Annotated in this window: 92 protein-coding genes and 1 pseudogene (1 of these 93 running past the window's edge); 62 read left to right on the top strand and 31 right to left on the bottom strand. The window is 69.8% G+C overall.

The genetic code is table 11. The features are described from left to right. Nucleotides 1-746 precede the first annotated feature (746 nt). Nucleotides 747-923: a DUF1259 domain-containing protein gene (locus Q0Q47_RS06145; RefSeq protein WP_293855960.1), complete on the top strand. Its 177-nt coding sequence runs from the start codon at nucleotides 747-749 to the stop codon at nucleotides 921-923. A gap of 404 nt (nucleotides 924-1327) precedes the next feature. Here Q0Q47_RS06145 and gyrB read toward each other — a convergent pair whose 3' ends face one another. The 8 genes from gyrB to mutM form a co-directional block, all read right to left on the bottom strand. Next, the gene (gyrB, locus tag Q0Q47_RS06140; protein WP_293855957.1) at nucleotides 1328-3751 is read right to left on the bottom strand and encodes a DNA topoisomerase (ATP-hydrolyzing) subunit B; all 2424 of its coding nucleotides are present in this window, start codon (nucleotides 3749-3751) and stop codon (nucleotides 1328-1330) included. A gap of 110 nt (nucleotides 3752-3861) precedes the next feature. Continuing rightward, complete coding sequence (locus Q0Q47_RS06135; RefSeq protein ID WP_293855954.1) at nucleotides 3862-4476, bottom strand: LysE family translocator; 615 nt, start codon at nucleotides 4474-4476, stop codon at nucleotides 3862-3864. Continuing rightward, nucleotides 4473-5633 (bottom strand): DNA replication/repair protein RecF, encoded by a 1161-nt coding sequence (gene recF, locus Q0Q47_RS06130; protein ID WP_293855951.1) that lies wholly within the window; start codon nucleotides 5631-5633, stop codon nucleotides 4473-4475. Before recF ends, Q0Q47_RS06135 begins: the two co-directional genes overlap by 4 nt. 124 nt (nucleotides 5634-5757) lie before the next feature. Then, a complete protein-coding gene (dnaN, locus tag Q0Q47_RS06125) occupies nucleotides 5758-6876 on the bottom strand; it encodes a DNA polymerase III subunit beta (RefSeq protein ID WP_293855948.1) in 1119 nt (372 codons plus the stop codon). A 167-nt stretch (nucleotides 6877-7043) separates the two neighbouring features. Beyond that, a complete protein-coding gene (dnaA, locus tag Q0Q47_RS06120; RefSeq protein ID WP_293855982.1) occupies nucleotides 7044-8519 on the bottom strand; it encodes a chromosomal replication initiator protein DnaA in 1476 nt (491 codons plus the stop codon). Nucleotides 8520-9484: 965 nt separating this feature from the next. Further along, the gene (gene rpsT / locus Q0Q47_RS06115; RefSeq protein WP_293855945.1) at nucleotides 9485-9751 is read right to left on the bottom strand and encodes a 30S ribosomal protein S20; all 267 of its coding nucleotides are present in this window, start codon (nucleotides 9749-9751) and stop codon (nucleotides 9485-9487) included. A gap of 174 nt (nucleotides 9752-9925) precedes the next feature. Further along, the gene (locus Q0Q47_RS06110; protein ID WP_293855942.1) at nucleotides 9926-10705 is read right to left on the bottom strand and encodes an enoyl-CoA hydratase; all 780 of its coding nucleotides are present in this window, start codon (nucleotides 10703-10705) and stop codon (nucleotides 9926-9928) included. 105 nt (nucleotides 10706-10810) lie between these two features. Further along, nucleotides 10811-11695 (bottom strand): bifunctional DNA-formamidopyrimidine glycosylase/DNA-(apurinic or apyrimidinic site) lyase, encoded by an 885-nt coding sequence (gene mutM / locus Q0Q47_RS06105; RefSeq protein ID WP_293855939.1) that lies wholly within the window; start codon nucleotides 11693-11695, stop codon nucleotides 10811-10813. A 99-nt stretch (nucleotides 11696-11794) separates the two neighbouring features. Here mutM and ubiE point away from each other — a divergent pair, with 99 nt between their 5' ends. The 9 genes from ubiE to Q0Q47_RS06060 all read left to right on the top strand — a co-directional run bounded on the left by ubiE (nucleotide 11795) and on the right by Q0Q47_RS06060 (nucleotide 21987). After that, nucleotides 11795-12571: a bifunctional demethylmenaquinone methyltransferase/2-methoxy-6-polyprenyl-1,4-benzoquinol methylase UbiE gene (ubiE, locus tag Q0Q47_RS06100; protein ID WP_293855936.1), complete on the top strand. Its 777-nt coding sequence runs from the start codon at nucleotides 11795-11797 to the stop codon at nucleotides 12569-12571. A 10-nt stretch (nucleotides 12572-12581) separates the two neighbouring features. After that, nucleotides 12582-14156, top strand: a complete 1575-nt coding sequence (ubiB, locus tag Q0Q47_RS06095) for a 2-polyprenylphenol 6-hydroxylase (protein WP_293855933.1) — start codon at nucleotides 12582-12584, stop codon at nucleotides 14154-14156. Nucleotides 14157-14194: 38 nt separating this feature from the next. Beyond that, complete coding sequence (gene coaBC / locus Q0Q47_RS06090) at nucleotides 14195-15412, top strand: bifunctional phosphopantothenoylcysteine decarboxylase/phosphopantothenate--cysteine ligase CoaBC (protein WP_293855930.1); 1218 nt, start codon at nucleotides 14195-14197, stop codon at nucleotides 15410-15412. Continuing rightward, the gene (dut, locus tag Q0Q47_RS06085) at nucleotides 15403-15855 is read left to right on the top strand and encodes a dUTP diphosphatase (RefSeq protein ID WP_293855927.1); all 453 of its coding nucleotides are present in this window, start codon (nucleotides 15403-15405) and stop codon (nucleotides 15853-15855) included. Before coaBC ends, dut begins: the two co-directional genes overlap by 10 nt. A 51-nt stretch (nucleotides 15856-15906) precedes the next feature. After that, nucleotides 15907-16359 (top strand): Rrf2 family transcriptional regulator, encoded by a 453-nt coding sequence (locus Q0Q47_RS06080; protein WP_293855924.1) that lies wholly within the window; start codon nucleotides 15907-15909, stop codon nucleotides 16357-16359. A gap of 106 nt (nucleotides 16360-16465) precedes the next feature. Further along, nucleotides 16466-17449: a cysteine synthase A gene (cysK, locus tag Q0Q47_RS06075; protein ID WP_293855921.1), complete on the top strand. Its 984-nt coding sequence runs from the start codon at nucleotides 16466-16468 to the stop codon at nucleotides 17447-17449. Nucleotides 17450-17575: 126 nt separating this feature from the next. Continuing rightward, nucleotides 17576-18949, top strand: coding sequence for a sodium:proton antiporter (locus Q0Q47_RS06070; protein ID WP_367278213.1), 1374 nt, complete (start codon nucleotides 17576-17578; stop codon nucleotides 18947-18949). A 12-nt stretch (nucleotides 18950-18961) separates the two neighbouring features. Next, nucleotides 18962-20128, top strand: a complete 1167-nt coding sequence (locus Q0Q47_RS06065; RefSeq protein ID WP_293855915.1) for an MFS transporter — start codon at nucleotides 18962-18964, stop codon at nucleotides 20126-20128. A 44-nt stretch (nucleotides 20129-20172) separates the two neighbouring features. Continuing rightward, nucleotides 20173-21987: an ABC-F family ATP-binding cassette domain-containing protein gene (locus Q0Q47_RS06060; RefSeq protein ID WP_293855912.1), complete on the top strand. Its 1815-nt coding sequence runs from the start codon at nucleotides 20173-20175 to the stop codon at nucleotides 21985-21987. Between the two features lie 118 nt (nucleotides 21988-22105). Here Q0Q47_RS06060 and Q0Q47_RS06055 read toward each other — a convergent pair whose 3' ends face one another. The 4 genes from Q0Q47_RS06055 to Q0Q47_RS06040 all read right to left on the bottom strand — a co-directional run bounded on the left by Q0Q47_RS06055 (nucleotide 22106) and on the right by Q0Q47_RS06040 (nucleotide 25597). Continuing rightward, nucleotides 22106-22348 (bottom strand): PilZ domain-containing protein, encoded by a 243-nt coding sequence (locus Q0Q47_RS06055; protein ID WP_293855909.1) that lies wholly within the window; start codon nucleotides 22346-22348, stop codon nucleotides 22106-22108. 78 nt (nucleotides 22349-22426) lie between these two features. Next, the gene (locus tag Q0Q47_RS06050) at nucleotides 22427-23578 is read right to left on the bottom strand and encodes an amidohydrolase/deacetylase family metallohydrolase (protein ID WP_293855906.1); all 1152 of its coding nucleotides are present in this window, start codon (nucleotides 23576-23578) and stop codon (nucleotides 22427-22429) included. A 42-nt stretch (nucleotides 23579-23620) separates the two neighbouring features. Further along, entirely contained in the window at nucleotides 23621-24619 is a 999-nt protein-coding gene (locus Q0Q47_RS06045; RefSeq protein WP_293855903.1) for a protein phosphatase 2C domain-containing protein, read from the bottom strand. 9 nt (nucleotides 24620-24628) lie between these two features. After that, nucleotides 24629-25597: an extracellular solute-binding protein gene (locus tag Q0Q47_RS06040; RefSeq protein ID WP_293855900.1), complete on the bottom strand. Its 969-nt coding sequence runs from the start codon at nucleotides 25595-25597 to the stop codon at nucleotides 24629-24631. A gap of 138 nt (nucleotides 25598-25735) precedes the next feature. On the opposite strand from Q0Q47_RS06040, the gene Q0Q47_RS06035 reads away from it, so the two are divergent. The 13 genes from Q0Q47_RS06035 to Q0Q47_RS05975 all read left to right on the top strand — a co-directional run bounded on the left by Q0Q47_RS06035 (nucleotide 25736) and on the right by Q0Q47_RS05975 (nucleotide 40621). Further along, a complete protein-coding gene (locus Q0Q47_RS06035; RefSeq protein ID WP_293855897.1) occupies nucleotides 25736-26809 on the top strand; it encodes an ABC transporter ATP-binding protein in 1074 nt (357 codons plus the stop codon). After that, on the top strand, nucleotides 26809-28470 hold the full coding sequence (locus Q0Q47_RS06030; protein ID WP_293855894.1) for an iron ABC transporter permease: 1662 nt from the start codon (nucleotides 26809-26811) through the stop codon (nucleotides 28468-28470). The genes Q0Q47_RS06035 and Q0Q47_RS06030 overlap by 1 nt, the downstream gene beginning before the upstream one ends. Before the next feature lie 94 nt (nucleotides 28471-28564). Continuing rightward, nucleotides 28565-30148 carry an ABC transporter substrate-binding protein gene (locus Q0Q47_RS06025; RefSeq protein ID WP_293855891.1) on the top strand — a complete coding sequence of 528 codons (1584 nt, stop codon included), beginning with the start codon at nucleotides 28565-28567 and terminating at the stop codon, nucleotides 30146-30148. Nucleotides 30149-30231: 83 nt separating this feature from the next. Further along, the gene (locus Q0Q47_RS06020; protein WP_293855979.1) at nucleotides 30232-31224 is read left to right on the top strand and encodes an ABC transporter permease; all 993 of its coding nucleotides are present in this window, start codon (nucleotides 30232-30234) and stop codon (nucleotides 31222-31224) included. 1 nt (nucleotide 31225) lies between these two features. Next, nucleotides 31226-32122 carry an ABC transporter permease gene (locus Q0Q47_RS06015; protein ID WP_293855887.1) on the top strand — a complete coding sequence of 299 codons (897 nt, stop codon included), beginning with the start codon at nucleotides 31226-31228 and terminating at the stop codon, nucleotides 32120-32122. 5 nt (nucleotides 32123-32127) lie between these two features. After that, the gene (locus tag Q0Q47_RS06010) at nucleotides 32128-32976 is read left to right on the top strand and encodes an ABC transporter ATP-binding protein (RefSeq protein ID WP_293855884.1); all 849 of its coding nucleotides are present in this window, start codon (nucleotides 32128-32130) and stop codon (nucleotides 32974-32976) included. Beyond that, the gene (locus Q0Q47_RS06005) at nucleotides 32973-33710 is read left to right on the top strand and encodes an ABC transporter ATP-binding protein (protein ID WP_293855881.1); all 738 of its coding nucleotides are present in this window, start codon (nucleotides 32973-32975) and stop codon (nucleotides 33708-33710) included. The genes Q0Q47_RS06010 and Q0Q47_RS06005 overlap by 4 nt, the downstream gene beginning before the upstream one ends. Before the next feature lie 346 nt (nucleotides 33711-34056). Next, nucleotides 34057-35487 (top strand): Xaa-Pro peptidase family protein, encoded by a 1431-nt coding sequence (locus Q0Q47_RS06000; protein ID WP_293855878.1) that lies wholly within the window; start codon nucleotides 34057-34059, stop codon nucleotides 35485-35487. A 54-nt stretch (nucleotides 35488-35541) separates the two neighbouring features. After that, nucleotides 35542-36798: an ABC transporter substrate-binding protein gene (locus tag Q0Q47_RS05995; protein ID WP_293855875.1), complete on the top strand. Its 1257-nt coding sequence runs from the start codon at nucleotides 35542-35544 to the stop codon at nucleotides 36796-36798. 12 nt (nucleotides 36799-36810) lie between these two features. After that, the gene (locus Q0Q47_RS05990; protein ID WP_293855872.1) at nucleotides 36811-37722 is read left to right on the top strand and encodes a carbohydrate ABC transporter permease; all 912 of its coding nucleotides are present in this window, start codon (nucleotides 36811-36813) and stop codon (nucleotides 37720-37722) included. Next, nucleotides 37719-38552, top strand: a complete 834-nt coding sequence (locus Q0Q47_RS05985) for a carbohydrate ABC transporter permease (protein WP_293855869.1) — start codon at nucleotides 37719-37721, stop codon at nucleotides 38550-38552. Before Q0Q47_RS05990 ends, Q0Q47_RS05985 begins: the two co-directional genes overlap by 4 nt. 2 nt (nucleotides 38553-38554) lie before the next feature. Further along, entirely contained in the window at nucleotides 38555-39700 is a 1146-nt protein-coding gene (locus tag Q0Q47_RS05980; RefSeq protein WP_293855866.1) for an ABC transporter ATP-binding protein, read from the top strand. An 18-nt stretch (nucleotides 39701-39718) separates the two neighbouring features. After that, the gene (locus tag Q0Q47_RS05975; RefSeq protein ID WP_293855863.1) at nucleotides 39719-40621 is read left to right on the top strand and encodes an ABC transporter substrate-binding protein; all 903 of its coding nucleotides are present in this window, start codon (nucleotides 39719-39721) and stop codon (nucleotides 40619-40621) included. Between the two features lie 15 nt (nucleotides 40622-40636). On the opposite strand, the gene Q0Q47_RS05970 is transcribed toward Q0Q47_RS05975, so the two are convergent. The 9 genes from Q0Q47_RS05970 to Q0Q47_RS05930 form a co-directional block, all read right to left on the bottom strand. Continuing rightward, a complete protein-coding gene (locus Q0Q47_RS05970; protein WP_293855860.1) occupies nucleotides 40637-41548 on the bottom strand; it encodes a MurR/RpiR family transcriptional regulator in 912 nt (303 codons plus the stop codon). A 43-nt stretch (nucleotides 41549-41591) separates the two neighbouring features. Next, nucleotides 41592-42542 (bottom strand): transglycosylase SLT domain-containing protein, encoded by a 951-nt coding sequence (locus tag Q0Q47_RS05965; protein ID WP_293855857.1) that lies wholly within the window; start codon nucleotides 42540-42542, stop codon nucleotides 41592-41594. Between the two features lie 4 nt (nucleotides 42543-42546). Next, the gene (locus Q0Q47_RS05960) at nucleotides 42547-43125 is read right to left on the bottom strand and encodes a TetR/AcrR family transcriptional regulator (RefSeq protein ID WP_293855854.1); all 579 of its coding nucleotides are present in this window, start codon (nucleotides 43123-43125) and stop codon (nucleotides 42547-42549) included. Nucleotides 43126-43135: 10 nt separating this feature from the next. Continuing rightward, on the bottom strand, nucleotides 43136-46543 hold the full coding sequence (locus Q0Q47_RS05955; protein ID WP_293855851.1) for an acyl-[ACP]--phospholipid O-acyltransferase: 3408 nt from the start codon (nucleotides 46541-46543) through the stop codon (nucleotides 43136-43138). A 222-nt stretch (nucleotides 46544-46765) separates the two neighbouring features. Then, nucleotides 46766-47848 carry a DUF4167 domain-containing protein gene (locus tag Q0Q47_RS05950; protein ID WP_293855848.1) on the bottom strand — a complete coding sequence of 361 codons (1083 nt, stop codon included), beginning with the start codon at nucleotides 47846-47848 and terminating at the stop codon, nucleotides 46766-46768. 455 nt (nucleotides 47849-48303) lie between these two features. Next, nucleotides 48304-49206, bottom strand: a complete 903-nt coding sequence (prmC, locus tag Q0Q47_RS05945; RefSeq protein ID WP_293855845.1) for a peptide chain release factor N(5)-glutamine methyltransferase — start codon at nucleotides 49204-49206, stop codon at nucleotides 48304-48306. Further along, nucleotides 49203-50285, bottom strand: a complete 1083-nt coding sequence (prfA, locus tag Q0Q47_RS05940; protein ID WP_293855842.1) for a peptide chain release factor 1 — start codon at nucleotides 50283-50285, stop codon at nucleotides 49203-49205. The genes prmC and prfA overlap by 4 nt, the downstream gene beginning before the upstream one ends. A gap of 43 nt (nucleotides 50286-50328) precedes the next feature. Next, complete coding sequence (gene ptsP, locus Q0Q47_RS05935) at nucleotides 50329-52596, bottom strand: phosphoenolpyruvate--protein phosphotransferase (protein WP_293855839.1); 2268 nt, start codon at nucleotides 52594-52596, stop codon at nucleotides 50329-50331. 139 nt (nucleotides 52597-52735) lie between these two features. Continuing rightward, a complete protein-coding gene (locus tag Q0Q47_RS05930) occupies nucleotides 52736-53971 on the bottom strand; it encodes an aspartate kinase (RefSeq protein ID WP_293855836.1) in 1236 nt (411 codons plus the stop codon). Between the two features lie 152 nt (nucleotides 53972-54123). Between Q0Q47_RS05930 and ubiG the strand changes: the two genes are divergently transcribed. Beyond that, nucleotides 54124-54888, top strand: coding sequence for a bifunctional 2-polyprenyl-6-hydroxyphenol methylase/3-demethylubiquinol 3-O-methyltransferase UbiG (gene ubiG / locus Q0Q47_RS05925; RefSeq protein WP_293855833.1), 765 nt, complete (start codon nucleotides 54124-54126; stop codon nucleotides 54886-54888). 36 nt (nucleotides 54889-54924) lie between these two features. On the opposite strand, the gene Q0Q47_RS05920 is transcribed toward ubiG, so the two are convergent. From Q0Q47_RS05920 to Q0Q47_RS05910, 3 genes are all read right to left on the bottom strand, one after another. Beyond that, nucleotides 54925-55407 carry a DUF1178 family protein gene (locus Q0Q47_RS05920; protein ID WP_293855830.1) on the bottom strand — a complete coding sequence of 161 codons (483 nt, stop codon included), beginning with the start codon at nucleotides 55405-55407 and terminating at the stop codon, nucleotides 54925-54927. A gap of 20 nt (nucleotides 55408-55427) precedes the next feature. Then, nucleotides 55428-55682, bottom strand: coding sequence for a glutaredoxin 3 (gene grxC / locus Q0Q47_RS05915; RefSeq protein WP_293855827.1), 255 nt, complete (start codon nucleotides 55680-55682; stop codon nucleotides 55428-55430). Nucleotides 55683-55777: 95 nt separating this feature from the next. Beyond that, nucleotides 55778-56554: a ComF family protein gene (locus Q0Q47_RS05910; protein ID WP_293855824.1), complete on the bottom strand. Its 777-nt coding sequence runs from the start codon at nucleotides 56552-56554 to the stop codon at nucleotides 55778-55780. A gap of 132 nt (nucleotides 56555-56686) precedes the next feature. On the opposite strand from Q0Q47_RS05910, the gene Q0Q47_RS05905 reads away from it, so the two are divergent. Then, nucleotides 56687-57592, top strand: coding sequence for a methyltransferase domain-containing protein (locus tag Q0Q47_RS05905; RefSeq protein WP_293855821.1), 906 nt, complete (start codon nucleotides 56687-56689; stop codon nucleotides 57590-57592). A 25-nt stretch (nucleotides 57593-57617) separates the two neighbouring features. Here the strand turns inward: Q0Q47_RS05905 and Q0Q47_RS05900 are convergent, their stop codons facing one another. Next, nucleotides 57618-58394, bottom strand: coding sequence for an aldolase/citrate lyase family protein (locus tag Q0Q47_RS05900; protein ID WP_293855818.1), 777 nt, complete (start codon nucleotides 58392-58394; stop codon nucleotides 57618-57620). A gap of 139 nt (nucleotides 58395-58533) precedes the next feature. Then, on the bottom strand, nucleotides 58534-58854 hold the full coding sequence (locus Q0Q47_RS05895; protein ID WP_293855815.1) for a DUF1476 domain-containing protein: 321 nt from the start codon (nucleotides 58852-58854) through the stop codon (nucleotides 58534-58536). A gap of 345 nt (nucleotides 58855-59199) precedes the next feature. Between Q0Q47_RS05895 and purC the strand changes: the two genes are divergently transcribed. From purC to purQ, 4 genes are all read left to right on the top strand, one after another. Next, complete coding sequence (purC, locus tag Q0Q47_RS05890) at nucleotides 59200-59994, top strand: phosphoribosylaminoimidazolesuccinocarboxamide synthase (protein WP_293855812.1); 795 nt, start codon at nucleotides 59200-59202, stop codon at nucleotides 59992-59994. A 156-nt stretch (nucleotides 59995-60150) separates the two neighbouring features. Then, nucleotides 60151-60717 carry a Uma2 family endonuclease gene (locus Q0Q47_RS05885; RefSeq protein WP_293855809.1) on the top strand — a complete coding sequence of 189 codons (567 nt, stop codon included), beginning with the start codon at nucleotides 60151-60153 and terminating at the stop codon, nucleotides 60715-60717. 47 nt (nucleotides 60718-60764) lie between these two features. After that, nucleotides 60765-61004: a phosphoribosylformylglycinamidine synthase subunit PurS gene (gene purS / locus Q0Q47_RS05880; RefSeq protein WP_293855806.1), complete on the top strand. Its 240-nt coding sequence runs from the start codon at nucleotides 60765-60767 to the stop codon at nucleotides 61002-61004. A 39-nt stretch (nucleotides 61005-61043) separates the two neighbouring features. Next, entirely contained in the window at nucleotides 61044-61739 is a 696-nt protein-coding gene (gene purQ / locus Q0Q47_RS05875) for a phosphoribosylformylglycinamidine synthase subunit PurQ (RefSeq protein WP_293855802.1), read from the top strand. Nucleotides 61740-61921: 182 nt separating this feature from the next. Here purQ and Q0Q47_RS05870 read toward each other — a convergent pair whose 3' ends face one another. Next, entirely contained in the window at nucleotides 61922-63112 is a 1191-nt protein-coding gene (locus Q0Q47_RS05870) for a TadE/TadG family type IV pilus assembly protein (RefSeq protein ID WP_293855799.1), read from the bottom strand. A 193-nt stretch (nucleotides 63113-63305) separates the two neighbouring features. On the opposite strand from Q0Q47_RS05870, the gene purL reads away from it, so the two are divergent. The 3 genes from purL to grxD all read left to right on the top strand — a co-directional run bounded on the left by purL (nucleotide 63306) and on the right by grxD (nucleotide 66216). Next, a complete protein-coding gene (gene purL, locus Q0Q47_RS05865) occupies nucleotides 63306-65531 on the top strand; it encodes a phosphoribosylformylglycinamidine synthase subunit PurL (protein WP_293855796.1) in 2226 nt (741 codons plus the stop codon). 14 nt (nucleotides 65532-65545) lie between these two features. Continuing rightward, nucleotides 65546-65782 (top strand): BolA family protein, encoded by a 237-nt coding sequence (locus Q0Q47_RS05860; protein ID WP_293855793.1) that lies wholly within the window; start codon nucleotides 65546-65548, stop codon nucleotides 65780-65782. A 95-nt stretch (nucleotides 65783-65877) separates the two neighbouring features. After that, nucleotides 65878-66216: a Grx4 family monothiol glutaredoxin gene (gene grxD, locus Q0Q47_RS05855; protein WP_293855790.1), complete on the top strand. Its 339-nt coding sequence runs from the start codon at nucleotides 65878-65880 to the stop codon at nucleotides 66214-66216. An 82-nt stretch (nucleotides 66217-66298) separates the two neighbouring features. Here the strand turns inward: grxD and Q0Q47_RS05850 are convergent, their stop codons facing one another. Continuing rightward, a complete protein-coding gene (locus tag Q0Q47_RS05850; RefSeq protein WP_293855787.1) occupies nucleotides 66299-67063 on the bottom strand; it encodes an MOSC domain-containing protein in 765 nt (254 codons plus the stop codon). A gap of 129 nt (nucleotides 67064-67192) precedes the next feature. On the opposite strand from Q0Q47_RS05850, the gene clpB reads away from it, so the two are divergent. Continuing rightward, nucleotides 67193-69808 carry an ATP-dependent chaperone ClpB gene (clpB, locus tag Q0Q47_RS05845; protein WP_293855784.1) on the top strand — a complete coding sequence of 872 codons (2616 nt, stop codon included), beginning with the start codon at nucleotides 67193-67195 and terminating at the stop codon, nucleotides 69806-69808. A gap of 196 nt (nucleotides 69809-70004) precedes the next feature. Here the strand turns inward: clpB and irrA are convergent, their stop codons facing one another. Continuing rightward, entirely contained in the window at nucleotides 70005-70496 is a 492-nt protein-coding gene (gene irrA / locus Q0Q47_RS05840) for an iron response transcriptional regulator IrrA (protein WP_293855781.1), read from the bottom strand. Between the two features lie 231 nt (nucleotides 70497-70727). Between irrA and fabA the strand changes: the two genes are divergently transcribed. The 23 genes and pseudogenes from fabA to Q0Q47_RS31125 all read left to right on the top strand — a co-directional run. After that, nucleotides 70728-71231, top strand: a complete 504-nt coding sequence (gene fabA, locus Q0Q47_RS05835; protein ID WP_293855778.1) for a 3-hydroxyacyl-[acyl-carrier-protein] dehydratase FabA — start codon at nucleotides 70728-70730, stop codon at nucleotides 71229-71231. Between the two features lie 94 nt (nucleotides 71232-71325). Continuing rightward, a complete protein-coding gene (gene fabB / locus Q0Q47_RS05830) occupies nucleotides 71326-72549 on the top strand; it encodes a beta-ketoacyl-ACP synthase I (RefSeq protein ID WP_293855775.1) in 1224 nt (407 codons plus the stop codon). A gap of 97 nt (nucleotides 72550-72646) precedes the next feature. Further along, on the top strand, nucleotides 72647-73495 hold the full coding sequence (fabI, locus tag Q0Q47_RS05825) for an enoyl-ACP reductase FabI (RefSeq protein ID WP_293855772.1): 849 nt from the start codon (nucleotides 72647-72649) through the stop codon (nucleotides 73493-73495). Further along, a complete protein-coding gene (locus Q0Q47_RS05820; RefSeq protein WP_293855769.1) occupies nucleotides 73492-74517 on the top strand; it encodes a heparan-alpha-glucosaminide N-acetyltransferase in 1026 nt (341 codons plus the stop codon). The genes fabI and Q0Q47_RS05820 overlap by 4 nt, the downstream gene beginning before the upstream one ends. A gap of 144 nt (nucleotides 74518-74661) precedes the next feature. Continuing rightward, the gene (locus Q0Q47_RS05815) at nucleotides 74662-74958 is read left to right on the top strand and encodes a hypothetical protein (RefSeq protein WP_293855766.1); all 297 of its coding nucleotides are present in this window, start codon (nucleotides 74662-74664) and stop codon (nucleotides 74956-74958) included. Between the two features lie 12 nt (nucleotides 74959-74970). Continuing rightward, nucleotides 74971-76083 carry an NAD(P)-dependent oxidoreductase gene (locus Q0Q47_RS05810; RefSeq protein WP_293855763.1) on the top strand — a complete coding sequence of 371 codons (1113 nt, stop codon included), beginning with the start codon at nucleotides 74971-74973 and terminating at the stop codon, nucleotides 76081-76083. Next, complete coding sequence (locus Q0Q47_RS05805; RefSeq protein ID WP_293855760.1) at nucleotides 76080-77126, top strand: SDR family NAD(P)-dependent oxidoreductase; 1047 nt, start codon at nucleotides 76080-76082, stop codon at nucleotides 77124-77126. Before Q0Q47_RS05810 ends, Q0Q47_RS05805 begins: the two co-directional genes overlap by 4 nt. Then, the gene (locus Q0Q47_RS05800) at nucleotides 77123-78415 is read left to right on the top strand and encodes a TIGR04295 family B12-binding domain-containing radical SAM protein (protein WP_293855757.1); all 1293 of its coding nucleotides are present in this window, start codon (nucleotides 77123-77125) and stop codon (nucleotides 78413-78415) included. The genes Q0Q47_RS05805 and Q0Q47_RS05800 overlap by 4 nt, the downstream gene beginning before the upstream one ends. A 1-nt stretch (nucleotide 78416) precedes the next feature. Then, nucleotides 78417-79511 (top strand): glycosyltransferase family 4 protein, encoded by a 1095-nt coding sequence (locus Q0Q47_RS05795; RefSeq protein WP_293855754.1) that lies wholly within the window; start codon nucleotides 78417-78419, stop codon nucleotides 79509-79511. Next, the gene (locus Q0Q47_RS05790) at nucleotides 79508-80620 is read left to right on the top strand and encodes a glycosyltransferase (RefSeq protein ID WP_293855751.1); all 1113 of its coding nucleotides are present in this window, start codon (nucleotides 79508-79510) and stop codon (nucleotides 80618-80620) included. The genes Q0Q47_RS05795 and Q0Q47_RS05790 overlap by 4 nt, the downstream gene beginning before the upstream one ends. After that, nucleotides 80617-81711 (top strand): glycosyltransferase, encoded by a 1095-nt coding sequence (locus tag Q0Q47_RS05785; RefSeq protein ID WP_293855748.1) that lies wholly within the window; start codon nucleotides 80617-80619, stop codon nucleotides 81709-81711. Before Q0Q47_RS05790 ends, Q0Q47_RS05785 begins: the two co-directional genes overlap by 4 nt. A gap of 29 nt (nucleotides 81712-81740) precedes the next feature. Then, nucleotides 81741-82832: a glycosyltransferase gene (locus Q0Q47_RS05780; RefSeq protein WP_293855745.1), complete on the top strand. Its 1092-nt coding sequence runs from the start codon at nucleotides 81741-81743 to the stop codon at nucleotides 82830-82832. A gap of 86 nt (nucleotides 82833-82918) precedes the next feature. After that, on the top strand, nucleotides 82919-83938 hold the full coding sequence (locus Q0Q47_RS05775; RefSeq protein WP_293855742.1) for a UDP-glucuronic acid decarboxylase family protein: 1020 nt from the start codon (nucleotides 82919-82921) through the stop codon (nucleotides 83936-83938). A 9-nt stretch (nucleotides 83939-83947) separates the two neighbouring features. Further along, the gene (locus Q0Q47_RS05770; RefSeq protein ID WP_293855739.1) at nucleotides 83948-85030 is read left to right on the top strand and encodes an inositol-3-phosphate synthase; all 1083 of its coding nucleotides are present in this window, start codon (nucleotides 83948-83950) and stop codon (nucleotides 85028-85030) included. Between the two features lie 4 nt (nucleotides 85031-85034). Beyond that, entirely contained in the window at nucleotides 85035-85634 is a 600-nt protein-coding gene (locus Q0Q47_RS05765; protein ID WP_293855736.1) for a histidine phosphatase family protein, read from the top strand. After that, the gene (locus tag Q0Q47_RS05760) at nucleotides 85631-86731 is read left to right on the top strand and encodes a glycosyltransferase (RefSeq protein ID WP_293855733.1); all 1101 of its coding nucleotides are present in this window, start codon (nucleotides 85631-85633) and stop codon (nucleotides 86729-86731) included. Before Q0Q47_RS05765 ends, Q0Q47_RS05760 begins: the two co-directional genes overlap by 4 nt. A 1-nt stretch (nucleotide 86732) precedes the next feature. Next, a complete protein-coding gene (locus Q0Q47_RS05755) occupies nucleotides 86733-87563 on the top strand; it encodes a nucleotidyltransferase family protein (RefSeq protein ID WP_293855730.1) in 831 nt (276 codons plus the stop codon). Further along, nucleotides 87560-88330, top strand: coding sequence for a TIGR04290 family methyltransferase (locus tag Q0Q47_RS05750; protein WP_293855727.1), 771 nt, complete (start codon nucleotides 87560-87562; stop codon nucleotides 88328-88330). The genes Q0Q47_RS05755 and Q0Q47_RS05750 overlap by 4 nt, the downstream gene beginning before the upstream one ends. Continuing rightward, nucleotides 88327-89232 carry a beta-xylosidase gene (locus Q0Q47_RS05745; protein WP_293855724.1) on the top strand — a complete coding sequence of 302 codons (906 nt, stop codon included), beginning with the start codon at nucleotides 88327-88329 and terminating at the stop codon, nucleotides 89230-89232. Before Q0Q47_RS05750 ends, Q0Q47_RS05745 begins: the two co-directional genes overlap by 4 nt. Nucleotides 89233-89239: 7 nt before the next feature. Beyond that, nucleotides 89240-90124: a PIG-L deacetylase family protein gene (locus Q0Q47_RS05740; protein WP_293855721.1), complete on the top strand. Its 885-nt coding sequence runs from the start codon at nucleotides 89240-89242 to the stop codon at nucleotides 90122-90124. After that, nucleotides 90121-91167, top strand: a complete 1047-nt coding sequence (locus tag Q0Q47_RS05735; protein WP_293855718.1) for a glycosyltransferase — start codon at nucleotides 90121-90123, stop codon at nucleotides 91165-91167. The genes Q0Q47_RS05740 and Q0Q47_RS05735 overlap by 4 nt, the downstream gene beginning before the upstream one ends. Beyond that, on the top strand, nucleotides 91164-92141 hold the full coding sequence (locus Q0Q47_RS05730) for a GNAT family N-acetyltransferase (protein WP_293855715.1): 978 nt from the start codon (nucleotides 91164-91166) through the stop codon (nucleotides 92139-92141). The genes Q0Q47_RS05735 and Q0Q47_RS05730 overlap by 4 nt, the downstream gene beginning before the upstream one ends. After that, nucleotides 92134-92826, top strand: a pseudogene (locus tag Q0Q47_RS31125) (class I SAM-dependent methyltransferase); the annotation flags it as partial. The gene Q0Q47_RS05730 and the pseudogene Q0Q47_RS31125, both read left to right, overlap by 8 nt. Before the next feature lie 13 nt (nucleotides 92827-92839). On the opposite strand, the gene Q0Q47_RS05720 reads toward Q0Q47_RS31125, so the two are convergent. Then, on the bottom strand, nucleotides 92840-94114 hold the full coding sequence (locus Q0Q47_RS05720) for a DNA topoisomerase IB (RefSeq protein WP_293855713.1): 1275 nt from the start codon (nucleotides 94112-94114) through the stop codon (nucleotides 92840-92842). A 121-nt stretch (nucleotides 94115-94235) separates the two neighbouring features. On the opposite strand from Q0Q47_RS05720, the gene Q0Q47_RS05715 reads away from it, so the two are divergent. The 3 genes from Q0Q47_RS05715 to Q0Q47_RS05705 all read left to right on the top strand — a co-directional run bounded on the left by Q0Q47_RS05715 (nucleotide 94236) and on the right by Q0Q47_RS05705 (nucleotide 95801). Then, nucleotides 94236-94946 (top strand): phosphatase PAP2 family protein, encoded by a 711-nt coding sequence (locus tag Q0Q47_RS05715; protein ID WP_293855710.1) that lies wholly within the window; start codon nucleotides 94236-94238, stop codon nucleotides 94944-94946. A 283-nt stretch (nucleotides 94947-95229) separates the two neighbouring features. Beyond that, nucleotides 95230-95403: a Flp family type IVb pilin gene (locus Q0Q47_RS05710; protein WP_293855707.1), complete on the top strand. Its 174-nt coding sequence runs from the start codon at nucleotides 95230-95232 to the stop codon at nucleotides 95401-95403. A 224-nt stretch (nucleotides 95404-95627) separates the two neighbouring features. Next, nucleotides 95628-95801, top strand: a complete 174-nt coding sequence (locus Q0Q47_RS05705; protein ID WP_293855704.1) for a Flp family type IVb pilin — start codon at nucleotides 95628-95630, stop codon at nucleotides 95799-95801. A 180-nt stretch (nucleotides 95802-95981) separates the two neighbouring features. On the opposite strand, the gene Q0Q47_RS05700 is transcribed toward Q0Q47_RS05705, so the two are convergent. Further along, entirely contained in the window at nucleotides 95982-96644 is a 663-nt protein-coding gene (locus Q0Q47_RS05700; protein ID WP_293855701.1) for a glutathione S-transferase family protein, read from the bottom strand. 146 nt (nucleotides 96645-96790) lie between these two features. Here Q0Q47_RS05700 and Q0Q47_RS05695 point away from each other — a divergent pair, with 146 nt between their 5' ends. The 3 genes from Q0Q47_RS05695 to Q0Q47_RS05685 form a co-directional block, all read left to right on the top strand. Beyond that, nucleotides 96791-98005 carry a polyhydroxyalkanoate depolymerase gene (locus Q0Q47_RS05695; RefSeq protein WP_293855698.1) on the top strand — a complete coding sequence of 405 codons (1215 nt, stop codon included), beginning with the start codon at nucleotides 96791-96793 and terminating at the stop codon, nucleotides 98003-98005. 96 nt (nucleotides 98006-98101) lie between these two features. Continuing rightward, nucleotides 98102-98686 carry a glutathione peroxidase gene (locus tag Q0Q47_RS05690; RefSeq protein ID WP_293855695.1) on the top strand — a complete coding sequence of 195 codons (585 nt, stop codon included), beginning with the start codon at nucleotides 98102-98104 and terminating at the stop codon, nucleotides 98684-98686. 74 nt (nucleotides 98687-98760) lie between these two features. Continuing rightward, nucleotides 98761-98872, top strand: partial view of a hypothetical protein gene (locus Q0Q47_RS05685; RefSeq protein ID WP_293855692.1) — the 5' portion only. 65 nt of this gene lie beyond the right edge of the window; only the first 112 of its 177 coding nucleotides appear in the window; it begins with the start codon at nucleotides 98761-98763; its stop codon lies beyond the right edge, outside the window.

Below are 98872 nucleotides of genomic sequence, written 5' to 3'. Positions count from 1 at the left end.
CCAAGCCAATCATGCACTAACATTCACTCCGGACCACTCGGAGGGGGCTGATCATTGCTGAGGTCGAGCGACGGATCGAGAAGCTGCTCGCCCTCAGGGGCGAGCTGCAGCGCATGGTGGATCACTGCGCCACCGGAAAGGTGTCGGACTGTCACGTGATCGAGACCCTCGCAGACCCGACGCACCGGCACGGGCCTCTGGCCTGAACGTTGGCCGCAAGGACGGTTCAGCCCCCGTCGGGCGCCTCGGGACACCGAAGAGCACGAAGAACGGAACGTCCGCGGGGTAGGGGTTGAACCCGAAGAGGTGCTGCCACGACGCCACCTGCGCGAAGCCGCCCTCGGCGAGCAAGGCGCGGCCGTCCTCGGTCAGGCCGCGGTGCAGCGGTAGGTTGCGGGCGAAGGTTTCGGGATCGTGGGAGCGGTCGACCGGGGACACCGACCACCAGCCGTCGGACACAACCAAGCGTCCCCCGGGCCGCAGGAAGGCGCGCGGCCAGCAGAATCGCGTCGAGTGGACGCGCCAGCGTCCACAGCACGTTTCGCATCGTGACGATGTCGGCCGAGCCCGGAGGCGGCGGGCAGTCCTCCAGTGGTCTGTGGACGAAGGCGACCGGAAGTCCCGCGGGCCATCAGCGTGCAGGCGCCCGTGCCGGCGTCTAGGTCCATGACGTTGCGGGGGCCCTCGGCGGCGGCAGGGTTGCGGCGACCGGCGACTTCGTCCTGGCCGCGTCGGAGGTCAATCCCGTGATCAACGCCCTCCGTGCCGACGGCATCGAAGTAACGGCACTCCACAATCAAGTGCTCTTCGAAGATCCGCGGCTCATCTTCATCCACCTGCGGGTTGATGACCAATCGGGGAAGGTTGCAGCCGGCATTTGCGCCGCGTCGGGTAAAGTGTGCATTGCTGGCAAAGCCCAGTAGGCACGTGTGATAAGGTGCGCATGGCCCGGGCCGAGATGCTCGTGCTCAAGCCGGTCGATGAGGATCACCTATTCAGACAGGGTGCCTAGCGGGTCTCTACTATATGTCTTGCGATGGTTTTTCGGCCACAAAAAAAGCGACACTCAAGTGAATCAAAGAGTCAATCAGTCATTACATTCTATTCAGAAAAAAGTCGCAGCAAGCAAAGCAACTAGATCATAAAGAACGCATCTTTTAAGCTGCAAAAACAGACGAAAAACAGTTTGTACAGGCCAGGTTCGACATATTCCCGCACCAAAAAGGTCAGAAGAACGCTGTCCAGATCAATCTCGCCGCATTTAGACTTAGAGTTACTTGTCCGGATAACTGGGTCAGAATCCAGCTAATTGGGGTGTCCCACAGCCTCACACGTCCAGGTTCGCGACCGACAGCGCGTTGGACTGGATGAACTCGCGGCGGGGCTCGACGACGTCGCCCATGAGCTTGGTGAAGACGTCGTCGGCGTCGGCGACTTCCTTCACGCGCACCTGCAGCAGCGAGCGGACCGAGCGGTCGAGGGTGGTTTCCCAGAGCTGCTCGGGGTTCATCTCGCCCAGGCCCTTGTAGCGCTGCAGGGTGAGGCCCTTGCGGCCGACGGCGGTCATGGCGTCGAAGAGGCTGACGGCGCCGGTCACGCTGCTGTCGTCCGTCTTGCGCGACAGGGTGGCCGGGGCCGCGAAGATCTCGCGCAGCGGAGCGGTGTGCTCGTCGAGCTTGCGGGCATCGACCGAAGTCAGCAGCGCCGGGTCCAGGGTCACGACGTGGCGAACGCCGCGCAGCGTGCGCTCGAAGACGAGCCCGCCGGCTTCGGCCTTGCCGGTCCAGCCGCGCTCGATCTCGTCGGCGATGGCGTCCAGGCGGCGCGCCACGTCGGCGGCCATCGCTGTCGCGGAGGCGTCGTCGGCGGGCGGACGCAGACCGCCGGCGAGCGCCGTCTGCTCCACGACCACACGGTCGTAGCGGCTGTGCAGGCCATTGAGCAGGTTGCGGACGATCCGGGCCTCCTCGACGAGGTGGCGCAGGTCCTGGCCGGCGCGCGTCTCGCCGGTGGCGATCTTCAGGAGGGCGCCGTCGACGCCCTGGTCGATCAGGTAGTCCTCCAGCGCGCGCTCGTCCTTGAGGTAGGACTGCGACTTGCCGCGGGTCACCTTGTAGAGCGGCGGCTGGGCGATGAAGAGGTGGCCGCGCTCGATCAGCTCCGGCATCTGCCGGAAGAAGAAGGTGAGCAGCAGGGTCCGGATGTGGCTGCCGTCCACGTCGGCGTCCGTCATGATGATGATCTTGTGGTAGCGCAGCTTGTCGGCGTTGAACTCTTCCTTGCCGATGCCCGTGCCCAGGGCCGTGATCAGCGTGCCGATTTCCTGGCTCGACAGCATCTTGTCGAAGCGGGCGCGCTCCACGTTCAGGATCTTGCCGCGGAGCGGCAGGACGGCCTGATACTCGCGGTTGCGGCCCTGCTTGGCGGAGCCGCCGGCCGAGTCACCCTCGACCAGGAACAGCTCGGCCTTGGAAGGGTCGCGCTCCTGGCAGTCGGCGAGCTTGCCGGGCAGCGAGGCGATGTCGAGCGCACCCTTGCGGCGCGTGAGCTCGCGGGCGCGGCGGGCCGCCTCGCGGGCGGCGGCGGCCTCGACCACCTTGCCGACGATCGTGCGGGCCTCGGCCGGATGCTCCTCGAACCACACCTGGAGCGCCTCGTTGAGCACGTTCTCGACGACCGGGCGCACCTCCGAGGACACGAGCTTGTCCTTGGTCTGCGACGAGAACTTCGGATCCGGAACCTTCACCGAGAGCACGGCGGTGAGACCTTCGCGGCAGTCGTCGCCGGTGGGGGCCACCTTTTCCTTCTTCGTCAGGCCGGAGCTCTCGCCATAGCCCGTCACCTGGCGCGTCAGCGCGGCGCGGAAGCCGGCGAGATGGGTGCCGCCGTCACGCTGCGGGATGTTGTTGGTGAAGCACAGCACGTTCTCGTGGTAGCTGTCGTTCCACCACAGCGCGGCCTCCACCGTGATGCCGTCCTTCTCGGACTTCACCATCAGGGGCGCGCCGATGAGCGCGGTCTTGGTGCGGTCGAGATAGCGCACGAAGGCCTCGAGCCCGCCCTCGTAGAGCATTTCCTCGCGCTTGACCTCGGCATGGCGCGCGTCGGTCAGCACGATGCGCACGCCGGAGTTCAGGAAGGCGAGCTCCCGCAGGCGGTGTTCCAGGGTGTCGTAGTCGAACTCGACCTGCGTGAAGGTCTGGGTCGAGGGCAGGAAGGTCACCTCCGTGCCGCGGCGGCCCTCCGACGGCCCCACGGCGGCGAGCGGCGCGTCCGCGTTGCCGTGGGAGAAGGTCATCATGTGCTCCTGGCCGTTGCGCCAGATGCGCAGGCGCAGCCAGGTCGACAGGGCGTTCACGACCGACACGCCGACGCCGTGCAAGCCGCCCGAGACCTTGTAGGAGTTCTGGTCGAACTTCCCGCCGGCATGCAGCTGGGTCATGATGACCTCGGCCGCCGAGACGCCCTCTTCCTGGTGGATGTCGGTGGGAATGCCGCGCCCGTTGTCGGTGACGCTGCACGACCCGTCGGCGTTCAGGGTCACCGTGACCAGGTCCGCGTGGCCCGCCAGAGCCTCGTCGACCGCGTTGTCGACGACCTCGTAGACCATGTGGTGGAGGCCGGATCCGTCATCGGTGTCGCCGATATACATGCCCGGGCGCTTGCGCACGGCATCGAGGCCCTTGAGGACCTTGATCGACTCGGCGCCATAGGCATCTTCGGCCACCTGCTGGCGGATCGCTTCTGACATGCGGGAACACCTTGATTCGTTTGGCGAAAGATAGCGTCAAACAGGGGCTTTTTCACGGCCGAACGGCACCGTGGGAAGCTTTGCGGGGGACAAAAACGGATGAGGCCGCATCAGCGCGTGGCGATCATGGCCGCGGCGCCCGCCATGACGATGCCGGTGCCGCGGTTCATGTTGCGGACGGCCCGCGCGCTTGTGAACAGCGAACGGGCGCGGGCGGCCAGCAGGATGTATCCGGCGAAGACGACGGCCAGCACCGAGGCGGTGACGCCGACGAGCTCGGCATAGCCCAGCGCGGTGAGGCCGCGCAGGTCGATGATGTTGGGCAGGAGGGCCAGGTAGAACACCATGACCTTCGGATTGCCCATGGTCACCGACAGCCCGGCCAGGAACAGCTTGCCCGGATGTTCGCGCGGGGGCGCTTCGGCGAGGTCGCGGGCGACGGCCGGAGCCGACCACATCTTCCAGGCCATGTAGAGGAGATAGGCGGCGCCGGCATATTTCACGGCGACGAACACGCCGTGGAACACCTCGGCCAGCGCGGCCAGCCCCATCACGGCGACCGTCAGCCAGACGATGTCGCCGAGGGCGATCCCGGCGGTGAAGGCGAACGCGCCCGACATGCCGCGTCCGAGCACGCGCGCCACGATGGCGGCGATGCCGGGGCCGGGCGAGGCGGCCGCGACGAAGAGCGCGGCGGCAAAGACCATCAGGCTCGCGAGCGTCATGGCCCGCTTATAGGGGCAATACGGCCCGGCGTCACCTCGAAGCGCTCGGCGCCCGCGGGCAGGGACCGGAAGGCGTCGGGGTCGGCCCCGGTCATCCAGACCTGCGACCCCAGCGCCGCCAGCGCCTCGAAGAGGGCGGCCCGGCGCCGGGGGTCGAGATGGGCGGCGATCTCGTCGAGGAGGACGAGAGGGGCCATTCCGCTCATGGCACCCACGAGGCGGGCATGGGCGAGCACGAGGCCGATCAGCAGGGCTTTCTGCTCGCCGGTCGAGGCTTGCCCCGCCGGGACGTCCTTGGGCCCGTGCCGGACCATGAGATCGGAGGCCTGCGGCCCGTCGATGGCGCGTCCCGCCGCCTTGTCGCGGGCCCGGTTGCGGCGCAGCAGCGAGCGGAAGGCATCCTCGACGTCGACAGCCGGGCGGGTCGCCAGCTCCGCCTCCAGCGCGCCGTCCAGCGCCACGGCGGCCCAGGGGAAAGGAGATGTCTCGTCGCGGCCGGCCTGGATGAGCCCCGCCAGGCGTTCCACGGTCTCGCGCCGCGCGGCGGCAACCGCGACGCCCGTCTCCGCCACCTCGCGCTCCACGGCATCGAGCCAGGAGGGATCCGGCCTGTCCTCCTCCAGGAGCCGGTTGCGTGACCGCAGCGACCGCTCCAGCGCGCTCACCCGGGTCCCGTGCTCGGCGTCGACCGCCAGCACCAGCCGGTCGAGGAAGCGCCGCCGGTCGCCGGCAGGCCCCGTGAAGAGGCCGTCCAGCGAGGGCGTCAGCCAGACGATGCGCAGATGCTCGGCGAAGGCCGAGGCGCCGGGCACGGCGGTCCCGTCCACCCGGCAGCGCCGGGACAGGCCATCCCCGTCCGACCGCTCGGTCCCGGTGCCGAGCCGATGGCCGCCGTCTCCCTCGTCGAGCCGGACGGAGACGGAGAAGGTGCCGGGCCCGCCCGTCCTGGCCATGGCCGCGAGGTCGGCGCGCCTCAGCCCGCGGCCGGCGGCGAGCAGCGACAGGGCCTCGAGCACGTTGGTCTTGCCGGCCCCGTTCTCGCCGACGAGAGCCACCATGGAGGCCGACACGGCGAGATCGAGCTCGCGATAGGAGCGGAAGTCGCCGAGCATCAGGCGCGAGACGCGCGGCAGCCGTGGAGGGGCGAGCCCGGTCATGACGGTCGCCCGGAACGTCGGCGGGTGAGGTCCCTCAATCCCTCCGCCCGTCCTGCCCGGGCCAGGCCCGGCCATGACGGCTGAGGGGAACGCGCAGGCTGGACGGCCGTCAGATTGGCAGTCCTCACACCCGCATCGGCATCAGGACGTAGAGCGCCGCGGCGCCCTCGCGATCCTGTATGACGGTGGGCGAGCCCGGGTCAGCCAGCTTGAAGAGCGCGGTGTCGCCGTCGAGCTGGCTGGCGATGTCGAGCAGGTAGCGGGCGTTGAAACCGATGTCGAGCGGGGTGTTCTCGTAGTCGACCTCCACCTCCTCGACCGCCGACCCGCTGTCCGGGTTGGTCACCGAGAGCGTCAGGCGGCGCTCGGCGAGCGACAGCTTCACGGCGCGGCCGCGCTCGGAGGAGATCGTCGACACGCGGTCGACCGCGGCGGCGAAGTCGCCCTTGTCGACGGTCAGGAACTTGTCGTTGCCGGCCGGAATCACCCGCTGGTAGTCCGGGAAGGTGCCGTCGATGAGCTTGGACATCAGCAGCACGGGGCCCAGCGTGAGGCGGATCTTGGTGGGCGACAGCTCCACCACGACCTGCTCGCCGGCGTCGTCCACGAGCTTGATGATCTCGGCGACGGCCTTGCGCGGCACGATCACGCCCGGCATGCCGCCGGAGCCCTGCGGCGCGTCGGTCTCGACGCGGGCCAGGCGATGGCCGTCGGTGGCCACGGCGCGCAGCACGAGACGCCCGTTGTTCTCCAGCGTGTGGAGATAGATGCCGTTGAGATAGTAGCGGGTCTCTTCGGTCGAGATCGCGAACTGGGTCTTCTCGATCAGGCGCTTGAGGTCGCCCGCGGGGAGCGAGAAGCGGTGGCCCATGTCGCCGGCGGCGAGATCCGGGAAGTCCGTCTCGGGCAGGGACTGCAGGTTGAACCGCGAGCGGCCGGAGCGGATGACGATCTGCCCCACGTCACCGGTGGTCTCCAGGGACACCTGGGAGCCGTCGGGGAGCTTGCGGACGATGTCGTAGAGCACGTGGGCCGGCACGGTCGTCGCGCCGGGCTGGCCGACGTCGGCGGGCAGGCTCTCCGTGACCTCGAGGTCGAGGTCGGTGGCCTTGAGGCTGAGTGCGCCCTCGTCGGCGCGCAACAGCACGTTCGACAGGATCGGAATCGTGTTGCGACGTTCCACGACCCTGTGCACGTGGCCCAGCGACTTGAGAAGCGCTCCGCGCTCGACTGTGACCTTCATGGCCGACCCGTCACCCTCGTTGACTCATGGTCCGCTGCCGGCAACGGGCCGGCAGGGGCACGCACATTGTCAAGGCGACCGGCCGAGTGCAAGCGGGAGCCGTCGTGGAAGCGGACAGCCGGGGTCTTTTCCAAGGAAAACGACCCCGGCCCCAGGTCCGCCTCGCATCATTCCTGCAACATGCGCTTGAGAAGCTCGATATCCTCGCGCAGGGACGGGTCGGCGCCCACCGCACCCTCGATCTTGCGCACCGCGTGCAGGACCGTCGTGTGGTCACGACCACCGAAGCGCCGCCCGATCTCGGGCAGCGACCGCAAGGTGAGCTGCTTGGACAGGTACATGGCGATCTGGCGGGGCTTCACCACCCCGGCGGACCGGCGCGACGACAGGATGTCGGCGCGGCTGACGTTGTAGTGGGTGGCGACGAGCTTCTGGATGTCCTCGATGCGCACCTTGCGCGGCTCGCGCGAGCGCACCAGGTCCCGGATGGCGGCCTCGGCGCTCTCCACCGTCAGCAGCGCACCCGACAAGGTGGTGTGGGCGAGCAGGCGGTTGACCGCGCCGTCGAGGTCGCGACCGTTGGTGGTGATGGCCCGGGCCACGAACTGCACGACCTGGGGGCTCACCTCGAAGCTCGGCTGATGAGTCCTGGCCGCGGCGATCCGGGTCTCCAGGATCTTGACGCGCAGGGCCTCGTCCAGCGACCCCATCTCGACCACGAGGCCGCCGGCGAGCCGGGAGCGCACGCGCTCGTCCAGGCTCTCCAGGTCGGACGGGGGCCGATCCGCCGCGATGACGACCTGGCGGCCGGCATCGATGAGGGCGTTGATGGTGTGGCAGAACTCCTGCTGGATCGACTTGCCCTGGAGGAACTGCACGTCGTCGATGACGAGCAGGTCGATGCCGCGCAGGCGCTCCTTGAAGGCCAGCGCCGTCTGCGCCTTGAGGGCGGCGACGAAGCCGTACATGAAGCGGTCGGCCGTCAGGTAGATGACCCGCTTGCCCGACGCGATCACCTCATGGGCCACGGCCTGGAGAAGGTGGGTCTTGCCGAGGCCGACAGCCGAGTGGACGTAGAGAGGATTGTAGAGCGGAGCAGCTCCAGCCTCGATCTGCGAAACCCTCTCGGCAGCGGCATGCGCCAGGGCGTTGGACCGCCCGACGAGAAAGCTGGCGAAGGTGAGCCGGCGATCGAGGGGCGAGCCCTGGATGCCGCCGAGCTCGGTCGGCTGCATGCGCTCCTCGGTGAGCTGCGGCAGCAGGACGGCCGCCCGCTCCGAGGACGGCGTGGCCCGCGGGGCCGGGGCCGCGGCCTCGGCGATACCCTGGTGGAACCGCTGCACCTGGATGGGCTTCGGCGCCGCGCCGCGAACCCCGAGCGCGATGTCGCGGGCGTCCTCGATCTCCTCCGTGACGAGGCCCCGGACCTTGTCGACGTAGTGCGACTGGATCCAGCTCTTCAGGAACCGGGTGGGCACCGTCAGCTGGGCCACGCCGTCCACGACGTCGTCGAGATCGAGCCGGCCGAACCAGCTCGAAAACACGTCCTCGCCGAGCTCGGCGCGCAGCCTGCGCCGCACGCGTTCCCAGGCCTGACGGCGATCGGCGAGGTCGTTCTGGTCCGGGCCGCCGATATCGTTCATCGCCAGCTCCGTCTGCTTAGCCATGTGAAGCATCATTTGATCCCGCGGTCAGCACTTCACGCCGCCGGCAGGGCCGGGGCGGAGCGCGATCGGTGATGAATGGATAGAGGGGAAGATGCGGTGTGGATCGGGACCGCTTACCCGCCGGAACGAGACGATCCCTGGGACGCACCGGACACGACGGGAACGCAACGAGACATCACGAAAAAACGGAACAACAGATAGTCGTCAGTCATAATCGAGGCCCCCTGTACCCGTCCGATTCCCGGATCGGGTGTCTGCAACGTGTCACCCCGGCGTCCGGTCGCGGGTCGCACTCCACATTGAGCACCGACCGTACAACACAGACTTGCACCAGTGTCCCAACTTGACACACCACCCGCCGCAAGCAGGTAAGAGCAAGGCAAAAGAAGACACGCTCCCCCGAAAGGGAATTAAACCTTCTTTACCTTTGGTTGAGACCTTGGAGCGCCGCCCCGAGGCAAGTCGAACTTACACAGCCCCCCCGGGGGGTGCAACACGACCAAGCCCGCGGAGGCGCCCCGCCACCGACCGCGATCTCGGCCGTGCTCCGGCGCTTCGAGGGCAAAGGCTTGGAAGCGTTACGGATTCCTTAAGGCCTTTTCGGCGCCCTCCTCGCGGTTCCCGGCCGGATAATTTTTTCGCGCTCCGAATGACGGTTGGACGACAGGACCGCGATTCCACCGGCGCCGCGACGCTTGGCTTCTAACTCCCGGCAACTACACGCAAAATTTTGTCCGCCTCGGGAGGTCCGAGGGCCCGTTCCGCCACCGAATTCGAGGCTGTGGAGTCAAGCGCGAAAGGAGCCCGCGCTCTCGCCAATTCGGCGAAACGAAACAGGGTGCGGCAATGCTGCAACTGTCGTTTGGGGGGCTCAGAACAGCAAAAAGCCCGGCCTTGCGGCCGGGCTTCGTACATCACCCGATGGGGGTGAAACGGTGGTGTCAGGCGCCGAGGCGCTTGATCGCCTGAGCGAGGCGCGAGACCTTCCGGGACGCCGTGTTGGCGTGCAGGACGCCCTTCTGCGCGGCGCGCATCATCTCGGGCTGAGCCGCCTTGAAGGCCTCGGCAGCCGCGGCCTTGTCGCCGGCGCGCAGGGCCTCCTCGACCTTCTTCACGAAGGTGCGCATGCGCGAGCGGCGGACGCGGTTCACGGCGGTGCGACGCTCGATCTTGCGGGTCGCCTTCTTCGCCGAAGTCGTATTGGCCATCGGTCGTCCTCATGGCGCCAGCGCATCCGCGGATCGGAGCAGGCGCAGGTGATTGCGAAAAACATGAAGCCGGTGCGGACGCCGCCGACCGGCTCTTGTGTGGCCGGGCTTATAGCGCCGGTCCGCGGCAGCGTCAATGACCGTTACGGTCCCGGCGCATGTCCCGCCCCGGTTTCAGCGATTCTTGAAGTCGGGCTTCGCCTTCGCGACGAAGGCCCGCATGCCTTCCTTCTGGTCGGCCGTCGCGAACATGGCGTGAAACACGCGCCGTTCGAAGCGGATGCCCTCGGCCAGCGTCGTCTCGTAGGCGCGGTTCACGCTTTCCTTCGTCATCATGACGATGGGCATCGACATGGCGGCGATCTGCTCGGCCGCCTTCAGCGCCTCGGCCACGAGATCGGCGGCCGGCACGACGCGCGACACGAGGCCGGACCGCTCCGCCTCGACCGCGTCCATCATGCGGCCGGTGAGGCACATCTCCATGGCCTTCGACTTGCCCACGAAGCGGGTGAGGCGCTGCGTGCCGCCGGCGCCGGGCATCACGCCCAGCTTGATCTCCGGCTGCCCGAACTTGGCGGTGTCCGCGGCCAGGATGAAGTCGCACATCATGGCGAGTTCGCAGCCGCCGCCGAGCGCGAAGCCCGCGACCGCCGCGATCATCGGCTTGCGGCGCCCGGCCACCCGGTCCCAGGACGTGATGAAGTCCTCGAGATAGGTGTCGGGATAGGACTTGTCCTGCATTTCCTTGATGTCGGCTCCGGCGGCGAAGGCCTTCTCCGAGCCGGTGATGACGATGCAGCCGATGCCCGGGTCCTTCTCGAAGCCGTCAAGCGCAACATTGAGTTCGCCGACCAACGTGGAATTGAGCGCGTTGAGGGCCTGGGGCCGATTGAGCGTGACCAGAGCCACGCGGCCACGGATTTCGACGATGATGGTCTCGTAGGTCGTGCTCATCAGGGTCCTCCCGGTTCGTCGCCCACGGCTAGCCGAGGCGGCGCGCCCGCGCAATGGCGAGACATGCAGGGCCGCACCTTGGCATCCCCGCACCAGCGGGCGCGGTCAGCGCTGGCAGACTCCGCAGAAGAAGGTGGAGCGGCCGGACTGCACCAGGCGCCGGACGACGCCCTTGCATCCGGGTGTCGGACAGGGCTCGCCCTCCCGGTCGTAGACCCGGAACGTGTGCTGGAAGTAGCCCAGCGAACCGTCGGTGTGGGCATAGTCCCGCAGGCTGGAGCCGCCCGCGGCGACCGCCTCCTCCAGCACCTCCCGGATGACGGTGGCGAGCCGCCGGGCGGCCGCCGTCGGGCCGCCGGCCTTGGTGGCCAGCGTGCCGGCGGCCCGCTTGGGGGACAGCCCGGCCCGGTGCAGCGCCTCGCACACGTAGATGTTGCCGAGCCCCGCGATCAGGCGCTGGTCGAGAAGCGCCGCCTTCAGCGGCGCGGCCTTTCCGGCGAAGAGGCCGGCCAGAAGCGCTCCGTCGAGCGCGTTGCCGAGCGGCTCGATTCCAAGGCCCTTGAACAGGGGGTGCTCGGCGAGCGTCGCGCGGGGCACCAGAGTCATGAAGCCGAAGCGCCGCGCGTCATTGTAAGTGATGGCGTGCCCGTTCGAGAGACCGAAGACCACATGGTCGTGCACGGCGTCGCCGCCCGCCTGATGGTGGAACGCGCCGGGGCTGACGGTGCCGCCCGGCCCTCCGCTGACGGTGAACCGGCCCGTCATGCCGAGATGCATGACGAGCACGTCCCCGCCCGAGAGATCGGCGACGAGATACTTGGCCCGCCGCCCGAGCGCCTCCACCGTGCGGCCGGTGAGCCGCTCGGCGAAGCCCGGAGGGAAGGGGAAGCGCAGGTCCGGCCGCCGGACGACCACGCGCTCTAGGCGCGCGCCGACCATGGCGGGCTCCAGGCCGCGGCGGACGGTTTCGACTTCGGGCAGCTCCGGCATGGTCAAGCTTCGCTGGTCTCGGGATGGCGGGTTCGACGCATAGCGCGGCCGGCGCCGGCGCGCTATGGTCCGCGCCCGAACGGGGGCGACGGAGCGATCATGAGTTCGACACGAGGCGAGGATCGGCGGGAGCCGCAGGACACCCATTTCGGGTTCTCCACGGTGCCGCTCGAGGGCAAGCAGCACCTCGTCGACGACGTGTTCCACAAGGTGGCGCGCCGCTACGACCTGATGAACGACCTGATGTCCGCCGGCCTGCACCGGGCCTGGAAGGACGCGCTCGTCTCCACCCTGCGCCCGCCGCGCGACCGTCCCTATGCCCATCTCGACGTGGCCGGCGGCACGGGCGACATCGCCTTCCGCGTGCTGGAGGCGGCCGGGCCCCAGGCCCACGTCACCGTGCTCGACATCAATGCCGACATGCTGGCCGTGGGCGAGGAGCGTACGCCGGCCTCCTGCGAGGGCCGCATCACCTTCGTCGAGGGCAATGCCGAGGCGCTGCCCTATCCCGACAAGAGCTTCGACAGCTACACCATCGCCTTCGGCATCCGGAACGTGCCGCGCATCGACGTCGCGCTGTCGGAGGCCTATCGGGTCCTGCGCCGCGGCGGGCGCTTCCTGTGCCTGGAGTTCTCGCACGTGGACGTGCCCCTGCTGGAGACGATCTACGACGCCTACTCCTTCACGGCCGTGCCGGCGCTCGGCAAGGTCGTCACCGGCGACGGCCAGCCCTATCGCTACCTCGTCGAGTCGATCCGCAAGTTCCCCCGGGCGGAGACCTTCGCCCGCATGATCCGCGAGGCCGGCTTCGGCCGGGTCACGCACCGGGCCATGACGGGCGGCATCGTCCGCCTCCACTCCGGCTGGAAGCTGTGAGCCGCGCCAGGTGCTGAACGCCATCGTCCATGCCGTGCGGCTCGTCCGCGTCGGCTTCGTGCTGGCCCGCGAGGGGGCTTTCGGTCTCGTCGATCCGGGCGAGCTGCCCGCCTTGCCGCGCCTCGGCCTCTGGCTGGCCCGCCGCATCGAGCGCCCGGGTGCGGGCGACAATGCGGAGCGGCTGGCCAAGGCCCTCACCCGGCTGGGACCCTCCTACGTCAAGTTCGGCCAGTTCCTGGCGACCCGGCCCGACGTGGTGGGCGTCCGGGTGGCGCGCGACCTGGAGTCCCTGCAGGACCGGATGCCGCCTTTCCCCCGGTCGGAAGCGGAGGCGATCATCTCGGCGTCCTTCGGACGGCCGCTCTCCGCCGTGTTCTCCTCGCTCAGCGATCCAATGGCCGCCGCCTCCATCGCCCAGGTCCACAAGGCCACGGTCGCCGGCCCCGACGGCGAGCGCACCGTCGCCGTGAAGGTGTTGCGGCCCGGCGTTCGGGCCAGGTTCCGCCGGGACCTCGCCGCCATGGCCTTCGCCGCGAGCACCCTGGAGCGCTTCTTCCCCGAGATCCGCCGCCTGCGGCCGGTGGGCGTCGTCGAGACGCTCGCCCGCTCCGTGACCATGGAGATGGACCTCAGGCTGGAGGCCGCCGCTCTGTCCGAAATGGCGGAGAACACCCGGGACGACCCCGATTTCCGCGTGCCCACGGTGGAATGGGAGCGCACCGCGCGCGACGTGCTGACGCTCGAATGGATCGACGGCATCCCGCTCAACGCCCTCGACCAGATCGAGGCGGCCGGGCACGACCGCGTGGCGCTGGGCGCCATCGTGATCCAGTCGTTCCTGCGCCACGCGCTGCGCGACGGGTTCTTCCACGCCGACATGCACCCCGGCAATCTCTTCGTCGACCCGCAGGGCCGGGTCTGCGCCGTCGACTTCGGGATCACCGGCCGCCTGGGTCCGAAGGAGCGCCGCTTTCTGGCGGAGATCCTGCTGGGCTTCATCACCCGCAACTACGGTCGGGTCGCGGAGGTGCACTTCGAGGCCGGCTACGTGCCGGCGAGCCATTCGGTCGAGGATTTCGCCCAGGCCATCCGGGCGGTCGGCGAGCCGATCCACGACCGCACGGCCGACCAGATCTCCATGGCGAAGCTGCTGACGCTCCTCTTCGAGATCACGGCCCTGTTCGACATGCGCACCCGCACCGAGCTGGTGATGCTGCAAAAGACCATGGTGGTCGTGGAAGGCGTCGGCCGGAACCTCGATCCGCGCCTCGACATGTGGAAGACGGCCGAGCCGGTCGTGCGCGAGTGGATCGAGCGCAACCTCGGTCCGCGCGGCCGGATCGAGGACGCGGGCCGCGGGGCGGTCGCGTTCGCCGCCATGCTGGGCCAGGTCCCCGCCCTCGTCGGGCGCGCCGAGCGCCTGGTCGGTGCGCTGGAGGAGGCGGCCGAGAAGGGCTTCCCGCTCGCGCCCGAGAGCGTCGGCGCCATCGGGCGGGCCGAGGCACGGCGGGCCAGGGCCGGCCACGCGGCGCTCTGGGTCATCGCCGCCATCCTGCTCGCGATGCTCGTGCGCTTCTGGCATTGATGGTTGAGAGCGTCGGGTCCAGCCCTCGGGAGGCGTCAATGACCGCCACCAACCGCATTCTGCTGATCGTCGGCGGCGGCATCGCCGCCTACAAGGCCCTGGAGCTCATCCGGGCCCTGCGCAAGCGAGGGCTCGCGGTGCGCTGCATCCTGACGCGCGCGGCGCAGAACTTCGTCACCCCTCTCTCGGCGGGAAGCCTGACCGGCGACAAGGTCTACACCGACCTCTTCAGCCTGACGGACGAGGCGGAGATGGGCCACATCGAGCTGTCGCGGGACGCCGACCTGCTGGTGGTGGCGCCGGCGACCGCCGACCTGATGGCCAAGATGGCCCACGGCCTCGCGGACGACCTGGCGTCCACGGCCCTTCTGGCGACGGACAAGCCGGTTCTCGTGGCCCCCGCCATGAACGTGCGCATGTGGGAGCACGCGGCGACGCGGCGCAACGTCGCGCAGCTCAAGGCAGACGGCATCGCCTTCGTCGGCCCCGACGACGGCGAGATGGCCTGCGGCGAGTTCGGCCCGGGCCGCATGGCGGAGCCGGAGATGATCGCCGCCGCCGCCATCGCCATGCTGGACCAGGGTCGCGACAGGCCGCTCGCCGGCCGCCGCGTCCTGGTGACCTCGGGCCCCACCCATGAGCCCATCGACCCGGTGCGCTACATCGCCAACCGCTCGTCGGGGAAGCAGGGGCACGCCATCGCGGCCGCCTGCGCCGCGCTCGGCGCCGACGTGACCCTGGTGTCGGGGCCCGTCACCATCCCCGATCCCCCGGGGGTGCGGACCCTGCACGTGGAGACCGCGCGGGCGATGCTGGCGGCGGTGGAAGCGGCCCTGCCCGTCGACGCCGCCGTCTTCTGCGCGGCCGTCGCCGACTGGCGGGTGGACCGCGAGGGCCAGGAGAAGCTCAAGAAGGACGGATCGGGACCGCCGAGCTTCGCCATGGTCGAGAACCCCGACATCCTGGCGACGGTGGCCCGCCTGACGCAGGGGCGCCCCGGCCTCGTCGTCGGGTTCGCCGCCGAGACGGAGAAGGTCATCGCGCACGCCCAGGCGAAGCTGGCGCGCAAGGGCTGCGACTGGATCGTCGCCAACGACGTCAGCGCGGCCAGCGGCGTCATGGGCGGCGACAGCAACACGGTTCACATCGTGTCGCGCGACGCGGTGGAATCCTGGCCGACCATGGGCAAGACGGAGGTGGCGCGCGCGCTCGCCCGGCGCATCGCGGAAGGACTGGGAGAGAGCCGATGGGTGTGAGCGTTTCCTTCGTCAGGCTGCCCCACGCCGAAGGGCTGCCGGCTCCCGCCTATGCCACGTCGGAGGCCGCCGGCCTCGATCTCAGCGCCGCGATCGGCGAAAAAGAAAAAATCACGATCGAAAATGGGAAATGGGCTCTTGTCCCTACAGGACTGAAACTCCACCTTCCCTCTGGTTTCGAGGGGCAAGTCCGCCCGCGATCGGGCCTGGCGTTGAAGCACGGGGTGACCGTCCTCAATGCTCCGGGAACGATCGACGCGGACTACCGGGGCGAAGTCGGCGTGGTTCTCGTGAACCATGGCGCCGACCCGTTCACGGTCGTCCGCGGCATGCGGATCGCCCAACTCGTGATCGCTCCCGTGACCCGGGTCGAACTCGTCGAGGTGGAGACCCTCGCGGCGACGGACCGGAACACCGGCGGTTACGGCTCGACCGGAGTGTGACGGTCGCTGCCAGCGGAACACCGCGACGGCGGCATGAGGAGGGGGAAGACCATGATCCTGCTGTCGCGGCGCAGTCTGTTGGCCATTGCCGCCGTCGTCGATATCGCGCTCCACGCCAGGCCCTCGCCGGTCGCGGCCAAGCATCTGGCAACCCGCCACAATCTGCCTCCGCGGCATCTGGAGACGATGCTCCAGGCCCTGGTGCGCGCCGGCATCCTGAAGGGTGTCAGGGGACCGCGCGGCGGCTACGAGATCGCCCGCGAGCGTCGCCGCATCACCGCCGGCGACATCGTGCGCGCCGCCATGGCCTCGACGGGCGAGGACTCCATGCCGCCGGTGCCCGAGTCGAAGCTCGTCGACGACGTGATCGGGCCCATGGTCGCCAAGGCGGGCGGGTCCTTCCTGCAGCAGCTCGATTCCGTCACCGTCGATGACCTGTGCCGCCATGCGGACGCGGGCGGCGTGTTCAAGGACGGCAAGGCTGTTGCGGATTTCACGATCTAGGGCGTAGATAGATCCTATTATCGTTGGAAGGCCGGGAATTGCTCGATCATCCCACCGGGATGGGCGCGCATGGCTCCCGGCCACAAGAACGACAGGAGACGGTCCCATGACGAATCCCAGCCCGAAGTCGTCCGCTCCGGCCCACGTGCCTGGCCGCGGCCGCATCTACGGCTCCATCACGGAGACGATCGGCGACACCCCCATCGTGCGCCTCGACAGGCTGGCCAAGGAGCGCGGGGTCAAGGCCAACCTCCTGGCGAAGCTGGAGTTCTTCAACCCGATCGCCAGCGTCAAGGACCGCATCGGGGTCAACATGATCGAGGCCGCCGAGGCGGCCGGGGCCATCAAGCCCGGTGCGACGCTCATCGAGCCCACGTCGGGCAACACCGGCATCGCGCTGGCCTTCGTGGCCGCGGCGCGCGGCTACAAGCTCATCCTGGTGATGCCGGAATCGATGTCGATCGAGCGCCGCAAGATGCTGGCGCTGCTGGGCGCCCAGCTCGAGCTGACCCCGGCGCCGCTCGGCATGAAGGGCGCCATCGCCCGCGCCGAGGAGCTCAAGGCCGCCACGCCGGGCTCCATCATCCCGCAGCAGTTCAAGAACCCGGCCAACCCGGAGATCCACCGTCGCACGACGGCCGAGGAGATCTGGAACGACACCAAGGGCGAGGTCGACTGGTTCGTCTCGGGCGTCGGCACCGGCGGCACCATCACCGGCGTCGGCCAGGTGCTCAAGCCCCGCCGGCCCTCGCTGAAGGTCGTCGCGGTGGAGCCCGAGGATTCCCCGGTCCTGTCCGGAGGCCAGGCGGGCCCGCACAAGATCCAGGGCATCGGCGCGGGCTTCGTTCCCGACGTGCTCGATCGGTCGATCATCGACGAGGTCATCACGGTCGGAAACCAGACCGCCTTCGAGACGGCGCGTCAGCTCGCCCGGGTCGAGGGCATTCCGGTCGGCATTTCGTCCGGCGCGGCGGTGGCCGCGGCGCTGGAGATCGCCGGCCGTCCCGAGGCTGCCGGCAAGAACATCGTGATCATCATCCCCTCCTTCGCCGAGCGCTATCTGTCGACGGCGCTGTTCGAAGGCCTCTGATCGAACCTGTCGGCGGCGGCGTGGCCTAGAGCCACGCCGCTGCTGACATTCGCGGAAAACACGCTATGTCTGGCCACGGGGGAGGGCTGGACCATGCGTTCACTTGTGTTTTTCAGCATTTTTTTGATGGCCGCGGGCGCCGCGGCCCCGGCTTTTGCGGCCGACGGATTGAACGGAGCGACGCTGGGAGCCGTTTGGGCGCTGCCCTTCGCCGGCATCCTGCTGTCGATTGCCCTGTTTCCGCTCATGGCTCCGCACCTGTGGGAGCACCACCAGGGCAAGATCGCCGCGGTGTGGGCGGGCCTGGTGATCGTGCCGCTCGCTCTGACGCACGGCATCGGGCTGACGCTCGAGACGCTCGCCCACACGCTGCTGCTGGAGTATCTGCCCTTCATCCTGCTCCTGCTCGCCCTGTTCACGGCGGCCGGTGGAATCCTGATCAGCGGCAACATTCACGGCTCGCCGGCCACGAACACGCTCATGCTGACGATCGGAGCGGTGCTCGCCAGCTTCATCGGGACGACGGGCGCCTCGATGGTCATGATCCGGCCCATGATCCGGGCCAACGACAACCGTCGGCACAATGCCCACGTCTTCGTGTTCTTCATCTTCATCGTCTCGAACCTCGGGGGCGCCCTGACCCCGCTCGGCGACCCGCCCTTGTTCCTGGGCTTCCTCAAGGGCGTCGACTTCTTCTGGACCACCACGCACCTGGCCGCCGAAGCCGCTTTCGCGGGGGCCATTGTGCTCGCCGTCTTCTATCTGTTCGACCGCTGGATGTACCGGCACGAAACGGCCCTGCCGGATCCCACGCCCGACAAGCGGATCCGGGTCAGCGGTCTGGTCAATCTCGCGCTGATCGGCGTCGTGATCGTCGCGATCCTGATCAGTGCATCCTGGAAGCCGGGCGTCGCGTTCCGGGTCTTCGGCGTGGAGGTGGAGTGGCAGAATCTGCTCCGTGATCTGGTCTTCGTCGGCGTCGCCCTCGCCTCCCTGAAGCTGACGCGGTCGGAGCACCGCGCCGCCAACGGTTTCTCGTGGGGCCCCATCGTCGAAGTGGCGAAGCTCTTCGCCGGCATCTTCGTCGCGATGGTCCCGGTGCTCGCGATGCTGCGGGCCGGGACGTCCGGCGCCTTCGCCCCGCTCGTCGCCCTGGTGACCAACCCGGACGGCACGCCCAACAACGCGGCCTATTTCTGGCTGTCGGGCGGCCTGTCCTCGTTCCTGGACAACGCGCCGACCTATCTGGTGTTCTTCGAGCTCGCCGGCGGCGACGCCCAGACCCTGATGACCAAGGGGGCCCTGACGCTCGCCGCGATCTCCTGCGGCGCGGTCTTCATGGGCGCCAACAGCTACATCGGCAACGCGCCCAACTTCATGGTGTATGCCATCGCGCGAAGCGCGGGCGTGAAGATGCCGAGCTTCTTCGGCTACATGGTGTGGTCCGGAGCGATACTGATCCCGACCTTCATCCTGGTCACGTTCGTCTTCTTTCGCTGAGGCTGGGGCACGGTGCCGAGGGGATCGGGGTTTGCGCCGCCCGGCCGGGCCGCTCTGCTGAGCGCCCTGCTGGTCACCCTGGGTGCCAACACCTACCAGCTCGGCACCGGCATCCTGGGGGCCCTCGTCCCCTTCCGCCTCGCGCTCGAGAGCCCCGGCGCTGCGCTCGCCGGTTTCGTGACCAGCGCCTACTCGGTCGGCTTCGTCGTCGGCACCCTGCTGACGCCCGAGACGGTCCGCCGGCTGTCGGCGCGACGGGTGATGACGGTGGCCTCGCTCGTCGCGGCGACCATGTCGCTCGGTCTCGCGCTGGTGCCGGCCGGCGCCGGCTGGACGGCCTTGCGCGTCGTCTCGGGCCTCGCCGCGGGCCACTACATGACGATCCTGGAGGCCTGGATCGCCGACCGGGCCCCGCCCGGGCGCGCCGGCCTCGTGTTCTCGACCTACATGGTGCTCAGCCGCCTGGTCTTCGGTCTGGGCCAGCTCCTGATCGCCCTCGCCGATCCGCGCGGCCTCGCCTTGCTGGCAGCCGCCTCCTGCGCGTACCTCCTGGCGCCCTTCGTGCCCACCGCCGTCCGCGAACCCCCGCCCGCGATCGGCGCCCGCGCCATGTCGGGGCTCCTGGACCTGCCCCGCCAGGCTCCCGTCGCCGCCTTCGGGTCGTTCGTGCATGCGGCGGTCACCGTCACCGCCGTCAGCCTCTTCCCCGTGTGGGGCCTCGCCCGCGGTCTCTCGGTCGAGCGGATCGCGGTGACGCTGGTCGCCATCCAGGCCGGCGGCATCGTCTTCCAGATCCTGGTCGGGCCGCTCTCGGATCGCCTGGATCGCCGGATCGTCATGGCCGCCACGAGCACGGCGGGCGCCGCGCTGGCCCTGGCCGCACCCCTCACGCCGGGCATGGCGCAGCTGCCGGCAGCCCTGCTCACGGGGGCGTGGGTCGGCTGCACCTTCGTGCTCTACGCCCTGGCGGCAGCCTACATGACCGACATCGCCCGGCCGGACCAGCGCATGGCCTGGAGCAGCAGCCTGATGCTGTTCTGGGGCAGCGGATCGGTGCTGGGTCCCGTCGTCGGCGCGCTGGCCATGGACCACCTGGGTCCCGACGCCCTCTTCGGCTTCATCGGCCTCGTCAACGCCGCCTATGCGATCTATCTCGTGGTGCACCGGCTGCGCCAGTAAGCGCCGGCTTGCCGGGCGGCGCCCGATCTGCCAAACCGCGCCCGATGGCAGCTCCTCCCCTTCTCCTCCTGCAGGACGTTCACCTCACCTTCGGCGGCACGCCGCTCCTGGAGGGCGCCGAACTCTCGGTCGCCCCGGGCGAGCGCCTGTGCCTCGTCGGCCGCAACGGCTCCGGCAAGTCGACGCTCCTGCGCATCGCCGCGGGCCTCGTCGAATCCGACCGGGGCACGCGCTTCGTCCAGCCCGGCGCCACCGTGCGCTATCTGCCCCAGGAGCCGGACCTCGGCGACTTCGAGACGACGCTCGCCTATGTCGAGGCCGGTCTCGGCCCGGGCGACGAGTCCTACCGGGCGCGCTACCTGCTGGGCGAACTCGGCCTCACCGGCGAGGAGAACCCGGCGCGTCTGTCCGGCGGTGAGATCCGCCGCGCCGCGCTGGCGCGCGTGCTGGCGCCGGAGCCGGACATCCTGCTGCTCGACGAGCCCACCAACCACCTCGACCTCCCGGCCATCGAATGGCTGGAAAACGAGATCCGCGGGCTTCGCTCCGCCCTCGTGCTGATCAGCCACGACAGGCGTTTCCTCGAGACCCTGTCGCGCGCCACGGTCTGGATCGATCGCGGCAGGGCGCGGCGCATGGAGAAGGGCTTCGCCGGCTTCGAAGCCTGGCGCGACGAGGTGCTCGCGCAGGAGGAGCAGGACGCCCACAAGCTCGACCGCAAGATCGAGGCCGAGGAGCACTGGGTTCGCTACGGCGTCACGGCCCGGCGCAAGCGCAACGTGCGCCGCATGGCCGAACTCGCCAATCTCCGGCAGGAGCGCACCGACCGGCGCCGCGCGGCCGGCTCGGTGACGCTGGCGGTCAGCGAGGCCGACGTCTCGGGCAAGCTCGTCGTCGAGGCCCAGCGCATCGCCAAGAGCTACGGCCCCGAGCCGATCGTGACCGACTTTTCGATCCGGATCCTGCGGGGCGACCGCGTCGGCCTGGTCGGCCCCAACGGCGCGGGCAAGACGACGCTGGTGAAGCTGCTCACGGGCATGCTGGCGCCCGACGAGGGCGTCATCAAGCTCGGCGCCAACCTGCAAATGGTGACCCTCGACCAGAGCCGCGCCAGCCTGGATCCCGCGGTGAGCCTCGTCGACACGCTCACGGGCGGGCGCGGGGACACCATCGAGGTCGCCGGCCAGCGCAAGCACGTCATGAGCTACATGAAGGACTTCCTGTTCCAGCCCGAGCAGGCCCGCACGCCCGTCGGCGTGCTGTCGGGCGGGGAGCGGGGCCGGCTGGTGCTCGCCCGCGCGCTGGCGCAGCCCTCGAACCTGCTCGTTCTCGACGAACCGACGAACGACCTCGACCTCGAGACGCTGGACCTCCTGCAGGAAACGCTCGCCGACTATCCGGGCACGGTGATCCTGGTCAGCCACGACCGCGACTTCCTGGACCGGGTGGTCACCTCGGTGATCGTGGCGGAAGGCAACGGGCGCTGGCAGGAGTATGCCGGCGGCTACAGCGACATGGTCGTCCAGCGCGGCGAAGGCGTCACGGCGAAGGCCGGCCCGGCTGCGCGCGAGAAGCCGAAGGCAAAGGCTCCGGATCCGCAGCCGGCCGCGGTCGCGGCCAAGCGCAAGCTCTCCTTCAAGGACAAGCACGCGCTGGAGACGCTGCCCGCGACGATGGACAAGCTCACCGCCGACATCGCGCGCATCCAGGAGAAGCTGTCCGATCCGGCGCTCTACACCCGCGATCCCGCGGCCTTCGCCAAGCTCACCGACGCGGCGGGCAAGGCCCAGGCGGACCTCGCCGCCGCCGAGGAGGAATGGCTGCGCCTCGAGATGCTGCGGGAAGAGATCGAGGGGTGAGCGTCGGCCGCCGGGAGAACCGGCGGCGTGGGTCCCTGGGCCGGACGGTCGAGAGGTGGCCGCACACGCCAGACAGAGCCGCCGCGGGCGGCAGGCGGATGGAGCGGGATCGGCCTGGTCAGACGAACTTGATGCCCAGCTCCCGGTCGCGCTTCCACACGACCTGGCTCTGGTAGGGCACGTCGCTGCCGCCGATGAACAGGGCGAAGGCCTTGCCGGGGTCGATGCCCGCCGGGAGTTCGATGCGCGCGCCGCCGCGCGACATGTCCCGGATCACGCACGGATAGAGCTGGCCGCCGGCGAAGACGCAGGCCGGCGCGGTGACGTCGAGGCGCGGATGGCGGCGGTTGGATGCGGACATGGGACACCGGGGTCTCTGGTCCCAGATGGCCACCAAGGCGTGAACATCGGCTGAATCACACGGCGAAAAACCGGGGTTTCAGGACACCCGCCGCCCCGCCGGGTGATGGACGCCGCCCAGCACCACGCCCGCCGCGGACAGGCGGTGCGCGCCGTCGAGGGCCTCGCCGGTGGAGTCCACGTAGCCGAAGCGTCCCTCGTCCAGCGTGAGAATCGAGGCATCGCCCGCGCTGCCGGGCTTCAGCGACCCGATGTCGTCGCGCCCCAGCGCCTTCGCCGGCTCCAGCGTGGCGCGCCGGACGACCTCGCCCAGCGGCATGCCCAGGCACAGGAACTTCGACATCGTGGTGAGCAGGTCGAAGGCGGGCCCTTCGATGCACAGCGCATGCACGTCGCTGGAGATGCAATCCGGCGGGAAGCCGTTGGCCAGCATGGTGCGGGCGATGGCGAAGGAGAACGAGCCCATGCCGTGGCCGATGTCGAAGATCACGCCGCGCGAGCGCGCCTCGAGGACGCAGTCCAGCACCCGCCCGTCCGGCCCCGCCGGGCAGTTGGGGAAAGGCCGGAAGCAATGGGTGAGGATGTCGCCCTTGCGCAGCCGGGCCAGCACGTCGGCGAGCATGGGAGGCGGCTCGTCGATATGGACCATCATGGGCATCTGGGCCTGCTCGGCCGCCTGCCGCGCGATGTCGAGCGGCGCCACGCCCGAAAAGCCGCTGGCGTTCTTGCCGACGCGCACCTTGATGCCGGCGATCATGTCGCGGTTGGCCTGCGCCACCGCGACCGTGTCGATGGGCGCCATCAGCCGCATGTCGCCGGATTCGCCCACCATCACCCGCTTCGAGAAGCCGTAGATGCCGGCGAAGGAGATGTTCAGGTAGGCGATGATGCGCACCGGGGCGCGCTCGATGACGTGTTCGCGAAAGCCCTTCCAGTTGCCCGCCCCGGCGCTGCCGGTGTCGACCAGCGTCGTCACCGCGCCCTCGTGGAAGAGGCGCATCGCGTCCACGCCCAGCGACGTCCCGCCGTCGTAGACATGCGTGTGCAGGTCGATGAGCCCCGGGGTCACGATCCGTCCCGCGGCGTCGATGACCGACCGGCAGCCCTCCGCCGACAGGGAAGGCCCGAGCTGGGCGACCTTGCCGTCGGCGAAACCGACGTCGAGGACGGCGTCGAGGCCCTGGGCCGCGTCGATCACGCGACCGCCACGCAGGATGAGATCGAAAGCCATGTCGCGTTCCTCAGGCGGACGCCACGCGTCCGGTCAGGGGGGTCAGGGGTCCAGGCGAACCCCGAGATAGGTCCGGTCGTCGGCAAAGACGCCGCCGACCGAGCCCTTCACCGAGATATAGCGGCCGGTCTTGCTCGGGTCTTCCCGCTCGACGTCAGCGAAGGCCTCCTCCCAGGACGCCACGCCGAAGCCGACGCCCGGCGCGAAATACCCGTCGCTGAACAGTTCGATGGTCTCCAGGCCCGAAAGCGGAAGCTGCTCGCGATGGATGAGCGTCTCCGGAACGGCGTAGCCATCCATGCAGGAATAGCCCAGGCACTCGCCCGGCTCGTTCTGGAAGCCGCCCTGCGCATTGACGATGCCGCCGCGCACGAGGGTCTCGATGTCCTTGCGCGGAACGTGCGGCAGCCTGCGCTCGTTGGCGGCGACCGCGAGCGCCTCGATCCGCGCGAGCTTCGGCGCGTCCAGACAGGGCGCGAGCGGCTCGGGCGCCTGGGACGTCCCGTGCCAGGTCACCTGGCGCGCGACCTTCTCCATGAGCACCGGGTCGCGCGTCGTTTCCGCGATCACGGACCAGGCTTGCTGGCGCAGCGTCGCGGTGATCAGGTCAAGGTCCTTCTCGACCTGCACGACCTTGCCGCCGATGCGGATGCCGCTGTCGCCGACGAGCGTGACGTCGGCGACCCCGTCGTGGAGGGTGACGAGCGCCATGGTCGCCGAGAAGCGGTTCTCACGCTCGTGGAAGGCACGCTCCAGCATGCCGTGCCGGCGATAGGCCGCGGCCAGGGCGTCGGTCACCGCGCGCACGATCGCCAGGCCGTCGCCCAGCGGGGCGTCCGGCGCACTCAGGATCCTCTCCAGCGCGGCCTTGACGGTGACGGCGGCATACTGTCCCGACAGCATGCCGTCGTAGCGCGAGCCGTTGCGGGCCGTGGCGCCGTCGATCACCGCGAAGGCGAGGCCCGGCAGGATGACCAGCCGGTCCTCGTTGGCTTGCGGTGCCGATGGATCCTTGGCCTGCGTGAAGGCCTCGATCAGCATGACGTTCGATCAGCGGTCGGCGAGCGCCTTCTTCCAGGTCGCGATCCAGGCGTTGCGGTTCGCGGCCGCGGCCTTGATGTCGTAGTTCACGAGCTTGATCTCGTTCATCGGCTTCAGGCCGGCGGCGTTCACGTCGGTGCGCACCGAGCGCCGGCCGATCTCCTTCACGAGGATTTCCTGCACGGGCTTGGACAGCAGCCAGTCGACGAAGGCCTTGCCGTTCTCGACGTTCGGGCCGCCCTTCACCATGGCGATGCCGTCGGCCACGGTCGAGGTGCCGTCCTCCGGATAGACGATCGCGACGTTGCCGCCGTTACGGACGTATTCGAGGGCGTTGTCCTCGAGCGTGAGGCCGACGAGCGCTTCGCCGTCGTTCACGAAGCGGACGACCGCGCCGGAACTGTCGGAGAGCGCGAAGTTGGCGAGGATGCCCTTGTAGGTGTCCCAGCCCTTGTCGCCATAGGCGGTGAGCACGGTGCCGAGCTGCTGGAACGAGGAGCCCGACGAGTCGGCGCGGGCCGAGGAGATCTTGCCCTTCCACTTGGGGTCGGCGAGGTCCTTCCAGCTCTTGGGATAGTCGGCGGGCTTCAGCTGCTTCGTGTTCACCGCGAACACCGCCATGATGCCGGTGTAGGGCAGCCACTCGGGGCTGACCGTGTAGGCCTTGTTGAGGACGGCGGCGTCCTTCGGCGCGTAGGAGGCGAGCAGGTCCTTGTTGTCCTCGAGCGACTCGCCGCCGATGCTCCAGATCACGTCGGCCTTGGGCGAGCCCGCTTCGGCGCGCACGCGCTTGATGATGTCGCCGGATCCGGCCTTGACGAGATCGACCTTGATCCCGGTCTCCTTCTCAAAGCGCGGCTGCAGGAGCTCGATGATGTTGCTGTTGTGGGCCGTGTAGACCACCACCCGCTTGTCCTGCGCCACGGCACCCGTCGCCGCCGCCGCGAGGAGAAGCCCCGCCACGAAAACTGCCTTCATCACCTTGCTCCCTGGTCCTGTTCACGCCTTGCCCGGTTCGACCGGGATCCTGCAATGTGACACTAATCATGCAATGTGACGGTTGCCCCGTGCAACCGTCACCGCGACACCCCGGCCCGAGCAGGAAAAGAAACGACCGTGTCCCGTCTGGAAATCCGTGCCGTCGAGAAGAGCTTCGGTGAAGTCCGCGTGCTGAAGGGGGTCGACCTCACGGTCGAGAGCGGGGAGTTCTTCACCCTCCTGGGGCCGTCCGGCTGCGGCAAGACCACGCTGCTGCGCATCATAGCCGGTTTCCAGGGCCAGGACCGCGGCGAGGTCACGGTCGACGGTGACCGGATCGACCGCCTGCCGGCCCACAAGCGGGACGTGGGCATGGTGTTCCAGGACTATGCGGTGTTTCCGCACCTGACCGTGGCCGAGAACGTCGCCTTCGGCCTGCGCGCCCGCAAGCTTCCCGAAGCCGAGATCAAGGCGCGCGTGGAGGAGGGCCTGCGCATGGTGCGGCTCGACGGCCTCGCCGCCCGCCTTCCCTCGGAACTCTCCGGCGGCCAGCAGCAGCGCGTCGGCCTGGCGCGGGCCATGGCGATCCGGCCACGGCTGCTTCTCATGGACGAGCCCCTGTCGAACCTCGACGCCAAGCTGCGCATCGACCTGCGCGAGGACATCCGCGACATCCAGCGGCGGCTCGGCATCACCACGATCTACGTCACCCACGACCAGGAGGAGGCGCTCGCCATCTCCGACAGGATCTGCGTGATGGAAAAGGGTGTGGCGGAGCAGGTGGGATCCCCGTTCGACGTCTACCACGCGCCCCGCCGGCGCTTCGCCGCCGCCTTCGTCGGTACGATGAACTTCCTGAAGGCGGCGCGCGACGGCGGCCGCGTCCGGCTCGGCTCGCAGGTGCTTCAGCTCGCCGCGCCCGCCGCCGACGGCTTCGACCTGGCGATCCGGCCCGAGAACGTGCTGATCGGAGCGCTGGGGGAGGGCCGTCCGGGGGTCGATTTCGACGCCGTGGTGAGCAAGGTGGTCTTCCTCGGCCGCGAGGCCCAGTACACGCTGCGCACCGAGGCGGGCGACCTGCTCGCCCAGGTCGCCGACCCGACCCGTGAACTTCTGGCCATGGAAGGCCGCCCGATCCGCGTGAAGCTGCCCTACGACAAGATCCTCGTGTGCAGCGCCGCCGGCGACGTGGCCCCGGCGGAGGCCGCGTGATGCTGGCCCCGACGAAGCGCCACGGGTTCGATCCCTGGCTGGTGGTGCTGGGCGTCGCCTGGGCCATCATGCTCGCCCTGCTCGTATGGCCGCTGTGGTCGGTGCTCTCGGCGAGCCTGCACGACAACGACACGGGCGCCTGGACGATCGGCAACTACGCCGACGTGTTCACGCTGAAGAGCTACCGGCGGGCCATCGCCAACACCTTCATCGCGGGTCTGGGCGGCATGACCGGCGCCCTGCTGCTGGGCGTGTCGCTGGCGCTGATCGTCACCCGCTATGCCATTCGCGGCCGTATCGTCATCCAGACGCTGGCCGTGATCGCCCTGGTGTCCCCGCCCTTCATCGGCGCCTATGCCTGGATCGTGCTCTTCGGGGCCAACGGGGTGGTCCGGCAGGGCTTCGCCTCCCTGGGCATCGACATCCCCACGATCTACGGCGCCACGGGCGTCATCCTGGTGTTCGCCTTCAAGTTCTTCCCGCACGTCTTCCTCATCACCTCCGGGGCGCTCTCGGCGGTGAACCGCTCGGTGGAGGAGGCCGCCGAGGGTCTCGGGCTCTCTCCCGTGCAGCGCCTCTTCAAGGTGACGTTTCCGCTGATCCTGCCCTCGGTCACCGCGGCGGCCCTGCTCACCTTCGTGCTGTCCATCGCCGACTTCGGGACACCGCGCCTCATCGGCCGCGACTTCAACGTGCTGGCGACCGAGGCCTTCACGCTGTTCGGCAGCGAGGTGGGCGGCAATCCCGGCATGGCCTCGGCGCTGTCGATGGTGCTGATCATCCTGTCGATGGGGCTCGTTCTGCTGCAGCGCCGCCTCACCCGCCGCGACGTCTACGGCGGCAACCTGATGCGCCGGCCCTTCGTCGTGAAGGCGACGGGATGGAAGAACGTCGGCCTGCACGCGGCCGCCTACGCCATCGTGCTCGTCGGCGCGCTGCCGGCCATCACCGCGGTGGCCTTCTCCTTCCGCGCGACGCGCGGACCGGTGTTCCAGCCCGGGCTCAGCCTCCAGAGCTACGAGCGCGTCATCGCCACCGTCTCGAAGCCCATCGTCAACAGCCTCGTCTATTCGGGCTTCGCGGTCGTCGCCATCGTGGTCATGGGCACCCTCATCGGTTACCTGATCGCGCGCCGGCCGCAGCCGGCAACGGCGGCGCTCGACGGCATGCTGATGGTGCCCTACGTCGTGCCCGGCATCGTCATGGGCATCGCCATCATCACCCGCTTCAACGGCCCGCCGCTGGAGCTGACCGGAACCGGCCTCGTCATCGTCATGGCGGTCTTCATCCGCCGCCTGCCCTACTCCGCACGCTCCGCGGCCGCCGCCCTGAAACAGCTCAGTCCGAGTCTCGAGGAGGCGGCGATCAGCCTCGGCTATTCGCCCGCCAAGGCCTTCCTGAGGGTCACCGTGCCGCTGATCGGCCCGGGCATCCTCGCCGGCGCGCTCATGAGCCTCGTCACGGCGATGAACGAGCTGTCGTCGTCGCTGGTGCTCTATGTCGGGGCGACCGTGACCATGCCGGTGCGCATTTATCTCGCGGTCCTGGACGGCGAGTACGGCCTCGCCTCGGCGCTCTCGACCATCCTGCTCGGCCTGACAGTTCTTGCCGTTTTGGGCGCATTCCTGCTCTCCGGCCGGAAGCAGAGCTCACTTCTCTAGCCTTCCGGGGGGCAAAAGAGGGCTTGCCTCTGCCCCTCGCCGGACGCCATTGTCGGACAACCAGACGAAAATGGCATCCGGGGAGAGAACGATCATGAGGCACATCTGGGCAGCAGGACTGGCGCTGGCGCTCTTGGCGTCGACCGCCACCGCCCCGCAGGCGGCCTCCCCGCCGAACATGCTCGTGATCGGCACGGACCTGTCGGCGGTGCCCTCGCTCGACCCGGCGGCCATCAACGCCCGCACGGTGTCCGAGGTCGTCTCCAACCTCTACGACAACCTCGTCCAAATCGCGCCCAACGACATGCAGACCATCCGGCCCATGCTGGCCGAGAGCTGGACCGTGTCGCCCGACAAGCGGACGATCACCTTCACGATGCGCAAGGGCGCGGTGTTCGCCAGCGGCAACCCCATCACGGCCGAGGACGCGGCCTGGTCGATCCGTCGCGTGATCAAGATGGCGCAGGTCGGCTCCACCGACGTCGCGCTGTGGGGCTACACCCCCGAGAACGTCGACAAGTTCATCCGCGCCACCGACGAGCGCACCCTCGTCGTCGAGCTGCCGGAGCCGGTGGCGACGGACCTCGTCATCTATTCGCTGGCGGGCTCCTCGCTCGGCATCATCGACAGCAAGGTGGCGTTGAAGAACGAGAAAAACGGCGACCTGGCGCGTGACTGGCTGAAGGGCAACGCCGCGCCGAGCGGCCCCTTCTCGCTGATCCAGTGGCGGCCGAACGACATCCTGATCACCGAATCGCGGGCCAATTACTGGGCCGGGGCACCGGCCATGAAGCGCGTGATCATGCGCCACGTGCCCGAATCGGGCAGCCTGCGGCTGCAGCTCATGGCCGGCGACATCGACGTCGCCCAGTATGTCGGGGCCGGCGACCTCGAGGCGCTCGCCAAGGAGAAGGTCGTCATCGACCAGGTGCCGGGCTTCGGCTTCTACTACATCGCGCTCAACACCAAGGATCCGGACCTGGCCAAGCCGCTCGTGCGGCGGGCTTTCCAGCACGTGCTCGACTGGAAGGCGCTGGCGCAGACCAGCATGCGCTTCGCGGGCTATCCCTGGCAGTCGATCATTCCGAAGGGCATGGTCGGTGCGCCCGCCAACCCGCTGCCCGGCTACGAGTACGACCCCGCGCTCGCCAAGAAGCTGCTCGCGGAAGCGGGCTATCCCAACGGGCTCAAGAAAAAGCTCTTCCCGTCGGGGCCGGCGCTTCTCCAGAACACCGAGGCGCTGCAGGCCTCCGCCAAGCTGGCCGGCATCGAGCTGGAGCTCGTCCCCGGCGAGCACACGCCGGACTTCCGGGCGCGGAACTTCGAAGTGCTGATGGGCAACTCCGGCGCGCGCCTGCCCGATCCCTTCGGCACCGCGGTGCAGTACGCCTACAACCCCGACAACCGGGACGCCGCCAAGCTCGGCGCGTACTACCTGTGGCGCGTGGCGCAGGAGGCGCCCGAGCTGACCAAGATGGTCGACCAGTCGAAGGCCGAGACGGATCCGGCCAAGCGCAAGGCGCTGTTCGAGGACATGGACAAGCGCTACCGCGAGATGGATCCCGGCCTCATCGTCCTCTTCCAGCGCACCGATCCCTACGTCATCCGCGCCAACGTAAAGGGCTATTTCGGGCACCAGACCTGGTCGACGCGCTGGGCCTCGGTGACCAAGGAGTGAGCGCCGCGAGCCGGCCCTCACAGGCTCCGGCCGATGAAGCCGGGGCCGAGGATCACAGCGAGCGTCTCGCCGTCCTCGGCCGCGTGGCCGGCCGGATCCTGTCGATCGTCCTCACGCTCCTGGGGCTGCTGCTGCTGACCTTCACCATGGGCCGGCTCCTGCCCGCCGACCCGGTGCTGGCGATCACCGGCGCGGAGGTGAACAAGGCGACCTACGACCGGGTCTACCAGGAACTCGGCCTCGACCGTCCCGTCTGGGAGCAGTTCCTGACCTATCTCGGCAAGGTGCTGCGCGGCGACCTCGGCGTCTCGGCGACGACCGGCCACAGCGTGCTGACCGATCTCGCCCACGTGTTCCCGGCGACGCTGGAGCTCGCGATGGTGGCCGTCGTCACCGGCGTGCTCATCGGCGTGCCGCTCGGCATCGTCGCCGCCGTGAACCGCGGCAAGCCCATCGACCACGTCGCCCGCATCATCGGGCTCGCGGGCCATTCGGTGCCGATCTTCTGGCTCGGCCTGATGGCGCTGCTGCTGTTCTACGCCAAGCTGCACTGGGTGGACGCCTCCGGCCGGCTCTCGGTGTTCTACGAGGGCATGATGGAGCCGGTCACCGGATTGCTGCTGCTCGACACCGCCATGGCCCGCGACTGGGACATGTTCCGCGACGTCGTCTCGCACATCGCGCTGCCGGGCCTGCTCCTGGGCTACTACTCGGTCGCCTACATCAGCCGCATGACGCGCAGCTTCGTGCTCGAGCAGCTCAACCAGGAATACGTGGTCGCGGCCCGCGCCAAGGGCCTTTCCACTTTCCAGATCGTCTGGCGGCACGTGTTCAAGAACATCCGCGTGCAGTTGCTGACCATCGTGGCGCTGACGCTGGGCGGGCTGCTCGACGGCGCGGTGCTCATCGAGACCGTGTTCGGCTGGCCGGGCCTCGGGCAGTACCTGACCCGCGGCCTCACGATGAACGACATGAACGTGGTGATGGGGGCGGTGCTGCTGACCGGCACGCTGTTCGTCACCATCAACCTGATCACGGACCGCCTCTACAAGGTCCTCGACGCCAGGACGCGCTGAGATGTCGGCTTCCGCACCCGTCCTGCAGAGACCGCCGTCCGGCGCGCGCGCCGCCCTGCTGCGGCAGCTGGCGGACGGCTGGCATGCCTATCGGCAGCACGTGATGGGCATGGTGGGCCTGGCGCTGGTCGTCCTGCTCCTGGTCGTGGCGCTCTTCGCGCCCTGGATCGCGCCCTTCGACCCCAACGTCCAGGACCTCCAGCAGCGTCTGCTGCCGCCCTCCGCCCTGTACTGGTTCGGCACCGATCACCTGGGCCGCGACGTGTTCTCCCGCGTCGTGTTCGGGGCCCGCACCACCGTCGAGATCGTGCTCCTCGTCACCATCATCGTGGCCCCGGTGGGCCTCGTGATCGGCACCACCGCCGGCTATGCCGGCGGGCTGGTCGACGAGGTGCTGATGCGCATCACCGACATCTTCCTGGCCTTTCCGGGCCTCGTGCTCGCGCTGGGCTTCGCCGCGGCGCTGGGCCCCGGGCTCACCAACGCCACCATCGCCATCGCGCTCACCGCCTGGCCGCCCATCGCGCGCCTCGCACGCGCCGAGACGCTGAGCCTGCGCAAGGCGGACTTCATCGCCGCCGTGCGACTCCAGGGCGCGACGCCGTCCCGCATCGTGCTGCGTCACATCCTGCCGCTGTGCATCCCCTCGGTGATCGTGCGCGTGACGCTGAACATGGCCGGCGTGATCCTCACGGCGGCGGGCCTGGGCTTCCTCGGCCTCGGCGCGCAGCCGCCCCTGTCCGAGTGGGGCGCGATGGTCTCCTCGGGCCGCCAGTTCATGATCGACAGCCCCTGGGTGGTCGCCGCGCCGGGCCTCGCCATCGCCGCGATCACGCTCGCCTTCAACCTCGCCGGCGACGCGCTGCGCGACGTGCTCGACCCGCGGGGCGACCGGTGAACGCCATGGCGCAGCCCCTCGTCGCCGTGCGCGAGCTGCGTGTCGGCTTCCGCACCAAGGCCGGCATCGTCGACGCGGTGCGCGGCGTCGGCTTCGACCTCGGCCGGGAGAAGCTCGGCATCGTGGGCGAGTCCGGCTCGGGCAAGTCGACCGTCGGCCGCGCGCTGATGCGGCTGCTGCCGCGCTCGGCCGCGGTGCGGGCCGAGCGCCTCGCGGTGTGTGGCACCGACGTCCTGACCGCCAGCGACCGGACCATGCGCGACATTCGCGGCGGGCGGATCGGGCTCATCATGCAGGACCCGAAATACTCGCTAAACCCGGTCGTCACCGTCGGCGAGCAGATCGCCGAGGTGTTCCGGCTGCATCGGCCCGAGTACGCCGGCAAGCGTGCGGCCCGGGAGGCGACCCTCTCGATCCTGGAGCAGGTGAAGATCCGCGATCCCGAGCGCGTCGCGTCCCTCTATCCCCACCAGGTGTCCGGCGGCATGGGCCAGCGGGTGATGATCGCCAGCGTGCTGGCCGGAGGGCCGGACGTGCTGATCGCCGACGAGCCGACCTCGGCGCTCGACGTGACGGTGCGCCTGGAAGTGCTGGCGCTGCTCGACGAACTCGTGGCGAGCCGCGGCCTCGGGCTGATCTTCATCAGCCACGACCTGAACCTGGTGCGCAAGTTCTGTGACCGCGTGCTGATCATGTATGCGGGGCGGGTCGTCGAGGCGCTGGCCGCCCGCGACCTTGGGAACGCCACGCACCCCTACACGCGGGGACTGCTCGCCTCCATGCCGCACATCCACGAGCCGCGCGACCCGCTGCCCACCCTCGTCCGCGACCCGGCCTGGCGGGAACCGGCATGATCGCCGTCGAGGACCTCGTCGTGCGCTTCGACCGCCGGGGCGCGCCAGCGGTCGGGGGCGTGAGCTTCGCCATCGCGCCGGGCAGCACCTTCGGCCTCGTCGGCGAATCGGGATGCGGCAAGTCGACGGTCCTGCGGGCCATCGCAGGGCTGATCCCCGGCCATGGGGGCCGCGTCCTCATCGACGGGAAGCCCGTCCCCGAGCGCCGCGACAAGCCGTTCTTCTCCCGGGTGCAGATGGTCTTCCAGGATCCCTACGGCTCCCTGCATCCGCGCCAGACCATCGCCGCCCAGCTCGCCGAGCCGCTGCGCAACCTGGGGCTCGACCGCTCGCCGGGGCGCGTCGCCGACGCGCTGGTGGCCGTGGGCCTCGATCCGGCATTCCAGTGGCGCTTCCCGCACGAGCTCTCCGGCGGCCAGCGCCAGCGCGTCGCCATCGCCCGCGCCCTCATCGTGGAGCCGCAGGTCCTGCTCCTCGACGAGCCCACCTCGGCGCTCGACGTCTCCGTGCAGGCCGAGATCCTGAACCTGCTCACGGCCCTGCGCCGGGAGCGCGGGCTCACCTACCTGCTGGTCAGCCACGACCTCGCGGTCGTCTCGCACATGTGCAGCCGCCTGGCCGTCATGCAGCGCGGGCACATCGTCGAGGAGCTGGAGGTCGAGGCCCTGCGCGCGCGGCGCGTGACGCACCCCTACACCGCCGAGCTGCTGGCCGCGAGCGAGGCCTATGGCTGAGCCGGGCAGGCTGGCCAGATTTGCATCACGAGGCGCCCGAGACCGACATCGTCGAGCCGATCCTGATCGCCGCCCGGGCACGGCCCGGCAACCGGCCTGAGCCATTTATCGCCGTTTTCGGAAAATTTTTTTCAGGCCGGATGCGCCCCATGACGAAAATCATCATCGCCTCAACGGGATGACCTGCAGACTCAAAAGCTGAGCGGTGCCGAACGCGCTGTTCGCCGCGAAATCTTTTCATCTGGCGCGCGAACCGGCAGCGTGCCGCGCTTTTCAGCGGTTCCCGCCCTTTGCAAAAAAAGTTTCAAGCGTAGGATCGTGGCGGTCCCGATGCTGGATGGTCCTCATGCAAAAGCTCGTTCTGCCCTCCGACCGGTCGGCCGCCTCCAGTCCCCGCATGGAGAACCTGCTGGACGGATTCGAGCCCGACTTCACCTTCCAGCCGGTCGATCCCCTCCCGGAGGCCGAGTTCGCCGACCGGCTGCGCCGTATCCGTCGCGAGGCCACGGTGGCAGGGCACGACGTCATCCTCGCCCACGCCGACGGAATCGGCTGGTACAAGGTCTCGAACTCCTATCTCCGCTACATCTGCGACTGGGCGCGCGAAGGCGTGCTCGTCATCCCGACGGACGAGGATCAGCCCCTCGCCCTGTTCTCGATCTTCAGCAGCTCCGTTCTCCTGCCGCCCGCCGGCGAACCGGTGCTCGTGGACGACATCTGGCAGGTCGGCACCTGGGGACGCGAAAGCTACAACCGGCCCGGCAAGACGGTCGACAGGGTCGTCGCCGCGGTGTCGGCCCACCTGAAGGACCGGGGATTCTCGTCCGTTCAGATCGGCACCATCGGCGACGCGACCTCGGCGCCCTATTGGGCCGGACTGGCGCGGGAGTTGCCCCGCAGTTCCTTCGTGCCCGCGCAGGCGATCGTCGACCGCATGCAGCGCATCCGCAGCAAGGGTGAGCAGGCGCTGGTTCGCGCCGCGGCGCAGTTGGCCGACATCGGCATCCAGGCGGCTTGCCACGTCACGCGGCCAGGCGTGACCGACCACGAGATCTACGCCGCCTTCACCTACGCGCAGATGTGCCGTGGCGGTGAGACCGGCGACGGCTACCAGATCGGCATCAACCAGTGGGGCACCGCCTGCGGCAAGCCCTACGGGCACGTCGTCCGCGACGGCGACCTGATCAACCTCTACATCTCGAACACGACCTACCGCGGCTACAATGCCCAGATCGCCCGCATGATCGCGGTCGGCACCATCACGGCCAAACAGGAAGACGTCCTGCAGATGTGCGTCGAGGGCGTCCGCGCCGCGGCGGCGAATGTGCGCCCCGGCGCCCTCGTGTCCGACGTCGCCAACGCCTCGTTCGACCCCTACATCGCGCGCGGCTATCTCACCTCGGCCGACAGTCGCACCATGTCCTACAACTGGAACGCCAACGAGGACGGGTCTCCCCGGCTGATACCGCGCGAGTACGTCCCCGACGAGGATTGGGAACGCCAGGGCCGGCGCCTGATGCACGTCTATCCGGCCGTTCACGGGCCGCACAATCCCAATGTCGGCCACGAAGTCTCGATGCCGAAGTTCAGCCACTACAACATCCAGTCCAACAACCATGATCGGCTCGAGCCGGGCATGATCTTCGTCCTGCACGCGCAGTGGCTGGACCCGCTGGTGGCCGGCTGCAATGTCGGCGATTGCTACCTCGTCACCGAGGACGGGGCGGAAAACCTCAGCTGCCATTCTCCGCTCGAGCCCTGGCGCGTGAAAGCCTGAGCCGGGCCGGGCAACACACCTTCATCCTGCTTCCATATCCGAGGGGACATGACCATGACGACTTCCCGCAGACGCATGCTTTCCCTGTTGCTGGCCTCGGCGCTCGGCGTGGCCGGCTTCGTGGCCCTGCCCAGCCGTCCCGCACACGCCCAGGCCAAGCCGCCCGTCACGCTCGTCGTGGCCAACTCGCAGTGGCTCGACGCGTTGCGCGGCAAGAATCTCTGGGCCGCCGTGACCAAGTACCAGCAGGTCGCGCCCCACGTGACGCTGCAGCAGGAAGCCATTCCGTCGGCCGACTTCAACGACAAGATCACGACCGCGCTCGGCGCCGGGCAGGGACCCGACATCGTGATGATGCAGGAGGGGCTGTTCTACTCCCTCGCGGAGGCCGGCTTCCTGGTCGACATCGGCAAGGCCGCCGAAGGAGCGGCGCTGAACCACACCAACGAGAAGGGTGTGGTGAAGGGCAAGCGCCTCGGGATCGCATGGCAGCGCGCGGTCTACGCGCTCATCTACAACAAGAAGCTGCTCGATGCCGCCGGCGCCGCCGTGCCCAAGGACGTCGACGGCCTGATCGCCTCCTCGAAGGCCATCCAGGACAAGACCGGCGCGATCGGCTTCAGCTCCCGTCACCAGATCGCTGATCTCAGCGGCTGGTTCATGGACTTCCAGAGCTGGGCCTACGGCTACGGCGTCAACTGGGTCGACGGGGCAGGCAAGCTGACGCTCAACACGCCGGAGGCGGTCGCCGCCACCGCGGCCTTCAAGAAGACCTTCGACTCCGGGATCATCCCCGTGGGCGACGACATGCCGACCCAGCGCACGCGCTTCAAGCAGAAGCAGATCGGGTTCAGCATCGACAACAGCGGCGGCACGCTGAACATCGCATCGGGCGGCCCGCTCGCCTCGACCGATCTCTATTCCGCGCCGCTGCCGTTCAAGGCGCCGGGCGCCCACCAGCAGATCTTCCTGGGCGTCAGCAAGCACTCGAAGAACCAGGCGGAAGCGATCGCCTTCCTCGCGTGGCTCGTCACGGCGGACGGTCAGAGGGCCCTGCGCGATGCCTCGGGACCCGATGCCCTGGCCACCGACGTGCCCGTCACCGAGGCGTTCCGCGCGACCAACCCCTGGGCCGACACGTTCGCCGCGCTGGCCGTGAACTCGCGCAGCACCCTGATCCCCGGCTATGAGTCAAAGACGACGCCCATCATGCGTCTGGTCATGGAGGCGGTGGAAAAGGTCATCGTCGCGGGCGCCGATCCCAAGGCGGCCCTCGACGAGGCCCAGAAGCAGGCCCTGGCCCGCTTCTGATCGGACCCGCCCATGGCCGCCAAGACCACCATGCGAACCTCGGCCCTCGGCGCACGCGCCGCGGGCTATCTCTTCATCGTCCCACCGGTGATCTACCTCGGCGTCTTCATGTTCTGGCCGCTGGCGCGCCAGATGTGGATGAGCCTGACCAACACCACGCTCGCCCGCCCGAACGACGGCGTCTTCGTCGGCCTCGCCAACTACGCGCGGCTGCTCGAGACGCCGGCCTTCTATGCCTCGCTGCGCATCACGGTCGTCTATGCGAGCCTGGCGGTGCTGCTGGGCGTCACGCTGGGCGTCGTCTCGGCGCTGGCCATCAACCGCCCCTTCCGCGGGCGCGCCGTCGTGCGGGGGATCCTGCTGTTCGGCTGGGCCGTGCCGAACGTCGCGGCAGCCCTGATCTGGCTGTGGATGTTCAACGAGCGCTCCGGCGTTTTCAACAAGATGCTGCTGGGCATGGGCTTCTCGCGCCTGCGCTGGCTGACGAGCATCGACTGGTCCCTGCCCTCGATCCTGATCGTGACGGTGTGGCAGGTGGCGCCCTTCGTCATGCTCGTCACGCTGGCGGCCCTGCAGTCCGTGCCCGAGGAGGTCCGCGAGGCGGCCCGGGTGGACGGGGCCGACCCGCTGAACGTCTTCCGCAACGTGACCTGGCCCCACATCCTGCCGTCCGTTCAGCTCGCGGCGCTGCTGGTCGCCGTGTGGTCGATCCGCCGCTTCGACATCATCTATCTCCTGACGGGAGGCGGTCCGCTGGGCAGCACCTCGACCCTCGTGGTGAAGATCCGCCAGACCGCCTTCGAGGCCCACGAACTCGGAATAGCCAGCGCCTACGGCGCCGTGGGCCTCCTTCTCGCGCTTCTCGTCGCGGGCATTCACAACCTGGTCGATCGGCGCCGCATGCGCTGGGTGGCGGAACGATGAGCGCGCTGTCCCTGATCCTCGGCTTTCTGCGGGCCATCCTCGTGCTCGTGCTGGTGGCCGTCGCCGGCTTCCCGATCTACTGGATGGCGACGACCGCCTTCTCCGACCCCGGGCAGCTCTACGCGAGCGGACAGGTGCCCTGGCCACAGCCGCAGTATTTCGGCGCCCTGGTCGCCGAACTCGAGGGGCTTCCCGTCGGGCGCTGGATGCTGAACACGCTCTTCGTCGCGACGGGGACGACCGTCGTCAGTCTTCTGCTCGGCTCCCTCGCGGGTTACGCGCTCAGCCGATTCCGCTTCCACGGCCGTGGCGTGGTGGGCTTTCTGCTCTTCATGACGCAGGTGGTGCCGGAGGCACTGATCCTCGTGCCGCTCTACGCCATGTTCGTGGCGCTCGGCCTTCTCAACAATCTCCTGGGTCTCGTGCTGGCCAACGCGGCCTTCTCGCTCCCGGTGGCGACCTTCATCGTGAAGGGCGCCATCGACGCGATCCCCTACGAGATCGAGGAGTCCGCGCTGATCGACAATTGCCCGCGCATCGGCGTGCTCACCATGATCGTGCTGCCGCTCATTGCCCCGAGCCTGGCCGCCGCCGCCGTGATCGCCTTCTTCGCCGGCTGGAACGAATACCTCTTCGCCTCGACCTTCCTGATGAACCGGACGCTCTGGCCCGCCAGCGTGGGGCTCGCGTCGTTCATCGGTCAGTACGAAACGCCGTTGTCGGCCGTCATGGGCACCGCGCTCCTGTTCAGCCTGCCGGCGATCACCTTCTTCCTCGTCATCCAACGCCGGATCGTGTCGGGGCTCACCTCCGGCGCGGTGAAAGGCTGACCATGCCCGAACTCGTCCTCGATACCGTCGCGAAGACCTTCGGCGACACCCAGGTCATCCGCTCGCTCAGTGCCACCGTCGAGGACGGCGAGTTCCTGGTGCTCCTCGGCCCGTCCGGCTGTGGCAAGTCCACCTTGCTGCGCATGATCGCCGGGCTCACCGAAATCACGGCCGGCGAGATCCGCTTCGACGGCAAGCGCGCCAACGACTGGTCGCCGCGCGAGCGCGACGTGGCCTTCGTCTTCCAGAGCTACGCGCTCTACCCGCACATGACGGTGCGGGGCAACATCGCCTTCCCACTGGTCATGGATGCGTTCAGGCCCTGGCACCACCTGCCTCTGGTGAACGGCTGGATGCGTCGTCGCAGGATGAAGGACCCGGCCATCGCGGCCCGGACGGACGCCATCGCCCGGCAGCTCGAACTCGACCCGCTGATCGATCGGCGCCCGGCGGGCCTGTCCGGTGGCCAGCGCCAGCGCGTCGCGCTGGCCAGGGCCCTGATCCGCGACCCCTCCATCTATCTGCTGGACGAGCCGCTCTCCAACCTCGACGCGCGCCTGCGCATGCAGATGCGGGCCGAGATCTCCTCGCTGCACCACAAGGTGGGAAAGACCTTCGTGTACGTGACGCACGACCAGGTCGAAGCCATGACCATGGCGACCCGCATCATCGTCCTCGACAAGGGAGAGGTGCAGCAGATCGGCACGCCGGACGAGATCTACCACGCGCCGGCGAACACCTTCGTCGCGCGGTTCGTCGGCTCTCCCTCCATGAACCTTCTGACCGTGGACGGCGAAGGTGCGCAGCTCAGGATCTCCCCGAGCCTGTCCTTCGCCCATGGCGAGGCTGCCCCGCGCGCCGGTCGCCTCGTCTTCGGCATCCGCCCCGAAAAGCTCGAGCTCCGTCCGCCGGGAGAGGGCCCCCTTCCCGCCGAGGTCGTCGTCGTCGAGAGCCTCGGGGCCGAGATCGTCGTCGGCTGCCGGCTGCAGGCCGGCGGCACCCGAGATCATCTGATCGACCATGATCTCGTCTTCGTGCGCCGGCCGGGCAACGAGCGGCCGGCCCTCGGGTCGCCGTGCTCCTTGTCGTTCGCCGCGGGCGACGTCGTCTGGTTCGACGCCGTGACCGGCCTTCGCCTGAAACCCTGATCCTCAGGACCCGTCGCCATGCAGCGCTTCCGCATCTCGGCCACCGGCCACAGCCTCAACTACCTGCCGGAATACGTCGCCCGGTGGCAGGGCTATTTCGCGGAGGAGGGCCTGGACGTCTCCGCGACCGTCCCCTCTCCCTGGGACAACGTGCTGAAGGAACTCGGCGACGGCGAGGCCGAGGCGGTGCTGGGTGGCGTATGGGTGCCATCGATGTTCTTCGGGCGCGGCACCCGCTACGTTCCCTTCGCGCAGGTCGCGGCCCGCGCGCCCCTGGCGCTGGTCGGCCGGATGCCCCGCGAGCACTTCACCTGGGCGCAGACCCGCGGCAAGGTCATCGCCATGAAGGGAAGCAACGGCGCGAGCGTCGGGCTGTTCATCAAGCTCCTGCTGCGCGAGAACGGAATCGATCCGGGCGAGGTCGGCTTCATCCAGGATCTCGACGGAGCGATGCTCGCCGCCCTCTTCAAGGGCGGCATGGGCGACTTCCTCGCCATCGACTATCCCAATGCGGCGCTTTTCGAGGCGTCCGGTCACGGCCATGTCGTGGCGCCCCTGGCGATCACGGGCGGCGACGTGCCGTGGAGCGTGTACTACGCGAGCGGCGAAGGCGACGACGCCCGCCTGGACGTGCAGACGCGTTTCGCAAGAGCGCTCGGGCGCGGCATGGCGTTCGTGCTGGCTCACGATGCCGGGGACTATGCGGGCTTCCTCGCCAAGACCTTCCCCAAGCTGCCTGAAGCCCTTCTGGTGCGGCTCACGAACGAGTACCGGCGCTGCGGCATGTGGACGACACCCCGCGTCGATCGCCGCGCCTATGATCGCTGGCAGGGCGGCATAGCGGCCGGTCACCTCGTGGCCGCACCGATTTCCTATGACGACCTGATCGACACGAGGCCGGTGTCCGCCTTTCCGGCCTGATCCTTCGCCGTCCGGTCAGCGCTTGGGATCGGACATCGGCGTCGACACGTCGTCGAGAAGGCCCACGAGACGATCGATCCGGGCGAAGCGCTGCACGCTGTCCTGGCCGAGCTTGGCGGCGGTGGCCCAGGCGAGGTGGTTGATCAGCGTCACCGCGGCCACGAAGGAGTTGAAGGGGGAGGGCGACTGGCAGCGGCACCGCAGGACCAGCTGGCTGGCCCGAGCGCTGGCCGCCGCGCTGACGTCGGTGATGAGCGCCGTGACGGCCCCTGCCGCCCCCGCTTCGGTCAGGATCGTGGGCAACAGGCGCGGGCGCCGACGGAAGGCGATCGCCAGAAGAACGTCGCCCGGCCCGATGGAGGCGATCTCGTGGGCATAGGTCGCGCCGCCCGACGGCAGGACGCGGACGTGCGGCTTGATCAGCGTGAAATAGTGGTGGGCGTGGTAGGCGAGCCCGTAGCCGCTGCGCAGGCCGATGATCCACACGCGCGGCGCCGCGACCAGCGCGTCCACCAGCCGGGACAAGGTCTCCTCCGGAATGGTTTCGGCCGTGGCGCGAATGTTCTCGAGATCGACCTGGACGGTTCGTGCGAGCGTGATCTCGTCGGCCGGGACCGCCGCCAGCCCCGGCAGTTCGGCCAGCGCCGATCCCCAGTGCTGGTCCATGCGAATCTGCCGCTTGGCCTCCGGGTAGGTGGAGTAGCCGAGGGAACGGATCAGCCGGGCGGCGGTGGCCTTGGAGACGTTCGCCTTGCTGGCCAGCTCACCCGCGGTGTAGCTCGGCAGGTCGCGCTGATGCAGCAGCAACACGTCGGCCAGGCGTTTCTCCGACGGGGGCAGGTCGGCATAGACGGCGTAGATGCGGGCTTCCAGAGACCGCTGCCGCGGCGTCTTCTTTCGGCGTCGATCGGAGGCGGCCTCGGTCATGGCGTCGAGATAACACCGGGAGGCCGGATGCCGTCCAGTCCGCTCACCCCCGCTTCGCCCGCCCCGCCGGCTTGCGGGAGGACGCCAGCACCAGGCAGGCGCCGCCGGCCTTGCGCAAGCTGTTGCACAGCGCCTCGGCCTCGGCGCGCGAACTGGTGCCGGCCCGGACCTGGTAGAAGCCGCGCGTGCCGCGGCTGCGCAGGACCGTGCGCAGGATCATGGGGTCGCGGCCGGCGAGGATGCCGGAGAACTGGCGCTCGGCCCGGCCGTAGGCGGCAAGCGCCCTGGCCCGCGAGAAGCCGGCGCTGAGCTGGACGCCCCAGGGCTTGGCGAGGCCCGCCTCCACGCGGCGCTCGAGCGCGGTCAGGAAGGGTGAAGCGCCGGGCGCCCGCAGGCTGGCGCGCACCTGCGCGCAACTGCTGTCGTTGGGCATCGGCAGGTCGGTGCCCGCCTTGCGCGCGGCGATCCAGTCCTGGACCGTGTGGCCGGTGATCTCGAACACATAGGCCGCCGTTTCCGCGGGCAGGAAGGCGTCGCCGCCGATGACGCCTTCGATCCGCCGCGGGCCGGCGTTGTAGGCCGCGGCGGCGAGGCCCCAGTTGCCGAAGGCCGCCTTCAGGTCGCGCAGGAACTCGGCCGCGCGGGGCAGAGCCTGCACCGGATCGAAGGGGTCGGTCAGGCCGCGCTCCGCCGCGGTGCCCGGCATGAACTGCGCGATGCCCTGGGCCCGCACGCCGAAGCGCGTCATCGGCCCCTGGGCCTGCGGACGGAAGCTGCTCTCCTGCCCGATCAGCCGCGAGAAGAAGGTGATCGGCAGGCCGTTGCCCACGGCCGCGGCCTCCACGAGCAGGCAGATCGCATCCGCCGCGGCGTCGCTCGCCTGGACCGGCGCCGGCCCGGCGGTTACCAGCCCTTCGAACGCCGCCCGGGCGGGCGCGCTCGCGCAAAGGAGCACGGCCAGGGCCAGGCGCTGTGCGAGCCTCGCAACGCCCACCGGGTCAGCTCCGGCCCGTCCCGAGCACGGCCCCGGTCGCGGCCGTGATGGCGGGGACGCGCGCCGACAGCGGGCCGGTGAGCCGGCCGTAGAGGTGGAACACCGCGGGCTGCACCACGAGGCCCAGCGCCATGGCCGCGGCGAGGTCGGGATCCTGCGGTGGAATGTCCCGCCGTTCGATGGCTTCGCGCAGGACGAGGGCCACGGCCGCCACCGGGTTGCGCCCCGGCGCCGCGTCCACCTCCGCCAGGTGCCGGTGCTGGTTGATGAGCAGGAAGGCGAACAGCGCCGGGTTCTCGTCGAACAGGCGGGCGAAGAGCCCCACGAGCTTCTCGAGCCGGATCGCGAAGCGCTCGTCCTGCGCCCCGATCGCCAGGACATCGGCGGCCAGCGCCGCGTAGTTCACCAGGAAGAGGTCGCGCGCGATCTCGTCCTTGGAGCGGAAGTGCCGGTAGAGCGCGGCTTCCGCGACACCGACCGCCTGGGCGATGTCGCGCACGCTCGTTCCGTCGATGCCGCGCTCGGCGAAGAGCGCCAGCGCCTCGTGCAGGATCCTGTCGCGCGTGCGCGCACCGTCGCGCATGGCCCGATCCTCACGCCTCGGCCGGCGCGGCGGGCTCGGCCCGCTCGCGCACGACCCGGTTCACGCCGGCGAAGTCGATCTTGCCGGACCCCAGGAGCGGCACCTTGTCGACCGAGACGATCTCCGCCGGGACCATCATCTCCGAGGCCCCGCGCGACTTGGCGAACGCCAGGAACTCGCCGCGGCTGGCGCCCGCCTTCTCGGTGAGCAGCACCAGGCGCTCGCCCTTGCGCGGGTCGGGCCTGGTCCCCACGGCCGAGAGCACGCCCGGCCACAGGTCCGAAGCCAGCGCCTCCACGGCCGCCAGCGAGATCATCTCGCCGCCGATCTTGGCGAAACGCTTGGCGCGGCCGCGGATGGTGATGAACCCCTCGGCATCGATGAAAACGATGTCGCCCGTGTCGTGCCAGCCCTCCGGCGGGGGCTCCAGCACGCCCGGATTCTCGGCGCGCAGATAGCCCATCATCACGTTGGGACCCCGCACGTGCAGACGCCCGCCCTCCTCGACGCCGGGCAGCGGCTCGAGGCGCATCTCCATGCCGGGCAGGATGCGCCCCACCGTGCCGAAGCGGTTGAACATGGGCGTGTTGAGCGCGAGCGCCGGCGAGGTCTCGGTGATGCCGTAGCCCTCCAGGATGCGCAGCCCGAACTTCTCCATGTAGACCCGCCGCGTCGCCTCCTTCACCGGTTCCGCGCCGGCGAGCACGTAGCGCAGCGAGCGGAAGTCGTAGGGATGGGCCGAGCGGGCATAGCCGGCCAGGAACGTGTCCGTGCCGAACAGGATCGTCGCGTTCACGCCGTACACGAGCTCCGGGACGATCCGGTAGTGCAGCGGCGAGGGGTAGAGATAGACCCGCACGCCCGACACCAGCGGCAGGACGAGGCCGACGGTGAGCCCGAACGAATGGAACACGGGCAGCACGTTGAACACTTTGTCCGTGCGTCCGAAGTCGATGCGCGCCGCCGCCTGCGCGGCATTGGCGAGCATGTTGGAATGGGAGAGCACGACGCCCTTCGGCGTGCCTTCGGAGCCCGACGTGAACAGGATCGCGGCGCGGTCGTCGGGCTTGCGCCTGGCGAGCGGCTTCTTCCACTGCAGGAGGCCCGACAGGCGCTCGACGGTGCCGATCTTGGTCCGCAGGTCCTCCAGGTAGACGATCGAGACCTGCTGGCCGAGCGCGGCCACGAGCGCGTCCATGCGGCCCTTCTCGACGAAGGCGCGGGAGGTCGCGATGGCCTTGATCCCCGCGGCCTTGCAGGCCGCCAGGATGTTGGCCTCGCCGGCGGTGAAGTTGATCATCGCCGGCACGCGTCCCGCCGACATCAACCCGAGGAGGGTCACGGCGGCCGCGTTGGCGTTGGGCAGCATCACGCCCACCGCCTCGCCCGGACCGGCGAGCTGGGCGAGGCGGCGCCCCAGCACGCGGGCGCCGGCCAGCATCTTGCGGTAGCTGAGCTCCCCGGTGACGGGGTCCTCCACCGCGGTGCGGCCCGGACCGTGGATCTCGGCGGCCTCGACGACCGCGTCGAACACGGTGCGATCGGTCCGCGTGGTGCGGAAGACCAGGTCCGACATGATCTGGTAGAGCGCGGCGCCGGCCGCGTGCCGCCGGTTCTTGCCCTTGAGCTGCGGATCGACGGCGAGCTTCACCGGTTCCAGGACGGTCACCCGCACCTTCGGGAACCAGCGCCGGCGAACCTGTTCCGGCGACAACCGGCTGAACGGGGTCGCCTCGAGCCCGTCGATGCGCACGGGCACGACCATCGCATCCGACTTGTCGGCGATGAGACCCGCGCCGTCATAGACCTTCATCAGGCTGCCGGTGACCGTGAGGCGGCCCTCCGGGAAGATGATCAGCGTCTCGCCGGATTTCACGGCGTTGATCAGCGTGCGCGTCGCCATCGGCCGCGTCGGGTCGAGCGGCATGGCGCGGGTGAGCTTGAGGAACGGCTTCACCCACCAGCGCTGAGCGATGCCGTGGTCGATGGCGAACACGGGCTCCTTGTCGGTGAGCGACAGGGCGAGGCCCGCATCCAGGAAGCTGACGTGGTTCAGCGCGATGATGGCGTTGGGACCGGCCTTGGCGAAGTTCTCCATGCCGGTGACCTCCATGCGGAACACGGCCCGGTAGAGGATCGAGATCGCGTCGCGCAGGGGGTTGATCGGCAGAAGCTTCAGGCACACGGGGGCGGCCACGAGGTTCAGCACCGCCAGGCCGATGAGCAGCTGCGGCTCGGTGAAGCCCAGCGTCTGCAGCCCGCCGGCGGCCACCGCGCCCACCACCACGAAGCCCGCCTGCAGCACGTTGCCGGCGGCGATGACGCGGGCGCGCCGGTCCTCGCCCGCCCAGGACTGGACGGCCGCGAAGACGGGCACGATGAAGAGCCCCGCGAAGGTGGCGAGCCCGACGAGGTCGATGGCGACGCGCAGGCCATGGGCCGAGGCGAAGAAGTCGAGAGGACCGATCGGCGTCGGGCCAGGCGTGGCGCCGAGCGTCGCGATGCCGAGGTCGAGGCCGAAGAGGCCCATGAGCAGCGCGCCGATGGCCGTCGGCAGCAGGATGAGCCGTCCGTGCGTCATCCACACCGCGAGGCCAGAGCCCAGCGCGATGGAGACCGCGAAGAGGGTCATGAAGGCGATGTAGAGATCCTCGTTGCCGCCGAGGCGCCCCTTCACCAGCGTGGCGAGCAGCGCCAGGACGACGGCGCCGACGAGCCAGAACCAGCTCACGACGATCATGCCGCGCCACAGCCGCGTGTCGGCCCACAGGTCGCGCAGCAGGTCGCCCGTCGAGGCGAAGATGTTCGGGTTGACCCGCAGGTCGGGTGCCTTCTCGCCGGTGCGCGGGATGAAGGCGGCGCCGGCCCAGCTGGCCAGCGCGAAGACCATCAGGAGAGCCGCGACCCACCACGGGCTCTCGGTGCCGGTGGCGGCCTTGGTGCCGGCCGTCGTGCCGACCAGGATCGCCATGAAGGTGGCGGCTTCCACCAGCGCGTTGCCGGCCGGCAGTTCCTCGGTCTTCAGGTGATCGGGCAGGATGCCGTACTTGATCGGCCCGAACAGCGCCGAGACCACGCCGAACAGGCCGATGGCCGTGATCAGCAGCGGCACGGAGTGCAGGACGAAGCCCGCGGCGCCCACGCCGGCGGCGGCGATCTCGGCGAACTTCAGCCGGCGGGCCACGAGGCCCTTGTCGTATCGGTCGGCGAGTTCGCCGCCGAGCCCGGACAGAAGGAAGAACGGCGCGATCAGGGCGGCACCGGCGATCTGCACGATACCGGCCGCATCCTCGCGGGCGAGCCCGTACACGACGAGCGCTACCAGCGCGTTCTTCAGGAAATTGTCGTTGAAGGCGGAGAAGAACTGGCACCAGAACAGCGGTGCGAACCGGCGGGACGACAGCAGGCTGCCGAACATGGGGGTCTCTCCAGGATCGAACTCACCAATGTGAGCGATCATTCACTAACATAGAGAGGCGCCGGGTCTCAACTGGAGGTGACGGCCAAGGTTACCGACATGTGAGAGATCGCACAGGGTGCGCGGGCCGAGGGGCGCCGGAGGGGCCGCGGGAACGGCCGGAGCGTGACGACGGCCGGGGCGCCCTGGGGCCCCGGCCGTCGGTTGGGTCAGAAGAGACGCTTATTCGCCGACCGGCACGTCGCCGGTGGCGGGAGCCTCGCTGCCTTCCTCGGCGCGGGCGCGCGTCGTCCGGCGGCGGCGCTGGCGCAGCGGGAAACGGCCCGCCTCGTCACCTTCGGCAGCGGCCGGAGCCGGCGGGGCGGCCTCGACGGGCTCCTCGGCGACCGGCGTGCGGACCGGCGCGGTGATGAAGGCCGGAAGCCCGGCTGCGGGTTCCTCGGCCGCCGGCGCGCGCTCGAAGCGCGGCTGGCGTTCTCCGCGCGGGGCGCGCTCGGCGCGGGGCTGGTCGCCGCGCGGCTGCTCCTGGCGCGGCTGCTCCTGCCGGGGCTGTTCGCCGCCGCGCGCCTCGGGGAAGCCGGGCTGTGCCTCCGCGGCCGGATCCTGGCGGAAGTCCTGGCGCGGTCCGCGGCGCTGGAAGCGGTCCTCGCGGCGCTGCTGTCCATCGCGCGGCTGCCAGTCGCCACGGGGCTCCCGCGGCTCCCGCTGTTCGCGGGGCTCGCGCGGCTGCCATTCGCCCCGGTTTTCACGCTGTTCGCGGGGCTGCCACTCGCGCGGCTCGCGAGGTTCACGCGGCTGCTGCCCATCACGGGGCTGCCAGTCGCCGCGGCCTTCGCGCTGCTCGCGGGGCTGCCACTCGCGCGGCTCACGCGGCTCGCGGGGTTGCTGCTGGTAGTCCTGCCGGGGCTGGTAATCCTGCCGCGGCTGCTGCTGGCGCGGCTGGTAGTCGCTGTCCTGGTCCACAGGGAAGCGGGCGTCCGGCTGCGGGCCGCCATTGGCGAAGCTCGGCATCTCGTCGCCGTCCTCGTCGCCCTCGTCCTGGCCGGGCGTGTCGAAGCGGTAGTTCGGGTTCTGCTGCCGGAACTGCTCCTGCGCCGCGGCGATGATCCGCAGATAATGCTCGGCGTGCTGGAGGTAGCTCTCGCCGCTGACCGGATCGCCCGACGTCTGCGCATCGCGCGCCAGCTGGAGGTATTTCTCGGCGATGTGCTGGGCAGTGCCGCGGATCTTGACGTCCGGGCCGTTCGATTCGTAGGTCCTGGACAGCGGGTTCGGACCCTTGCCACCCCTGTTGCGACCGCGCATCCGCTTATTGTTCTGATGATTGGGTCTCATCGAACGTCCTTCACAAGAGACGACTGTTCCAGTCCGGCGCCACGCTGTTCGAAGGCGTGACCGCCCGGGGCCCCCCTCGGGCCCTTCCACGACAGCACCGGAATCCGGTCAGAGCGGGCGAGCCCGTCATTTCCGCCTTCGCGACCGCTGCGCGAGCCATGACCGGTCTTCGTCGACCGCCGTCGTCCTACGATCGGCGTCGGGCATCTGACCGGAATTCTTCGCCGCTTTAAGGCCTGGCCTCGAAAGGCCTGGCTCCTCGCTCCGGAGATCCCGTCGCCGTCCATGGGCGGCTTTCGAGGCTCTCTACGGAGCAGGCCCGCGCGCTCGCGCGCCGGGCACCCGACGATGTCATGGCGCGGACACTAGTCGCTTCGCGCGGCCAAACCAAGTGTTTTTCTGAGGCCCTGGAGCGATTTCCCCGATCATGGTTTCACGTCCGCCGCGCGGCGGGCGACGAGCGCCCGCGGCCGGGACCCGAAATCGGCAAAGGGCCCTTCCACCGCAAATCCCGCACCTTCCAGGATCGACCGGACCGTCTCGGACTGATCCGAGCCGATCTCGAGCGCCACGATTCCATCGCGGGCCAGGAGGCCGTCCAGGGCGGCCGCGATCGCCCGATAGGCTTCCAGTCCGTCCGTTCCGCCCGACAGCGCGACGACCGGGTCATGCACGCGCACTTCCGGCTCCAGGCCCGCGATCACCCGGTCGGCGATGTAGGGAGGGTTCGACACGATGAGGTCGAAGGCGCCGTCGAGAGCCGCAGCCCAGTCCGACACGCGGAATTCCGCGCGCTCCCCGACCCCGTTGCGAGCCGCGTTGAACCGGGCCGTCGCCACCGCCTCCTCGGAGATGTCCACACCAATGCCGGTGGCACCCGGCAGTTCCTTCAGCAGTGCCACGAGCAGATTGCCGCTGCCGACGCCCAGGTCGAGGATCCGCAGCCCGTCGCTGTGGTGGCGCCGCTCCTTCAACGCGAGAAGCGCAGCCGCCACCACCGTTTCGCTGTCCGGCCGGGGCACCAGGGTCGCGGGCGACAGGGTGAAGGGCAGGCTCCAGAACTCCCACTCTCCCAGGATGCGGGCGACGGGCTCCCGCTCCAGGCGGCGGGTGACGTGACCGACCAGGCGGCCGGCAGCGTCCTCGCCCAGCGCTTCGCGGGGCGCGCGGATGAGGTCGGCATGGACGAGGCGCGCGGCATCCAGCATGAGCAGGCGGGCATCGCGCTGCGCCGTCTCGATTCCGGCGGCCCGGAACACCTCGCCCAGATGCTTGAGCGCGGCGAGGCGCGTCGTCTGCGCCGTGATCTCGAGTGCCGGTCCGGTCATGCCCGCTCCTCCTCGGCGGCCAGCAGGGCCGCCTGATGCTCGGTCGTCAGCGCGTCGATGACCTCGTCCAGCGCCGTCCCGTCGATCACCTGGGGCAGCTTGTAGAGCGTCAGGTTGATGCGGTGGTCGGTCACCCGGCCCTGCGGGAAATTGTAGGTGCGGATGCGCTCCGACCGGTCTCCCGATCCCACCTGCGAGCGCCGGTCCTGCGCCCGCGCCTGGTCGAGGCGCTGGCGCTCGAGATCGAAGATCCGGCTCCGGAGAACGTCCATGGCCTTGGCGCGGTTGCGGTGCTGGGAGCGCTCCTCCTGCATCATCACCACGATGCCGGTGGGGACGTGCGTGATGCGGATCGCGCTCTCGGTCTTGTTGACGTGCTGGCCGCCGGCCCCGCCGGCCCGCATCGTCTCGATCACCAGGTCCTTGTCATCGATCGTGACGTCGACCTCCTCGGCGATGGGCAGGACGGCCACCGTCGCCGCCGAGGTGTGGATCCGGCCGCCGCCCTCGGTCTCCGGGACGCGCTGCACGCGATGCACGCCGCTTTCGAACTTGAGGCGGGCATAGGCGCCCTGCCCTTGCAGCTCGGCCACGATCTCCTTGTACCCGCCGACGGTGCCCTCGCTCGCCGAAAGCACCTCGACCCGCCAGCGCCGCGCCTCGGCGTAGCGCTGGTACATGCGGAACAGGTCGCCGGCGAACAGCGAGGCCTCGTCGCCACCCGTGCCCGCCCGCACCTCAAGGATCACGCTGCGCGCGTCCGCGGCGTCCTTCGGCAGGAGCTGCAGGCGCACCTGCTGCATGAGCGTCTCGCGCCGGGCCTCGACCTCCGGGCGCTCCGCATAGGCGAGATCGCGCATCTCGGCGTCCATGGCGGGGTCGGCCAGCATGGCGTCGAGGTCGGCGAGCTCGGCTTCGGCCGCCTTGTAGGCCTTCACCTCGGCGACGACGGGGTCGAGCTCGGCCAGCTCGCGCGACAGGGCGACGATCGTCTCCGAATCCGGGCCGGACGCGAGACGCGCCGTGATCACCGCATGGCGATCGAGGATGGCGTCGAGCTTCTGGGTGGGCAGGGACATCGCAGGCCTCTCACGGGAACACGGGCTTCGACCGGGAGGTCGGCTAGACCGGGACCCCGTGCTCCTCCGCGAAGGCGACGACGTGGTGCCGGAGGGTGTTGGAGCCGTCGCGCGATTCGATCAGCGGCAGGAGGCGTTCCTGCAGCCGGCCGAGGTGCAGCGACAGCAGCATGGCCTTGACCGGACCGATGGAGGCCGGCGACATCGACAGCGAGCGATAGCCGATGGCCAGCAGCGTCATGGCCTCGATGGGCTTGCCGGCGAGCTCGCCGCACAGCGTCACGGGGATCCCGGCGCGCGCCCCCGCCTCGGCGATCTGGCGCAGAGCGCGCAGGAGCGGCGGCGACAGGGCGTCGAAGCGCTCGGCGACCATCGGGTTCTCGCGGTCGACGGCGAACAGGAACTGGGTCAGGTCGTTCGAGCCGACCGAGAGGAAGTCGGCCTCCGCGCAGATCTCGTCGATCTCGAAGAGCAGCGAGGGCACCTCGACCATCACGCCCAGCTTGAGATCGCGCGGGGGCTCATAGCCGTGCCGGGCGAGATGGGCCTGCTCGCGCGCCACGATGGCGCGCGCCCGCTTGAACTCGTCGACGGTGGCCACCATCGGGAACATGATCTTGATGTCGCGCCCGCCCGCGGCCTTGAGCAGGGCCCTGAGCTGCGCCCGCAGGAGACCCGGCCGGTCGAGGCCGATGCGGATGGCGCGCCAGCCGAGCGCCGGGTTCTCTTCCTCGGCCTGGCGCATGTAGGGCAGCACCTTGTCGCCGCCGATGTCGAGCGTGCGGAAGGTGACGGGCCGGTCGCCGACGTTCTCGAGCACCGTCTGGTAGAGCGACAGCTGCTCCGGAATCGAGGGCAGGCGCTCCGCGATCATGAACTGCAGCTCGGTCCGGAACAGGCCGATCCCGGCCGCCCCGGTCTCCTCGACGTGCGGCAGGTCGACCAGCAGGCCCGCGTTGAGGTTCAGCGACACGGCCACGCCGTCGAGCGTGACGGAGGGACGCTCGCGAAGCTTGCGGTACTGCTCCTGGCGGCGCGCGCGCAGCCGGGCCTTCTCGCTGAACGCGGCCTCCACGTCGGGCTGGGGCCGCAGCAGCACCTGTCCGACGCCGCCGTCCACGATGATGGCGTCGCCGCTTTCGGCAAATCCGGTGACGTTCTCGACGTTGCCGACGGCCGGGATGCCGAGCGCCCGCGCCACGATCGCGACGTGGCTGGTGGGGCCGCCCTCCTCCAGGACGAGGCCGCGCAGGCGCGAGCGGTCGTAGTCGAGCAGGGCGGCAGGGCCCATGGCGCGGGCCACCAGGATCGCGTTGTCCGGCAGCGCCGTCTGGGCCCCCACCATGTCGCGGCCGACGAGGCGGTGCAGAAGACGGTTGGCGAGCTCGTCGAGATCGTGGAGGCGCTCGCGCAGATACGGGTCCGTCTGCCGCATCATCTTGGCGCGGTTGTCGGACTGCACCCGCTCGACGGCCGCCTCGGCCGTGAGACCGGTCCCGATCGCCTCCCGCAGGCGGCGCAGCCAGCCGGGATCGTTGGCGAACATGCGGAAGGTCTCCAGGACCTCCCTGTGCTCGCCACCATGGGCGACGTCGCCGCGGTCGATCAGGTCGTCGATCGAGGTCCGCAGGTCCTGAATCGCACGATCGAGCCGCTCGCCCTCGCGCTGCGGGTCGTCGGCGATGAGGTTGCCGATGATGACGCGCGGCTCGTGCAGGACCACGTAGCCCAGGCCCACACCGTCGGCGAGCGGCTGGCCGTTCAGGGTGACCGGACGCCGCAGCGCGATGTCGGCGCCGGGCCGGACGAGTGTCTGCAGCTCGCCCGAGGCGACCATTTCCGCCAGCACCATGGCGGTGGTCTGCAGGGCTTCGACCTCTTCCTCGGAGTAGAGGCGATGCGCCCGGTTCTGGACGACGAGCACGCCCAGCGTGTTGCCGGCGCGCAGGACAGGCACGCCCAGGAACGACTGGTAGATCTCTTCGCCCGTCTCCGGCTTGTAGGAGAAGGACGGGTGGGACTGGGCGTTGGGCAGGTTGAGCGGCTGCGCCTGCTGCGCGATCAGGCCGACCAGGCCTTCTCCCGCACGCATCGTCGTCATGTGGACGGCGTCGCGGTTCAGGCCTTCCGTGGCGAACAGCTCCAGCGTCTGGTCCGACCGCAGCACATAGAAGGAACAGACCTCCGCCACCATGTTGCTGGCGATGAGGACGACGATCTTGTCGAGGCGCGCCTGTGCACTGACCGGCTCCGCCATGACCTCGCGGAGACGGCGCAGCAGCAGGCGCGGACCGCCAAGAGCGCCTCGCATGAGCCTTTCCCTACCTCTGCACGTCCCGGGGGACGGCTCGAATCATCGGGGCCGGGCGGACGAGCCGCTGCCCCTCCACGCTTTACCCCACCCGGCCGCGGGAATGCAAAGTCCGGACCGGCGGCTCGCGGGCCGTCGGTCAGGCCTTGTCGAGTCCGTAGAGCGAATGCAGCGTGCGCACGGCCAGTTCCGTGTAGGCGGCGTCGATCAGCACCGAGAACTTGATCTCGGAGGTGGTAATCGCGCGGATGTTGATCCCCTTGTCGGCCAGCGCCCGGAAGGCCTTGGCCGCCACGCCGGCGTGGCTGCGCATGCCGATGCCGATGGCCGAGACCTTGACGACGTCGGTCGCCCCCTGGAGCGACTGGTAGCCGATCATGTCGTGGGCGCTCTCGAGCAGCACCTTGGCCCGGTCGAAATCCGCGGTCGGCACCGTGAAGGTGATGTCGGTCGTGGTGGTGTCGTCGGACACGACCTGGATGATCATGTCGACGTTGATGTTGGCATCCGCCAGCGGGCCGAAGATCGCCGCGGCCACGCCCGGCTTGTCGGCGACCCGGCGGAGCGTGATCTGGGCCTCGTCCTTGGAATAGGCGATGCCGGTGACGATCTGCTGTTCCACGATCTCCTCCTCGTCGCAAATGAGCGTGCCCGCCTGCGGGTTGGCGGGGTCGTCGAACGACGAGCGCACATAGGTCCGCACCTTGTGGACCATGGCGAGTTCGACGGACCGCACCTGGAGCACCTTGGCCCCGAGCGACGCCATTTCGAGCATTTCCTCGAAGGCCACCCGGTCGAGCCGGCGCGCCTTGGTCACGATGCGCGGATCGGTCGTGTAGACGCCGTCCACGTCGGTATAGATGTCGCAGCGGTCGGCCGAGAGCCCGGCCGCGATGGCCACGGCGCTGGTGTCCGACCCGCCGCGTCCGAGCGTCGTCAGCCGGCCGGAGGGCTCGTGAATGCCCTGGAAGCCGGCGATCACCGCCACCTCGCCGCGACCGAACCCGGCGAGAACGCCTTCCGGCCGCATGCCCGTGATGCGGGCGGAGCCGTGCGCGTCGTTGGTCAGCAGCGGGATCTGCCACCCCTGCCAGGACCGGGCCGGAAGACCCATGGACTGCAGCACGATGGCCAGCAGGCCCGACGTGACCTGCTCGCCGGAGGCGACGACGGCGTCGTACTCGACCGGATCGTAGAGGTTGGCGGCCTCGCGCACCCAGGCGACGAGCTCGTTGGTCTTGCCGGACATGGCCGAAACCACGACGGCGACCTCATGGCCGGCCTTCACCTCCCGCTCGACGTGGCGGGCCACGTTGCGGATGCGCTCGATGTTGGCGACGGACGTGCCGCCGAATTTCATGACGAGACGAGCCATCGCGGTCTCGGATCTCTTTCGTTGGTGTGACGGTGACGCGCTTGCATCGCGCACCCCGCCGTCGGAAAAGGGCGCACACTCATGACGGCGGCGCCGTGGCCTGTCAACGGCAGCGGGAGCCGGACGGCTCGGGAATTGGGCGGAGAACGGCGATGGCGGTCGATGACGCAACGGCGGCGAGCGGCAAGACGGTGGACCCGTCCGAGGTCGCCCGGTTCGAGCGCATCGCCCGCACCTGGTGGGACCCGCATGGGGCGATGAAGACGCTGCACCGCTTCAACCCGGTCCGCGTCGGCTTCATCCGCGACCGCGTGGCCGAGCACCATGGCCGCGACGCCGAAGGCGGACGCCCTCTCGACGGCCTTTCGGTTCTCGACGTCGGCTGCGGCGGCGGGCTGCTGTGCGAACCGCTCGCCCGGCTCGGCGCCACCGTCACGGGCATCGACCCTGCGCCCACCAATGTCGAGGTGGCCCGCCTGCACGCCGCCAAGAGCGGCCTGCCGATCGACTATCGCCGCACCACGGTCGAGGACGTCGTGGCGGCGGGCGAGAGGTTCGACGTCGTGCTGGCCATGGAGGTGGTCGAGCACGTCGCCGACGTCGATCTCTTCGTCGCGACCTGCTGCCGGGCCGTGAAGCCGGGCGGCCTTCTGTTCATGGCGACGCTGAACCGGACCATGAAGGCCTTCGCCCTGGCCATCGTCGGCGCCGAATACGTGCTGGGGTGGCTGCCCAAGGGCACCCACCAGTGGGAGAAGTTCGTGACTCCGTCGGAACTGTCGGGCGCGATCGCCGCCGGCGGCATGGGCGTCGTGGAGGAACACGGGGTCGTGTTCAATCCCCTGTCCGGCGAGTGGCGGATGTCGCGGGACCTGTCGGTCAACTACATGGTCTACGCCGACAAGCCGTCGGAGTGACCGCCGCGCCCTCTCCGCGTCCCGGCCCCAACCGACTTAGTGCTGGTCGTCGGGCAGCCAAGGGATCGCGACGGCGTCGATCCCCTCCTCGGCCAGGGCGGTGGCCTCCTCGGGCGTGGCTTCGCCATAGATCGCCCGGAACTCGGTCAGCCCCTCGTGCATCTTGCGCGCTTCGTCGGCAAAGCGCGGTCCGACATGCTCGGCGGTGCTCTTCACGTGCTCCTTCACGGCCCGCAGGAGCGCCCGGAACGCCTGCTCGCGTTCGCCCATGAGGGCGAAGGGGGCCGGCACGGCCGGCGCCTCGACGGGGGCGGGCGGGGGCGCCTCGGCCGGGGCGGGAGCGATCTCCCGATCCGTCCGCGCCACCGCGGGAGCCATGATCTGCTTCTCGACCTTGGTCGCGCCGCAGTGCGGGCACGACACGAGCCCCCGCGCGACCTGCTCGTCATACGAGGCACTGTCGCGGAACCAGCTCTCGAAGGCGTGACCCTTGGAGCAAGCGAGGGCGTAACGGATCATGGATGTGCGCTGGCCGAGGGTCAGGCCGCCAGCATCGGGTCGAGCTTGCCGGCGGCGTCGAGGGCGTGAAGGTCGTCGCAGCCCCCCACATGGGCGTCGCCGATGAAGATCTGCGGCACGGTCGAGCGGCCGTTGGCGCGCTTGGCCATGGCGGCCTGCTTCTCCCGGTCGGCCACGTCGATCTCCTCGAAGGCGACGCCCTTCTTGGTCAGGAGCTCCTTGGCCGCCTGGCAGTAGGGGCACCAGGACTTGGTATAGATGGTGACGGACGGCATGACGCGGTCTCCGGATCGCGGGCGCTGGCCCGCAGAATGACAAGCAACCGTATATATGGCGTGTCCACGGCGCCTGCCACCGGGCCGTGCTGCGATCAGGGCGCGAGACAGACGCGCGCAAAGGTCAGAACGTCGACCGACGCGGCCCCGGCCCGCAGCAGGGCTCGGGTTGCGGCCTCGGCGGTCGATCCCGTGGTGAGCACGTCGTCCACGAGGACGATGGGGCGCCCGGCCACCACCGCAGCCCGCCCCGGGTCCACGCGCAGCGCGCCCTGCAGGTTCTCCGCCCGCTCCGGTCGGGAGAGACCCACCTGCGGCCTCGTGCGCCTGACGCGGCGCAGCACCATGGGGTCCCAGGGGCGCCCGCTGCAGTCCGCGACCGCGCGGGCCAGCAGCGCGGCCTGGTTGTGCCGCCGACGCCACAGCCTCCACCGGTGCAGCGGAACGGGTACGATCAGGACGTCCTCCCCCAGCAGGTCCGCCCCGGCCCTGGCCATCCAGCGGCCCATCGGACCGGCGAGGTCCAGGCGATCGCCGTATTTCAGGCGATGTACGAGCTCCCGGCCCGGGCCCTCGTAGCGCGCCACGGCCCGGGCGCGGCCGAAAACGGGCGGATCGGCGATCGCGGCCGGCGACACCGTCGGTCCGCCCAGATCCACGGCGAAGGGGGTCCCGAGCCGTTCGCACAACGGCCTCTCGATCAGGGGCAAGGTCCGCCAGCACGCGGGACACAGGGCGTGCGGGTCTGCCACCGCCGAGCCACAGGCCATGCAGGACGGGGGGTAGAACCAGTCGACGATGCCGCGGCCCGCCTGCCGGGCGGCGAGCGGAAGGGTGAAGGCGGGCGGGGTGCTGAAGAACCATGTCCTCATAGCGCCAGCCTAGAGCATCGGATCGCACCGGGTCCTCACGCGTTTGGCGAGCATCTGCCACCTTTGACGCCCGACCCCGGGCGCTCCATAAGCGACGCGCGGCCCGGCCGCAGAACCCGGAAAGGCTCCGAAATGGGCGGTGCACCCACCCTCTTCGATCGCTCGCTCGCGCGCCGCCGCCTCGACAGGGCGCTTGCGGCGCCGGCCTCGCCCGGCAGCGATTTCCTGCTCGCCCGCGTCGCGGAGGACATGGCGGACCGCCTGACGGCCGTTCTGCGCCGCTTCCCGCTGGCCCTGGACGCGGGCACGCCGGGACCGCAGGCCGCGGCGGCCCTGGTTGCGAGCGGCCAGGTGGACCGCGTGATCCGCCTGGCTCCCACGACGGCGGCCGCCGGGACCGGCGGGTTTTCGGCGGTGGTGGGCGACGAGGAACGGTTGCCGCTGGCCGACGGCGTGCTCGACCTCGTGGTGTCGCTGCTCTCCCTCCAGGGCGTCAACGATCTCCCCGGGGCGCTAGTGCAGCTGCGCCGGGCACTCCGGCCCGACGGCCTGTTCCTCGGCTGCCTGCTCGGCGGGGCGAGCCTCACCGAACTGCGCCAGTCGCTGGCGGCGGCGGAAGCCGAGGTGGAAGGCGGCGTGAGCCCGCGGGTGGCGCCCTTCGCCGACGTCCGGGACATGGGCGCTCTCCTGCAGCGGGCGGGATTTGCGCTGCCGGTCACGGATTCCGACACGCTGACCGTGCGCTACGCGGACCCGCTGGCGCTGATGCGGGACCTGCGCGCCACCGGCGCCACGAATGTCCTGGTCGAGCGCCGGCGCACGCCGTTGCGCCGCGAGACCCTCATGCGGGCCTTCGCCATCTACGCCGAACGCTTCGCCGATCCGGACGGCCGCGTCCGGGCGACGGTGGAGCTCGTCTGGCTCTCCGGGTGGTCGCCGCACGAAAGCCAGCAGAAGCCCCTGAGGCCCGGCTCCGCCAAGGCCCGCCTGGCGGACGCGCTCGGCGTTCCCGAGCGCCCCACCGGCGAGAAACCCTGAAACCGGTCCGCGGACCGGAGCGTCGTCAGCCCTTGGCGACGCCCAGCATGGCCCGGATGCCGGTGCGCATCTGGATGGTGTCGTTGCCCAGCGCAATGAGGTCGTAGCCGCGCTTGCGCAGCTCCCTGGCGCTCTCGGCCGTCGTCGCGAAGGCGCAGGCGGCCTTGCCGACGCTGCGGCAGCGCGCCAGCACATGGTCCAGCGCGTCGCTCACACCCGGCGCGAGCGCGTTGACCTCGCCCCCGTCGGACAGGGCGATCGAGAGATCGGACGGGCCCACGAAGACGCCGTCGATGCCGTCGACGGCCAGGATGCCATCGAGAACGGCGAGGGACTCGCGGGTTTCCACCATGGCGAGGGTCACGGTCAGGCCGTTGGCCTGCTTGAGGTAGTCCGTCATTGTGAAGCCGGTCATGCCCAGCGCGATCGCCGGCCCCCAGCTGCGTTCCCCGACCGGCGGATACTTGGTGTAGGCGGCCAACCGGCGCGCGTCCTCGACGGTGTTGATCATCGGGGCGATGATGCCCGAGGCGCCGGCGTCGAGCATGCGGGAGGCGGTGGCGAAGTCGCCGACCGGGATCCGCACGATGGACGGCTTGCCGGCCAGGGCCACCTGCCCGATGCCGAGCACCGCCGAGGCGGTGGTGACCATGCCGTGCTGCATGTCGAGGGTGACGGCGTCCAGGTCCTCGCGCGCCACGAGGCCAGCGAGAAGCGGATCCGGCATGCTGACCCAGCCCGTGAGAAGGCCCGAGCCTCCTCCCAGCGCCTTGGCCAATGCGGCATAGACGGCTGCGCTCATCGTGGCTTTCCCCCCGGCAGCGGGCCTGCTGCGGCCCTGTCTTCAAACGACGACGGCGCGGCTTACGCCGCGCCGGTCCAAATCTTGGCGGAACCCGTCTTCAGCCGCAAGGCCGTCGGCAGGGGCCCCGGAAGGCGCCTCAGGAGGCCTTCACCTCGGTGACGGCCTTGGCCATGAGCTCGGCCATGGCAGCCCGGATCTCCTGCTCGGTCGCCTTCGAACCGCCGGCGGCCAGGTCGGCCTGCACCTTGCGGAACACGTCCTCCTCGCCGACTTCCTCGAAGTCGGCCATCACGACCTCTTTGGCATAGGCCTCGGCCTCGGGCCCGCTCTTGCCAAGCTGGGCGGCAGCCCAATGGCCGAGCAGCTTGTTGCGGCGGGCCGTGGCCTTGAAGCGCAGCTCCTGGTCATGGGCAAACATGGCCTCGAACGCATCTTCACGCTTCTGGAACGTCGTCATGGCGTTGGTCGATCTCCCGTGCGGCGCCGAAGCGCTTCTCCACATTCTGCAACCTTGAGATAGCGACGCCTCGTCCGGATTACCATAGCCTGCGTTCAAGCACGGCCACGAGGCCCCCGGCGGGTCCACGCGTGCGGAAATTGCATTTTCTGCTTCGATGGACCATATAGCGCCCGAACCGGGGAGAACGCAGGCATCGTCCAGGAGTGGGCGGGGCCCGGCGTTGTGCTCCTTTTGGCGATCGGCTAGGTTGCGAACAGGGTGGGAACCCAGGTCTCGGCCGCCGGCCGATGCCGTTTTCGCCCGCCGACCGCCGCGGACGTCCTCGCAGGAGCCACGGCTGCCATGGATTTCCTCAAGACACGGTATATCCCGATGAACCGCCGCCGTCGCATCTACGAAGGCAAGGCCAAGGTCCTTTACGAGGGCCCCGAGCCGGGAACCCTGATCCAGCATTTCAAGGACGATGCGACCGCGTTCAACGCCAAGAAGCACGAGGTGATCGACGGAAAGGGGGTCCTGAACAATCGGATTTCCGAGTACATCTTCCAGCACCTCAACGACATCGGCGTGCCGACGCACTTCATCCGTCGCCTCAACATGCGCGAGCAGCTCATCCGCGAGGTCGAGATCATTCCGCTCGAGATCGTGGTGCGCAACGTGGCGGCCGGATCGCTGTCGACGCGCCTCGGCATCGAGGAGGGAACGCAGCTTCCCCGCTCGATCATCGAGTTCTACTACAAGAACGACGCGCTGAACGACCCGATGGTCTCCGAAGAGCACATCACGGCCTTCGGCTGGGCCACCCCGCAGGAGATCGACGACGTCATGGCGCTCGCCATCCGCGTCAACGACTTCCTGTCCGGTCTCTTCCTGGGCGTCGGCATCCGCCTCGTCGACTTCAAGATGGAGTGCGGCCGGCTCTGGGAAGGCGACATGATGCGCATCGTCGTCGCCGACGAGATCTCGCCCGACAGCTGCCGCCTGTGGGACATCAAGTCGAACGACAAGCTCGACAAGGACCGGTTCCGCCGCGATCTCGGCGGCCTGGTCGAGGCCTACACCGAAGTGGCCCGCCGTCTCGGCATCATTACCGAGAACGAGCGCATCGGCGCGACAGGCCCGAAGCTGGTGCAGTAAGCGCCGCAGCACCGACGGTTTGCAAAGGGCTCGCCTCGGCGGGCCCTTTTTTCGTGCGCCGGGTGGTGGCGGCGAAAAGCCCGTGCCGCAACGCAAGCGGCGGTCGGTTTCGACCGGCAGGGTCGTGCGCTACACTTGGGGGCGGAGATTTCAGCGATGACCGATTTTGCCGCCCCCTCATTGCGCCTGAGCTTCGGCGAGTTTGTCGCCTTCCTCGACACGCGCCCGGACGACGAGAAGTGGGAGCTGGTCGAGGGGAGGCCCGTCTTGAGTCCGTCGCCGGTCTTTCGCCACCAGGTGCTCGTCGGCAACATCATCCTGGAACTCGGCTCCGTGATGCGAGCCCGGCGATCCAGTTGGGCCGTCGTCCCCGGAATCGGCGTCAAGGTCGACGAGTTCAATGCTCCGGTTCCAGATGTGATGGTGCGCCCGCTGGACTCGCTCGAAGGGAGCTTTTGCGACGACATTCTCGTCGCTTTCGAGGTTCTTTCGCCCGGTACAGCATCGCGCGACCGCAAGTGGAAGAGGCAGGTCTACTCTGCGTTGCCGTCACTCCAGCATTACGTCGTCGTTTCACCCTCCAGCATCGAGGTGAGCCACTTCAGCCGATCCGACGGCTTCGCTGGATCGATCCTGAAAGACCTCTCGACAACGGTGGAGCTCTCCGCCCTCGGGGTTGCCTTGCCGCTCGCGAGCCTCTATCGCGATACGGACCTCGCCTGACCCGGATCCCGGTGCGGGCGATCCGACCCGCCGAGGAGCCTGCCGCGATGAAAGCCCGCGTCACCGTCACGCTGAAGACCGGCGTCCTGGATCCGCAGGGCAAGGCCATCGAGGGCGCGCTGCGCTCGCTCGGCGTCGACGGGGTCGACAGCGTCCGCCAGGGCAAGGTCTTCGACATCGAGATCGCCGGGTCCGACAAGGCGGCCGCCGAGGCGAGCCTCAAGCTCGCCTGCGAGAAGCTGCTCGCCAACACGGTCATCGAGAACTACCGCATCGAGATCGCCTGACAGCGCACAGCGCTGGGACATCAGGCCCGGAGGCCCGCCATGAAAGCCGCCGTCATCGTCTTCCCCGGATCGAACCGCGAGCGCGACATCGGCCGCGCCTTGCACCAGGCGACCGGGCGCGAGCCCGCCTATGTCTGGCACGCGGACCACGACCTGCCGGCCGGAACCGACCTCGCGGTGCTGCCCGGCGGCTTCAGCTACGGCGACTATCTGCGCTGCGGAGCCATTGCGGGCCGCGCCAACGTGATGGACGCCGTGCGCGCCCATGCGGCCCGCGGCGGCTTCGTGCTCGGCGTGTGCAACGGCTTCCAGATCCTCGTGGAATCCGGCCTCCTGCCCGGCGTGCTGATGCGCAACGCGGACCTGCGGTTCGTCTGCAAGATGCAGCACCTGCGTGTGGAGCGGGGGGACACGGTGTTCACCAACGCCTACACGCCGGGCCAGACCATCGAGGTCTGCATCGCCCATGGCGAGGGCAACTACATCGCCGATCCCGACACCCTCGCCCGCCTCGAGGGCGACGGCCGGGTGGCCTTCCGCTACTGCGACGCGAACGGGACGGTGGGCGGCAAGGCCAACCCCAACGGCTCTTTGAACGACATCGCCGGGATCTACTCGGACAAGTTCAACGTGCTGGGGATGATGCCCCACCCCGAGAACCTGATCGACCCGCTGGCCGGCGGCACCGACGGCCGCGCCCTGTTCGAGAGCCTCGCCGTCCGCGCCGCGGCGTGACGCCTTCTCTCGAAGCGGAAAAAAGCTCCTCATCCTGAGCAGCGGCCGAAGGCCGCGTGTCGAAGGACGCAGAACGGTTCCATGCGGAGCCATTCTGCGTCCTTCGACACGGCCGCTGTGCGGCCTGCTCAGGATGAGGAGATTGGTGGCGGCCGAGGCAGCAACCCCGGACCACCGGCTCCTCAGCTCGTGATGCGGATCGCGGCGATTTCCTGGGCGATCTTGCGGAACACGGCGTCCAGGTCGGAGGCCTGCTTGACGTCGTAGAACATCGAGGTGTTCGAGGCGCAGTCTCGCAGCAGGTTGGCGTCGCCGTCGATGACGCGGATCGTGTAGAGCTTGATGCCGCGGCTGGCGGTCTTGGCGGTGTCGCAGGCGGCGCGCGTGCGGTTGTCGATCGTGACCTTGGAGGTCGACCAGCGGTTCTGCGTGTTGTCGCCGTCCGTCAGCACGATCATGAACTTCTCGACGTCGGCGGATCCGTCCGGCGCGGCGCCGGTGAGCGGCTCGGCGTTCGACAGGGCCGCCATGCCCCAGCTCAGGCCGATGGTGATGTTGGTGTTGCCGCCCGCGGTCATGCCGTCGATCGACGTGCGCAGGGCATCGAAATTGGTCGACAGCGGGACGACGCGCGCCAGCGTGCCGGCCGCGCAGTTGACGGCCGGAACCAGAGCCGCGCCGGCGTCCGTCACGTCGAAGGGCTGATTGCGGTCGGTCACGCAGCCGCCCCAGCTCGCCTTGGCCACGCCGTAGGTGGCGAAGTCCAGCCAGGCCTGGTCCTTCATCGCGGTGTCGAGGCGGACCTGGGTGGTGAAGGGCACGAGCCCGATCTTCACGCTGCCGGCATCCGTCTGGACACCCTGGAGCGTGGTCACGAGGTTCTTGGCGGCCTTGCGCAGCTCGGTGATCTTGGTGCCGGCCATCGAGCCGGTGTTGTCGAGCACCAGGGCCACCTCGATCTTCCGGGTTCCGTAGGCGGACTCGCTGGCGACGTTCATGTCCATCGCCGACATGCCGGCCATCTTCAGCGTCGTGGTGGGCGCCTGGGCGGCCGCGACGATGCGGATCGTCTTGTCGTTGCGGGTGAGAGCCACGCTCTTGAGGGATGCTATGCCGGTGGTCGAAGACCCGAACATCTGCGTCACGAGCGTCTCGGCGCGGGCCTGCAGCTGAGGCAGCGTGCTCGTGCGGGCATCGTGGGCGAGGATCAGCGCGGCGCTGTCCACCGCGGCCTGCAGCTTGGTCTTGGCGGCCACGGTGCGGGAGTAGTCGACGGCACCACCCGCACCGATGGCCAGCGGCACCATCATGACGGCGGTGATCACGCCGAAGTTGCCGCGGGTGTCCTTAACGAAGCGTGCCAGAACGGACATGGTTTGCGATCTCCGTGGTCTCTGGCGGGTTAGGTTTCAAAATCGTTGCCAACCGATTTTCGGTATTTTCGGCCGAAATCCGTCCCGATCCGGGACACTCGGTAACGGTGCGTTTCCCTTCGGCACGCATGGACACGGGAAGCCGGGACGGCTATGCGAAGCGCACCCCTGCGGCCGACACACGGAGACCGGCGTGATCCGCAACGACATTCCGATCACCCCCGAACTCGTGGCCGAGCACGGCCTGAAGCCGGACGAGTACCAGCGCATCCTCGCCCTCATCGGGCGGGAGCCGACCTTCACGGAGCTCGGGATCTTCTCGGCGATGTGGAACGAGCACTGCTCGTACAAGTCGTCGCGCCTGCACCTGAAGACGCTGCCGACCAAGGCCCCATGGGTCATCCAGGGGCCTGGCGAGAACGCCGGCGTCATCGACATCGGCGACGGGCTCGCCTGCGTCTTCAAGATGGAGAGCCACAACCACCCGAGCTTCATCGAGCCCTACCAGGGGGCGACGACGGGCGTGGGCGGCATCCTGCGCGACGTGTTCACCATGGGCGCCCGCCCGGTCGCCTGCCTGAACGCCCTGCGCTTCGGCGACCCCTCGCATCCGCGCACCCGGCACCTCGTGTCGGGCGTGGTCGCGGGCATCGGCGGCTACGGCAATTCCTTCGGCGTGCCGACGGTCGGCGGCCAGGTCGGCTTCCACACCCGCTACGACGGCAACATCCTGGTCAACGCCATGGCGGTGGGCATCGCGCGCGCCGACGAGATCTTCTACGCGAAGGCCACGGGCGTCGGGAACCCGATCGTCTATCTCGGCTCCAAGACGGGCCGCGACGGCATCCACGGCGCGACGATGGCCTCGGCCGAATTCGACGACAAGTCGGAGGAGAAGCGTCCGACCGTGCAGGTCGGCGACCCCTTCGCCGAGAAGCTGCTGCTGGAAGCCTGCCTCGAGCTGATGAAAACCGGCTCGGTCATCGCCATCCAGGACATGGGCGCGGCCGGCCTCACCTGCTCGGCCGTCGAGATGGGCGCCAAGGGCGACCTCGGCATCGAGCTCGACCTCGACAAGGTGCCCTGCCGCGAGGCGGGCATGTCGGCCTACGAGATGATGCTGTCGGAGAGCCAGGAGCGCATGCTCATGGTGCTCGACCCGGCCAAGGAAGCCCAGGCCGAGGCGATCTTCCGCAAGTGGGGCCTCGATTTCGCGGTGATCGGCAAGACCACCGACACGCTGCGCTTCGTGGTGAAGCACCACGGCGAGGTGATGGCCGACCTGCCGATCAAGGAACTCGGCGACGAGGCGCCCCTCTACGACCGGCCGCACATCGCCAACACGCACCAGCCTGTGCTGTCCGCGGCGGCGGTCCCGGCCGCCATGGCGAACGGCAAGGCGCTCGTGCAGCTCGTCGGCTGTCCGGACCTCAGCTCCAAGCGCTGGATCTGGGAGCAGTACGACCACATCATCGGCGGCAACACGATCCAGACGCCCGGCGGCGACGCCGCCATCGTGCGGGTCGAGAACGGGCCGAAGGGCCTGGCGATGACCTCCGACGTGACGCCGCGCTACTGCGAGGCCGATCCGGTCGAGGGCGGCAAGCAGGCGGTCGCCGAGGCCTGGCGCAACATCACGGCCGTGGGCGGCCTGCCGCTCGCCATCACCGACAACCTGAACTTCGGCAACCCCGAGCGGCCCGAGGCCATGGGCCAGTTCGTCGGATGCATCCGCGGCATCGGCGAGGCCTGCCGGGCGCTCGATTTCCCGGTCGTGTCGGGCAACGTGTCGCTCTACAACGAGACCAACGGCCGCGGCATCCTGCCGACCCCCACCATCGGCGGCGTCGGCGTCATGGACGACGTGTCGGTCCATGCCACCGTCGCGTTCAAGACGGACGGCGAGGCGGTGCTGCTCGTGGGCGAGACCAAGGGGTGGCTCGGCCAGTCCATGTATCTCAAGGAGATCTCGGGCCGCGAGGATGGCGCTCCGCCGCCGGTCGATCTCGCCGTCGAGCGTCGCAACGGCGACCTGGTGCGTGCGCTCATCCGCTCCGGCCGCACCCGCACGGTGCATGACTGCTCGGACGGCGGCCTGGGCGTGGCGCTGGCCGAGATGGCCATGGCGGGCGGCGTCGGCGCCACCGTCGACGCGCTTCCGGCGGGCATCCCTGCCCACGCCGCCCTGTTCGGCGAGGACCAGGCCCGCTACGTCCTGGCCGTGCCCGCGGCCGAGGTCGAGGCCGTGCTGGCCGCGGCCAAGGCGGCCGGCGTCCCGGTCCAGCGGATCGGCACGACGGGCGGGGACGCGTTGACCCTGCCGGGCGAAGCGCCCATATCGATCGCAACACTGCGCGACGCCCACGAGTCCTGGCTGCCCGGCTACATGCAGGGTCCGGACGCGATCGTGTCCGCCTGAGGAGACAAGACGCCATGGCCATGGACGCCCGGGACATCGAGACGATGATCAAGGCCGCCTTCCCCGATGCGAAGGTCGAGATCCGCGACCTCGCCGGCGACGGCGACCACTATGCCGCGACGGTGGTGTCCTCCGCCTTCAAGGGAAAGACCCGGGTGCAGCAGCACCAGATGGTCTATGCGGCGCTCAAGGGAAACATGGGCGGCGTGCTGCATGCCCTTGCACTGACGACCAGCGCACCCCAAGAATGAGGAAGAGGGTCACGGTCCGCCGTGATCCAATCACGCCTTGCCAGATCAACTTTGCAACGGCGCGCCTTGACCGCGCACGGACGAAGGACCGGACCATGAGCATCAACGACCAGATCAAGACCGAGGTCACCAGCAACGACGTCGTGCTCTTCATGAAGGGCACCCCGCAGTTCCCGATGTGCGGGTTCTCCGGACAGGTCGTGCAGATCCTCGACTACCTCGGCGTGCCCTACAAGGGCATCAACGTGCTCGAGAACGACGAGATCCGCCAGGGCATCAAGGACTACACCAACTGGCCGACGATCCCGCAGCTCTACGTGAAGGGCGAGTTCGTCGGCGGCTGCGACATCGTCCGCGAGATGTTCCAGTCGGGCGAGCTGCAGCAGCACATGTCCGAAAACGGCGTCCCCGTGAAGGCTGCCGCGAAGGCCTGACGCGGTCTTTTCGCACATCCTCTCCACCGTCTTGGCCGGGCTTTTGGCCCGGCCATCACGACTTTGGCCCGGCGCCGGGTTCTCACGCCTCCAGCGTGTCTCCAACCGCCAGTTCGCCGCCCGTCTCCACCGTTGCGTAGAGCCCGCAGTCGATGTGCCCATAGGCGTCCATGAGCGCCTTCGGCACGTTCAGGTCCCGGAAGCCGGTGACCGGGTCGACGTTCGTCGCGGCACAGCGGTCGATCCGCTTCAATCCTCGCAGCACGACGCCAGTCGGCCCGGAGATCGTCCGGTCGACGAGGTCGAACTCGCCCCACGGCGGCAGGCCGTCGACCAGCAGGTTGCCGCGGAAGCGCAGAGGGTCGACCGGCACGCCCATCCGCTGCTCCAGCGCCCTGACCGACGCCAGGTTGATGATCGACACGACGCGGTGCCGCGTGTCCGAGAAGCTGAAACCCGGCGCCTCGAGCACCCGCGGAGCACCGCGCAGCGAGGGCGCGCACCAGCCCGCCAGGAAACCCTCGATGGCCGCGCGGCCCTCGGCCGTCGAGAGGTCACCCCGCACGCACTCCTCGTCGCCTTCGCGGATCGTGAGGACCGTCGTGGCCGGATCGAAGCGCGTCTCCAGGCGCGCGAGCGCCTCGTCGCGCATCAGCATCAGGAACTTGATCTTGGGCATGTGGACGGGTGCCACCGGATCGAAGCCCGATGGGCCGTTCTCGACGGCGTAGCGCCGGTCGTGGGGCAACGGATCGCCCGGCGTCAGCGTCACCTTCGCCACCGGTTCGGGCGATAAGCCCTTTACCGGATACCGATGGATGGCTTGAAGAATCATGCGGTCGGCCATGCCGGCGCCCCTTCCGTTGTCGAAATGCCACACCTATCTATGCGTCGGCGGCAGCCTTCAAGGGGGCCGCCATGCGGAGCGAGAGCCGGGCCTGTCGGACGGCGCCTGCGCTGCCGAAAGGAGGACCACATGGATTTCGAGAAGTATACGGACCGCGCCAAGGGATTCGTGCAGTCGGCCCAGATGGGGGCCATGCGTGACGGGCATCCCCAGCTCGGGCCCGAGCACCTGCTGAAGGTGCTGCTCGAGGACAACGAAGGCCTGTGCGCCGGCCTCATCCAGCGGGCCGGGGGCAACCCGAAGGACGCCCTGCGGCTCACGGAACAGGCGCTCGCCAAGCTGCCGAAGGTGTCGGGCGCGGCCTCGCAGCCGCAGCCCACGCGCGACGTCGTGCGCGTCTTCGACACGGCCGAGAAGATCGCCCAGAAGGCCGGCGACAGCTACGTCACGGTCGAGCGCCTGCTGCTGGCTCTCGCCACCGAGAAGGACATGGAGACCGGCAAGATCCTGGCGAAGGCCGGTGCCACGCCGCAGGCGATCAACGCCGCCATCAACGAGCTGCGCAAGGGTCGCACCGCCGACAACGCGTCGGCGGAGAACGCCTACGATGCGCTGAAGAAGTATGCCCGCGACCTCACCGCAGCGGCGCGCGAGGGCAAGCTCGACCCGGTCATCGGCCGGGACGAGGAGATCCGCCGCGCCATCCAGGTGCTGTCGCGCCGCACCAAGAACAACCCCGTCCTCATCGGCGAGCCCGGCGTTGGCAAGACCGCCATCGCCGAGGGCCTGGCCTTGCGCATCGTCAACGGCGACGTGCCCGAGAGCCTGAAGGACAAGCAGCTGCTCGCCCTCGACATGGGCGCGCTGATTGCCGGCGCGAAATATCGCGGCGAGTTCGAGGAGCGCCTGAAGTCCGTGCTGAACGAGGTTCAGTCGGCCGAAGGCGGGGTCATCCTGTTCATCGACGAGATGCACACGCTGGTCGGCGCCGGCAAGGCCGACGGGGCCATGGACGCCTCCAACCTGCTCAAGCCCGCGCTCGCCCGCGGCGAGCTGCATTGCGTGGGCGCCACCACGCTCGACGAATACCGCAAGCACGTCGAGAAGGACGCCGCGCTCGCCCGCCGCTTCCAGCCCGTCTTCGTCAGCGAGCCCACGGTGGAGGACACCGTGTCGATCCTGCGCGGGCTGAAGGAGAAGTACGAGCTCCACCATGGCGTGCGCATCACCGATGCCGCGATCGTGGCCGCCGCGACGCTCTCCAACCGCTACATCACCGACCGCTTCCTGCCGGACAAGGCCATCGACCTCGTCGACGAGGCCTCCGCCCGCCTGCGCATGCAGGTGGACAGCAAGCCCGAGGAGCTCGATGAGCTCGACCGGCGCATCGTCCAGCTGCGGATCGAGCAGGAAGCGCTCAAGAAGGAGACCGATCCAGGCTCGCGTGACCGCCTGGGCCGCCTGACCGGCGAACTCGCCCAGCTCGAGGAGAAGTCCGACGCCCTGACGGCCCGCTGGAAGGCGGAAAAGGAGAAGCTCGGCAGCGCCCAGAAGCTCAAGGAGCAGCTGGAGCAGGCCCGCACGGATCTCGCCAACGCGCAGCGCAAGGGCGAATACCAGCGCGCCGGCGAGCTCGCCTATGGCGTGATCCCCGACCTCGAGAAGAAGCTGAAGGACGTCGAGGGCAGCGAGCAGACCGCGCTTGTCGCCGAGAGCGTCACGGCCAACGACGTCGCCCAGGTGGTGTCGCGCTGGACCGGCGTTCCGGTCGACCGGATGCTCGAGGGCGAACGCGAGAAGCTCCTGAAGATGGAGGAGCAGCTCGCCCGCCGCGTCGTCGGCCAGGCCGAGGCGGTGGCAGCCGTCTCGACCGCCGTGCGGCGCGCCCGCGCCGGCCTGCAGGACCCCAACCGGCCCATCGGCTCGTTCATGTTCCTGGGCCCGACCGGCGTCGGCAAGACCGAGCTCACCAAGGCGCTTGCCTCGTTCCTGTTCGACGACGAGACAGCGCTGATCCGCATCGACATGTCCGAGTACATGGAGAAGCACTCGGTGGCCCGGCTCATCGGCGCGCCTCCCGGCTATGTCGGCTACGAGGAGGGCGGCGCCCTCACCGAAGCCGTGCGCCGGCGGCCCTACCAGGTCGTGCTGTTCGACGAGATCGAGAAGGCTCACGGCGACGTGTTCAACGTGCTGCTGCAGGTTCTCGACGACGGGCGGCTCACGGACGGGCAGGGGCGGACGGTCGACTTCCGCAACACGCTGATCATCATGACCTCGAACCTGGGGGCCGAGTACCTGGTCAACCAGCCCGAGGGCGAGGACAGCGAGGCGGTGCGCACCGAGGTCATGGGCGTGGTGCGGTCGCACTTCCGGCCCGAGTTCCTCAACCGCGTGGACGAGATCATCCTCTTCCACCGCCTGCAGAAGAACCAGATGGGGTCGATCGTCGACATCCAGATGACCCGCCTGCAGAAGCTCTTGGACGAGCGCAAGCTGGTCCTGGAGCTCGATCCGTCGGCCCGCGAATGGCTCGCCAACAAGGGCTACGATCCCGCCTACGGGGCGCGGCCTCTGAAGCGGGTGATCCAGAAGAACGTCCAGGACCCGCTCGCCGAGCTGATCCTGGCCGGCACCGTGAAGGACGGCGACCACGTCCCGGTCCTGGCCGGCCCGGAGGGCCTCCTCATCGGCGACGTCCTGGTGGCGCCCGAGGTGAAGCCGAAGGGCGTGCGGCTCAATTGAGCCTCTGGGATCGGGGCTTCCAGGAAGCTCCCACCCCTCCGCGCGTCATGCCCGGGCTTGGCCCGGGCACCCACGACTTTGGCGCGCCCGACCGGAGTCGTGGATGGCCGGGCCAAGCCCGGCCAGGACGCGGAGAAGGTGTAAAAACAAAAAGGCCGCCCCGTCGGGCGGCCTTTTTCGTTCTCGAACGCGCTCTTCAGCTGCGCTTCTTGGGTCTCAGCCTCACCACCACGTCCACCCGGGCGATCTCCATGCCCTCGGGCGGCTCGGGGAGGGCGGCGAGTTCGACAGGCTGGCCCTTGATGTCCATGAGGACGTTCTCGCCCTCGATGAAGAAGTGGTGGTGGTCGCCGACGTTGGTGTCGAAATAGGTCTTGGCGCCGTCCACGGCGACCTCACGCAGGAGGCCGGCCTCGGTGAACTGGTGCAGGGTATTGTAGATGGTGGCGAGCGACACGGGCACGCGGGCCTTCACGGCCTCCTCGTGCAGCAGTTCGGCCGTGACGTGGCGGTCGCCCTTGGCGAACAGCAGCCAGCCGAGCCCGACGCGCTGCCGGGTCGGACGCAGTCCCACGGTGCGGAGCCGACGACGGAGGTCGTGGAACGGACATCCGCTCTGGTCGGACCAGGCGCCGGACAGCGAGGCAGGGGCGCCCTTGCCGGGCGGTACGGTCGGGATCGAGGCCATGGTTTCCGCGAATGATCGTGCTCGCCTTATGATAGGGAGCGCGGGGGCTGGTCGCAACCCGTTGAAACCCTCATGCCTAACGTTGCCCGGTCAGACGCTTTCGGCGCGGCGGCACGTGTGTTAGGGAGTGCCGTCCGGGTCACCGGGCATATCGCGTCCACCGGGAGCGGCGGGCGCGACAAGAAGCCTCAACGGCGGAACGACATTCGGACGACGGAGCCCCCCGGGGTCATGCAGCAGCGCTCGAGCTATGAATACGAAGACCTTCTCGCCTGCGGACGCGGGGAGATGTTCGGTCCCGGCAATGCACAGCTGCCGCTGCCACCCATGCTGATGTTCGACCGCATCGCCGAGATCAGCGAAACGGGCGGCCCGAACGGCAAGGGATTCATCCGCGCCGAACTCGCGATCAAGCCGGACCTCTGGTTCTTCCCCTGCCACTTCAAGGGCGATCCGGTGATGCCCGGCTGCCTCGGCCTCGACGCGCTCTGGCAGCTCTGCGGCTTCTACCTCGGCTGGCTGGGCGCGGAAGGCCGCGGCCGCGCGCTCGGCGTCGGCGAGGTCAAGTTCGCCGACCAGGTTCTTCCGACCGTCAGCAAGGTGGTGTACGGCGTCGACCTGAAGCGGGTGTTCCGCTCGAAGCTGGTGCTCGGCATCGCCGACGGCTGGCTCGAGGCGGATGGCCGCCGCATCTACGAGGCGAAGGACCTCCGCGTCGGCCTCTTCAAGACCTGAAGCCGCACGCCAGCCCCCGTCGATTTGTCGGGATCAGACGTTCAGAGGAGCCGGCAATTCGGGCCGGCGTCCCACAAGAAGGAGATCGAGAACCATGAGGCGCGTCGTCGTCACCGGCATGGGCATCGTCTCGTCGATCGGAAACAACACCCAGGAAGTCCTCGCATCGCTGCGCGAGGCGCGCTCCGGCATCGTCCGGGCGGATCGCTACGCGGAGCTCGGCTTCCGCTGCCAGGTCCACGGCACCCCCACGCTCGACCCCGCCCAGGTGGTCGACCGCAGGGCCATGCGCTTCCACGCGACGGGCACGGCCTGGAACCACGTGGCCATGGACCAGGCCATCCGGGATGCCGGCCTCGAGGAGAGCGACATCTCCAACGAGCGCACGGGCATCATCATGGGCTCGGGCGGTCCCTCGGCCCGCACGATCGTCGAGGCGGCCGACATCGCCCGCGAGAAGGGGCCCAAGCGCGTCGGGCCGTTCGCGGTGCCCAAGGCCATGTCCTCGACCGCCTCGGCCACCCTCGCGACCTGGTTCAAGATCAAGGGCGTGAACTACTCGATCTCCTCGGCCTGCGCGACGTCGAACCACTGCATCGGCAACGCCTACGAGATGATCCAGTGGGGCAAGCAGGACGTCGTCTTCGCCGGCGGCTGCGAAGAGCTCGACTGGTCGCTGTCGGTGCTGTTCGACGCCATGGGCGCCATGTCGACCAAGTACAACGACACGCCCGCCACCGCGTCCCGCGCCTATGACGCCAACCGCGACGGCTTCGTCATCGCCGGCGGCGCCGGCGTGCTGGTGCTCGAGGAATACGAGCACGCCAAGGCCCGCGGCGCCCGCATCTACGGCGAGATCGTCGGCTACGGCGCGACCTCGGACGGCTACGACATGGTGGCCCCCTCGGGCGAGGGCGCCATCCGCTGCATGCGCCAGGCGCTGGCGACCGTGCGCACGCCGATCGACTACATCAACCCGCACGCCACCTCGACGCCCGTGGGCGACCAGAAGGAGATCGAGGCGATCCGCGAGGTGTTCGGCGCCGGCGAGAAGTGCCCGCCCATCGCCGCCACCAAGTCGCTGACCGGCCACTCGCTGGGCGCCACCGGCGTGCAGGAGGCGATCTACTCGCTGCTGATGATGAACAACGGCTTCATCTGCGAGAGCGCCAACATCCAGGAGCTGGATCCCGCCTTCGCCGACATGCCGATCGTCCGCCAGCGCGTCGACAACGCCAGGCTCGGCACGGTGCTGTCGAACTCCTTCGGGTTCGGCGGCACCAACGCGACGATCGTCATGAAGCACGTGGACGCCTGAGCCCATCTACGCCTGATCCCGCCTGAGCCTGAGCCCACCGAAGGCTGAGTTCTTGGGCCCCGGTCGAGACGACAGAAGCATCGAGGAGACGACCGGGATGACCTCCCTGATGAACGGCAAGCGCGGCCTGATCATGGGCGTCGCCAACGATCACTCCATCGCCTGGGGGATCGCCAAGACGCTCGCGGCCCACGGCGCCGAGCTGGCCTTCACCTACCAGGGCGACGCGTTGCGCAAGCGCGTCGAGCCGCTGGCCAACAGCCTCGGCTCGTCCACGGTGCTGCCCTGCGACGTCGAGGACCTCGCCTCGGTCGATGCCGTGTTCGAGTCCCTGCGCCAGGCCTGGGGCAGCGTCGACTTCGTGGTGCACGCCATCGGCTTCTCGGACAAGAACGAGCTCAAGGGCCGCTACGCCGACACCAGCCGCGAGAACTTCTCGCGCACCATGGTGATCTCCTGCTTCTCCTTCACCGAGATCGCCAAGCGCGCCGCCGCGCTCATGCCGCAGGGCGGGTCGCTGATCACGCTCACCTATGGCGGCTCGACGCGCGTGATGCCGAACTACAACGTCATGGGCGTGGCCAAGGCGGCGCTGGAGGCGAGCGTCCGGTATCTGGCCAGCGACTTCGGCCCGCAGGGCATCCGCGTCAACGCCCTGTCTCCCGGACCGGTGCGCACGCTCGCCGGTGCCGGCATCACCGACGCCCGGCTGATGTTCAACTTCCAGAAGCGCCACGCCCCGCTGCGCCGGACGGTGTCGATCGAGGAGATCGGTGGCTCGGCGCTCTATCTCCTGTCGGAGCTGTCGGCCGGCGTCACCGGCGAGATCCACTACGTCGACAGCGGGTACAACATCATTTCCATGCCGCAGCCCGATGCGCTGAAGACGGTCGACGCGGCCGAGACCGCGGCCGAGCAGATGGTCGCGGGGCGGGCCGCCGAGTGAGCCAGGAGGCGGGGAGCGCCGGCAGCGTCGCCGCCCCCGCGCCGGCGAGACCCGGGCCCGTCGGGGCGCCGAGGGTCGAGGCCGTCGACGTGGCCCGCGGCATCGCCCTCGTGGCAATGGCGATCTACCACTTCACCTGGGACCTCGGCTTCTACCGTTTCATCGACCTGCAGGCCGGCATCGACCCCGGCTGGCGCCTCTTCGCCAAGCTCATCGCCGGCAGCTTCCTGCTGCTGGTCGGGGTCAGCCTCGTGCTGTCCACGCGGACCGGTTTCCGGCCCGGGCCCTACCTGCGCCGGCTGGGTTTCGTCGGGGCCGCGGCCCTGGCCGTCACCGCCATCACCGCCTACACCACCCCGGCCAGCTTCATCTTCTTCGGCATCCTGCACTGCATCGCCCTGTCGAGCGTCCTGGCCCTGCCGCTCCTGCGCGCGCCGCTGTGGTGGCTTGCCCTCGTGGCCGCGCTGGTGGCGGCCGCCCCGTCCGTGCTGGCGAGCCCCGCCTTCGACGGTCCGATGCTGTGGTGGCTGGGCCTGGCGCCCAAGCCCCCGCTCACCAACGACTACGTCCCGATCTTCCCCTGGTTCGCGCCGGTCCTGGCGGGCATCATCGCGGCGCGCGTCGCGGTGGCGCAGGGCTGGGACGTGGCCCTGTCCGGCTGGACCCCGGGGCCCGGGGCGCGCTGGCTGGCGCTCGCCGGACGCCACAGCCTGCTGGTCTACCTCGTGCACCAGCCGCTCTTCTTCGGCATCCTCGGCACGGCGATGTGGCTGGGGCTCCATCCCGGGAACCGCGCGGCCGACAACACCCCCGCCGCCTTCGTCGAGGCCTGCACCGCGACCTGCGTGAAGGCTGGCTCGGACGAGGCTTTCTGCCGGACCACCTGCGGCTGCGTGAGCCGGCGGCTGGGCACGGAAACCACGGGGCGTGCCCTCGGCGGCCGGCCCGTCGGAGACGACGAGGCCCGCATCCGCGAGGCTGCCCAGCTCTGCCGGGCCGAGACGCTCGACAAGGCCCCTTGAGATCCCGCCTCCCGGGTGCTCGACGTCCGGACGCGCGAGCTCCGTGAACGGGTCCGTGCCTAGCCAAAGCTAGGAATCGATTCAGGAACTATCCTTCGCAACATACGTTGCTCCCCCGCTGACGGCCGCCAGGGGAGCCGACCCATGAGCGAAGCGACCACCACCACCGACCATGACGAGATCCGGCGCTGGACCGAGGCGCGAGGCGGCCGGCCGTCCCGCGTGCGGGGCAGCGCCGACAAGGGCGGCGCCGGCAAGAACGGACCAGGCATCCTGCGGCTCGACTTCGGCGAGCCGGACGACAGCCTCGAGGAGATCTCCTGGGACGACTTCTTCGAGATCTTCGAGGCCAGCGAGCTCGCGCTTCTCCACCAGGACAAGACGTCCGACGGCAAGCAGAGCCGCTTCAACAAGCTCGTCCATCGCAACGACAAGGGTTGAGGAGAGCAACCGTTGGCAGACACCATCCTGATCACCGGCGGCGCCGGCTTCATCGGCCGGCGCGTCGCCCAGGCGGTCCTCGCCCGCGGGCACCGCGTCCGCATTCTCGACAGCCTCATCGACCAGGTTCACGGCGGCGCGCCGCCGGAGGGCCTGGCGGCCGAGGCCGAGTTCGTCACCGCCGACGTGCGCGACGAGGCGGCGGTCAAGCGTGCGCTGGCCGGTGTCGACAAGGTCGTCCACCTCGCCGCCGAGGTGGGCGTGGGCCAGAGCATGTACGCGGTGGACCGCTACGTGTCCGTCAACGACCTGGGCACGGCCATCCTGTTCCAGCAGTTAATCGACGCCCGCGTTCGCCGCGTCGTCGTGGCCTCCTCGATGAGCATCTACGGCGAAGGGCTCTACCGCACCGTGGACGGCTCGGTCGTCGAGGACGCCCACCGGACCGGGCGCCCGGCCGCGGCCGGCTCATGGGATCCCCTCGATCGCGACGGCCGACCGCTCGTGCCCCTGCCCACCCCGGAGTGGAAGCGGCCCAGCCTTGCGTCGGTCTACGCCCTCACGAAATACGTCCAGGAGCGCCTGACCCTCACCTTGGCTCCGGCCTACGGCATGGAGGGCGTGGCGCTCCGCCTGTTCAACGTCTACGGACCCGGCCAGGCCCTTTCCAATCCTTATACCGGCGTGCTCGCCATCTTCGCGTCCCGCCTTCTGAACGGCGAGAGGCCGCTGGTGTTCGAGGACGGCCTGCAGCGCCGCGACTTCGTCCACGTCGATGACGTCGCGGAGGCTTTCGCGCTGGCGCTGGAAAGCCCGTCCGCCCCGGGCCACGTCTTCAACGTCGGCAGCGGGCGGGACAGGTCGATCCTGGAGATCGGCACCGCGCTGGCGGCCGCCATGGGGCGGCCGGAGCTCACGCCCGAGACCGTCGGCAAGGCCCGCATCGGCGACATCCGGCACTGCTTCTGCGATGGCCGGCTGGCGCAGGAGATGCTCGGCTTCCAGGCCAGGCGCGACTTCGGGGAAGGTCTCGCCGACCTCGCCGACTGGGTGGCCGGCCAGACGGCGCAGGACCGCGTCGCCGAGGCGAAGGCCGAGCTCGAGAAACGAGGGCTCGTCGCATGACCGGCGGCCCGGTTCTCGTCACCGGCGGCGCCGGCTTCATCGGCGCCAACCTCGCCGACAGCCTCGCGGCCGCGGGAGAGGACGTCGTCGTGTTCGACTCGCTCGCGCGCCCCGGCGTCGAGCACAATCTGGACTGGCTGGCGCGACGCCATGGACATCGGATCCGCTTCGTGCGGGCCGACATCCGCGACCGCGGTGCCGTCGACATGGCGGTGGCGGAGGCGGGCTCCGTGTTCCATTTCGCCGCGCAGGTCGCGGTCACCACCAGCTTGACCGATCCCCGCTCCGACTTCGACGTGAATGCCGCCGGCACCCTCAACGTCCTGGAGGCGGTGCGGCGGCGGGACGGGGCGGTGCCGCTCGTCTTCGCCTCGACCAACAAGGTCTATGGCGACCTGGCCGACATCGCGCTGGAGCGCGGCCAGACCGCCTACGTCCCTGTCTCGCCCGACGTCCGCGACCACGGCGTCGACGAGCGCCGACCCCTCGACTTCCATACGCCCTACGGATGCTCCAAGGGTGCGGCCGACCAGTACGTCCTCGATTATGCCCGCAGCTTCGGCCTGCCGGCCGCGGTCCTGAGGATGAGCTGCATCTACGGGCCGCTACAGCGCGGCACCGAGGACCAGGGCTGGGTGGCCCATTTCCTCATCCGCGGGCTCGCCGGCGCGCCGATCACCATCTACGGCGACGGGTGCCAGGTCCGCGACGTGCTGCATGTCGGGGACGCCGTCGCGGCCTACCGGGCCTGCCGGGACGCCATGCCGGCGGTGGCCGGCCGGGCCTTCAATCTGGGCGGCGGGCCGGACAATGCGGTGAGCCTGCGGCAGGTGCTGGCGCAGATCGAGGACATCGTCTGCCGTCCGGTGAAGGCCGACCTCGCCGACTGGCGGGCGGGAGACCAGCGCTACTACGTCTCCGACACGCGCCGGGCCATGGACGCACTGGGCTTGCCCCGCCCCCGGTCCTGGCGGGAGGGCCTGGCCGATCTCGCCGACTGGCTGCGCGCCGAAGGGCGCGTGGCGGTGGAGGCGGCGGCATGAGGGTCGCGCTGGTCAATCCGGCCTGGAGCTTCGAGCACTCGATCTATTTCGGGTGCCGGGCGCCTCACCTGCCCCTCGAGCTCGGCTACGCCCGGGCTCTGCTGGAGCAGGCGGGGCACGCCGTCCTGATGCTCGACGGCGCACTGGATGCGCTGGACAACGTTGCACTCGCCGAGGCCGTGGCCGACTTCGGACCCGACATGACGGTCGTGACGACCGCGCCCACCTACCTGTTCTGGCGCTGTGCCCAGCCCGAACTCGGCATTCCGCGACAGTTCCTCGACGCCCTCGCGGGCCGCGGCGGACGAACCGTCGCGGTGGGCCCGCACGGGTCGGCCACGCCGGCTCCCACGCTCGCCAAGCTCGGCGTCGACGTCGTCGTCAGGGGCGAATGCGAGGACATCGTCGCCCGTCTCGCCGAGGGCGGCCCGCTGGGCGAGGTGCCTTCGGTCGCCTTCGCGCAGGACGGCGACCTGGTGGTCACCGGCGGACCGCACGCGGCCCGGTTCACCGACCTCCCGTCGCTGCGATGGCCCGATGGGTGGATCGCTCGCCACCACCATCATCACCATCGGTTCGAGGCCGAACCCGACGGGCCCGGTGCCGAAGTCGAGGCCTCGCGCGGCTGCCCCTATCACTGCAGCTTCTGCGCCAAGATCGACTTCCGCGACGCGTACCGGCGGCGTGACCTGGCTCCGCTGCTGGCGGAGATCGACGGCCTCGTCGCGCAGGGCGTCACCTATCTCTACTTCATCGACGAGATCTTCCTGCCCAACAAGGCGCTGCTCGACGCCCTCGTGGACCGCCCGGTACGCTTCGGCATCCAGACGCGCATCGATCTGTGGAAGCCGGACATGCTGGATCTTCTCGGGCGGTCGGGCTGCGTGTCGATCGAGGCCGGCGTCGAAAGTCTCACGGTCGAAGGCCGCGCCGCGCTCGACAAGAACTGCCGGATGTCGACCGACGACCTCACGCAGCGCCTGATCCACGCTCGCAGCTGCGTCCCCTTCGTGCAGGCGAACCTCATCGCCGTGGCCGACGACGATGCCCATCTCGTGGCGACCTGGCGGGACACCCTCCAGCGCCACGGCGTCTGGGCCAACGATCCCGTGCCGCTCTATCCTTATCCGAGCTCGCCGGACTACCGGAAGCTGTTCGGCGACCCGGACGACCATGCCTGGGAGCGGGCGCACGCCTGGTACCTGGCCCAGTTCGATCGCTTCAGCGACATCCAGGAACAGCGTCCGCTCGCCTTGCCCGAGCTCGAAGCCGCCTGCGGGTGCAGGTGACATGACGGCCGTCCCGCTCATCATCACGACGGATGCCGTCGGGGGTGTCTGGACCTATGCCTGCGATCTCGCGGCCGGCCTGGCCCAGCAAGGCTTCGCGCCGCTGCTCGCGGTCGTCGGACCCAACGCCTCCACCGCGCAGCGGGACGCCGTCGCCGCGCTGCCCGGCGTGACGCTGCGCGACACGCGCCTGCCACTCGATTGGGTGGCCGACGGGCCGGCCGAGATCCGCGGCGGGGCCGAGGCCCTGGCGGGCCTCGCGCGCGAGATCGGGGCGGCAGCGGTTCTGCTGCACGCGCCCGCCTTCGCCGTCGCGGACTACGCGCAGCCGGTCATTGCCGTGCACCACTCCTGCCAGGCCACGTGGTGGCAGGCGGTGAGACCGGGCGAACCGATGCCGCCGGATTTCGCCTGGCGAACCGGCTGCGTCGCGGCTGGCCTCGCGGCGGCCGATCTCATGCTCGCTCCCACCGCGGCGCACGCCGCGGCGGTTGCGGCCGCCTATGGCCTGCGGCACGCGCCCCGCGTCGTGCACAACGGGCGCAGTGCCACCTCCGAAGTCCTCGTGACGCGGGAGCCGTTCGTCCTGACGGCGGGCCGGCTGTGGGATGAGGGCAAGAACCTGGCGGCCCTCGACGCCGCCGCCGCGGACCTGCGCGCCCCGCTGCTGGCCGCGGGGCCCCTGGACAGTCCCTGGGGACGGGTGAGCCTCGCCAACGGCAAGGCTCTGGGGCCGACGGACGCGGCGGGCGTGCGGCGCTGGATGGCCGCGGCGTCCGTGTTCGCGTCGACGGCGCTGTACGAGCCCTTCGGCTATTGCGTGCTGGAGGCGGCCCAGTGCGGCTGCGCCCTGGTCCTCTCGGACACGCCGGGCTTCCGGGAGCTGTGGGACGGTGCCGCGCTGTTCGTGCCGGCGCGCGAACCCGCCGCCATCGCGGCGACGCTCAACGCCCTGCTCGCCGACACGGCCCGGCGCGAGAGCCTCGGCAACGCGGCCCGGCAGCGCGCCGGCCGCTACGGCGCGGGCCGCATGGCCCGCGAGATGGCGACGCTGATCCACGGTGTCGCGGGCACGCGGCGCGGAGCGGCCGCATGAAGGTCGTCTACTTCACGCACTCGCTGGCCTCCTGCTGGAACCACGGCAACGCGCACTTCCTGCGCGGCGTCCTGCGCGAGCTCGTGCATGCCGGACACGCGGTGACCGCCCTCGAGCCGCGCGACGCGTGGAGCCTGCGCAACCTGCTCGACGATGCCGGGCCGCAGGGGCTTTCGGCGTGGAGGCAGGCCTATCCCGAGCTGGAGGCCACCAGCTACGGCCCCGGGCTCGACCTCGCCGCGGCGGTCGACGGGGCCGACCTCGTCATCGTGCACGAGTGGAACGACCCGAGCCTCGTCGCGGGCCTCGGCGGCCTGCGCCGGTCGGGGGCGCGCTTCACCCTCCTGTTCCACGACACCCATCATCGCGCGGTCAGCGCGCCGGCCGAGATGGAGCGTTTCGACCTCGACGGCTATGACGGTGTCCTGGCCTTCGGCGAGACGCTGGCCGAGGTCTATCGTCGGACGGGCTGGGGACGCAGGGTCTTCGTCTGGCACGAGGCCGCCGACACGCGCCTGTTCACGCCGCCCGCCATCGAGGAACCGCGCCGGGGGCTGGTCTGGATCGGCAACTGGGGCGACGGCGAGCGCAGCGCCGAACTGGAGCGCTTCCTCCTGGCGCCCGCCCGCGACGCCGGCCTGCCCCTCGACATCTACGGCGTCCGGTATCCCGAGGAGGCGCTGTCCATGCTCGCGCGATACGGGGCGCACTGGCGGGGATGGCTCGCCAACGCCCTCGCGCCCTCCGTCTTCGCGCGCCACACCGCGACGGTGCACGTGCCCCGCCGCTTCTACGTCGAGGCCCTGCCGGGCATCCCGACGATCCGCGTCTTCGAGGCGCTGGCGTGCGGCATCCCGCTCGTGTCCTCGCCCTGGAACGACAGCGAGCATCTGTTCGCGCCCGGCGAGGATTTTCTCGTCGCGGACACCACCGACGCGATGACGGCGCATCTGCGCGCTCTCGACGCGGATCCTGCCCTTGCCGCGGCCATTTCCGGCCATGGCCTCGCCACCATCCTGTCCCGCCATACCTGCCGGCATCGCATGGACGAGCTCCTTGCCATCGTCGATTCGATCGCCAGGTCCCCCGCCCCGGAGACGGCTCCATGAAGATCGCGTTCTACGGCTCCAGCCTGCTCTCGTCCTACTGGAACGGCGCCGCGACCTACTATCGGGGTCTCCTGGCCGACCTCGCCCGCCGCGGGCACACGATCACCTTCTACGAGCCCGACGCCTTCGACCGGCAGGCGCACCGCGACATGGACCCGCCGGCCTGGGCCGCGGTGAAGGTCTATCCGGCCACCGAGGAGGCCGTTCGGTCGGTCTGCGAGGAGGCCGCCGCGGCCGACGTCGTGGTGAAGGCCAGCGGCGTCGGTGTCTTCGACGACGAGCTTCTCGCGGGTCTCCTGGCGGCGGCGCGGCCGGGCGCGATCACGATCTTCTGGGACGTCGACGCGCCGGCGACGCTGGCCGAGTTGCAGGGGTTCGCGGGCCATCCGCTGCGTCGCGCCCTGCCGCGGCTCGACCTCGTACTCACCTATGGGGGCGGGCCGCCGGTCGTCGCCGCCTACGAGGCGCTCGGCGCGCGCCGCTGCGTGCCGATCTACAACGCGCTCGACCCGTCGACGCACCACCCCGTCGCGCCCGACCCGCGCTTTGCCGCGGACCTCTCGTTCCTCGGCAACCGCCTGCCGGACCGGGAAGCCCGGGTGGAGGAGTTCTTCCTCCGGCCGGCGGCTCGCCTCACCGACAAGTCGTTCCTCCTGGGCGGCGCGGGCTGGGAAAGCAAGGGTCTGCCCGGCAACGTCCGTCACCTCGGCCACGTCTACACGCGCGAGCACAACGCCTTCAACCGGACGCCACTGGCCGTGCTGAACGTGGCCCGCGACAGCATGGCCGCGGTCGGCTTCTCGCCCGCCACGCGGGTCTTCGAGGCCGCCGGGGCGGGCGCCTGCCTGATCACCGACGCCTGGGAGGGGATCGAGCAGTTTCTCAAGCCGGGCGAGGAGGTGCTGGTGGCGCGCGACGGCATCGACGTGGCCGAGATCCTGGAAGAGCTGACGCCCGAGCGCGCCGGCCTCATCGGGCGGCACGCCTTCGCCCGCGTGCTGGCCGAGCACACTTACGTCCGGCGCGGAGGGCAGGTCGACGCCATCCTGCGCGAGGAGGCCGGCCGGCCGCGCGAGAGGTCGGTCGCGTGATCCGGGGCGCGTCTTCCGCGACGCGCCCGTTGCGCGTCGTCGTCTTCGGTCTCAGCCTGTCCTCGTCGTGGGGTAACGGCCACGCGACGACCTACCGGGCCTTGCTGCGCGCCTTCGCTGAACGGGGTCACGACGTGCTGTTCCTCGAGCGGGACCAGCCCTGGTATGCGGGCCATCGCGACCTCACCGACCCCGACTGGTGCCGACTGCGTCTCTATGAGGGCGAGCGGGGGCACGAGGACTTCGCCGACGAGGTGAGGGCGGCCGACGCCGTCATCGTCGGGTCCTATGTCCCCGACGGCCGCGCCGTGGGGCAGTTCGTCCAGCGGACCGCCGAGGGCGTGACGGCCTTCTACGACATCGATACGCCGGTGACCCTGTCGGCCCTCGCGCGCGGCGAATGCACCTACCTCGATGCCGATCTGGTGGCGGGCTACGACGTCTACCTGTCATTCACCGGCGGGCCCACCCTCGCCCGGATCGAGCGGCGCTGGGGCTCGCCGGCCGCGCGGGCCCTCTTCTGCACGGTGGACACCGATCTCTACCGGCCCGTCCCGACGCGGCCGCGCTGGGACCTGTCCTACATCGGCACCTACAGTCCGGATCGTCAGCCCACCTTGCAGCGGCTGCTGCTCGAACCGGCCCGCCGCGCGCCCGACCTGCGCTTCGCGGTGGCGGGTCCGCTCTATCCCGACACGATCCACTGGCCCGACAACGTCGAGCGCTTCGACCACGTGGCGCCAGCGGACCACCCGGCCTTCTACGGGGCCAGCCGCTACACGCTCAACGTCACCCGCGCCGACATGATCGCCGCCGGGCACAGTCCCAGCGTCCGCCTCTTCGAGGCCGCGGCGTGCGAGACGCCGATCCTGTCGGACCGCTGGGAAGGACTGGAGACCTTCTTCCGGCCCGGCCGCGAGATCCTGCTTCCCGGCGATGCGAACGAGGTCGTCCAGATCCTGCGCGACCTGCCCGAGACGCGCCGGCGCGCCATCGCGTCGGGCGGCGCGGCGCGCATCCGCGACCGCCACGACGCCCGCGCCAGGGCGGGGCAGCTCGAGGACGACCTCATGGAAGCCAAGGCGCGGCTGACCGCGGGAGGAGCGGCCCGCGCGAGTTGAGTTTGGTCGGTCGTATGCACGGCCCGCGCGGTGAACCATGAACAAACCCACGCGTTGGCCCTCTGCGAAATCGAGAGTGACCGACCATGAAAAACGCACAACGCGACCTCGTCCTGGTGGCCGGAGGGGCGGGGTTCCTGGGCTCGCATCTGTGCGATGCCCTCATCGCCAAAGGCAACCGGGTCGTCTGCCTGGACAGCTTTCGGACCGGGCGGCGCCGCAACGTCCATCACCTCGAAGGGGAAGCGGCTTTCGACCTGGTGGAGGGCGACATCGTCCGGGGCATTCCCACATCGATCAGGCGATCCGAGGTGCCGCTGCGCGCCATCTACAACCTGGCCTGTCCGGCATCTCCGCCGCACTATCAGGCCGATCCTGAGCACACCATGCTCACCAGCGTGCTCGGCACCCGCAACCTGCTCCGCCTGGCCGAAGCCCATGGCGCGCGGCTGCTGCAGGCCTCGACGAGCGAGGTCTACGGAGACCCGGAAATCCACCCGCAGCGCGAGGGCTACTGGGGCAACGTGAACCCCACCGGTCCGCGGGCCTGCTACGACGAAGGCAAGCGGGCGGCCGAGGCCCTGTGCTTCGACTTCGAGCGCCTGGGGCGGGCCGAGGTCCGCGTGGCGCGGATCTTCAACACCTACGGCCCGCGCATGGCGGCCGACGACGGGCGCGTCGTGTCCAACGTCGTGACGCAAGCCCTCGCGGGCGCGCCGATCACCGTCTACGGCGACGGCAGCCAGACGCGCTCCTTCTGCTACGTGGCGGACCTGATCGAGGGGCTCATGGGGCTGATGGCCCTCGACCGCGCGCCGTCCGGCCCGGTGAACATCGGCAATCCCGAGGAGCTGACCGTGAGCGATCTCGTCGATCGCGTGCTGGCCCGCACCGGCTCCAGCTCGCAACTCACCTATCGGCCCCTGCCGGTCGACGACCCACGCCGCCGCAGGCCCGACATCTCCAGGGCCCGCGAGCTCCTCGGCTGGGCGCCGCGCACCTCTCTCCAGGAAGGGCTCGAGGCGACCATCGCCTGGTTCGCGGACGAGGCCGGGACCACCCGGGTGGCGGCGCGGCCCGCCGCCCTCGCCAGCGCCCGCGTCTAGGGGCCGGCCATGAGCACCCGCCGCAAGGTCCGCGTCGCCATCGTCGGTGTCGGCAACTGCGCCTCGTCCTTCGTGCAGGGGCTCACCTACTATGCCGACGCCGCCGACAACGAGCCCGTCCCCGGCCTGATGCATGTCGAGCTGGGAGGGTACCGCATCGGCGACGTCGAGGTGGTGGCCGCCTTCGACGTTTCGGCCAGGAAGGTCGGGCGCGATCTTTCCGAGGCGATCTTCGCCTCGCCCAACAACACGATGCGCTTCGCCGAACCGAAGCCGGGCGGCGTGCGTGTCCGACGCGGACCCACGCTCGACGGCATCGGGCGCTATCTGCGCGACGACGTGCCCGAATCCGACGAGGCCGTGGCCGACGTCGCGGCGGTCCTGCGCGAGAGCGGCGCCGACGTCGTCGTGTCCTGGCTGCCGGTCGGGTCCCAGGAGGCGACCGAGTGGTACGCCACGCAGGCCCTCGAGGCGGGCTGCGGCTTCGTCAACTGCATCCCCGTGTTCATCGCGAGCCATGCGGACTGGCGCCGCCGCTTCGAGGAGCGCGGCCTGCCGCTCATCGGCGACGACATCAAGAGCCAGGTCGGCGCGACGATCGTCCATCGTGTCCTGACGACGCTGTTCCGTGACCGGGGCGTGCGGCTCGACCGCACCTACCAGCTGAACTTCGGCGGCAACGCCGACTTCCTGAACATGCTCGAACGCGAGCGCCTGGAGTCGAAGAAGCTGTCCAAGACGCGAGCGGTCACGAGCATGCTCGATGTCCCGCTGGCGGCCGAGGACGTCCATGTCGGGCCGAGCGACCACGTGCCGTGGCTCGAGGATCGCAAGTGGTGCCACATCCGCATGGAGGGGACGACGTTCGGCGGCGTGCCTCTCAACCTGGAGCTGAAGCTCGAGGTCTGGGACTCGCCCAACTCCGCCGGCGTCGTGATCGATGCGGTGCGCTGCGCCAAGCTGGCGCGCGACCGCGGCATCGGCGGCGCCCTGACCGGCCCCTCCAGCTACTTCATGAAATCCCCGCCCGACCAGGTGCCCGACGCCGAGGCCCGGGCCCGCACGCTCCGGTTCATCGCCGGGGAGGCGTGAGGCGGTGGCGACCCTGGTCCACCTCGTGCGCCATGCCAGCCACGCGGTCGTGGATTCCACCCTCGTGGCCCGCGCTCCCGGCGTGAGCCTGTCCGAGACGGGCCGCGCCGAAGCCGCCGCCCTGGCCGCCAGGCTCGCGCGTGAGGAAGTCGAGGCGCTGTTCTCGAGCCCGCGCCAGCGCTGCGGCGAGACGGCGGCCATCCTGGCGGAGCGGATCGCGCTGCAACCGGCCGCGGATCCCCTGCTCGACGAGCTCGATGCGGGGGGGTGGACCGGCCGTCGCTTCGCCGACCTGGCGGACGATCGCGACTGGACGCGCTGGAACGCGAGCCGCGCGATGGCGGCGGCCCCGGACGGCGAAGACGCCTTCGCGCTGCAGGCCCGCGGGATGGCGTTCCTGCGCCGGGTCGCACGCGACTGGCCGGACGCCGGCGTGGTCGCGGTAAGCCATGCCGAGCCCATCCGGATGCTCGTGCTGGCCGCGCTCGGTCTGGGGCCCGACGCCTGGCCCAGGATCGCGCTGGACCCGGCGTCGCTGACGACGCTCCGCGTGCAGGACGATCGGCTCACGCTGATGCGGCTCAACGAGAGGGCCGCGCCATGAAGATCGTGATCTTCGGGCTCTCGGTCTCCTCATCGTGGGGCAATGGCCACGCCACGCTGTGGCGCGGACTGATCGCGGCGCTCGGCAAGCTCGGGCACGAGGTCGTCTTCTACGAGCGCGACCAGCCCTGGTACGCGCAGCATCGCGACGCGACGCATGTGCCGGGCTGCGAACTCATCCTCTACCGGGACTGGCGCGAGATCCGCGTCCGTGCCGGCCACATGCTCGGTGCCGCCGACGCGGCCATCGTGACGTCCTACTGCCCCGACGGCATCGCCGCCCTCGCGCTTCTGCGCCGCGAGAGGGCTCCGCTGAAGGTGTTCTACGACCTCGACACGCCGGTCACCCTGTCGCTCATCGCGCGTGGCGAGCCCCAGACGGCAATCGGCCCGGAGGGGCTCGCCGACTACGATCTCGTGCTGAGCTACACCGGCGGCCCTGCCCTGCAGCGCCTGCGCGACGATCTCGGCGCGCGTGCGGTGGTGCCGCTTTACGGCCATGCCGATCCGGCCGTTCATCGCCCGGCGGCGCCCCGGGCGGCCTTCCAGGCCGACCTGTCCTACATCGGCACCTACGCACCGGACAGGCAGGCGGGCGTCGAGGCCTTCTTCGTGGAGCCCGCGCGGCTGGCGCCGTGGCGCCGCTTCGTCCTGGCCGGGGCGCAGTACCCGCAGGACTTTCCCTGGACGCAGAACATCCACTTCGTCCGGCATCTTCCTCCCGTCGACCATCCGGCCTTCTACGCCTCGTCCCTGCTCACCCTGAACGTGACGCGCGAGGCCATGGCCGAGGCCGGCTGGTGCCCGTCCGGCCGGCTCTTCGAGGCGGCGGCATGCGGGGCGGCGATCGTGTCGGACGCATGGCCCGGGCTCGAGGACTTCTTCGAGCCCGGCCGCGAGATCATCGTGGCGCGCGACACGCAGGACGTCCTGGCGGCGCTGTCCGAGCCGCCGGAGGCGCTGGCCGGCATCGGCAGCGCGGCCCGCGCCCGGCTGCTCGAGCAACACACGGCGCGGCGGCGGGCGGACACGCTGGTCTCCGCGCTGGAGACAGCGCTCGCCGTGCGCCGCACGGCCAACGTCGCCAAGGAGGTCTGACATGTGGGGTATCATTCCGGCAGCCGGACGGGGCACCCGCATCCAGCCGCTGGCCTTCTCGAAGGAACTGCTGCCCGTCGGCACGCGGACCGACGGCGAAACGGAACGGCCCTGCGCCGTCAGCGAATACCTGGTCGAGCGCATGCTGCGGGGCGGGGCGGACAAGATCTGCTTCGTCATCGCCCCCGGCAAGTCGGACATCCTCGACTACTACGGCGCGGCCTATGGCCCGGCCGCCATCGCCTATGTGGTGCAGCCCCGGGCAAGCGGCCTGTGCGATGCGGTCTTCCGGGCCCTGCCCCTGATCCACCCCGACGAACCCGTCGTCGTGGGCCTGCCGGACACGGTCTGGTTCCCGGCCGACGCGCTCGCGGTGCTGCCGTCGCACACCCTGAGCTTCCTCCTCTTTCCCGTCGAGCGGCCCGAGGTCTTCGACGCGGTGGTCTGCGACGACGACGGCCGCGTCCAGGCCATCGACGTGAAGAGCACGCCGGTGCGCTCCCGCTGGATCTGGGGAGCGTTCAAGATGCCGGGTCGGGTCTTCGGCGAACTGCGGGATCTCTGGCTGGAACGCCAGTGCCGGGACGAATACTTCGGCACGCTGGTCAACGCCTGGATCGCACGGGGCGGGCGCGCGGAGGCCGTGAAGGCGGGGTCGCGCTACGTCGACGTGGGCACCCTCAACGGCTACCGCGCGGCTCTCGGGCTGCTGCACGACCCCGGCATGCTCGCCGCCGAAGGCCGCGGCGCGACGTTGGGCCGGCCCGAGGGTCGACCGTTCGAAGGCCCCGTGCCGACGGCGCGCGACGCAGCATCGGGGAGGCCGTCATGAGCGCGCACCGGCAGGTCGATCCCGAAGAGATCCGCCGCAGGGCCGACGCGCTCGGGCCGTGGTTCCACAACATCGACCTGGGCGGCGTCTGGACGGCGCCGGACCACTTCCTGGGGGACTACCCAGGCGCCAAATGGGCGGGGTTCTCGCACGCCCTACCGGCGGACCTGACCGGCAAATCGGTTCTCGACATCGGCTGCAACGGCGGGTTCTACGCCATCGCCATGAAGCGGCGCGGCGCCGCGCGCGTGGTCGCCATCGACAGCGACGAGGACTACCTGGCCCAGGCCCGTTTCGCCGCCGAAGTGCTCGAGCAGGACATCGAGTTCCACCGCCTCGACGTCTACGACGTCGGCGCGCTCGGCGAGCGCTTCGACCTCGTGCTGTTCATGGGCGTGCTCTACCACCTTCGCCACCCGCTCCTCGCGCTCGACCTCATCCGCGAGCACGTCGCGGGCGACATGATGGTGTTCCAGGCCCTGCAGCGCGGCGTGGCCGACGGCGAGCCACCGGCCGAGGATTATCCCTTCTCGGAAACCGCGGTCTTCGACCGGCCCGACTGGCCCCGGCTGCATTTCGTCGAACGGCGCTATGCGCGCGACCCCACCAACTGGTGGATCCCCAACGGGCCCTGTGCCGCGGCCATGCTGCGCAGCGCCGGCTTCGCCATCGAGAGCCGGCCCGAGCCCGAGGTTTTCGTCTGCCGGCTCGCCGAGCGCCCGGCCGACGCCGTCCCCGTCTATCCGGCCCGTGGGAGGACCCGATGATCGAAGCCGCCATGATCTGGAACGAGCCGAACAACAAGTCGCACTGGGACCCGCTCATCGATCCCGACTGGTCGCGTTTCGCCGAGATGGCGATTCTCGCCGGCCGCGCCATCCGGGCGGAGAACGACAGGCTTCCGCGGGCGCTGGGCGGCATGTCGCCGATCGATCCCGGCTTCGTGCGCAACATGGCCGACCGCGGCGTCTTCAACGAGATCGACGTGGTCGCCGTGCACGGGTTCCCGCTCGACTGGAACCTGTGGACGATCCACGAATGGCCGGAGAAGCTCGACGAGATCCGCGCCGTGACGAGCCTGCCGCTCTGGGTCTCGGAAGTCGGCGTCTCGAGCTTCGGCGCGGAAGAGGTGCAGGCCTGGGGCCTCGAGCGGACGGCGGCGCTGCTCGTCGGCCGCGTGCCGCGGATCCACTGGTACAGCCTCTACGACCTGCCCAAGGCGTGGCCGGCCACCACCCGCCACAAGGAGGCGGAAGGGTCCTCCTACTACCGGCATTTCCACATGGGCCTGTTGCGCGAGGACGGCACGCCGAAGCCGGCGCTGGCGCTCTACGAGCGCCATGCCGCGCAGATGGGGCTCTGCCAATGGTTCCACTTCGAGGACCCGCGCCTCGACGAGGCCGTCGGCTGGATGAAGCGGCTCGGGGTCAAGTATCTGCGCACGGGCCTGTCCTGGGCCGACAGCTTCCGGCCCGGCGCGCTCGACTGGTTTGACCGCCAGATGGAAGCGCTGGCGCCCTTCGACGTCACCGTGACCTTCTGCTTCACCCCGGAGCATCGCGGGATCGAGCCGCATCACACGAGCCCGCCCATCGATCCGCGCGAGTTCGCGGAGTTCTGCGGCAGCATGATCCGGCGCTACGCGCCGGCGCGCGCGGTCGCGGCGTGAGGCGGACGTGCCCCGCTCCGGTCTCCATCCGCGCGCGCTGCTGAAGCTCGCGGCGTCGGGCTGCTGGCCCTTCGGCCGGTCGGCCGCCGTGGTCGTGGCGCACCCCGACGACGAGACGCTGGGGGCCACGGCGATGCTCGCGCGCTTTCGGCGCCTGGCTCTGGTGCACGTCACGGACGGCGCGCCGCGATCCCTGCACGATGCGCGGCGGGCCGGCTTCGCGACGGCCGCCGCCTATGCCGCGGCACGGCGCGGCGAACTCGACGCCGCGCTGGCCCTGCTGTCCGTCCCGCGGCATCGCCGTCATGCGCTGGGCATCGCGGACCAGGGCGCGACCGCTGCCATCCGCGGGATCGCCCGCGCCCTCCTGCCACGGCTGGCCGGCCGGGACATCGTCGTCACGCACGCGTTCGAAGGCGGGCACCCCGACCACGACGCGGTCAGCGTCGCCGTCCATGCCGCCGTGGCCCTGCTTCACGTGGCGGGGCGCAAGGCGCCCGTGGTGCTGGCCATGCCGCTGTATCGGGACGACGGGTCCGGCGCCTTCCTGCGGGGCTTTCGCGACCGCCGGCCGGCCGACACGGCGGCCGTGCGCCTGCCGCCCGCCCTGCGCGACGTGAAGGGCCGCATGATCGCGGCGTTTCGCACGCAGGCCGCCACGCTGGCGCGCTTCGACCAGCGGATCGAAGCCCTGCGGCTCGCCGCCGCGCCCGACCTGAGCAGGCCGCCCAATGCCGGGCGCGTCCTCTACGACCGCTTCGGCTGGGGCATGAACTCCACCGCCTTCCTGCGTCGCGCCCGCATGGCGCGCCGGGCCCTCGGGCTGTCCCCGCTCGCCGGCCTGCCCGCCGCGCGCCGCCCCGGTCCGTGGTCATGGCGACCCCTGCCATGAGCCCGCACGTCCTCACCGTCGCCTATCCCTTCGCGCCCGTCGGCCCCGACGCGGTGGGTGGCGCCGAGCAGATCGCCGCGGCGCTCGACGCCGCGCTCGTCGAGGCCGGTTGCCGCTCGACGGTGGTCGCCTGCGCGGGCTCCGTCGTCAGCGGCGTGCTGCGCTCCGTCCCGGCTCATGCCGGACGGATCGAGGAAACCGCCCGGCTGTCGATCCATGCGCATGTGCGGGCCGCCATCGACGCCTCCCTTATGGAGGACGACGTCGACCTCGTGCACCTGCATGGCATCGACGCCGCCGAGACCCTGCCGCCCCCCGGCGTGCCCGCCCTCCTCACCCTGCATCTTCCGGTGGACTGGTACCCGCCCGCCCTGATCCGGGAGCCTCCCGCGGACCTGACGCTGGTGCCCGTGTCGGCAAGCCAGGCGCAGGGGCTGCCGCCGGAGGCCCGCGCGGTGCCCCCCATCGAGAACGGCGTTCCGGTCGAGGACCTCGCCCGCGCGCGGCATGCCCGCCGCGGCTTCGCGCTCGTTCTCGGCCGGGTCTGTCCGGAAAAGGGCGTGCACCTGGCTCTCGACGCCGCGATCCGCGCGGAGATCCCGTGCCTCGTCGCGGGGGAGACGTTCAACTACGCGGCGCATCGCCGCTATTTCGACGACGAAGTCCTGCCGCGCCTCGACCGCCAGCGACGCTGGCTCGGACCCGTCGACTTCCAACGCAAGCGCAGGCTCCTCAGCGCGGCGCGCTGCGTTCTCATCCCCTCCCTCGTCCCGGAGACGAGTTCGCTCGTCGCCAGGGAGGCCGCCGCGTGCGGCACGCCGGTGATCGCGTTTCGTGCCGGTGCGCTGCCCGACACGGTGGAGGACGGCCGCACGGGCTTCATCGTCGACGACGTCGCGGGCATGGCCGCGGCGATCTCCCGCTGCGACGCCATCGATCCCGAGGTCTGTCGCGGGGTCGCCCGCCGGCGGTTCTCGCTGCGCGCCATGACCGACGCCTATCTCGCGCTCTACCGCCGGACGGTCGCGGCCGGCGCCGCATGAGCCCGGTCCTGTCCCCGACCGACCCGATCGCCGCACTGCGGGCGTTGCGATCGCCATGGCTGTCGCTGTGGGAGCGGGCCCAGGGCGATCCGTTCCAGCATCCGGACTGGATCCTGGCCTGGTGGGACGTCTTCGCGCCGGGTCCGCCGGTCGTGGCCGCCGTCCGCGAGGGGGAGCGTCTGATGGCCCTGGCCCCCCTCTACCGGGATCCGGCCTCGGGGTTCGTGCTGCCCATGGGCGTGGGACCCTCCGACCGCACCGACGTGCTGGTGGACTCCGGCGCGCCCGAGGCCGCCGCGAGACTGGCCGCGGCGATCGCCGCCAGCGTGGGCGACGGCGACGTCCTGTGGCCGGACGTGCCGCCGGGCGGGCGGCTGCTCGCTCTCGCGCCGCAGCCGGGCTGGAGCCGCGAGGTCCTGCCGGGAAGCTCTTCCGCGGTGATCGACCTCGACCGGGGGCAGGAGGCCGTGCCCTCGTCCCGCTGGCGAAAATGGCGCATGGCAGGCCACCGCGCGGCCCGGCGTGGCGGCGTGGCGGTGGACCGGGCCGGGGATGCCGGTGCGGCCGCCTTCGCGGACCGCCTCATCGCGCTGAATGCCGAGCGCCACGATCCCGCGGCAGGCGGCGTTTTCGCCGATCCGCGCATGGCCGATTTCGTGCGCGTCGCCATCCCCGCGCTCGCGAGGGCCGGGCTGCTGGAGGGGCTCGTCCTCACGATCGATGGCGCCGTGGCGGGGGTCCACTGCGGCTTCAGGGCGGCGGGGCGCAGCTATGCCTGGCTCGGCGGCTTCGACCCGCAATTCGCCTTCGAGAGTCCCGGGACGGTCCTGATGGGTGAGGCGGTGCTGCGCGCCATCGCGCGCGGCGACCTGGCGCTCGACCTGCTGCGCGGCGACGAACCCTACAAGGCAGCCTGGGGGGCGGTCGAACGACCGCTGCTGCGGGTGGCCTGGCGGAGAACGGGCGATGGCTGAGACCGTCGACGAGGTGCTGGCGGGAGCCGCGCGCGGCGACTGGCCCGCTCCGGTGGCCCTGCTGCGGCTCATGGCGGCGCCGGGCAGCGAGGACGAGGCCCGGCGGGCGCTGGATGCAGCCCTCGCGCGCGACGCGGGGCACCTCCACGCGCTGGACCGGCTCTGGCGCGCGCATCCGACGGCGTTCGGCCTCGTGCGGTCGGTGCTCGCACGCGCCGATCATGCGGGCATCGGCAGTGATCCGGCCCGCTGGCAGGCGGTCTTCGACGCGCTGGCCGACACGGCACCCGACGCGGCCATGGCGCTCTACGCCCTGGGCGACCCGGACCTGCTCGCCGCCGCGACCCTGGAGGTGGTGGATCTCGTGCAGGCCTGGGCTGATCTGCGCCCGGGCGCGCGCGTCCTCGACCTCGGCTGCGGAACGGGCCGCGTCGCCGGGGCCCTCCTGGCCAAGGGCATGGAGGTGATCGGCCTCGACGTCTCGGGCCGGATGCTCGCCGTGGCGCGCGGGCGCCACCCCGGCCTTCTGCTGGCGCAGGTGCCCGGGCAGGACCTGGCGTGCGTGCGATCGGGCAGCGTCGACGCCGTGCTGGCGGTGGACGTCATGCCCTATCTCACGCGGGCCGGCGGGTCCGTCGCCGGCGCGATGATGCGGGACATCGCCCGTGTCCTCAGGCCCGGTGGAACGGCCGTGATCCTCAACTGGAGCTACGACGACGCGCAGGCCGGTCCTTTGGAGGTGTGCGAGGCACTTTCGCCGCTGCACGGGCCTGAGCAGCCTTTCCGCCTCTGGGACGCGCGGGCCTGGGCCCTTCGAGCGACGCGTTGAGCTTCTGCCGAAGTGCCGTGCCGGGATCGCGCGCATCGGCCAGCCTCGCCTGCAGCAGCGCCAGCAGGGCGGCCTCCTCCGGCTTCAGCGCGTGCAGGTCGTGGCTGAGCTCCTGGCGCACCTCCTGCTCGATGTCCTCCCGCACCTCCGGCAGGAGCCCGCCCTCCAGATAGGCGTTCACCACCTCGGGATGGACGTAGCACTTGCGGCAGATCGTGGGCGTGTTGCCGAGCCGCGCGGCGACGCGCTCGATGGCCTCCCGGACGGCCTTCTTGGTCCGCGCCGCGCCGTCGATCGCCTCGAACTCCTTGAGCGCCACCGCGGCAAGCACCGTGCCGTGCCAGGTGCGGAAGTCCTTCGCCGTGATCTCGCGGCCGGTCGCCTCGCGCAGGTAGCCGTTGACGTCGGAGGAGGTGACGGGATGCCGCTGCCCCTCCTCGTCGTAGTACTGGAACAGGTGCTGGCCCGGGATGTCCTGGCAGGCCTTCACGATACGGGCGATGCGGCGGTCCTGCACGCGCAGCTTCCAGGTCCGGCCGCTCTTGCCCTTGAAGGCGAAGCGCATGTCGCCGCCGTCGATGTCGACGTGCCTGTCGCGCAGGGTGGTCAGGCCGTAGCTCTTGTTCTGCTTGGCGTAGTCCGCGTTGCCGACCCGGATCAGCGTGTTCTCGAGGAGGTGGACCACGGTGGCCAGCACCTTCTCGCGCGGCAGCCCCCGGCGGGACATGTCGGCGGCCACCCGTTCGCGCAGGGCCGGGAGGCCACGGGCGAAGTCGATCATGTGCTCGAACTTCGACCCGTCGCGCACCTCGCGCCAGCGCGGATGATAGCGGTACTGCTTGCGGCCCTTGGCATCCCGGCCGGTGGCCTGGATGTGACCCTCCGGATCGGGACAGATCCAGACGTCGGTCCAGGCGGGCGGGATCGCGAGCGACCTGATCCGCTGCAGGGCGGCCGGATCGCGGATGGCGGTGCCCTTGGGGTCGATGAAGGAGACGCCCTTGCCGGCGGCCCGGCGGCGGATCCCGGGCTCCTCGTCGGAGACGTAGTTCAGCCCGGCGGACGCCGCGGCGTCCTGGGGATCGACGACGAGGCCGTCGTCGGGCTGCGGGATGTCGGTCATGCGGTCGGGGGAGGAGGTCATGGCGTGGCCCTGGCGGACCCGAGCAACCCGCGCCACGGGTCCCGGGTTCCCGGACGACCAGGGAGCACCCATCTATGGGCAGCGGCCCGCCGCCCGATCGTTCCCTGCAATGGAAGTCCCGATGACCCGCCCTGCCTGGCTCGCCCGTCTCGAAACCGGATTCATCGTCGCGTTGATGACCGTCGCCGGAGGCCTGTTCGCCTTCGTGCGGATCGCCGACGAGGTTCGCGAGGGCGACACGCACGGCTTCGACCAATGGCTCCTGACGCTCCTGCGCCGGCCCGGCGACAATGCCCAGCCGATCGGACCGTGGTGGCTGGAGCAGATGATGCGCGACCTGACCAGCCTGGGGGGCACGACGGTGCTGACCCTCATCGTGGTCGTGGCGGTCGGCTATCTGGCCATGGATCGCAAGCGTGGCGCCGCCGTGCTGCTGGTGCTGGCCGCGGGCGGCGGCATGCTGCTGTCGAGCGTCCTGAAGCTGGGCTTCGACCGTCCCCGGCCGGACCTCGTGGCCCACCTGGTCGACGTGAGGACGCTGAGCTTTCCCAGCGGCCACGCCATGCTGTCGGCCGTGACCTACCTGACCATCGGCGTCATGCTGGCGCGGACGACCACCCGGCGGGCGGTGAAGCTCTACGTCGTGGGGGTCTGCGTGCTGCTGACGCTGGCGATCGGTTCGAGCCGCGTCTATCTCGGCGTGCACTGGCCCACCGACGTCCTGGCCGGCTGGTCGGTCGGGGCGGCCTGGGCCATGCTGTGCTGGATGGTCGCGGTGTGGCTGCAGCGTCGCGGTGCGGTGGAGCCTCCGGGCGGCGCCCCGGGCAGTTAGGCAAACACCCCTCTTGACGGAGTGGGGTCCGCGGAACTGCTTTCTTGAAGGACCAAATTCTTATTTCGGCCCAGGGATTTGTCGGCGGGCGCGGACATCCGGCCGGACTGCCCCGCGAGTATCCGATCGTGTTTAGAAACTGGAAACAAAGATTAGTTGCCGTTTTAGCCAAAAGCGTCGTGTTGAGATTCCGGTAACCGATACAACCCTAAGTTGACCGCGGGCAAGACAGAGCCCAGCCGATATCAAAATCAACCGTCTGCTTACAGGGAAGCCTCCTCCAATGTCCAAGCTGTTCCAGCGTTTCGCCAGCGACGAGTCGGGTGCCACGGCCATCGAGTACGGCCTGATCGCCGCCATCATCGCGGTCGGCCTGATCGCCTCGCTGCAGGCTCTGAAGACCAACCTGGTCACGACGTTCACCAACGTCGGCAACGCCGTGAAGGGCGCCAACTGATCCTGGTCGGGACGGCGGCGGATCCCCTGCGTATCCCCGCCCCCTTTGGCGCAGTGACACCGTTTAGGGCAGCTTAACCACAAGCAGACGGCGTTCTTTTTTAGGCCCTGGGTACTCAATCCCAGCGAAGTTCCGGTAACTAATACAGTCCTAGATTGTATCGCGGCCGGAAACAAAGGCCCCAAGACAAGAAACACCGTCAACCTGACCAGGAGCATTCCCCAATGACCAAGATTCTCCAGCGCTTCGTCCGCGACGAGTCGGGCGCCACCGCGATCGAATACGGCCTGATCGCCGCCATCATCGCCGTCGGCCTGATCGCCTCGCTGCAGGCCCTCAAGACCAACCTCGTGACGACGTTCGACAACGTCGGCAACGCCGTGAAGGGCGCCAACTGACGCTCTGCTCCGCCTGCACAGCCGCGGGCGGGCCATGTTTCACGAAGCCCGGATGACGCCCTCGCGCAGCGAGCGACGCCATCCGGGCTTCGTCTCGTTCGGGGTGCCGTCAGCCTGGAGCCTGCGGCGACGCGCCGTGATCCGGCCTGTCGCGCGAGCCGCTCGCGAGAAGAACGCGCCCTAGAACTCGACGTCGAGCTCCTCGAGCTCCTCGGGCTCGGCGCGGGCATCCTTGGTCCACTCGCGCACCAGGTCCCAGGCCAGGACCGTCCGGGCATAGGCTGCGCAGCGTGCGTCGAGAGCCACGCCATAGGTCTCGAAACGGGTGCAGACGGGGGCGTACATCGCGTCGGCCAGGCAGGGCTTGGCGCCGAACAGCCAGGGTCCGCCGTAGCGCGACAGGCAGTCCCGCCAGATTTCCGCAATGCGATCGATGTCGGGCTGGGCACCCGCCCAGACCTTGAACCCGGTGAACCTGGCCTTGAGGTTCATCGGCAGGGCGGATCGCAGGTTGGCGAAGCCCTGGTGCATCTCGCCGCTGACGGATCGGCAATGCGCGCGGGCCTGCCGGTCGGCCGGAAACAGAGCCGCTCCCGGGAGCACCTCGGCCAGGTATTCGGCGATCGCCAGGGTGTCCCACACCTTGGCGCCCTCGTGGGTGAGGCAGGGCACGAGGAACGACGGCGACAGCAGCAGCAGTTCGGCGCGCGCCGAGGGATCGTCGATCGACACGCGGACCTCGTCGAAGGACAGCCCGGCCATGCGGCAGATGAGCCAGCCGCGCAGGGACCACGAGGAATAGTTCTTGCTTGAGATGGTCAGCGTCGCGCGGGCGGCAGGCATGGGCTCCCCCAGGGCATTTTGTCGTCGTTGAACCGTGAGACGCTGCCGCTCAAGGTTTGAGCAGGGCATTGCCTCTTGCTTGATCCCCCCGCGGCAAGGCCGGCGCCTTCCGGCGCGCTCATGCCACGACGGACGGGGCACCCGCTATGCTGTATCTCGCGTACGAAACCCATGCTCGCCTGATCTCTCCCGCCAGGGAAGCGGCGAGCTGGGCGCTCGGCGCTTTCGGATCGGCGATCGAGGGTGCCGATGACGCGTTCCTGAGCAATTGTCGTGCCGCATGGGAGCTCGTCGAACGCGCGGGCCTCACCCACGTGTCGCCTCCGTTCGGCATCGACAGCGTCCCCGTCGGCAACCGCGAGGTGCCGGTGACCGAGCGCGACGTGCTGGTGACGCCCTTCGGCACCCTGCGGCATTTTCACAAGGACACGGCGGTGGCCCAGCCGCGTGTGCTCGTGGTCGCTCCGCTCTCGGGCCACTTCGCCACCCTCCTGCGCAACACCGTCCGCACGCTGCTGCAGGATCACGACGTCTTCATCACCGACTGGCATAACGCCCGGGACGTGCCGCTTTCGGCCGGCCGTTTCGGCTTCGACGACTACTGCACCCACCTGGTCCGCTTCCTGGAGGAGATCGGCCCCGGCGCGCACGTCGTCGCCGTCTGCCAGCCCTGCGTCCAGGTGCTGGCGACCACGGCCCTGATGGCGCAGTCAGGCAACCCGGCCGTGCCCCGCAGCATGACGCTGATGGCCGGCCCCATCGACACCCGCGTCAACCCGACACGCGTGAACGCGCTCGCCAACGAGCACGACATGACGTGGTTCGAGGCCAACCTCATCTCCACGGTGCCATGGATGCACCCCGGCGCCGGCCGCCGGGTCTATCCGGGCTTCGTCCAGCTCACCGCCTTTATGAGCATGAACCTGCAGCGCCACATCAAGGCGCATCTGGACCTGCATGGCCACCTGGCCCGTGGAGAGACCGAGAGGGCGCACACCATCAAGACGTTCTACGACGAGTATTTCGCCGTGCTCGACCTCGCTGCCGAGTTCTATCTGGAAACGGTCGACCGGGTGTTTCAGCGCGCCCTTCTGGCGCGCGGCGACCTGGTGGTGGCGGGCGTGCGCATCGACCCCGCGGCCATCACCCGCACGGCCCTGCTCACGGTGGAGGGCGAGCGCGACGACATCTGCTCGCTCGGCCAGACCGTGGCGGCGCACGATCTCTGCTCGCGCCTGAAGCCCTATCGCAAGCGCCACCACATGCAGGCCGGCGTCGGCCACTACGGCGTGTTCAGCGGCCGCAAGTGGGAGGGCCAGATCTATCCGCTCGTGCGCAACACCATCCTGGCCAGCGAGTGACCGGTCGCCGCTTCGTGATCGCTGCGGCAACGCAACCGATTTCGTCCGTGCTCCGTATCTGCTGAAGTCAGACCGTCAGCCTTCGCGGAGAGGACCATGACCTTCCAGCCCTCCGACCTCGCCCGTCGCACGTTCCTCGCCGGCGGATTGGCCGCCCTGTCGGGGCCGGCCCTCGCGCAGACCGCGCCGAAGATGAGCGGCCGCACCGCCTACAGCTTCACCTTCCCCGGCCTGCATGGTGGCGAGGTGCGCCTGGGCGACTACGCCGGCAAGCCGCTGATGGTGGTGAACACCGCCTCCTTCTGCGGCTTCGCGAGCCAGTTCGACAGTCTCCAGGCGCTCTGGCAGAGGCTGTCGCCCCGCGGCTTCGCCCTGGTCGCCGTCCCCTCCAACGACTTCGGCGGCCAGGAGGCCGGAACGCCGGCGGAGACGGCCGAGGTCGCGCACAGCCACGGCGTGACCTATCCCATGACGGCGCGCCAGCGCGTGGTCGGGCCGGACGCGCACCCGTTCTACCGCTGGGCCGCGACCGAGCGGCCGCGAGAACTGCCGCAGTGGAACTTCCACAAATACCTCATCGGCACCGACGGGCTGATCGCCGCGGTGTTCCCCACCGCGGTGAACCCGGCCGAGAGCCGGGTGGCCGCGGCCATCGAGCGCGAATTCGCCCGCGTCGGCTGACGTCGAAGACGGGAACGTTCACCTGCCGCCGCCGTTCGTCCGCCACGTTGGACGGCTCGACAGGGGATGCATCGATGGACGTTGCAGTCACGGCGGTGCTCACGCTCGCCCTCGCCGTCGGTGCGACCGGCGCGATCGTCTGGTGGCTCGGCCGGAGCTATGTCGGCCGGCGGATCTGGGTCGGAA

It is taken from the genome of uncultured Alsobacter sp. (assembly GCF_945952055.1).
Lineage (GTDB): Bacteria > Pseudomonadota > Alphaproteobacteria > Rhizobiales > Beijerinckiaceae > Alsobacter.
Note: the sequence above shows the minus strand (reverse complement) of the source record. Positions and strands in the feature narration are given on the sequence as shown.

Bases quoted from the DNA above. Each gene is read 5' to 3' on its own strand.
- gyrB (WP_293855957.1), bottom strand. From the start codon at position 3,751: ATGTCAGAAGCGATCCGCCAGCAGGTGGCCGAAGATGCCTATGGCGCC.
- Q0Q47_RS06135 (WP_293855954.1), bottom strand. From the start codon at position 4,476: ATGACGCTCGCGAGCCTGATGGTCTTTGCCGCCGCGCTCTTCGTCGCG.
- recF (WP_293855951.1), bottom strand. From the start codon at position 5,633: ATGACCGGGCTCGCCCCTCCACGGCTGCCGCGCGTCTCGCGCCTGATG.
- dnaN (WP_293855948.1), bottom strand. From the start codon at position 6,876: ATGAAGGTCACAGTCGAGCGCGGAGCGCTTCTCAAGTCGCTGGGCCAC.
- dnaA (WP_293855982.1), bottom strand. From the start codon at position 8,519: ATGAACGATATCGGCGGCCCGGACCAGAACGACCTCGCCGATCGCCGT.
- rpsT (WP_293855945.1), bottom strand. From the start codon at position 9,751: ATGGCCAATACGACTTCGGCGAAGAAGGCGACCCGCAAGATCGAGCGT.
- Q0Q47_RS06110 (WP_293855942.1), bottom strand. From the start codon at position 10,705: ATGAGCACGACCTACGAGACCATCATCGTCGAAATCCGTGGCCGCGTG.
- mutM (WP_293855939.1), bottom strand. From the start codon at position 11,695: ATGCCGGAGCTGCCCGAAGTCGAAACCGTCCGCCGCGGCCTGGAGCCC.
- ubiE (WP_293855936.1), top strand. From the start codon at position 11,795: ATGAGTTCGACACGAGGCGAGGATCGGCGGGAGCCGCAGGACACCCAT.
- coaBC (WP_293855930.1), top strand. From the start codon at position 14,195: ATGACCGCCACCAACCGCATTCTGCTGATCGTCGGCGGCGGCATCGCC.
- dut (WP_293855927.1), top strand. From the start codon at position 15,403: ATGGGTGTGAGCGTTTCCTTCGTCAGGCTGCCCCACGCCGAAGGGCTG.
- Q0Q47_RS06080 (WP_293855924.1), top strand. From the start codon at position 15,907: ATGATCCTGCTGTCGCGGCGCAGTCTGTTGGCCATTGCCGCCGTCGTC.
- cysK (WP_293855921.1), top strand. From the start codon at position 16,466: ATGACGAATCCCAGCCCGAAGTCGTCCGCTCCGGCCCACGTGCCTGGC.
- Q0Q47_RS06070 (WP_367278213.1), top strand. From the start codon at position 17,576: ATGGCCGCGGGCGCCGCGGCCCCGGCTTTTGCGGCCGACGGATTGAAC.
- Q0Q47_RS06060 (WP_293855912.1), top strand. From the start codon at position 20,173: ATGGCAGCTCCTCCCCTTCTCCTCCTGCAGGACGTTCACCTCACCTTC.
- Q0Q47_RS06055 (WP_293855909.1), bottom strand. From the start codon at position 22,348: ATGTCCGCATCCAACCGCCGCCATCCGCGCCTCGACGTCACCGCGCCG.
- Q0Q47_RS06050 (WP_293855906.1), bottom strand. From the start codon at position 23,578: ATGGCTTTCGATCTCATCCTGCGTGGCGGTCGCGTGATCGACGCGGCC.
- Q0Q47_RS06045 (WP_293855903.1), bottom strand. From the start codon at position 24,619: ATGCTGATCGAGGCCTTCACGCAGGCCAAGGATCCATCGGCACCGCAA.
- Q0Q47_RS06040 (WP_293855900.1), bottom strand. From the start codon at position 25,597: ATGAAGGCAGTTTTCGTGGCGGGGCTTCTCCTCGCGGCGGCGGCGACG.
- Q0Q47_RS06030 (WP_293855894.1), top strand. From the start codon at position 26,809: ATGCTGGCCCCGACGAAGCGCCACGGGTTCGATCCCTGGCTGGTGGTG.
- Q0Q47_RS06025 (WP_293855891.1), top strand. From the start codon at position 28,565: ATGAGGCACATCTGGGCAGCAGGACTGGCGCTGGCGCTCTTGGCGTCG.
- Q0Q47_RS06015 (WP_293855887.1), top strand. From the start codon at position 31,226: ATGTCGGCTTCCGCACCCGTCCTGCAGAGACCGCCGTCCGGCGCGCGC.
- Q0Q47_RS06010 (WP_293855884.1), top strand. From the start codon at position 32,128: ATGGCGCAGCCCCTCGTCGCCGTGCGCGAGCTGCGTGTCGGCTTCCGC.
- Q0Q47_RS06005 (WP_293855881.1), top strand. From the start codon at position 32,973: ATGATCGCCGTCGAGGACCTCGTCGTGCGCTTCGACCGCCGGGGCGCG.
- Q0Q47_RS06000 (WP_293855878.1), top strand. From the start codon at position 34,057: ATGCAAAAGCTCGTTCTGCCCTCCGACCGGTCGGCCGCCTCCAGTCCC.
- Q0Q47_RS05995 (WP_293855875.1), top strand. From the start codon at position 35,542: ATGACGACTTCCCGCAGACGCATGCTTTCCCTGTTGCTGGCCTCGGCG.
- Q0Q47_RS05990 (WP_293855872.1), top strand. From the start codon at position 36,811: ATGGCCGCCAAGACCACCATGCGAACCTCGGCCCTCGGCGCACGCGCC.
- Q0Q47_RS05985 (WP_293855869.1), top strand. From the start codon at position 37,719: ATGAGCGCGCTGTCCCTGATCCTCGGCTTTCTGCGGGCCATCCTCGTG.
- Q0Q47_RS05980 (WP_293855866.1), top strand. From the start codon at position 38,555: ATGCCCGAACTCGTCCTCGATACCGTCGCGAAGACCTTCGGCGACACC.
- Q0Q47_RS05975 (WP_293855863.1), top strand. From the start codon at position 39,719: ATGCAGCGCTTCCGCATCTCGGCCACCGGCCACAGCCTCAACTACCTG.
- Q0Q47_RS05970 (WP_293855860.1), bottom strand. From the start codon at position 41,548: ATGACCGAGGCCGCCTCCGATCGACGCCGAAAGAAGACGCCGCGGCAG.
- Q0Q47_RS05960 (WP_293855854.1), bottom strand. From the start codon at position 43,125: ATGCGCGACGGTGCGCGCACGCGCGACAGGATCCTGCACGAGGCGCTG.
- Q0Q47_RS05955 (WP_293855851.1), bottom strand. From the start codon at position 46,543: ATGTTCGGCAGCCTGCTGTCGTCCCGCCGGTTCGCACCGCTGTTCTGG.
- Q0Q47_RS05950 (WP_293855848.1), bottom strand. From the start codon at position 47,848: ATGCGCGGTCGCAACAGGGGTGGCAAGGGTCCGAACCCGCTGTCCAGG.
- prmC (WP_293855845.1), bottom strand. From the start codon at position 49,206: ATGACCGGACCGGCACTCGAGATCACGGCGCAGACGACGCGCCTCGCC.
- prfA (WP_293855842.1), bottom strand. From the start codon at position 50,285: ATGTCCCTGCCCACCCAGAAGCTCGACGCCATCCTCGATCGCCATGCG.
- ptsP (WP_293855839.1), bottom strand. From the start codon at position 52,596: ATGCGAGGCGCTCTTGGCGGTCCGCGCCTGCTGCTGCGCCGTCTCCGC.
- Q0Q47_RS05930 (WP_293855836.1), bottom strand. From the start codon at position 53,971: ATGGCTCGTCTCGTCATGAAATTCGGCGGCACGTCCGTCGCCAACATC.
- ubiG (WP_293855833.1), top strand. From the start codon at position 54,124: ATGGCGGTCGATGACGCAACGGCGGCGAGCGGCAAGACGGTGGACCCG.
- Q0Q47_RS05920 (WP_293855830.1), bottom strand. From the start codon at position 55,407: ATGATCCGTTACGCCCTCGCTTGCTCCAAGGGTCACGCCTTCGAGAGC.
- grxC (WP_293855827.1), bottom strand. From the start codon at position 55,682: ATGCCGTCCGTCACCATCTATACCAAGTCCTGGTGCCCCTACTGCCAG.
- Q0Q47_RS05910 (WP_293855824.1), bottom strand. From the start codon at position 56,554: ATGAGGACATGGTTCTTCAGCACCCCGCCCGCCTTCACCCTTCCGCTC.
- Q0Q47_RS05905 (WP_293855821.1), top strand. From the start codon at position 56,687: ATGGGCGGTGCACCCACCCTCTTCGATCGCTCGCTCGCGCGCCGCCGC.
- Q0Q47_RS05900 (WP_293855818.1), bottom strand. From the start codon at position 58,394: ATGAGCGCAGCCGTCTATGCCGCATTGGCCAAGGCGCTGGGAGGAGGC.
- Q0Q47_RS05895 (WP_293855815.1), bottom strand. From the start codon at position 58,854: ATGACGACGTTCCAGAAGCGTGAAGATGCGTTCGAGGCCATGTTTGCC.
- purC (WP_293855812.1), top strand. From the start codon at position 59,200: ATGGATTTCCTCAAGACACGGTATATCCCGATGAACCGCCGCCGTCGC.
- Q0Q47_RS05885 (WP_293855809.1), top strand. From the start codon at position 60,151: ATGACCGATTTTGCCGCCCCCTCATTGCGCCTGAGCTTCGGCGAGTTT.
- purS (WP_293855806.1), top strand. From the start codon at position 60,765: ATGAAAGCCCGCGTCACCGTCACGCTGAAGACCGGCGTCCTGGATCCG.
- purQ (WP_293855802.1), top strand. From the start codon at position 61,044: ATGAAAGCCGCCGTCATCGTCTTCCCCGGATCGAACCGCGAGCGCGAC.
- Q0Q47_RS05870 (WP_293855799.1), bottom strand. From the start codon at position 63,112: ATGTCCGTTCTGGCACGCTTCGTTAAGGACACCCGCGGCAACTTCGGC.
- Q0Q47_RS05860 (WP_293855793.1), top strand. From the start codon at position 65,546: ATGGCCATGGACGCCCGGGACATCGAGACGATGATCAAGGCCGCCTTC.
- grxD (WP_293855790.1), top strand. From the start codon at position 65,878: ATGAGCATCAACGACCAGATCAAGACCGAGGTCACCAGCAACGACGTC.
- Q0Q47_RS05850 (WP_293855787.1), bottom strand. From the start codon at position 67,063: ATGGCCGACCGCATGATTCTTCAAGCCATCCATCGGTATCCGGTAAAG.
- clpB (WP_293855784.1), top strand. From the start codon at position 67,193: ATGGATTTCGAGAAGTATACGGACCGCGCCAAGGGATTCGTGCAGTCG.
- irrA (WP_293855781.1), bottom strand. From the start codon at position 70,496: ATGGCCTCGATCCCGACCGTACCGCCCGGCAAGGGCGCCCCTGCCTCG.
- fabA (WP_293855778.1), top strand. From the start codon at position 70,728: ATGCAGCAGCGCTCGAGCTATGAATACGAAGACCTTCTCGCCTGCGGA.
- fabB (WP_293855775.1), top strand. From the start codon at position 71,326: ATGAGGCGCGTCGTCGTCACCGGCATGGGCATCGTCTCGTCGATCGGA.
- fabI (WP_293855772.1), top strand. From the start codon at position 72,647: ATGACCTCCCTGATGAACGGCAAGCGCGGCCTGATCATGGGCGTCGCC.
- Q0Q47_RS05815 (WP_293855766.1), top strand. From the start codon at position 74,662: ATGAGCGAAGCGACCACCACCACCGACCATGACGAGATCCGGCGCTGG.
- Q0Q47_RS05805 (WP_293855760.1), top strand. From the start codon at position 76,080: ATGACCGGCGGCCCGGTTCTCGTCACCGGCGGCGCCGGCTTCATCGGC.
- Q0Q47_RS05800 (WP_293855757.1), top strand. From the start codon at position 77,123: ATGAGGGTCGCGCTGGTCAATCCGGCCTGGAGCTTCGAGCACTCGATC.
- Q0Q47_RS05795 (WP_293855754.1), top strand. From the start codon at position 78,417: ATGACGGCCGTCCCGCTCATCATCACGACGGATGCCGTCGGGGGTGTC.
- Q0Q47_RS05790 (WP_293855751.1), top strand. From the start codon at position 79,508: ATGAAGGTCGTCTACTTCACGCACTCGCTGGCCTCCTGCTGGAACCAC.
- Q0Q47_RS05785 (WP_293855748.1), top strand. From the start codon at position 80,617: ATGAAGATCGCGTTCTACGGCTCCAGCCTGCTCTCGTCCTACTGGAAC.
- Q0Q47_RS05775 (WP_293855742.1), top strand. From the start codon at position 82,919: ATGAAAAACGCACAACGCGACCTCGTCCTGGTGGCCGGAGGGGCGGGG.
- Q0Q47_RS05770 (WP_293855739.1), top strand. From the start codon at position 83,948: ATGAGCACCCGCCGCAAGGTCCGCGTCGCCATCGTCGGTGTCGGCAAC.
- Q0Q47_RS05760 (WP_293855733.1), top strand. From the start codon at position 85,631: ATGAAGATCGTGATCTTCGGGCTCTCGGTCTCCTCATCGTGGGGCAAT.
- Q0Q47_RS05755 (WP_293855730.1), top strand. From the start codon at position 86,733: ATGTGGGGTATCATTCCGGCAGCCGGACGGGGCACCCGCATCCAGCCG.
- Q0Q47_RS05750 (WP_293855727.1), top strand. From the start codon at position 87,560: ATGAGCGCGCACCGGCAGGTCGATCCCGAAGAGATCCGCCGCAGGGCC.
- Q0Q47_RS05745 (WP_293855724.1), top strand. From the start codon at position 88,327: ATGATCGAAGCCGCCATGATCTGGAACGAGCCGAACAACAAGTCGCAC.
- Q0Q47_RS05735 (WP_293855718.1), top strand. From the start codon at position 90,121: ATGAGCCCGCACGTCCTCACCGTCGCCTATCCCTTCGCGCCCGTCGGC.
- Q0Q47_RS05730 (WP_293855715.1), top strand. From the start codon at position 91,164: ATGAGCCCGGTCCTGTCCCCGACCGACCCGATCGCCGCACTGCGGGCG.
- Q0Q47_RS05720 (WP_293855713.1), bottom strand. From the start codon at position 94,114: ATGACCTCCTCCCCCGACCGCATGACCGACATCCCGCAGCCCGACGAC.
- Q0Q47_RS05715 (WP_293855710.1), top strand. From the start codon at position 94,236: ATGACCCGCCCTGCCTGGCTCGCCCGTCTCGAAACCGGATTCATCGTC.
- Q0Q47_RS05710 (WP_293855707.1), top strand. From the start codon at position 95,230: ATGTCCAAGCTGTTCCAGCGTTTCGCCAGCGACGAGTCGGGTGCCACG.
- Q0Q47_RS05705 (WP_293855704.1), top strand. From the start codon at position 95,628: ATGACCAAGATTCTCCAGCGCTTCGTCCGCGACGAGTCGGGCGCCACC.
- Q0Q47_RS05700 (WP_293855701.1), bottom strand. From the start codon at position 96,644: ATGCCTGCCGCCCGCGCGACGCTGACCATCTCAAGCAAGAACTATTCC.
- Q0Q47_RS05695 (WP_293855698.1), top strand. From the start codon at position 96,791: ATGCTGTATCTCGCGTACGAAACCCATGCTCGCCTGATCTCTCCCGCC.
- Q0Q47_RS05690 (WP_293855695.1), top strand. From the start codon at position 98,102: ATGACCTTCCAGCCCTCCGACCTCGCCCGTCGCACGTTCCTCGCCGGC.